General features: G+C 65.8%; 113 protein-coding genes, 5 tRNA genes, 1 other RNA gene, 1 pseudogene and 1 riboswitch (1 of these 121 cut by a window edge). Of the genes and pseudogenes, 62 read left to right on the forward strand and 58 right to left on the reverse strand.

What is annotated here, in order from left to right:
- Positions 1 to 76 precede the first annotated feature (76 nt).
- The 4 genes from K6T56_04950 to serS all read left to right on the forward strand — a co-directional run bounded on the left by K6T56_04950 (position 77) and on the right by serS (position 5,656).
- Positions 77 to 2,365: a DNA translocase FtsK 4TM domain-containing protein gene (locus K6T56_04950; GenBank protein MCL6555695.1), complete on the forward strand. Its 2,289-nt coding sequence runs from the start codon at positions 77 to 79 to the stop codon at positions 2,363 to 2,365.
- Between the two features lie 74 nt (positions 2,366 to 2,439).
- The gene (lolA, locus tag K6T56_04955; GenBank protein MCL6555696.1) at positions 2,440 to 3,051 is read left to right on the forward strand and encodes an outer membrane lipoprotein chaperone LolA; all 612 of its coding nucleotides are present in this window, start codon (positions 2,440 to 2,442) and stop codon (positions 3,049 to 3,051) included.
- Entirely contained in the window at positions 3,044 to 4,369 is a 1,326-nt protein-coding gene (locus K6T56_04960; protein ID MCL6555697.1) for a replication-associated recombination protein A, read from the forward strand. The genes lolA and K6T56_04960 overlap by 8 nt, the downstream gene beginning before the upstream one ends.
- Before the next feature lie 3 nt (positions 4,370 to 4,372).
- Positions 4,373 to 5,656, forward strand: a complete 1,284-nt coding sequence (gene serS, locus K6T56_04965; GenBank protein MCL6555698.1) for a serine--tRNA ligase — start codon at positions 4,373 to 4,375, stop codon at positions 5,654 to 5,656.
- On the opposite strand, the gene mltF is transcribed toward serS, so the two are convergent.
- Together mltF and K6T56_04975 are read right to left on the reverse strand one after the other, a co-directional pair.
- On the reverse strand, positions 5,643 to 7,040 hold the full coding sequence (gene mltF / locus K6T56_04970) for a membrane-bound lytic murein transglycosylase MltF (protein ID MCL6555699.1): 1,398 nt from the start codon (positions 7,038 to 7,040) through the stop codon (positions 5,643 to 5,645). The genes serS and mltF overlap by 14 nt on opposite strands.
- Positions 7,041 to 7,136: 96 nt before the next feature.
- Positions 7,137 to 7,856, reverse strand: coding sequence for a DUF72 domain-containing protein (locus K6T56_04975; protein ID MCL6555700.1), 720 nt, complete (start codon positions 7,854 to 7,856; stop codon positions 7,137 to 7,139).
- A 51-nt stretch (positions 7,857 to 7,907) separates the two neighbouring features.
- Between K6T56_04975 and K6T56_04980 the strand changes: the two genes are divergently transcribed.
- Genes K6T56_04980 through nth form a run of 4 tightly spaced genes read left to right on the forward strand, consistent with a single transcriptional unit; the run spans position 7,908 to position 10,020 of the window.
- Complete coding sequence (locus K6T56_04980; GenBank protein ID MCL6555701.1) at positions 7,908 to 8,120, forward strand: MbcA/ParS/Xre antitoxin family protein; 213 nt, start codon at positions 7,908 to 7,910, stop codon at positions 8,118 to 8,120.
- Between the two features lies 1 nt (position 8,121).
- Positions 8,122 to 8,958 carry an HAD-IA family hydrolase gene (locus K6T56_04985; GenBank protein ID MCL6555702.1) on the forward strand — a complete coding sequence of 279 codons (837 nt, stop codon included), beginning with the start codon at positions 8,122 to 8,124 and terminating at the stop codon, positions 8,956 to 8,958.
- A complete protein-coding gene (locus tag K6T56_04990; protein MCL6555703.1) occupies positions 8,955 to 9,395 on the forward strand; it encodes an NUDIX domain-containing protein in 441 nt (146 codons plus the stop codon). The genes K6T56_04985 and K6T56_04990 overlap by 4 nt, the downstream gene beginning before the upstream one ends.
- Positions 9,385 to 10,020: an endonuclease III gene (gene nth / locus K6T56_04995; protein MCL6555704.1), complete on the forward strand. Its 636-nt coding sequence runs from the start codon at positions 9,385 to 9,387 to the stop codon at positions 10,018 to 10,020. The genes K6T56_04990 and nth overlap by 11 nt, the downstream gene beginning before the upstream one ends.
- Position 10,021: 1 nt before the next feature.
- Here nth and K6T56_05000 read toward each other — a convergent pair whose 3' ends face one another.
- From K6T56_05000 to mtnA, 6 genes are all read right to left on the reverse strand, one after another.
- On the reverse strand, positions 10,022 to 11,224 hold the full coding sequence (locus tag K6T56_05000; protein MCL6555705.1) for an ABC transporter permease: 1,203 nt from the start codon (positions 11,222 to 11,224) through the stop codon (positions 10,022 to 10,024).
- Positions 11,221 to 11,916, reverse strand: coding sequence for an ABC transporter ATP-binding protein (locus K6T56_05005; protein MCL6555706.1), 696 nt, complete (start codon positions 11,914 to 11,916; stop codon positions 11,221 to 11,223). The genes K6T56_05000 and K6T56_05005 overlap by 4 nt, the downstream gene beginning before the upstream one ends.
- Positions 11,913 to 13,175 carry an efflux RND transporter periplasmic adaptor subunit gene (locus K6T56_05010; protein MCL6555707.1) on the reverse strand — a complete coding sequence of 421 codons (1,263 nt, stop codon included), beginning with the start codon at positions 13,173 to 13,175 and terminating at the stop codon, positions 11,913 to 11,915. Before K6T56_05010 ends, K6T56_05005 begins: the two co-directional genes overlap by 4 nt.
- Positions 13,172 to 14,575, reverse strand: coding sequence for an efflux transporter outer membrane subunit (locus K6T56_05015; protein MCL6555708.1), 1,404 nt, complete (start codon positions 14,573 to 14,575; stop codon positions 13,172 to 13,174). Before K6T56_05015 ends, K6T56_05010 begins: the two co-directional genes overlap by 4 nt.
- Before the next feature lie 108 nt (positions 14,576 to 14,683).
- A complete protein-coding gene (locus tag K6T56_05020) occupies positions 14,684 to 15,328 on the reverse strand; it encodes a class II aldolase/adducin family protein (GenBank protein MCL6555709.1) in 645 nt (214 codons plus the stop codon).
- Complete coding sequence (mtnA, locus tag K6T56_05025) at positions 15,321 to 16,409, reverse strand: S-methyl-5-thioribose-1-phosphate isomerase (GenBank protein MCL6555710.1); 1,089 nt, start codon at positions 16,407 to 16,409, stop codon at positions 15,321 to 15,323. The genes K6T56_05020 and mtnA overlap by 8 nt, the downstream gene beginning before the upstream one ends.
- 146 nt (positions 16,410 to 16,555) lie before the next feature.
- On the opposite strand from mtnA, the gene K6T56_05030 reads away from it, so the two are divergent.
- Positions 16,556 to 16,645, forward strand: a tRNA-Ser gene (locus K6T56_05030).
- Between the two features lie 27 nt (positions 16,646 to 16,672).
- Here the strand turns inward: K6T56_05030 and K6T56_05035 are convergent.
- The 12 genes from K6T56_05035 to K6T56_05090 all read right to left on the reverse strand — a co-directional run bounded on the left by K6T56_05035 (position 16,673) and on the right by K6T56_05090 (position 22,201).
- Positions 16,673 to 17,236 (reverse strand): glutathione peroxidase, encoded by a 564-nt coding sequence (locus K6T56_05035; GenBank protein ID MCL6555711.1) that lies wholly within the window; start codon positions 17,234 to 17,236, stop codon positions 16,673 to 16,675.
- 73 nt (positions 17,237 to 17,309) lie between these two features.
- Positions 17,310 to 17,852, reverse strand: coding sequence for a hypothetical protein (locus K6T56_05040; GenBank protein MCL6555712.1), 543 nt, complete (start codon positions 17,850 to 17,852; stop codon positions 17,310 to 17,312).
- Positions 17,853 to 17,923: 71 nt separating this feature from the next.
- Entirely contained in the window at positions 17,924 to 18,859 is a 936-nt protein-coding gene (locus K6T56_05045; protein ID MCL6555713.1) for a sulfurtransferase, read from the reverse strand.
- Between the two features lie 18 nt (positions 18,860 to 18,877).
- Entirely contained in the window at positions 18,878 to 19,060 is a 183-nt protein-coding gene (locus K6T56_05050) for a hypothetical protein (GenBank protein MCL6555714.1), read from the reverse strand.
- Positions 19,057 to 19,335, reverse strand: coding sequence for a hypothetical protein (locus K6T56_05055; GenBank protein ID MCL6555715.1), 279 nt, complete (start codon positions 19,333 to 19,335; stop codon positions 19,057 to 19,059). Before K6T56_05055 ends, K6T56_05050 begins: the two co-directional genes overlap by 4 nt.
- Positions 19,332 to 19,625 (reverse strand): hypothetical protein, encoded by a 294-nt coding sequence (locus tag K6T56_05060; protein MCL6555716.1) that lies wholly within the window; start codon positions 19,623 to 19,625, stop codon positions 19,332 to 19,334. Before K6T56_05060 ends, K6T56_05055 begins: the two co-directional genes overlap by 4 nt.
- Positions 19,622 to 20,209 (reverse strand): rhodanese-like domain-containing protein, encoded by a 588-nt coding sequence (locus tag K6T56_05065; GenBank protein MCL6555717.1) that lies wholly within the window; start codon positions 20,207 to 20,209, stop codon positions 19,622 to 19,624. Before K6T56_05065 ends, K6T56_05060 begins: the two co-directional genes overlap by 4 nt.
- Positions 20,210 to 20,479, reverse strand: a complete 270-nt coding sequence (locus K6T56_05070; protein ID MCL6555718.1) for a hypothetical protein — start codon at positions 20,477 to 20,479, stop codon at positions 20,210 to 20,212.
- A gap of 96 nt (positions 20,480 to 20,575) precedes the next feature.
- Complete coding sequence (locus K6T56_05075) at positions 20,576 to 20,785, reverse strand: hypothetical protein (GenBank protein ID MCL6555719.1); 210 nt, start codon at positions 20,783 to 20,785, stop codon at positions 20,576 to 20,578.
- A gap of 1 nt (position 20,786) precedes the next feature.
- A complete protein-coding gene (locus K6T56_05080) occupies positions 20,787 to 21,089 on the reverse strand; it encodes a sulfurtransferase TusA family protein (GenBank protein MCL6555720.1) in 303 nt (100 codons plus the stop codon).
- An 18-nt stretch (positions 21,090 to 21,107) separates the two neighbouring features.
- The gene (locus tag K6T56_05085; protein MCL6555721.1) at positions 21,108 to 21,707 is read right to left on the reverse strand and encodes a YeeE/YedE family protein; all 600 of its coding nucleotides are present in this window, start codon (positions 21,705 to 21,707) and stop codon (positions 21,108 to 21,110) included.
- Positions 21,708 to 21,709: 2 nt separating this feature from the next.
- Complete coding sequence (locus K6T56_05090) at positions 21,710 to 22,201, reverse strand: YeeE/YedE family protein (protein ID MCL6555722.1); 492 nt, start codon at positions 22,199 to 22,201, stop codon at positions 21,710 to 21,712.
- Positions 22,202 to 22,336: 135 nt separating this feature from the next.
- On the opposite strand from K6T56_05090, the gene K6T56_05095 reads away from it, so the two are divergent.
- A complete protein-coding gene (locus tag K6T56_05095) occupies positions 22,337 to 22,669 on the forward strand; it encodes a ribbon-helix-helix domain-containing protein (protein ID MCL6555723.1) in 333 nt (110 codons plus the stop codon).
- 7 nt (positions 22,670 to 22,676) lie between these two features.
- Here K6T56_05095 and K6T56_05100 read toward each other — a convergent pair whose 3' ends face one another.
- From K6T56_05100 to K6T56_05135, 8 genes are all read right to left on the reverse strand, one after another.
- Positions 22,677 to 23,777: a fructose-1,6-bisphosphatase gene (locus K6T56_05100; GenBank protein MCL6555724.1), complete on the reverse strand. Its 1,101-nt coding sequence runs from the start codon at positions 23,775 to 23,777 to the stop codon at positions 22,677 to 22,679.
- A 67-nt stretch (positions 23,778 to 23,844) separates the two neighbouring features.
- Positions 23,845 to 24,480, reverse strand: a complete 636-nt coding sequence (locus K6T56_05105; protein MCL6555725.1) for an NAAT family transporter — start codon at positions 24,478 to 24,480, stop codon at positions 23,845 to 23,847.
- Positions 24,481 to 24,483: 3 nt separating this feature from the next.
- Positions 24,484 to 24,849: a DUF202 domain-containing protein gene (locus K6T56_05110; GenBank protein ID MCL6555726.1), complete on the reverse strand. Its 366-nt coding sequence runs from the start codon at positions 24,847 to 24,849 to the stop codon at positions 24,484 to 24,486.
- 88 nt (positions 24,850 to 24,937) lie between these two features.
- On the reverse strand, positions 24,938 to 26,314 hold the full coding sequence (locus tag K6T56_05115) for an efflux transporter outer membrane subunit (protein MCL6555727.1): 1,377 nt from the start codon (positions 26,312 to 26,314) through the stop codon (positions 24,938 to 24,940).
- The gene (locus tag K6T56_05120) at positions 26,307 to 29,408 is read right to left on the reverse strand and encodes an efflux RND transporter permease subunit (GenBank protein MCL6555728.1); all 3,102 of its coding nucleotides are present in this window, start codon (positions 29,406 to 29,408) and stop codon (positions 26,307 to 26,309) included. The genes K6T56_05115 and K6T56_05120 overlap by 8 nt, the downstream gene beginning before the upstream one ends.
- Position 29,409: 1 nt before the next feature.
- Positions 29,410 to 30,504: an efflux RND transporter periplasmic adaptor subunit gene (locus tag K6T56_05125; GenBank protein MCL6555729.1), complete on the reverse strand. Its 1,095-nt coding sequence runs from the start codon at positions 30,502 to 30,504 to the stop codon at positions 29,410 to 29,412.
- Positions 30,505 to 30,513: 9 nt separating this feature from the next.
- Positions 30,514 to 31,128 (reverse strand): TetR/AcrR family transcriptional regulator, encoded by a 615-nt coding sequence (locus tag K6T56_05130; protein ID MCL6555730.1) that lies wholly within the window; start codon positions 31,126 to 31,128, stop codon positions 30,514 to 30,516.
- Positions 31,129 to 31,230: 102 nt separating this feature from the next.
- A complete protein-coding gene (locus K6T56_05135) occupies positions 31,231 to 31,479 on the reverse strand; it encodes a cytochrome c (GenBank protein ID MCL6555731.1) in 249 nt (82 codons plus the stop codon).
- A gap of 162 nt (positions 31,480 to 31,641) precedes the next feature.
- Between K6T56_05135 and K6T56_05140 the strand changes: the two genes are divergently transcribed.
- From K6T56_05140 to K6T56_05160, 5 genes and pseudogenes are all read left to right on the forward strand, one after another.
- Complete coding sequence (locus K6T56_05140; protein ID MCL6555732.1) at positions 31,642 to 31,881, forward strand: HypC/HybG/HupF family hydrogenase formation chaperone; 240 nt, start codon at positions 31,642 to 31,644, stop codon at positions 31,879 to 31,881.
- The gene (locus K6T56_05145) at positions 31,874 to 32,218 is read left to right on the forward strand and encodes a hydrogenase maturation nickel metallochaperone HypA (protein MCL6555733.1); all 345 of its coding nucleotides are present in this window, start codon (positions 31,874 to 31,876) and stop codon (positions 32,216 to 32,218) included. The genes K6T56_05140 and K6T56_05145 overlap by 8 nt, the downstream gene beginning before the upstream one ends.
- A 10-nt stretch (positions 32,219 to 32,228) precedes the next feature.
- The gene (gene hypB / locus K6T56_05150) at positions 32,229 to 33,011 is read left to right on the forward strand and encodes a hydrogenase nickel incorporation protein HypB (protein MCL6555734.1); all 783 of its coding nucleotides are present in this window, start codon (positions 32,229 to 32,231) and stop codon (positions 33,009 to 33,011) included.
- Positions 33,012 to 33,052: 41 nt separating this feature from the next.
- A complete protein-coding gene (gene hypD, locus K6T56_05155; GenBank protein MCL6555735.1) occupies positions 33,053 to 34,147 on the forward strand; it encodes a hydrogenase formation protein HypD in 1,095 nt (364 codons plus the stop codon).
- A 26-nt stretch (positions 34,148 to 34,173) separates the two neighbouring features.
- Positions 34,174 to 34,358 (forward strand): annotated as a pseudogene (locus tag K6T56_05160) (IS5/IS1182 family transposase).
- Between the two features lie 20 nt (positions 34,359 to 34,378).
- On the opposite strand, the gene K6T56_05165 reads toward K6T56_05160, so the two are convergent.
- Both K6T56_05165 and greB read right to left on the reverse strand, forming a co-directional pair.
- The gene (locus K6T56_05165) at positions 34,379 to 34,729 is read right to left on the reverse strand and encodes a DUF3147 family protein (protein ID MCL6555736.1); all 351 of its coding nucleotides are present in this window, start codon (positions 34,727 to 34,729) and stop codon (positions 34,379 to 34,381) included.
- A 253-nt stretch (positions 34,730 to 34,982) separates the two neighbouring features.
- On the reverse strand, positions 34,983 to 35,540 hold the full coding sequence (gene greB / locus K6T56_05170) for a transcription elongation factor GreB (protein ID MCL6555737.1): 558 nt from the start codon (positions 35,538 to 35,540) through the stop codon (positions 34,983 to 34,985).
- 62 nt (positions 35,541 to 35,602) lie between these two features.
- On the opposite strand from greB, the gene hypF reads away from it, so the two are divergent.
- Both hypF and hypE read left to right on the forward strand, forming a co-directional pair.
- Complete coding sequence (gene hypF, locus K6T56_05175; GenBank protein MCL6555738.1) at positions 35,603 to 37,867, forward strand: carbamoyltransferase HypF; 2,265 nt, start codon at positions 35,603 to 35,605, stop codon at positions 37,865 to 37,867.
- Complete coding sequence (gene hypE, locus K6T56_05180; GenBank protein ID MCL6555739.1) at positions 37,857 to 38,864, forward strand: hydrogenase expression/formation protein HypE; 1,008 nt, start codon at positions 37,857 to 37,859, stop codon at positions 38,862 to 38,864. Before hypF ends, hypE begins: the two co-directional genes overlap by 11 nt.
- Here the strand turns inward: hypE and K6T56_05185 are convergent, their stop codons facing one another.
- Positions 38,865 to 39,293 (reverse strand): hypothetical protein, encoded by a 429-nt coding sequence (locus K6T56_05185; protein MCL6555740.1) that lies wholly within the window; start codon positions 39,291 to 39,293, stop codon positions 38,865 to 38,867. It lies immediately after the preceding gene.
- Positions 39,294 to 39,301: 8 nt separating this feature from the next.
- Entirely contained in the window at positions 39,302 to 40,189 is an 888-nt protein-coding gene (locus K6T56_05190) for a fructosamine kinase family protein (protein MCL6555741.1), read from the reverse strand.
- 70 nt (positions 40,190 to 40,259) lie between these two features.
- On the opposite strand from K6T56_05190, the gene K6T56_05195 reads away from it, so the two are divergent.
- Positions 40,260 to 41,180, forward strand: coding sequence for an MBL fold metallo-hydrolase (locus K6T56_05195; protein ID MCL6555742.1), 921 nt, complete (start codon positions 40,260 to 40,262; stop codon positions 41,178 to 41,180).
- Between the two features lie 119 nt (positions 41,181 to 41,299).
- Here the strand turns inward: K6T56_05195 and K6T56_05200 are convergent, their stop codons facing one another.
- A complete protein-coding gene (locus tag K6T56_05200) occupies positions 41,300 to 42,136 on the reverse strand; it encodes a diiron oxygenase (GenBank protein ID MCL6555743.1) in 837 nt (278 codons plus the stop codon).
- A gap of 451 nt (positions 42,137 to 42,587) precedes the next feature.
- On the opposite strand from K6T56_05200, the gene K6T56_05205 reads away from it, so the two are divergent.
- A tRNA-Ser gene (locus tag K6T56_05205) sits at positions 42,588 to 42,678 on the forward strand.
- Positions 42,679 to 42,849: 171 nt separating this feature from the next.
- Here K6T56_05205 and K6T56_05210 read toward each other — a convergent pair.
- A tRNA-Leu gene (locus K6T56_05210) sits at positions 42,850 to 42,936 on the reverse strand.
- Between the two features lie 52 nt (positions 42,937 to 42,988).
- On the opposite strand from K6T56_05210, the gene rnr reads away from it, so the two are divergent.
- From rnr to htpG, 22 genes are all read left to right on the forward strand, one after another.
- Complete coding sequence (gene rnr / locus K6T56_05215) at positions 42,989 to 45,253, forward strand: ribonuclease R (protein MCL6555744.1); 2,265 nt, start codon at positions 42,989 to 42,991, stop codon at positions 45,251 to 45,253.
- Positions 45,250 to 45,990: a 23S rRNA (guanosine(2251)-2'-O)-methyltransferase RlmB gene (gene rlmB, locus K6T56_05220; protein MCL6555745.1), complete on the forward strand. Its 741-nt coding sequence runs from the start codon at positions 45,250 to 45,252 to the stop codon at positions 45,988 to 45,990. The genes rnr and rlmB overlap by 4 nt, the downstream gene beginning before the upstream one ends.
- Before the next feature lie 57 nt (positions 45,991 to 46,047).
- Positions 46,048 to 47,475 carry a 3-isopropylmalate dehydratase large subunit gene (gene leuC / locus K6T56_05225; GenBank protein MCL6555746.1) on the forward strand — a complete coding sequence of 476 codons (1,428 nt, stop codon included), beginning with the start codon at positions 46,048 to 46,050 and terminating at the stop codon, positions 47,473 to 47,475.
- Between the two features lie 20 nt (positions 47,476 to 47,495).
- Entirely contained in the window at positions 47,496 to 47,621 is a 126-nt protein-coding gene (locus K6T56_05230; protein MCL6555747.1) for an entericidin A/B family lipoprotein, read from the forward strand.
- Positions 47,621 to 48,259, forward strand: a complete 639-nt coding sequence (leuD, locus tag K6T56_05235) for a 3-isopropylmalate dehydratase small subunit (protein MCL6555748.1) — start codon at positions 47,621 to 47,623, stop codon at positions 48,257 to 48,259. Before K6T56_05230 ends, leuD begins: the two co-directional genes overlap by 1 nt.
- Positions 48,260 to 48,346: 87 nt before the next feature.
- A complete protein-coding gene (leuB, locus tag K6T56_05240; GenBank protein ID MCL6555749.1) occupies positions 48,347 to 49,408 on the forward strand; it encodes a 3-isopropylmalate dehydrogenase in 1,062 nt (353 codons plus the stop codon).
- A gap of 54 nt (positions 49,409 to 49,462) precedes the next feature.
- On the forward strand, positions 49,463 to 50,575 hold the full coding sequence (asd, locus tag K6T56_05245) for an aspartate-semialdehyde dehydrogenase (protein ID MCL6555750.1): 1,113 nt from the start codon (positions 49,463 to 49,465) through the stop codon (positions 50,573 to 50,575).
- Between the two features lie 85 nt (positions 50,576 to 50,660).
- Positions 50,661 to 51,668, forward strand: a complete 1,008-nt coding sequence (locus K6T56_05250) for an aspartate-semialdehyde dehydrogenase (protein ID MCL6555751.1) — start codon at positions 50,661 to 50,663, stop codon at positions 51,666 to 51,668.
- An 81-nt stretch (positions 51,669 to 51,749) separates the two neighbouring features.
- The gene (locus K6T56_05255) at positions 51,750 to 54,695 is read left to right on the forward strand and encodes a LysM peptidoglycan-binding domain-containing protein (GenBank protein ID MCL6555752.1); all 2,946 of its coding nucleotides are present in this window, start codon (positions 51,750 to 51,752) and stop codon (positions 54,693 to 54,695) included.
- 83 nt (positions 54,696 to 54,778) lie between these two features.
- A complete protein-coding gene (locus K6T56_05260) occupies positions 54,779 to 55,390 on the forward strand; it encodes a hypothetical protein (GenBank protein ID MCL6555753.1) in 612 nt (203 codons plus the stop codon).
- Positions 55,387 to 56,187 (forward strand): tRNA pseudouridine(38-40) synthase TruA, encoded by an 801-nt coding sequence (gene truA, locus K6T56_05265; protein MCL6555754.1) that lies wholly within the window; start codon positions 55,387 to 55,389, stop codon positions 56,185 to 56,187. Before K6T56_05260 ends, truA begins: the two co-directional genes overlap by 4 nt.
- A gap of 7 nt (positions 56,188 to 56,194) precedes the next feature.
- Complete coding sequence (locus K6T56_05270; protein ID MCL6555755.1) at positions 56,195 to 56,818, forward strand: phosphoribosylanthranilate isomerase; 624 nt, start codon at positions 56,195 to 56,197, stop codon at positions 56,816 to 56,818.
- Positions 56,811 to 58,004, forward strand: coding sequence for a tryptophan synthase subunit beta (trpB, locus tag K6T56_05275; protein ID MCL6555756.1), 1,194 nt, complete (start codon positions 56,811 to 56,813; stop codon positions 58,002 to 58,004). The genes K6T56_05270 and trpB overlap by 8 nt, the downstream gene beginning before the upstream one ends.
- Before the next feature lie 14 nt (positions 58,005 to 58,018).
- Complete coding sequence (gene trpA / locus K6T56_05280) at positions 58,019 to 58,834, forward strand: tryptophan synthase subunit alpha (protein MCL6555757.1); 816 nt, start codon at positions 58,019 to 58,021, stop codon at positions 58,832 to 58,834.
- A gap of 16 nt (positions 58,835 to 58,850) precedes the next feature.
- The gene (gene accD / locus K6T56_05285; GenBank protein MCL6555758.1) at positions 58,851 to 59,720 is read left to right on the forward strand and encodes an acetyl-CoA carboxylase, carboxyltransferase subunit beta; all 870 of its coding nucleotides are present in this window, start codon (positions 58,851 to 58,853) and stop codon (positions 59,718 to 59,720) included.
- Positions 59,721 to 59,727: 7 nt separating this feature from the next.
- Complete coding sequence (gene folC / locus K6T56_05290) at positions 59,728 to 61,020, forward strand: bifunctional tetrahydrofolate synthase/dihydrofolate synthase (protein MCL6555759.1); 1,293 nt, start codon at positions 59,728 to 59,730, stop codon at positions 61,018 to 61,020.
- 21 nt (positions 61,021 to 61,041) lie between these two features.
- Positions 61,042 to 61,707 carry an SPOR domain-containing protein gene (locus K6T56_05295; protein MCL6555760.1) on the forward strand — a complete coding sequence of 222 codons (666 nt, stop codon included), beginning with the start codon at positions 61,042 to 61,044 and terminating at the stop codon, positions 61,705 to 61,707.
- A gap of 39 nt (positions 61,708 to 61,746) precedes the next feature.
- Positions 61,747 to 62,238: a CvpA family protein gene (locus tag K6T56_05300; protein ID MCL6555761.1), complete on the forward strand. Its 492-nt coding sequence runs from the start codon at positions 61,747 to 61,749 to the stop codon at positions 62,236 to 62,238.
- 7 nt (positions 62,239 to 62,245) lie between these two features.
- Positions 62,246 to 63,760: an amidophosphoribosyltransferase gene (gene purF / locus K6T56_05305; protein MCL6555762.1), complete on the forward strand. Its 1,515-nt coding sequence runs from the start codon at positions 62,246 to 62,248 to the stop codon at positions 63,758 to 63,760.
- Positions 63,761 to 63,818: 58 nt separating this feature from the next.
- The gene (locus K6T56_05310) at positions 63,819 to 64,991 is read left to right on the forward strand and encodes an O-succinylhomoserine sulfhydrylase (GenBank protein ID MCL6555763.1); all 1,173 of its coding nucleotides are present in this window, start codon (positions 63,819 to 63,821) and stop codon (positions 64,989 to 64,991) included.
- Positions 64,988 to 65,671: a hypothetical protein gene (locus K6T56_05315; protein MCL6555764.1), complete on the forward strand. Its 684-nt coding sequence runs from the start codon at positions 64,988 to 64,990 to the stop codon at positions 65,669 to 65,671. The genes K6T56_05310 and K6T56_05315 overlap by 4 nt, the downstream gene beginning before the upstream one ends.
- Positions 65,672 to 65,752: 81 nt before the next feature.
- Positions 65,753 to 67,630, forward strand: coding sequence for a molecular chaperone HtpG (gene htpG, locus K6T56_05320; protein ID MCL6555765.1), 1,878 nt, complete (start codon positions 65,753 to 65,755; stop codon positions 67,628 to 67,630).
- Positions 67,631 to 67,638: 8 nt separating this feature from the next.
- On the opposite strand, the gene K6T56_05325 is transcribed toward htpG, so the two are convergent.
- Positions 67,639 to 68,424, reverse strand: coding sequence for a glutaminyl-peptide cyclotransferase (locus tag K6T56_05325; protein ID MCL6555766.1), 786 nt, complete (start codon positions 68,422 to 68,424; stop codon positions 67,639 to 67,641).
- A 3-nt stretch (positions 68,425 to 68,427) separates the two neighbouring features.
- The gene (gene gloB, locus K6T56_05330; GenBank protein ID MCL6555767.1) at positions 68,428 to 69,198 is read right to left on the reverse strand and encodes a hydroxyacylglutathione hydrolase; all 771 of its coding nucleotides are present in this window, start codon (positions 69,196 to 69,198) and stop codon (positions 68,428 to 68,430) included.
- Positions 69,199 to 69,232: 34 nt separating this feature from the next.
- Here gloB and K6T56_05335 point away from each other — a divergent pair, with 34 nt between their 5' ends.
- Genes K6T56_05335 through K6T56_05360 form a run of 6 tightly spaced genes read left to right on the forward strand, consistent with a single transcriptional unit; the run spans position 69,233 to position 76,133 of the window.
- Positions 69,233 to 69,976 (forward strand): class I SAM-dependent methyltransferase, encoded by a 744-nt coding sequence (locus tag K6T56_05335; GenBank protein MCL6555768.1) that lies wholly within the window; start codon positions 69,233 to 69,235, stop codon positions 69,974 to 69,976.
- A 7-nt stretch (positions 69,977 to 69,983) separates the two neighbouring features.
- On the forward strand, positions 69,984 to 70,433 hold the full coding sequence (gene rnhA, locus K6T56_05340; protein MCL6555769.1) for a ribonuclease HI: 450 nt from the start codon (positions 69,984 to 69,986) through the stop codon (positions 70,431 to 70,433).
- A complete protein-coding gene (dnaQ, locus tag K6T56_05345) occupies positions 70,430 to 71,131 on the forward strand; it encodes a DNA polymerase III subunit epsilon (GenBank protein ID MCL6555770.1) in 702 nt (233 codons plus the stop codon). The genes rnhA and dnaQ overlap by 4 nt, the downstream gene beginning before the upstream one ends.
- Before the next feature lie 28 nt (positions 71,132 to 71,159).
- Positions 71,160 to 73,124: a TonB-dependent receptor gene (locus K6T56_05350; protein ID MCL6555771.1), complete on the forward strand. Its 1,965-nt coding sequence runs from the start codon at positions 71,160 to 71,162 to the stop codon at positions 73,122 to 73,124.
- 13 nt (positions 73,125 to 73,137) lie between these two features.
- Entirely contained in the window at positions 73,138 to 74,055 is a 918-nt protein-coding gene (locus K6T56_05355) for a hypothetical protein (protein ID MCL6555772.1), read from the forward strand.
- The gene (locus K6T56_05360) at positions 74,052 to 76,133 is read left to right on the forward strand and encodes an EAL domain-containing protein (protein MCL6555773.1); all 2,082 of its coding nucleotides are present in this window, start codon (positions 74,052 to 74,054) and stop codon (positions 76,131 to 76,133) included. Before K6T56_05355 ends, K6T56_05360 begins: the two co-directional genes overlap by 4 nt.
- Before the next feature lie 31 nt (positions 76,134 to 76,164).
- Here K6T56_05360 and K6T56_05365 read toward each other — a convergent pair whose 3' ends face one another.
- From K6T56_05365 to K6T56_05390, 6 genes are all read right to left on the reverse strand, one after another.
- On the reverse strand, positions 76,165 to 76,578 hold the full coding sequence (locus K6T56_05365) for a universal stress protein (GenBank protein MCL6555774.1): 414 nt from the start codon (positions 76,576 to 76,578) through the stop codon (positions 76,165 to 76,167).
- An 80-nt stretch (positions 76,579 to 76,658) separates the two neighbouring features.
- Positions 76,659 to 77,867, reverse strand: a complete 1,209-nt coding sequence (locus K6T56_05370) for a cation:proton antiporter (GenBank protein ID MCL6555775.1) — start codon at positions 77,865 to 77,867, stop codon at positions 76,659 to 76,661.
- A gap of 15 nt (positions 77,868 to 77,882) precedes the next feature.
- A complete protein-coding gene (locus tag K6T56_05375; GenBank protein MCL6555776.1) occupies positions 77,883 to 78,233 on the reverse strand; it encodes a DUF190 domain-containing protein in 351 nt (116 codons plus the stop codon).
- A gap of 16 nt (positions 78,234 to 78,249) precedes the next feature.
- Complete coding sequence (locus tag K6T56_05380) at positions 78,250 to 78,582, reverse strand: HIT family protein (GenBank protein MCL6555777.1); 333 nt, start codon at positions 78,580 to 78,582, stop codon at positions 78,250 to 78,252.
- A 55-nt stretch (positions 78,583 to 78,637) separates the two neighbouring features.
- The gene (gene crcB / locus K6T56_05385) at positions 78,638 to 79,027 is read right to left on the reverse strand and encodes a fluoride efflux transporter CrcB (protein ID MCL6555778.1); all 390 of its coding nucleotides are present in this window, start codon (positions 79,025 to 79,027) and stop codon (positions 78,638 to 78,640) included.
- Positions 79,028 to 79,329: 302 nt separating this feature from the next.
- A tRNA-Val gene (locus K6T56_05390) sits at positions 79,330 to 79,404 on the reverse strand.
- Between the two features lie 103 nt (positions 79,405 to 79,507).
- Here K6T56_05390 and gltX point away from each other — a divergent pair.
- From gltX to K6T56_05465, 15 genes are all read left to right on the forward strand, one after another.
- Positions 79,508 to 80,896, forward strand: a complete 1,389-nt coding sequence (gene gltX / locus K6T56_05395; GenBank protein ID MCL6555779.1) for a glutamate--tRNA ligase — start codon at positions 79,508 to 79,510, stop codon at positions 80,894 to 80,896.
- 54 nt (positions 80,897 to 80,950) lie between these two features.
- Positions 80,951 to 81,027 (forward strand) — tRNA-Val (locus K6T56_05400).
- Positions 81,028 to 81,095: 68 nt separating this feature from the next.
- Positions 81,096 to 83,006: a threonine--tRNA ligase gene (gene thrS, locus K6T56_05405; protein ID MCL6555780.1), complete on the forward strand. Its 1,911-nt coding sequence runs from the start codon at positions 81,096 to 81,098 to the stop codon at positions 83,004 to 83,006.
- 187 nt (positions 83,007 to 83,193) lie between these two features.
- Positions 83,194 to 83,760 (forward strand): translation initiation factor IF-3, encoded by a 567-nt coding sequence (infC, locus tag K6T56_05410; protein ID MCL6555781.1) that lies wholly within the window; start codon positions 83,194 to 83,196, stop codon positions 83,758 to 83,760.
- A 94-nt stretch (positions 83,761 to 83,854) separates the two neighbouring features.
- Positions 83,855 to 84,052, forward strand: a complete 198-nt coding sequence (rpmI, locus tag K6T56_05415) for a 50S ribosomal protein L35 (protein MCL6555782.1) — start codon at positions 83,855 to 83,857, stop codon at positions 84,050 to 84,052.
- Positions 84,053 to 84,064: 12 nt separating this feature from the next.
- Positions 84,065 to 84,424 carry a 50S ribosomal protein L20 gene (rplT, locus tag K6T56_05420; GenBank protein ID MCL6555783.1) on the forward strand — a complete coding sequence of 120 codons (360 nt, stop codon included), beginning with the start codon at positions 84,065 to 84,067 and terminating at the stop codon, positions 84,422 to 84,424.
- Positions 84,425 to 84,528: 104 nt separating this feature from the next.
- A complete protein-coding gene (pheS, locus tag K6T56_05425; protein ID MCL6555784.1) occupies positions 84,529 to 85,518 on the forward strand; it encodes a phenylalanine--tRNA ligase subunit alpha in 990 nt (329 codons plus the stop codon).
- A gap of 3 nt (positions 85,519 to 85,521) precedes the next feature.
- The gene (gene pheT, locus K6T56_05430) at positions 85,522 to 87,888 is read left to right on the forward strand and encodes a phenylalanine--tRNA ligase subunit beta (GenBank protein ID MCL6555785.1); all 2,367 of its coding nucleotides are present in this window, start codon (positions 85,522 to 85,524) and stop codon (positions 87,886 to 87,888) included.
- A gap of 19 nt (positions 87,889 to 87,907) precedes the next feature.
- Positions 87,908 to 88,258: an integration host factor subunit alpha gene (locus K6T56_05435; protein MCL6555786.1), complete on the forward strand. Its 351-nt coding sequence runs from the start codon at positions 87,908 to 87,910 to the stop codon at positions 88,256 to 88,258.
- A gap of 41 nt (positions 88,259 to 88,299) precedes the next feature.
- Positions 88,300 to 88,659: a MerR family transcriptional regulator gene (locus K6T56_05440; protein MCL6555787.1), complete on the forward strand. Its 360-nt coding sequence runs from the start codon at positions 88,300 to 88,302 to the stop codon at positions 88,657 to 88,659.
- A 56-nt stretch (positions 88,660 to 88,715) separates the two neighbouring features.
- Positions 88,716 to 88,814, forward strand: an RNA gene (gene ffs / locus K6T56_05445) — signal recognition particle sRNA small type.
- 43 nt (positions 88,815 to 88,857) lie between these two features.
- Positions 88,858 to 90,462 carry a DNA polymerase III subunit gamma/tau gene (gene dnaX, locus K6T56_05450; protein MCL6555788.1) on the forward strand — a complete coding sequence of 535 codons (1,605 nt, stop codon included), beginning with the start codon at positions 88,858 to 88,860 and terminating at the stop codon, positions 90,460 to 90,462.
- A gap of 9 nt (positions 90,463 to 90,471) precedes the next feature.
- Positions 90,472 to 90,798 (forward strand): YbaB/EbfC family nucleoid-associated protein, encoded by a 327-nt coding sequence (locus tag K6T56_05455; protein ID MCL6555789.1) that lies wholly within the window; start codon positions 90,472 to 90,474, stop codon positions 90,796 to 90,798.
- A gap of 33 nt (positions 90,799 to 90,831) precedes the next feature.
- A complete protein-coding gene (gene recR, locus K6T56_05460) occupies positions 90,832 to 91,431 on the forward strand; it encodes a recombination mediator RecR (GenBank protein MCL6555790.1) in 600 nt (199 codons plus the stop codon).
- Between the two features lie 14 nt (positions 91,432 to 91,445).
- Entirely contained in the window at positions 91,446 to 92,069 is a 624-nt protein-coding gene (locus K6T56_05465; protein MCL6555791.1) for a ParA family protein, read from the forward strand.
- Here the strand turns inward: K6T56_05465 and K6T56_05470 are convergent, their stop codons facing one another.
- The 16 genes from K6T56_05470 to K6T56_05545 form a co-directional block, all read right to left on the reverse strand.
- A complete protein-coding gene (locus K6T56_05470; GenBank protein MCL6555792.1) occupies positions 92,070 to 94,493 on the reverse strand; it encodes a DUF1631 domain-containing protein in 2,424 nt (807 codons plus the stop codon).
- An 89-nt stretch (positions 94,494 to 94,582) separates the two neighbouring features.
- Positions 94,583 to 94,669: riboswitch (cyclic di-GMP riboswitch) on the reverse strand.
- Between the two features lie 92 nt (positions 94,670 to 94,761).
- Positions 94,762 to 96,591 (reverse strand): VWA domain-containing protein, encoded by a 1,830-nt coding sequence (locus tag K6T56_05475; protein MCL6555793.1) that lies wholly within the window; start codon positions 96,589 to 96,591, stop codon positions 94,762 to 94,764.
- 9 nt (positions 96,592 to 96,600) lie between these two features.
- Complete coding sequence (locus tag K6T56_05480; protein ID MCL6555794.1) at positions 96,601 to 97,584, reverse strand: 4Fe-4S binding protein; 984 nt, start codon at positions 97,582 to 97,584, stop codon at positions 96,601 to 96,603.
- Positions 97,571 to 97,969, reverse strand: coding sequence for a hypothetical protein (locus tag K6T56_05485; protein MCL6555795.1), 399 nt, complete (start codon positions 97,967 to 97,969; stop codon positions 97,571 to 97,573). Before K6T56_05485 ends, K6T56_05480 begins: the two co-directional genes overlap by 14 nt.
- Positions 97,950 to 98,759, reverse strand: a complete 810-nt coding sequence (locus tag K6T56_05490) for a CbbQ/NirQ/NorQ/GpvN family protein (protein ID MCL6555796.1) — start codon at positions 98,757 to 98,759, stop codon at positions 97,950 to 97,952. Before K6T56_05490 ends, K6T56_05485 begins: the two co-directional genes overlap by 20 nt.
- On the reverse strand, positions 98,756 to 100,144 hold the full coding sequence (locus K6T56_05495; GenBank protein ID MCL6555797.1) for a cbb3-type cytochrome c oxidase subunit I: 1,389 nt from the start codon (positions 100,142 to 100,144) through the stop codon (positions 98,756 to 98,758). The genes K6T56_05490 and K6T56_05495 overlap by 4 nt, the downstream gene beginning before the upstream one ends.
- Positions 100,145 to 100,181: 37 nt before the next feature.
- Positions 100,182 to 100,607: a cytochrome c gene (locus K6T56_05500; GenBank protein ID MCL6555798.1), complete on the reverse strand. Its 426-nt coding sequence runs from the start codon at positions 100,605 to 100,607 to the stop codon at positions 100,182 to 100,184.
- A gap of 106 nt (positions 100,608 to 100,713) precedes the next feature.
- Positions 100,714 to 102,441, reverse strand: a complete 1,728-nt coding sequence (locus K6T56_05505) for a nitrite reductase (GenBank protein MCL6555799.1) — start codon at positions 102,439 to 102,441, stop codon at positions 100,714 to 100,716.
- Positions 102,327 to 103,529: a heme d1 biosynthesis radical SAM protein NirJ gene (gene nirJ, locus K6T56_05510; protein MCL6555800.1), complete on the reverse strand. Its 1,203-nt coding sequence runs from the start codon at positions 103,527 to 103,529 to the stop codon at positions 102,327 to 102,329. Before nirJ ends, K6T56_05505 begins: the two co-directional genes overlap by 115 nt.
- 7 nt (positions 103,530 to 103,536) lie before the next feature.
- Positions 103,537 to 104,034, reverse strand: coding sequence for an AsnC family transcriptional regulator (locus K6T56_05515; protein MCL6555801.1), 498 nt, complete (start codon positions 104,032 to 104,034; stop codon positions 103,537 to 103,539).
- On the reverse strand, positions 104,031 to 104,474 hold the full coding sequence (locus K6T56_05520) for an AsnC family transcriptional regulator (protein ID MCL6555802.1): 444 nt from the start codon (positions 104,472 to 104,474) through the stop codon (positions 104,031 to 104,033). The genes K6T56_05515 and K6T56_05520 overlap by 4 nt, the downstream gene beginning before the upstream one ends.
- On the reverse strand, positions 104,474 to 105,469 hold the full coding sequence (locus K6T56_05525) for an Lrp/AsnC family transcriptional regulator (GenBank protein MCL6555803.1): 996 nt from the start codon (positions 105,467 to 105,469) through the stop codon (positions 104,474 to 104,476). The genes K6T56_05520 and K6T56_05525 overlap by 1 nt, the downstream gene beginning before the upstream one ends.
- Positions 105,466 to 106,632, reverse strand: coding sequence for a protein nirF (locus K6T56_05530; protein MCL6555804.1), 1,167 nt, complete (start codon positions 106,630 to 106,632; stop codon positions 105,466 to 105,468). Before K6T56_05530 ends, K6T56_05525 begins: the two co-directional genes overlap by 4 nt.
- Complete coding sequence (locus tag K6T56_05535) at positions 106,622 to 106,966, reverse strand: cytochrome c (GenBank protein ID MCL6555805.1); 345 nt, start codon at positions 106,964 to 106,966, stop codon at positions 106,622 to 106,624. Before K6T56_05535 ends, K6T56_05530 begins: the two co-directional genes overlap by 11 nt.
- 32 nt (positions 106,967 to 106,998) lie before the next feature.
- Entirely contained in the window at positions 106,999 to 108,747 is a 1,749-nt protein-coding gene (locus K6T56_05540) for a nitrite reductase (GenBank protein ID MCL6555806.1), read from the reverse strand.
- Positions 108,748 to 108,806: 59 nt separating this feature from the next.
- Positions 108,807 to 110,380, reverse strand: partial view of a 4Fe-4S binding protein gene (locus K6T56_05545; protein ID MCL6555807.1) — the 3' portion only. Its footprint extends 133 nt past the window's final position; the window shows 1,574 of its 1,707 coding nt (coding positions 134-1,707); its start codon lies off the right edge, out of view; it ends in the stop codon at positions 108,807 to 108,809.

Consider the following 110,380-nt stretch of genomic DNA (forward strand, 5'->3'; position numbering starts at 1 on the left):
TTGATGGGGCAAAATGCTCGCACATTCTGACCCACCTACCCGTTAATCAAAATTGCACTTCAAACTTGAATCCGCGATGTCCCTGAGCGAGCGCAGGAAATCCCTTTCCGGCCCCCCCGCGGTGCCGCAGACGCGGCTTGTCTTCATGCTGCGGGAGGCGGGCTGGCTGGCCAGCGTCGCCCTTGCCGTCTATGTGGCCCTGATCCTCTTCACCTACCACCCGGGCGATCCCGGCTGGTCCCATGCCGCAAGTGGTGCCACCGTGCGCAACTGGGGCGGCGCTTTCGGCGCCTGGAGCGCGGACCTTTTGCTTCATGTCTTCGGCTTCTCCGCCCACTGGTTCATCGTCTTCACCGGCTACCTCGTCTGGTGGGGCTACCGCCGGCTGGAGAGCGTGGGGCTCACTGAACGGCGCCCCCTCTTCGTCATCGGCACCGGCTTTTTCGTCATGCTCCTGGCAAGCTCCGCCCTGGAGCGCCTGCGCCTTTACGCGGTGCCCTTTTCCCTACCCGATGCGCCCGGGGGCATTGCCGGGGCGGTGATCGGCGACATGCTGGCGCAGGCCTTCGGTTTCACTGGCGCCACCCTGTTCCTGCTGGCCCTGTTCGGCGTGGGCTTCAGTCTCTTCACCGGTGCCTCGTGGCTGACCATCATGGAGCGCATCGGCTTCGCCGTGGAGTGGCTCTACGACTTCATCGCCACCCGCATCGAGCACTGGCGGGACCGCAAGGCCGGGGAGCAGGCGCAAAGCGAGCGGGAGGTGGTGGTGCAGGAGCTGAAAAAGACCCTCGACGAGCACAAGCCCATCCACATCGAGCCGCCGGTGGTGGAGATTCCCAAGTCGAAGCGGGTGGAAAAGGAAAAGCAGGTGCCCCTGTTCGCGGACCTGCCGGATTCGGGCCTGCCCCCGCTGTACCTCCTGGACCCCGCGGAGGGCAATCTGGAGGTGTTGTCGCCGGAAACCCTGGAATTCACCTCCCGCCTCATCGAGCGCAAGCTGCTGGAGTTTGGCGTCGAGGTGAAAGTGGTGGCCGCCTATCCCGGCCCCGTCATCACCCGCTACGAAATCGAGCCGGCGGTGGGGGTGAAGGGCAGCCAGATCACCAATCTGGTGAAGGACCTGGCGCGCGCCCTCTCGGTGGCCAGCATCCGCGTGGTGGAGACCATTCCGGGCAAAAGCTGCATGGGCCTGGAGCTGCCCAATCCGAAACGGCAGATCATCCGCCTGGCGGAAATCCTGAGCTCCGAGGTGTACAACGAGATGGGCTCGCCGCTTACCATCGCCATGGGCAAGGACATCACCGGCAAGCCCGTCGTTGCCGATCTGGGGAAAATGCCCCATGTGCTGGTCGCCGGCACTACGGGTTCAGGCAAGTCGGTGGCCATCAATGCCATGATCCTGTCGCTCCTCTACAAGTCCGATCCGTCGCAGGTGCGCCTGATCCTGGTCGATCCCAAGATGCTGGAGCTGTCGGTCTATGACGGCATTCCCCATCTCCTGGCGCCAGTGGTCACCGACATGAAGCATGCGGCCAACGCCCTCAACTGGTGTGTGGCGGAAATGGATCGCCGCTACCGCCTGATGTCGGCGCTGGGGGTGCGCAATCTGGCGGGGTACAACCAGAAGGTCCTGGAGGCGAAGAAAGCCGGCGCGCCGCTTCCCCATCCCTTCAGCCTCACACCGGAAAACCCCGAACCCCTCGACACCCTGCCCTATATCGTGGTGGTGATCGACGAGCTGGCGGACCTCATGATGGTGGTGGGCAAGAAGGTGGAGGAACTCATCGCGCGGCTGGCGCAGAAGGCACGCGCCGCCGGCATCCATCTGGTGCTGGCCACGCAGCGGCCGTCGGTGGACGTGATCACCGGCCTGATCAAGGCCAACATCCCCACCCGTATCGCTTTTCAGGTCTCCAGTCGGGTGGATTCCCGCACCATCCTCGACCAGCAGGGCGCCGAGGCTTTGCTGGGGCAGGGTGACATGCTCTATCTGCCACCGGGCACGGGCTATCCGCAGCGGGTGCATGGTGCCTTCGTTTCTGATCAGGAAGTGCACCGGGTAGTGGACTACCTGAAGAAGCTGGGGGCGCCCCAATACGTGGAGGGGATCCTCGAAGGCACACCGGCCGAAGGCGAGGAGGCGGCTGGCGAAGGGGCCGACGGCGAGGCCGATCCCCTCTACGACCAGGCGGTAGCCATCGTGCTCAAATCCCGTCGGGCCTCCATCTCCAGCGTGCAACGGCAACTGCGCATCGGCTATAACCGCGCAGCGCGTCTCATCGAGCAGATGGAGCGCGCCGGCCTCGTCTCCCCCATGCAGCCCAACGGCAACCGGGATGTACTGGTGCCGGAGCGGGAGGGATAAGGGGTTATCGCAGAGGTCCCTGACCTTCAGGGAGCAAACGGCATCGCACCCCGATTTTGAAAATGGTTTCGTGGATGAAAAAAACCCTGCTTTTCCTTGTTTTGACGGGAATCAGTCTGGCCGCTGATGCCGGCGCCATCGAGAGTCTGCGCAGTTTCGTGCGGGAGACGCAGTCAGCGCGGGCGCAGTTCTCCCAGACGGTGCTGGCCCGAAACGGGGAGATACGCCAGCAGGCTTCGGGGACCATGGTGTTCCTTCGCCCCGGCCGCTTCCGCTGGACCTACGACAAGCCCTACGAACAACTCATCGTTGGCGATGGCAGCAGGCTGTGGGTTTACGACAAGGACCTCGAGCAGGTGACGGTGAAGACGCTGGGCGAGGCGCTGGGCAGCTCGCCGGCGGCGCTCCTTGCCGGGGACAACGAGATCGAGAAGTTTTTCACCCTGCGCGAGGCGGGCAGCCGCGACGGGCTGGAATGGCTGGAGGCGGTGCCGAAATCCCGCGACACCACCTTCGAACACATCCGCATGGGCTTTGCCGGCGGCAGCCTGCGGCTGATGGAGCTGACCGACGGGCTGGGCAACCGCACCCTGATCCGCTTCGAGCGGCTGGAACGCAATCCGCGCCTCGATCCGCAGCTTTTCCGCTTCACCCCGCCGAAGGGGGTGGACGTCATCGGTGAGTGATCTTTTCGCCAGCGCCCCCCGCGCGCCCCTGGCCGAGCGGCTGCGCCCCAGGACCCTGGACGAGGTGATCGGCCAGGCGCATCTCCTGGGCCCCGGCAAGCCGCTGCGCCTGGCCTTCGAGGCACGGCGTCTGCATTCCATGATCCTGTGGGGGCCGCCGGGCGTGGGCAAGACCACCCTGGCGCGCCTCATGGCCGATGCCTTCGATGCGGAGTTCATCGCCCTGTCGGCGGTCTTCTCCGGCGTCCGGGACATCCGCGAAGCAGTCGCCAGCGCCCAATCGCATCTCGCGCGGGGCCGCCAGACCATTCTTTTCGTGGATGAGGTGCACCGCTTCAACAAGGCGCAGCAGGACGCCTTTCTGCCCTACGTGGAACAGGGGCTCATCACCTTCGTCGGCGCCACCACGGAAAATCCCTCCTTCGAGGTGAATGCGGCGCTGCTCTCCCGGGTTGCGGTGTATGTGCTGACCCCCCTTGGTGAAGGGGAGCTGAACGAGCTTTTCGATCGCGCGGCAAGCCGTGAGCTCGTGGACCTTGTCTTCGAGCCGGCGGCGCGCTCCCTCATCATCGGCTATGCGGATGGCGATGCGCGCCGCCTGCTCAATCTCCTGGAACAGATCCAGACGGCCGCTGCGGCCGCCAAGGTGGGCTCGGTGACGCGGGCCTTTGCCGAGGAGGCGCTGCGCCGCTCCGGGCGGCGCTTCGACAAAGGGGGCGATGCCTTCTACGACCAGATTTCAGCACTGCACAAATCGGTGCGCGGCTCCGACCCGGACGCCGCCCTCTACTGGTTCGTGCGCATGCTGGATGGCGGTGCCGATCCCCTCTACATCGGGCGCCGGCTCATCCGCATGGCCAGCGAGGACATCGGTCTTGCCGATCCCCGTGCCCTGCGGCTTGCCCTCGACGCGGTGGAAAGCTACGAACGGCTGGGTTCACCCGAGGGGGAGCTGGCGCTGGCGCAGGCGGTGGTCTATCTCGCCTGCGCGCCCAAGAGCAATGCGGTGTACGTCGCGTATAATGCCGCGCGCGAATTCGTCGCCCAGGATGCCTCCCGCCCCGTGCCCCTGCATCTGCGCAATGCGCCGACGCGGTTGATGAAGGCGCTGGGCCACGGGCACGGCTATCGCTACGCCCACGACGAGCCGGAAGCCTATGCGGCGGGCGAGAACTATTTCCCGGAAGGGATGCCCCCTGTGCGTTTTTACGCCCCCACGCCGCGGGGCCTAGAGGCGAAAATCGCCGAGCGGCTTGCCCATTTGCGGGAACTGGACCGCCGCGCCGGTAGCGGACGGAAAAACAACGAAAAGGATTGAATCATGCTCGATATCCAGCTTCTGCGCAGCGACCTCACGACGGTGGCGGCGCGTCTTGCCACCCGGGGCTTCAACCTGGACGTGGCCCGTTTCGAAGCCCTGGAGCAGGAACGCAAGACCGTCCAGACCCGCACCCAGGAACTGCAGGCCAGGCGCAACAGCCTTTCCAAACAGATCGGGATTGCCAAGGGCCGCGGCGAGGACGCCAGCGCGCTCATGGCCGAGGTGGCGGGCATCAACGACGAGCTCGGCAGCCTGGAAGAGAAGCTTGCCTATATCCAGACGCAGATGCAGGCCTTCCTTGCCGGCGTGCCCAACCTGCCCCACGCCTCGGTGCCCGTGGGCCGCTCCGATGCCGACAACGTGGAAGTGCGGCGGGTGGGAACCCCGCGGGAATTTCCCTTCCCCGTCCGGGACCACGTGGATCTGGGCGAGGCGCTGGGTCTTCTCGATTTCGCCACCGCGGCCAAGTTGTCGGGTTCCCGCTTCACCCTGATGAAGGGGAGGCTCGCGGCCCTGCACCGGGCGCTTGCCCAGTTCATGCTGGATGTGCATACCCGGGAGCACGGTTACACGGAGACCTACGTTCCCTATCTGGTGAACGGGGAAAGCATGTTCGGCACCGGTCAGTTGCCCAAGTTCGAGGCGGATCTGTTCGCCACCTACAAAGGGGAAAACGAGAAGCTCTATCTCATCCCCACCGCCGAGGTGCCGGTGACCAACATGGTGCGCGATCTCATTCTTGCCGCGGAGGATTTGCCTTTGCGGTTCGTCGCCCACACGCCCTGTTTCCGTTCCGAGGCGGGTTCCTACGGCAAGGACGTGCGCGGCATGATCCGCCAGCACCAGTTCGACAAGGTGGAGCTCGTGCAAATCGTTCATCCCGAGCACTCCTATGAGGCCCTGGAGGAACTCACGGCCCATGCGGAAGCCATCCTCAAAAAGCTGGAGCTGCCCTACCGGGTGGTGGCGTTGTGCACGGCGGACCTGGGCTTTGCTGCGGCGAAGACCTACGATTTGGAAGTGTGGCTGCCGGGGCAGAATACCTATCGGGAGATTTCATCCTGCTCCAACTTCGAGGCCTTCCAGGCGCGCCGCATGCAGGCCCGCTTCAGGAGTGGCAAGGGCAAGCCGGAACCGGTGCATACGCTGAATGGTTCCGGCCTCGCCGTGGGGCGCACCCTGGTGGCGGTCATGGAAAACTACCAGAACGCCGATGGCAGTATCACCGTGCCCGCCGTGCTGCGTCCCTATCTGGGGGGCCTGGAACGCATCAGCGCCGGCTGAGCCGCGCCTTGCCCGGGTCTCCAGCGAAGGGAGAAAGAGGCGGTTTGTAGGCGGGCTGGAATTTGAGCAGGATGTCGTAATAGGTGCGGATGTTCTCGGTGAGGATCACCGCCTCACCGCCCCGTGCATAGCCATGTTTCACCGTGGTGAAATAGGTCGAACGGGCAAGCAGGGGCAGGGTCTTCTTGAGATCGGCCCAGGCGTCGGGGTTGAGCTTCAGGCGTTGCGCCAACACCCGCGCATCCTCCAAATGCCCCACCCCCACGTTGTAGGCGGCAAGGGCCATCCAGGTGCGATCCGGCTCCGGGATACGCTCCGGCAGGGCATCCCGGATCTGTAACAGATACTGGGCGCCGGCGCGGATGCTCTGCCAGGGGTCGAGGCGGTCGGTGACGCCCATGTGGTCGGCGGTGTTCTCCGTGAGCATCATCATGCCGCGCACGTTGGTGGGCGAGGTGGCCAGGGGGTCCCATTGGGATTCCTGGTAGGCCAGCGCGGCGAGCAGCCGCCAGTCGAGGCCGGTGAGTTCCTGGGCCCGCTGGAAAAGGGGCCGGTAGCGGGGCAGGACGCGGTTCATTTTTTCCAGAAAGCCGATGACGTCCGCCGGCTCCAGTCGCTCGATGTGACCGTAATAGCGGTCGAGCAGCCGGTTGAGGGTGCCATCGCGCTTGATGTGGGTGAAGAATTCCACCGCCTTCCGGTACAGCCAGGCATCGGCGTCCCGCGGAAAGGCCCAGGCCAGCTCTTCCGGCTCGCCCACATCGAAGGCCACGGCGAGCTTGGGGTAGTAACGCTGCGCAAGCCTGACGATGTGGGAATCCACGACCACGTAGTCGATTTCCCCGTTGGCGAGTCTTTCCAGTAGCTCTTCACTGTCGTGATCGTGGATTTCCTGCCAGGTCAGTCCCGGTACTTTCTGTTGCGCCCGGCGCAGGGTTTCCACATAACTGCTGCCCGCCACCACCTGCAGGCGTTTGCCCACCACGTCGCTCAAGTTCCGCGGCCGCGGGTTGTCGGTGTTGTAGACGAGCTGTTCCCGCACCGTCTGATAGGCGGGCCCGAAGAGGAACCGGCGCCTGCGCTCCTCGGTGATGGTGAGCCCTGCGGCGGCGACATGGGCCTTGTGCGCGGTGAGGGTGTCGAGCACGTGGGGAAAGGGCACCACGATCCAGCGCACGCGCAATCCCAGCTCATCGGCGAACATTTGCGCCAGATCGTGTTCCAGTCCGCGTGGGTTGCCCTCGGCATCCTCGTAGTAGGTGGTGGGGCCGTTGCGGGTGACCACCACCAGTTCGCCACTTTGCCGGGCAGGTGCCAGCGGCTCCGGCGCACGGCCGCAGGCGGCGAGCAGAACGGACAAGCCGAGAACGGCCAGCACACGCATGGTGGGCAAAAGTTTCGCCGACCCGCAGGGCTTTGTCCACGGCCCACGGCTGACCCCACCCCGTCGCCCGATTCTCCCTCGTGGCGGCAGCCGGCATCAGCCCCCCGCCAGCAGTTCGGCAAACAGCTGCGCATCCTCCACGGCGTAGGCGGCCTCGTCGTTATCGAAATAGACATAGGCATAGCGGGGTGCGGCTTGCCGCAGCCAATCCGCCCACGGCGCAAGACGGGCGCGGCCGTAGCGGCCGCAGTAGGCGCTGCCGGGGCCGTGCATCCGCACATAGGCGAAGTGGGTGGTGATGAGGCGCGGGGAGGTGTAGCCGGCGAGGTCATAGATGCAGAAGGCGGCACCGTGGGCGGTGAGGAGGTCGATGATTTCCGCCGTGTGCCAGCGCGGGTCGCGGAACTCGAAGGCCACGGCGAGTCCCGCCGGCAGCGCCTTAAGGAGGTGCAAAAGCCGCTCAGGCCGTGGTGCAAACCGCGGCGGCAACTGGAAGAGTAGCGGGCCGAGATGGTCACCAAGACAGGCGATGGCGGCGAGGAAGGGAGGCAGGGTCTTTTCCGGTGCGGCGAGTTTCTTCTGGTGGGTGATGAATCGGTTCGCCTTCACCGCGAAGCGGAAGCCCGCCGGCACCTGTGCCGCCCAGGCGGCAAAGGTGGCTTGCCGCGGCAGGCCATAGAAGCTCGCATTGATTTCCACGGTGGAGAAATGCTGCGCGTAAAACGACAGCCACTGGGAGACGGGCAGGTGGGCGGGGTAGAATCGACCTTGCCAGTGGCGGTAGGCCCAGCCGGAGGTGCCGACAAAGGCTTGCATGGAAAGCCTCCCTTGGCGCGAAACACTCACCAGTATAGGAGCAGTCGGCGCATGACCCTGCATCAGCACGATCCGCAGCGCATCATGGCCCTGGCCGAACGGCTGCTGGGCAGTCGCGAGAAGGCGGAAGTTTGGCTTGATCAGCCGCGGGTCCAGCTCGGCGGCCGCACGCCGCGGCAGATGCTGGCCACGCCGGAAGGCCTGTTGCGGGTGGAAGAGCTGCTCACCCAGCTCGATGATGATTTCCGTCTGGGCATCGACTGAGATGACGGTTCCTTCTGTTTCCCTGGCGGAGCTGCTTTCGCGCTACGATGGGCTCCTGCTCGATGCCTATGGCGTGCTGGTGGGAGACGATGGAGCGCTGCCCGGGGCGGTGGCCCTCATCGACTGGCTGAACGAACACGGCAAGCCTTATCTGGTGGTCACCAACAGCGCCTCCCGTCTGCCAGAGACGGCGGCCCGCCGCTATGCGGGCTTCGGCCTCGATATTCCCGCAGCGCGCATCCTCACCTCGGGCAGTCTCCTCACGGAACACTTCCGTGCGCATGGCCTGGTGGATGCCCGCTGTGTGGTGCTGGGCCCGGAGGACAGCCGTACCTACGTGCTGCAGGCTGGCGGCCATGTGGTGGAGCCACGGTCGGATTTCGACGTGCTCGTGGTGTGCGACGAGAAGGGCTTTCCCTTTCTCGAGACGGTGGATGCGGTGCTCACCGGTCTTTTTGCGGCGGTGGATGCCGGCCGCTTGCCCCATCTGGTCCTGCCCAATCCGGACCTCATCTATCCCACGGGGAAGGGCTATGGGCTCACTGCCGGCAGCATCGCCCTCGTCATCGAGGCGGCCCTCGCCCTGCGCTACGGCGAAAGAAGGGAGCTTGCTTTCCACCGTTTGGGCAAACCGGAAGCCGCAATTTTCGCCGCTGCGGTGCAAAGGCTGGGCAGCCGCCGCCTCGTGATGGTCGGCGATCAGTTGCAGACGGACATCCGCGGGGCGCTGGCCTTTGGGCTGGATGCGGTGTGGCTGCGGGGTGGGGTGAGCGCACAAGCCCTTGGCGAGGTGCGGCCCACCTGGGTGCTGGACAGCCTCGGCGGACCCTTGCCATGAGCGAAGGGAACAAGGGTGCCTTTTCCGCGGGGGTCGTGGTGGTGCGGCGGGAAGCGGATGGCTGGCGTTTTCTGCTTTTGCGCGCCTACCGCAACTGGGACTTCCCCAAGGGCGCCGTCGAGCCGGGGGAGACCCCGCTGGCAGCGGCCCTGCGGGAGACGGCGGAGGAAACGGGGCTTTCCGACCTCATCTTCCGCTGGGGCGAAGTTTATATGGATACCGGCCCCTACGGTCCCCGGCGCAAGATTTCCCGCTATTACCTGGCCGAGACCCCCAGCCGGGAAGTGCATCTGCCTGTCTCGCCGGAGCTGGGGCACCCGGAGCATCACGAGTGGCGCTGGGTCAGCCTCAAGCAGGCGCAGCGGCTTGTCTCGCCGCGGCTCAAACCGGTTCTCGCCTGGGCCGCGGAGCTGATCGGGGAAGCCCATGAAGACTGAGAAGGGGCGCGCCGAGGCCATTCTTTCCCGGCTGCTTTCCCGCTATCCGGAGCCCCGGCTGGCGCTCAACTACCGCACACCGCTGGAGCTGCTGGTGGCGGTGATCCTCTCCGCCCAGTGCACCGATGCGCGGGTGAACGAGGTCACCCGGACGCTCTTCCGCAAATATCGCAGCGCCCGCGATTATGCCGAGGCCGACCCCGCGGTGCTGGAAGAGGATATCCGCCCCACCGGCTTTTATCGCAACAAGGCCCGCCTGCTCATCGGTTGCTGCCGCAAGCTGGTGGAATCCTTCGGCGGCGAGGTGCCGCGGCGCCTTGAGGACCTGCTGAGCCTGCCCGGGGTGGGACGCAAGACGGCGAACATGGTGCTGGGCAATGCCTTCGGTATCCCGGGGATCGCCGTGGACACCCATGTGGCACGGGTGGCGCAGCGCCTTGGCCTGGTGAAAAGCGACGATCCGGAGAAAATTGAAGCGGAGCTGATGGCCCTCTTCCCCCGCGACAAGTGGGTGGTGCTCACCAATGCGCTGATCTTGCACGGCCGCGAGACCTGTACGGCGCGCAGGCCGAAATGTGAGGCCTGTGTGTTGCGCCAGTTGTGCCCCTGGCCGGACAAGGCCTGATTTACTCGTGGCGAAGGGCGTCGATGGGGTTGAGGCGCGCCGCCCGCCGCGCCGGCACGAAACCGAAAATGATGCCGATGGCGCCGGCGAAGAGGAAAGCGAGCAGGTTGATGCCGGGGTTGAAGAGGAAAGGCACCTGCATGAGGCGGGCCAGGCCCATCGAGGCTCCGAGGGCCACGAGAATGCCCATAAGACCGCCAAAGGCGGACAGCACCACGGCCTCGATCAGGAATTGCAGCAGCACGTCCCGTTCCATGGCGCCGATGGCGAGCCGGATGCCGATTTCCCGCGTGCGTTCCGTCACCGACACCAGCATGATGTTCATGATGCCGATGCCGCCCACCAGCAGGCTCACCGCGGCGACAGCCCCCAGCAGGGTGGTCATGACGCGGATGGTACCGGTGAGGGTTTCCGCAATCTGCCGCGTGTCGAAAATGGTGAAGTTGTTGTCCTCGTTGTCGGCCAGGCGGCGCCTTTCCCGCATGAGCTGTTCGATCTGCCGCTTGACCTTCTCCATCGATGCCGTGTCCTTCACCGAGACCATGATGGCGCGCACGTCGGAACTGCCCAGTAGCCGGCGCTGCACCGTGCGCAGGGGCATGACGATGGTGTCGTCCTGATCCGATCCCATGGCCGACTGACCCTTGGCGGCGAGCACGCCGATCACTTCGCAGGCAAACTGCTTGACGCGGATTTCCTCGCCCAGGGGACTTTGGTTGCCGAACAGTTCCCGCTTCACCGTCTGGCCCAAAAGACACACCGCCTTGCCGGCGCGCTCCTCGCTTTCACTGAAGAAACGGCCCTCACTGAGCTTCCAGTTGGCGACATCGAAATAGGCCACGGTGGCACCGGTGATGCTGGTGGTCCAGTTGTTGGCGCCGGCGACCACGGTGGTGGAGCGGCTTGCGGTGGGCGCCACCGCCCTCACGCCGGGAATCTGTTCCGCAATGGCCTCCGCATCCGCGACCTTGAAGGGAGCGGCACCGATGAAGCCCATCCCCAGGCGCTGGCCGGGGCGCAGGGTGAGCAGGTTGTTGCCGAGGCTGGCGATTTGATCGGAGACGGCCTTGGTGGCGCCATCGCCCAAGGTCACCATGGTGATGACGGAGGCCACACCGATGACCACGCCGAGGATGGTGAGGAAGGAGCGCAACAGATTGCGCCGGATGGCGCGCAGGGCGAGAAGCAGCGCATTCCAGATCATGGATTGTTTTTCTCCTCACCGGCGATGCGACCATCACGGAAATGCACCACCCGCTGCGCCCAGCGGGCGATGTCGGGCTCATGGGTCACCATGACCACGGTAATGCCCCGCTCCCGGTTCAGGCCCGAGATGAGGGTCATGATCTCGTGGCTGGTCTGGGTATCAAGGTTCCCCGTGGGTTCATCGGCCAGCAGCACCCGCGGCTGGGTGACGATGGCGCGGGCAATGGCCACCCGCTGCTGCTGCCCCCCGGACAGCTCGGCGGGGGTGTGCCTTTCCCAGCCGCTCAATCCCACGGCGGCCAGCGCCTCGCGAGCTGCCGCATGGCGACGCGCCGCCGGTTCGCGCCGGTAGAGAAGCGGCAGTTCCACGTTTTCCTGCGCCGTGGTACGGGGCAACAGATTGAAGCCCTGGAAGACGAAACCCAGTTGATGGCGCCGCAAAAGGGCCCGCTGGTCGCGGCTCAAGGTTTCCACGGCGAGGTCCTCGAACCAGTAATGGCCGCTGCTGGGCACATCCAGGCAGCCGAGGATATTCATCGCCGTGGACTTGCCCGAGCCGCTGGGCCCCATGATGGCGACGAACTCGCCGGCGCCGATGGTGAGATCCACCCCGCGCAGGGCGGGAAAAGCGGCGCTGCCCTGGCCATAGACCTTGGTCACGTTTTGCAGACGCAGCAGGGCCTCGCTCATTTGGCGGGCTGACTCATGTCGGTGATGACCTGCATGCCCGGTTTCAGCTCCCCTTCCAGGATCTCCGTCACCCGGCCATTGGTAAGCCCGGTCTTCACCTCCACCGGCGTGGGCACGCCGTCTTTCAGCACATAGACACGGCGGGGGGCGTCCTTGCGTTTGGCCTCCTTGGGCACGCGCCCGCTTTCGGGACGGGGCGGCTTGGGCAACAGGGCATCGAGGATGCCTTTTTTCCGTTTCGCCTCCCCCGTGCGGGGCACGAAGCGCAGGGCGGCGTTGGGTACCAGCAGCACGTCTTCGTGGACGGCGGTGAGGATCTCGGCGGTGGCCGTCATCCCGGGACGCAGACTCAGATCGTCGTTGTTGACGCGCAGGGTGGTGGGGTAGTAGACGACCCCTTCCGTGACCTGCGAGCCATAGGCCACCCGCTCGATCACTGCCGGGTATTTGCGCCCCGGCCAGGCATCCACGGTGAAGGTGGCTTTCTGCCCCGGCTTGACCTGGCCCACGTCCGCCTCGTCCACGTTCACCTGCAGTTCCATCCGGGTGAGATCCTCCGCCAGGGTGAAGAGCACCGGCGCCTGCAGCGAGGCGGCCACGGTCTGGCCCGGTTCCACCTTGCGCGTCAGCACCACGCCATCGATGGGGGAGCGGATGCTGGCCTTGGCCAGGTTGGTTTCATCGGTGTGCAGCGTGGCGCGCGCCTGTTCCACCGACGCCTCGGCGCTGCGCAGGGCGGCTTCCGCCTTGGCTACGTTGGCGCGGCCGGTTTCCAGTTCCGCCTGCGAAGGCACCCTGCCACCGGATAGGCGGCTCACCTCCTCCAGCCGCGCCAGATTGGCGCGCGCATCCTGCAGTGTGGCGCGCGCCTGGGCGACCGAGGCTTCGGCGGCGGCCAGGGCGGCACGGGAGCGGGCTACCTGATCCTCGAGGCGACGGGTGTCGAGGCGGGCAAGCACCTGGCCACGCTTCACCTCATCGTTCACATCGACGAACACCTTGTCGATGATGCCTGACAGTTCGCTGCCCACATCCACCTGATTCGTGGGCTGCAGGTTGCCGGTGGCGGAGACGGTCACCTCCAGCCGCCCGCGTCTCACTTCCTCCACCTCGTAGCGGGGTTTGGCCTCGTTGCGCGCGGCAAGCAGTACGAGGCCCGCGATGGCGAGCAGGACAAGGAGCACGACCGGCCAGAACCAGCGCCGGCCGAAGGCCTCGCTGCCCAGCAGGCGTTGCAGCGTGCGTTTTTCTTCGTTCATGGCGTTTCCTTTTCTCCTTGCGCCCAGCCGCCGCCCATGGCCTTGTAGAGGCGGATCATGCTGGTGACCCGGTCGGCGCGGGCGCTGGCGAGCTGATCCTCCACGCTGAGACGGCTTCGTTCCGTATCCAGCACCGACTGGAAATCAATGATGCCGGCCTGGTAACGGTGGCGTGCCAGAAGCGCGGCGTTGCGGATGGCCTCGGCGGCCTGAACAAGGCTCGCCTCCCGCGCCCGGGCGCTGGCGAGCGCGCCGAGGGCATCCTCCACTTCGCTGAGGGCGGTGAGCACGGTCTTGCGGTATTGGGCTTCCGCCTGCTCCCGCAGGGCATCCTGCACTTCCACCTGGGCGCGGCGTTTGCCGGCATCGAAAAGAGGGGCGAGCATCTGTGCCGCCAGAACGGAAAAACCGCTGCCCGCCTCACCCAGGGCGGAGGCGGTAAGGGCCTCCACGCCCAGGCTGCCGGAAAGGGTGAGGCGGGGCAGCCTGGCCGCTTCGGCTGCCCCCACCCGCGCCGTGGCGGCGGCGAGCTGACGCTCCGCCGCAGCCACGTCCGGCCGCTGGCGCAGGGTGTCGGCGGGAATGGCGACCAGCAGGCGTTCTGGCACCGCCGGCAGTCCGCCGGGGGTGGCGAGCCGCTCCCGCACGGCGGCTACTGGCTGGCCCGTGAGCAGGGCCAGGCGGTCCTCGGCGGCGGCAAGATTCTGGGCAAGGAGCGGCACCTGGGCGCGGGTCTGCTCCACGTTGGCGCGTGCCTGTTCCACGTCCTGGCTGCTCGCCAGCCCGGCGCGGGCGCGCCATTCGGTGAGCTGCAACGTCTCCATCTGCCGGGCGAGGTTGTCGCGGGCGATGGCCAGCCGGTTCTGGAGACTGCGTGCCTCCACGTAAGCGAGCGCCGTCTCCGCAGCGAGACTCACCCGGGTTGCGGCGAGGTTGGCCTGCGCCGCTTCCACTTCAGCCTCCGCCGCCTCCACGTTGCGGCGCACGCCACCGAAGAGGTCGAGCTCCCAACTGGCATCGAATTGCGCGCGGTAGAGTCTGCGCACGGCGCCGCTGCCCGTCTGGCTGCTGCCATCGGTGCGATTCATTGAGGCCGCCGCGGAGAGTTCCGGCGAGTGGCTTGCCGCCGTGATGATGCGCTGTGCCCGCGCCTGGCGCAGCTTCGCCACAGCCGCGGCAATGTCGGGGTGGGCGCGCAGGGCCTCCTCGACCAGGGCGGCAAGCAGGGGATCATCGAATTTGCGCCACCAGCCGGCGGGGTCTTCCTGCCGGCTTTCCACCTGCTGCGGATCGAGACGGGACCAGGCGGAAGGCAGCGGGAGGGTGGGGGGCACGTAGTCCGGACCCACGGCGCAGCCGGCAAGAAAAAACACAAGGAGGACGGCGTTCTTTTTCTGCATGGTTAAGTGAAAGACCGCGAAGCGTTTCGCTGGTCGCCCCTGCGAAGGCCGTTTCACGATTCGGGGCGCCAAGGCTCCCGGTGGTTAGACAGGAAACCCCGCCGAGGTTCAGCGGTCGCGCTGGCCGTAGTCCTTGAAGCGTTCCAGCACCTCGTCCATTTCCGCATCGCTCAGCAACACGGGCTCCCCCAAAAGGCGCGCGCGCCAGTACTGCCCGCACAGTTCCTCCACCTCCTCGGCAAGCGCCAGCGCAGCGGAGAGGGTAGCCCCCACCGCGATCAGGCCGTGATTGGCCATGAGACAGGCGCGCCGCCCCGCCAGTGCCTCCAGCACCGCCTCGGACAGGGCGGCGGTGCCGAAGGTGGCATAACGGGCGCAGCGGATGTCCTTACCCCCAGCGGCCGCCACCATGTAGTGGAAGGGCGGGATGCTCAGGCGCAAACAGGCCAGACTCACGGCGTGGGGGGGATGGGCATGGACGATGGCATTCACCTCCGGCCGGGCAGCGTAGAGGTCCCGGTGGATGCGCCATTCGCTCGACGGCTTGAGCCCGCCGCGCCAGTTGCCCGCCATGTCGAGATACACCATCTGCTCCGGGTTCAAGCCATCGGCGGGCAGGCCGCTGGGGGTGATGAGGAAGCCCGGGCCACAGCGCACGCTGAGATTGCCGGCGGTGCCGCGATTGAGGCCCACGCGCACCGTCTGCCGGCTCGCCTCAACCAGTTGAATACGCAGGCTCGCCTCGTCAGTCATGGTGTTCCGGATAGGCCTGGCGCAGGGCAGCGGCCTGGGGAGCCAGCACGCCGCGCTCCGTGATGAGTCCGCTAACGAGGTGCGCCGGCGTCACATCGAAGGCGGGATTGGCGGCGGGGCTTGCCGCGGGGGTGATGCGCACTTCGCGTACCATTGCCGTTTCATCGAGCCCCGCCACATGGGTCACCTCCCGCGCGGCGCGCGCCTCGATGGGAATGGCCCGTCCCTCGGCGCAGCGCCAGTCGATGGTGGGACCGGGTACTGCCACATAGAAGGGCACACCGTTGTCCCGGGCGGCGAGGGCCTTGAGATAGGTGCCGATCTTGTTGGCCACATCGCCATTGCGGCTCACCCGGTCGGCACCGACGATGACCACATCCACCTCACCCCGCTGCATCAGATGGCCGGCCGCATTGTCGGCGATGACGGTGTGGGGCACGCCATGGGCGCCGAGCTCCCAGGCGGTGAGGGCGGCGCCCTGGTTGCGGGGGCGGGTCTCACTCACCCAGACGTGGACAGGGATGCCCGCATCGAAGGCCATATACACGGGCGCAAGCGCCGTGCCCCAGTCCACTGTTGCCAGCCAGCCCGCATTGCAATGGGTCATGATGTTGAGTCTGCGCCCCAGCCGGCCGTAGAGAGCTGCTAAGAGCGGCAGGCCGTGGCGGCCGATGGCTTCATTGATGGTGACGTCCTCCTCGCAGATGGCGGCGGCTTCGCCCCACGCGGCCTCGCGGCGCTCGCGGGCAGCTAGGGGCCGCAGGCGTTCCTGCATGCGCTCCACCGCCCAGCGCAGATTCACCGCCGTGGGACGGGTGGCCAGCAGGCGCGCGCAGGCGGTATCCAGACCGGTTTCTGAGGCATCTTCGGCAAGGGCCAGGGCCACCCCATAGGCGGCGGTGGCACCGATCAGGGGCGCGCCACGCACCTGCATGGTGGCGATCGCCTGCGCCGCCTCCTCGAGGGTGGTGAGCACGCGGAATTCCAGGCGATGGGGCAGTTTCGTCTGATCGATGATCACCACCCCGCTCTGATCGGCAAGGGCGCGGATGCTGCGGGTGGGTTCGCCGTTGATTCTCATGGGCGGTGGGCGTGAAAAAGACGGCACATTATCCCATGGCCTCTGCACCCCCACGAGGGTGCGGGTAAAGCCGCGTTCTGCTAGAATCCTGCCCTTTCGCGGCGGGTGGCAGAAAGGCAGCGCCTACCCCTGCCGCGCCCCGCCACGGAGAGATGGCTGAGTGGTCGAAAGCGCCGGACTCGAAATCCGGTATAGGGTTCTCCCTATCGTGGGTTCGAATCCCACTCTCTCCGCCAGTCTTTCCCGGGACCGTTGGTGGTCCCTCAACGCACTTCCGAAAGCAGCGCTTCGATCGCTTTGATGAGGCGCGGGGAGTCCGGCGCCACGTGGGAATGGAAATAGTCCACCAGCCGCCCGTCCGGCGCGATCAGGTATTTGTGGAAATTCCATTTGGGGGCACCGGGAAGCCCGAACCGTTCCCTCGCGAAGCGGTAGAAGGGGTGGGCGTTCTCACCCGTCACGTGCACCTTCGCCGCCATGGGGAAGGTGACGCCGTAGTTGACGCGGCAGAAACTGGCGATCTCATCGCTGCTGCCGGGTTCCTGGCCGCCGAAGTCATTGCTGGGTACACCCAGGACCACCAGTCCCCGGTCGCGGTATTTGCGGTAAAGGGCTTCCAGGCCTTCGTACTGGGGCGTGAAGCCACAGTTGGAGGCGGTGTTGACCACCAAAATGACCTTGCCTTTGAACTGGGAGACGGGCAGCGGTGCGTTGCCGATCAGGGTGGTGAAGGTGAAATCGTGAGCACTGCCAGTGTCGGCTTTGGTGGTGAAGGGCCACATCACGTGCATTCCCGCCAAGAGGACAAAAAAAAGACTGTACCGCATTCGGTCTCCTTCAGTGTGCCACAGACGCGCAGCCGCGGCTGCCGGGGAAGGGTCTTTCCCCCGGCAACCGGTTTCAGCGGCCTTGGCTCGCGGGGCGGTTGCCCTTGGCGCAGCCCCCTTGCAGCCGGTACCAGCCATGGAGGGCCGCGCGTTCCTCCACGCTGAAGGGATTGCGGTGGCCTTGATCGGCCATGCCCTTGACGCCCAGGAAAAGACGGGCGGCGAAGGCTTGCGGCGGTTCGCTGCAGGCGAGCCGGAAGAGGTTTTCCGCCGGCAGCAGGGTGTCGGTGTCGGGCTGGTCGTGGCAGCCGGCACAGGCCTCGCGATGAATGGCCGCGCCCACGGCGAGGGCCTGCGGGGCATCGGCGGGGGCGGGGGCGGCGAAGGGGTGCCGGGCCGCCAGCATTGCGACGATCTCCCGAGCCGGCGCGAGGCGGTTGTTGCGGATCAGGGCATGCAGCCGGCGCGCCGATTCCACCTCTCCCGCCGGCGCTTTGGCGGCACGCAGCATGAGGGGCAAAAGCGAGGCGGCCTCCAGGAGGCGGGCGCGCGTGCCCGGCCCCGGGGGCCGGGCGAAATCGGCCTGCATGATGGCAAGCAGTGCGGAAAGCCGCACTGCGGTTTCATTGGCGCACGCCGTGTTTGCCGCCAGGAGGCAAACGGCGGCGACCAGCAAGAGGGCGCTTCTCAGGGCAGTTTCACCTTCTGTTCCACCGGGCCGGCCTTGGTCAGGGTCCACTCCACCATGGAGCCGTCGTAGAGCTTGACGTCTTTGTTGCCCAGCAGTTCATGGAGCACGAACCAGCCATTGGCGGCGAAATGTCCGGTGTTGCAGAAGGCGATTTCCGGGCCGCTGGTGGGGATACCTGCGATTTTCGCCAGCTCGCGCAACTGCTGCAGATTGCGGAAGGTGCCGCCGGCGTTTTCGGTCAGCCACGGCGAGGGCAGGTTTTTGGCGCCGGGCAGCGTGCCGTTCATGCTGGCCTTGGGATTGCGGTTAATGCCCACGTACTGGTCTTCCGGCCGCAGATCGACGAGAACGACTTTCTTGTTCGCCAGGGCTTCCTTGACGTCATCCACGGTGGCCAGATATTCGCGGCGGAAGTGGACAGTGAAGGTTTTGGGCTGCGGCGTGACCGGGCCGGTCTCCAGCGGGTTTTTCTTGTCCGCGGTGTAGGCCTTCATGCCGCCGTTGAGGATGGAGACCTCATCGTGGCCCAGCACCTTGAACGTCCAGTAGATGCGTGTGGCCCATCCCATGTCGATGTTGGATTGGCCGGGGGGCACGATTACCACGTGGGTGTTGTTGTCGATGCCCAGTTTGCCGATCATCGCCGCCAGTTTGTTGAGGTCTTCCGGCAGCATGTCCGGCACCTTGTCCCGGGCGCGTTCCTCACGCCAGCCGCCCTTCTCGAAATCGGTATTGACGGCGCCGGGGATGTGGCCGCGCAGATGGTCGGCCATTGGCTGCAGGTCGAGGAAGACGATGCCGGGTTTGTGCAGGTTGGCCTTGACCCACTCCACATCCACCAGCGGCGTGGCGGCAAGTGCACTCATGGACCAGAAGAAAAGAAGCGCGCAGGCCCCGAGGAGGGTGGCGCGCAGGGAGGCGAGGGTTTTCATGGTCTGCTCCTTTGGTTGTCAGAGGGTGATGATGCGTTCGGCGGCAAGCAGGGCATCGAGGATGCGATCCCAGTCCGCCTCTTTCAGTCCCGGCCGCGTGAGATCGAGGAGATGCACCCCGGCGCCGAAAGCGGCGGCAAGAGCGGTCTCCAGGAACCCGGCGTCCGGGAACAGATCCGTTTTCAGGGCCAAAACAGTCATAGGTTGATCACCGCATCGGCGGCGGCGACCGCCTCACCCAGGGCCGCCGCATCCAGAAAAGGCAGATCGGCTTGTTCCGGCACCGTGGTCTCTGGGGTGATGTCGGACAGGGCCAACAGTTCCGCCATGGCTGCATTCTCCGCGGTTTCCGCCACGGGCCGGTGCATGAAGACCAGGCGGACCCGATGGCCGAAGATGGTGAGGCCCGCGGCCACCCGCATGGCTTCCGTGTGGTCGCGCCGGGCAAGCACGAGCAGGGAACGCTTGCTGCTCACAGGCTCACCACCCGTTGTGCCTGCGCCATGAGGGCGCTGTTGTCGGTCTGGCTGCCGGCCTCGATGGGGCAGGGTTCGTGGGGACGAAACCGGCGCCAGGATTCCTCGCAGGCCACCGCCCGGACATCGCCCAAAGCCCCTTTGATCTCGGGGTCGGCGACGACCAGCACGCCATCGTTGGTGAAGAAGCAGGCGACCGTTGCGCCGCGGCGGCGGGCGGCGGCGACGAGGGGGAGAAGATAGCGTCCTGCGCCCTGATGACTGACATGGAAGAGGATGTCGATGCTCATACCGTTGCCTCCAGCCGGACAGGAACCGAGCTTCCCGTAAGCCGTGCCTTCACCCAGTGGGCGAGGGCCAGGCGGGGATCCCCCAGGCGCACCGTGCCTCGGGGGCACACCTCACCGGGCATGACGATCTCCCGCTCGCGCATGGCGGCGAGGTAGGCGGTGCGCCGGGCAAAGTCGCGCGCCTGCCCTGCGCCCGCGCGCCAGCCGGCGGCCAGCAGCGCCGCCACCGGCTGCTCGATGAGTTCCACCCTGCGCTGACCGGCAAGCCAGAGCAGCCCCGCGACGAAACGGCGGTCGGTGGCCTCATCACCGATGACCACCACCGTCTCCCTGCCATCGAGGCGCACGGTGGTGAACAGCCACAGGATTTCGCGCCAGGGGGCAAGCTGCCCGCGCCCATCGAGGAATTCCGCAGCCGGCAGGCAGCGCGCTCCCGCCACCGAGCGGGTCTGGCATAGCGCGGCCGGCCGCACGTCGATCACCACTGCTTCGCCGGTCACCGGGGGTGCGATCCCGCGCAGCGCAAGTTCGCCGCGGGCGGGCAGGGTGACGAGGGCGAGGAGCAAGAGGGGCAGCCACCGCATCTAGCAGCCTCCGAAGCGTTTCACCGAAGGGGGCGCCGCTCCCCCTTGAGCCGGTGCGGGGGGATGTTCCACCCAGTAGGCGACCAGATCGATGCCCGAGACCCTGCCGAAGCTGCCCAGATCGAATTCCGGCAGCTTGTCCGGGGTGACCGGTGTCCGGGCCTGCGCCAGCACCTCCGGCGGCAGCGCCGCATAACGGAAACCGACGGCAGAAAGGCCCAGGGCGGCGAGCAGGGCGACGATGCAGAAGATGAGACTTTCCCGGTTCATCTGTGCCTCACAGGGTATCGTGCAGCAGGGCGAGGTACATGACGCCGAAAGCCACACAGAACATCACGATTTGCAGGGTGGTCTCCACATCCACGATCATGGCCTGACTCCCTTGTAGTGGCGCACCAGGGTCTCCACCGGCAGCGGTTTGCCGGTGATGGGATCGATCACCGGCGGGGTGAAATAGGGCACCCCGTCCTTTGTCACCTTCATGCTCGCCGGCGGATGGGCATAGACCTTCCACACCCCCCAGGCACATACGGCGAGGGAAAGGGCGAGATACACCCGCATCAGCACGCGCGCCATATCAGCGTTTCCTCAGGTAGACGTGCCAGGCACGGCCGGTGTTGACCGTGGCGAGGTGCTCGCAATCGAGCTCGGCACACATGGGGGGCAGGGCCTCCACCGAGGTGGGGTTGTCCACCAGCACTTCCACCACTTCGCCGGCACCGGCCTCCTTCATCGCTTTGCGGGTCATGAGCTGTGGCCGGGGGCAGGAATCGCCGATCGCGTCCACCTGGCGGCCGACGGTGATTTCACGCCCGTCGGGGAGGGTGACCTTGCCGCCACCGGTGGCGGCTTCCGTCTTTTTGCTGCCGAAAAGTCCCATGTTGGTCTCCTTCAACAATCATTCGCTGACTTCGTCCTTCTCGCGCGCCTGTTCCTTGCGCCGGATCGCCCGGTAGATGGCGGCCAGCACGGCAAACTGGATGAGGCCGAAGACGATGGCGGGAATACCCGTTTTCTCCTGCAGGGTGCGGGCATTGGCGAAACCCGCCTGCAGTGCTTCCGGATTGGGGTCGCCGGTCATGGAGGCGGGGGCGGGCGGCCACTGGTTGTAGGACCAGAGCAGGGAAAAGAGAAACATGCCGATGAAGGTGAAAAGCAGTGCCCACACCGCCCCCACGTTGCCTTCCGCCGCCTTCACCCAGGTGGAGACGGTGCAGGCACCGGCCAGCACCATGCCAAGACCAAAGAGGAAAAGCCCGAGGAAGGTGTTGAGGCCCACGTCGAAATCCAGCGGGTGGCCCGCGCCCACCGTCATGAAGGCGGTGAAACCCACGGTGAGGATCATCATCGCCACCAGCAGGGCCTTGGTGTTGCGGTAGGTGGAAAACATCATGGCATCGCGCAGGGCGGCGGTATTGCAGAAGCGGGAGCGCTGCACCAGCAGCCCCACGGCGGTGCCGAAAACGAAAGCGATCATGCACTCGGCGATGGTGGACATCCTCAACCCTCCAGCATTTTCTTGTAGATGAGGGAGCCGACCCAGGCGCCGGCGATGATGCCGGAGACGGCGAGATAGCCACCCAGGTTCATCTCGGGCGTGAGGCCGAAGAAGGTGGAGACGTTGCAGACGAAGGCCAGCCGGATGCCGATCCCCATGAGCAGCCCGCCCAGGGTGATCATCACCCACTCCGACAGGCGGCGTGGCACCCGCAGGTAGAATTCCTTGCTCGCCACCGCTCCGATGAAGGCGCCAAAGAACATGCCGAGGCTGATATACATCTTCCAGTAATCCCAGTGGGGCTCGAACACCAGGGTCCAGAAGGGCAGGCGTTTGAGCTCGTCGCCAAGAAAGGCCTGGGCGATGAGCCCCGTCATCATGGTTTCGCCGCCGCCCACTGTCCAGGCGCCGATGGTGAGGAAAAGGAAGATGTCGAGGACGGCGATCACCGCCAGGGCGAACACCGGATCGAGGGTTTTCCTGAATAGCTCCACGTTGCCTCCTTGTCGTTGTGCGCAAAGCATAGACCGCAGGGGACGGCCCGGGGTAGTAATCTTTGCCAACAGAGAAGGCTTGCCAAGGGGCGGCGGCTGCGCTGTAATCCTGACAACAAGAGGCAGGAGCGCAAGATGAGAATCTTCGTCGAGGAAAACGACGCCCTCGATCACATGTTCAATGCCTGCACCACGGCGCAGATCACGGAATTCATCCCGGAAAAGCGGGGTTTCCGCATCCATGGCCACAGCACCACCATCGCCCTCGAGCGGGCCTTCTGGAACGTGCTGGAGGACATGGCGCGGGAGCTCAACCTCACCCTGCCCAAGCTCATCCAGCGAGTCCACGATGGCTGCCTGGTGGCCAACGACAAGAACATCGCCTCCTGCCTGCGGGTGATCTGCGTCAAATGGCTGATGATCTACAGCCAGGGCGGCGCGGCAGACACGGCATCCCTGCTGGGCTGAGCGCCGCCTAGCTGCGCACCACGAAGCGCGGCTCGAGCTTTGCCAGCTTTTCCATGATGCCCGTGTATTCCAGCTCCGCCATGGGCAGCATGGCCGCGCCGAAGAAGCCCTGGCGGCGCATGTCCACCGCCTTCTGGCTCACCTTGTCGCGCACCGCATTCCAGAAGGGATGGGCAAAGGCATCGAGCGCCTCGGTGAGGCGCCCTGCGTGCATGGCATAGGCGGCGCAGCTGACGATGGGCGGCCCGTCGAAATAGCTGGTGCCGGTATTGAGGGGCACCGGCATCAGCGGCATCTGATGCGACCCGCGCATGCAGCCGGCGACGAAATGGCCCACGGCATAGGGCGCGAGGACCTCCCCCGTGGCCGGGAAATTCATCTGCACCCGGACCAGCATCACCGGATCGTCCTTGCCCGTGTATTTGCCGGCGATGTTGTGCAGCCGCGAGGTGGCCACCGCCACCGCCTGCTCCCCGGTGGCGCGGGACCAGACGGATTCCACCACATAACGCTCCGGATCACGCAAAAGCGCCGCAATGTCGTAGAGCTCCTCCGGCGCATTGAGCTCGATGATGCGGTCTCCCTCGGTGTGATTCACGTCCATGATGACGAAGCGGAAGCCCTCGGCCATCTTGGGCGAGAGCATGAGCCCCGGCGTGTTCATGGGATCGGCGAAGGCGGCATAGAGGGGGAAGTTGAAGGCGCCGGGATCGGTCTTGTCGGCGGCGAAGAAAAGAAAGGGTTCGTTGGGCCGCTCCTCGAATTCCATTTCCGCACAGGCCGGCCCCATGCCATGCACGTTGCCGGAGAAGGAATCCTTGAGCAGGTCCTGACCGGCGCCATAGAGGCCCTGGGCCTTGGCCGTCTCGGTGCCGGCGACGAAGGCATCCCAGGCCAGGCGATGGATGGCCTCGTCCTTCACGCCCCGCGTGTGGGTCATGAGAATGGCGATGTCGTCCCCGGTGTGGGTCACGTTGAAATCGATGAGCAGTTCCCTACCCTGGCTCGCCACGTGATGGCGCACGCGGTCAAGGAGGGCGGCGGAAGGCGCGATGTGCCCGCCGATGGAACCGATGTCGGCCTTGATGACGGAAACGGTGACTTTCATGCCGTACTCCTCACGGAACAGGGACTCTCTCCACTTTAGCAGGCAAAAAAGAAACCTGCGTTTAAGTTCAGGCCACCCAGCCGGGAAAGAGTCGCGCGAGCCCCCGGGCAATCATTTCCACGGACAGTGCCGCGATGATGAGGCCCATCAGACGGGTGACGATGTGAATGCCGGTGCGTCCGAGGCGATGGGCAATGTAGGGCGCTCCCTGGAAACAAAGCCAGACGGCAAGGCTCACCAGGGTGATGGGCAGAATGAGGGCGGCCTGATCCAGGGGCGAGCCCGGATGGGCCCCCGCGGCCACGATCACCTGGGTGATGGCGCCGGGCCCGGCCAGCAGGGGCACGCCGAGGGGGACGGCGCCCACCGCTTCCCTTTCCTCCGCCTCCACTGCCTCGTCCGGTGTCTGGCGCAGGGGGCTGGTGTGGGCCTGCAGCATGGAGAGGGAGAGGATGAGGAGGAGCAGCCCGCCGGCGACGGAGAACGATTCGATGCGGATTTCGAAAAAGCGCAGGGCATGCTCCCCCAACAGGGCGGCTGCCGCCAGCACCGCCCACACGGTGAGCGCCGCAATGGCGGCGGCGCGCCGGGCCTGCGCCGTGGACAGACTGCGGGTGGCGACAAGGAAAAACGGGATGGTGCCCACCGGATCGACGACGGCGAACAGGGTCAGCGTCGTCTTGAGGAGCCCCGCCCAGTCCATGCCTCACAGCTCGGAAAAGAGATAGGCCAGCAAAGCAAACCCCAGCAGGGTGACGGCGAGGTTGAGGAGGATGCCGCCGCGGGTGTGATAGCGCTCGGGAATCTCCACCGGCTTCAGGGTGGCGAGTACCCGCTGATACTGACGGATGGAGAAGACCATCGCGGCAAGCCCCAGCAGGATGAAACCGACCCCGATCCAGAAAGAAAGATCACGCCCCACCGCCTGGGGGGTTGCCCGCAGGACGTGCAGGAAAAGCCCGAAGCGCTCCAGGACGAAGCCGAACGCCATGAGGGTGAGCCCCGTGCGGTTCCACGCCATCAGGGTGCGTTCGGCGGCGAAGAAAACGCGTGGGTCGTTGAGATCGGACATGGAGTCATTCTACCCTCGGGCGCGTGCGGGGCGGCGGAAAGACGCAATGGAGCGGCTTACCGCGCCCTGCCGGCGCGGCATGGCAACTTCACTGGGCGCCACCCCCCAGGGCCTTGTAGAGGGCCGCCTCGCTTGCCAACAGCAGACGGCGGGCGGTGACCAGGGACTGCTCCGCGTTGAACGTGTCCCGTGCCGCGTCGAGGACTTCCAGATAACTGCCGAGGCCCGCCCGCTGCCGGGCTTCCACCCGCGCCAGCCGGGCGCGCTGGGCGGCAAGCACCCCTTCCAGCGCCTGCACCTCTTCGGCGTAGGCGGCGCGGGCGGCGAGGGCATCGGCCACCTCGCGGAAGGCCTGCTGCACGGCCTTTTCATAATCGGCCACTGCCGCCACCTTGCGCGCTTCGGCGAGATCGAGGGCCCCCTCGAGGCGCCCGGCGTCGAAGAGGGGCAGGCGCAAGACCGGCTGGAACAACCAGACACCACTGCCGGCATCGAACAAACCGGAAAGTGCCGCACTGGCAGTGCCGATGCTGGCGGTGAGGACGATGCGGGGGAAGAAGGCGGCGCGCGCGGCGGCGACGTTGGCGTGGGCGGCGAGCAGGCGCTGTTCCGCGGCGCGCACGTCGGGACGGGCAAGGAGTGTGTCGGAGGGCAGCCCGGGGGTGAGCCGCATGGCCTGGGGCGTGAGGGCCGGTAGCGGCAGCGGCACGGCGTGGGCGGTGAGCAAAGCCAGAGCGTTTTCCACCTGCGCGCGCTGGCGGCGCAGTTCGGCAGCCTGGGCCCGCACCGACTCGACCAGGCCCTCTGCGGCCAACACCTCCAGCTCGCTGGCAAGCCCCACGTCCCTGCGCTTTTGCAGCAGCGCGAGGCTTGCGCTGCGGTTTTTCAGGGTCTCTTCGGCAAGCCGCTGTCGTTCGGCCAGTTCGCCCAGTTGATACCAGGCAAGGGCGACATCGCCGATGAGGCCGACACGGAAGGCGCGCTGCGCTTCCTCGCTGGCCAGATACTGGGCGCGCGCCGCCTCATCGAGGGAGGCCACCCGCCCCCAGAAATCCATCTCGAAGGCGGTCACCCCAAGCCCCACGTCGTAACGGTCGGCAATGCGCGGGGTACCGGTGCCGGAGAGGTCCCGGGGCAGGCGCGCGCGGTTCGCCGAGGCCTGCGCCTCCACGGTGGGCAGCCGGTCGGCGCGGGCGAGTCCGGCCAGCGCCCGCGCTTCCGCCACCCGCGCCGCGGCAAGGCGCAGGTCACGGTTGTGGGCAAGCGCCGCCTCGATGAGCTGCTGCAGGGCAGGCTCCCGATAGTAATCGCGCCAGACGGGCAGAGGTGTTGGGGCTTCGCCCGTCTCCGGGAAGGTCGCCGGAAGCGGCGGTTCGGGGCGCACCAGGGGCAGTGGGGTACAGCCGGCCAGCGCCGCCACGAGGGCAAGCGCAACGCTTGTAAGGGGGAGGCGCAGCTCAGGCATGGGTCGAATCCCGGCTGGCTCTGGCGGGGAAGAGCTTGCGCACCCCGAGGAAAAACACCGGCACGAAGAAAATGGCCAGCAGGGTCGCGGCCAGCATGCCACCGACCACGCCCGTGCCCACGGCGTGCCGGCTCGCCGCCCCTGCCCCGGTGGAGATGGCCAGCGGCAGCACACCCAGGATGAAGGCGAAGCTCGTCATGAGAATGGGGCGCAGACGCAGCCGGCAGGCTTCCAGAATCGCTGCAGTGAGCTCCATCCCCGTCTCCTCCAGCTTGCGCGCGAACTCGATGATGAGGATGGCATTTTTCGCCGCCAGCCCGATGATGGCGACAAGCCCCACCTTGAAGAACACGTCGTTGGGCAGGCCACGCAGTTCGACGGCGAGCACCGAACCCAGTATGCCCAGGGGCACCACCAGAATCACCGCCAGGGGAATGGCCCAGCTCTCGTAGAGGGCCGCCAGGGCGAGGAACACCACCAGCACCGAAAGGGCGAAGAGGGCCGGTGCCTGGGCACCCGCGCGTCGCTCCTCGAAGGAGGTGCCGGACCATTCGAAATCGAAGCCGGGGGGCAGCTTGGTGGCGATTTCCTCCATGGCGCGCATGGCCTCACCCGTGGAGTGCCCCGGCGCAGGCGTGCCGGCGATCTTCATGGAGGGGTTGCCGTTGTAGCGGTCCAGCTTGGGCAGGCCCGCGGTCCAACTGGGTTTGGCAATTTCACCGAGGAGCACGATGTCCCCATTGCGGTTGCGCACCGGCAGCTTGAGGAGATCATCGGGGGTGGCCCGCAGGTCGGCATCCGCCTGCATCTGCACGCGCAGGATGCGGCCGGCACGCACGAAGTCGTTGACGTAGGCAACCCCGATGGCGGAGGTGAGGGTATCGTTGAGTTCCGCCATGTCCACCTGCAGCGCCTGCGCCTTTTCCCGATCGATGTCCAGATAGACCTGGGGCGCGGGTTCCTGGCCTTCCGGGCGCACGCCGGCCAGCCGTTTGTCCTGGGCGGCCATGGCGAGCACCTGGTTGCGCACCGCCAGCAGCATGTCCCGACCCTGGCCGGCGCGGTCCAAGAGGCGGAAATCGAACCCGCCGACGGCGCCCAGCTCGGGGATGGGCGGCGGATTGACGGCGAAGATCATGGCGTCCTTCATGCGCAGGAAGGTGCCCATGGCGCGGCCGATGAGGCTTTGCGCGGAATGCTGCGGTGCCTTGCGTTGCTCCCAGTCCTTAAGCCGCGTGAAGAGCAGGGCGGCGTTCTGCCCCCGACCGAAGAAGGAAAACCCCACCACGCCGATGACCCGCTCCACCTCCGGCTGTTGCAGGTAGAAGCGTTCCGCCCGCGAAAGCACCTCCACGGTGCGCGCTTGCGTGGCGCCGGTGGGCAGTTGCACCAGGGTGATGAAATAGCCTTGGTCTTCGTCGGGGAGGAAGCTTGCCGGCAGGCGCAGGAACAGCCAGCCGGTGGCGACGACGAGGGCGACATAAATCACCAGAAAGCGCCCGCTGCGCGCCAGCACCCGCGCCGTCAGGCTGCGGTAACCGTCGGTCATGCGGCGGAAGAAACGGTTGAAGGCGCGCCGCTCCTCCTTTTGCGGGTCAAGGGGCACAAGCAGGGTGGCGCACATGGCGGGGGTGAGGGAAAGCGCCATGAACACCGAGAAGGCCATGCTGAGGATGAGGGTGGCGGCGAACTGACGGTAGATCGCCCCCACCGAGCCGCCGAAGAAGAGCATGGGCATGAACACCGCCGACAGCACCACGGAAATGCCCAGGATGGCGCCGATGATCTGCTCCATGGCCTTGAGCGTGGCCGCTCGCGGCGGCAGCCCCTCTTCGCGCATGATGCGCTCCACGTTCTCCACCACCACGATGGCATCGTCCACCAGAATGCCGATGGCCAGCACCATGGCAAACAGCGTCAGCACATTGATGGAAAACCCCAGGGCATAGAGGCAGGCGGTGGTGCCAGCGAGCGCCACCGGCACCACCACGGCGGGAATGAGGGTGGTGCGCCAGTGGCCGAGGAAGACATACATGACGACGAAGACGAGCAGCATCGCCTCGGCCAGTGTCTTCACCACCTCCGTGATGGAGATTTCCACGAATCGCGAGGTGTCGTAGGGGATGGCCCAGTCCACGCCCTCGGGGAAGAAACGCGAAAGCTCCCCCATGCGGGCCTTGACCGCACGGGCCACATCCAGCGCATTGGCGCCGGGGGCCACGCGGATGGCGATGGCGGCGATGGGCTGGCCGTTCATACGCGCATAGCGCTCATAGCTTTCCGCGCCCAGCTCCACCCGCGCCACGTCCTTCACCCGCACCACGCTGCCGTCGGCCGCCGCACGCACCACCACGTTGCCGAATTCCTCCGGCGTGGCAAGCCGCCCGCGGGTGACGATCACCGCGTTGACCTGGGCGCCGGGACTGGCGGGGGCCTGGTTGAGCTCGCCGGTGGCCAGTTGCACGTTCTGCGCCTGCAGCGCCCGTTTCACGTCATTGGGGGTGAGTCGGTAGCTCACCAGTTGTTCCGGCTTGAGCCAGATGCGCATGGAGTATTCGGCGCCGAACAAAATCGCCTCACCCACACCGGGTAGCCGGCGCAGGGGGTCGAGCACGTTGGCGGCGGCGAAGCTGCCTAGGTCCACGAAGTTGCGCTTGCCATCCTTGGAATGAATGGCGACGAACATGAGGTAGTTGCGCTGGGGCTTGGTCACCGGGACACCCAGCCGCCGCACCTCATCCGGCAGCCGCGCCTCGATGCGCTTGTAGCGGTTCTGCGCTTCCACGGAGGCGAGGTCGATGTTGGTGCCCGGCTCGAAGGTGAGGGTGAGGGTGCCCGCGCCCAGTTCGGAGGAGGCCTCCATGTAGAGGAGACGTTCGATGCCGTTCATCTCCTGCTCGATGAGCTTGATCACCGTATCCTCCACCACCTGCGCCGAGGCGCCGGGATAGGTGACGTTGAAGGCGATCTGCGGGGGTGCCACCTGGGGATACTGGGCCACCGGAAGCTGCCGCAGGGCGATGGCCCCGACGAGGGTGATGAGGATGGCGATGACCCAGGCGAAGATGGGCCGATGGATGAAGAAGCGCGCCATTTCAGCCGCCCTGGCCGGCCGCAACGGGTTTCACCACCGTGCCCGGACGCGCCTTCTGCACGCCGGAGACGATGAGGGTTTCGCCGCCGCGCAGGCCCTCTTCGATGACGAAGCGGTCACCGGCCATGGCCCCCACCTTGACTGGGCGCGGTTGTGCCTTGTTGTCGGGGCCAAGCAGCAGCACGAACTGCCCTTGGGGTCCCGACACCACGGCCTTCTGTGGCACGGCGATGGCTTCCGGCGCCACGGCCTGCGGCAGGCGCACGCGGACGAAGGTGCCCGGCAGAAGCAGGCGCTCGGGGTTGGGAAATTCCGCCTTCAGCGTGATGGCCCCGGTCAAGGGGTCCACGCTGAGATCGCTCATGAGGAGCCGGCCCTTGTGGGGATAGGGACGGCCGTTTTCCAGAAGCAGCTCGACGCTGCGCGAATCGGTGGCCTTGATGTGGCCCGCGGCCAGCGCCTGCTTGAGCCTCAGCACGTCCGCATTGGGCTGGGTGAAAAGCACGTACACCGGTTCCAGCTGATCGATGGTGGCAAGCAGGGTCGCCTCACCGCGGCCCACCAGCGCCCCCTCGGTGACCAGGGCGCGCCCGATGTGACCGGAAATGGGGGCGGGCACCGTGGTGTTTTCCAGATCCAGGCGCGCCTTGGCGAGCTGGGCTTCGGCCAGTTTCAGCGCGGCGCGTGCGGCATCCACTTCCTGCTGGCTCACTGCCTGCAGGGGAAGCAGCGATTCCAGGCGGGCAAGCTGCAGGCGTTTGACTTCCACGTCCGCCTCGGCGGCCTGGGCCGCGGTGCGGTAGGTGCGGTCATCCAACTGGAAGAGGGGCTGGCCCGCCTTGACTTCGCTACCCTCGGTGAAGAGGCGTTTTTCCACGATGCCCTCCACCCGCGCCCGCACCTGGGCGGTGCGCACCGCCGCCACCCGGCCCGGCAGCTCCCGGGTGAGCGTCACCGCCTGGCGGGTGACCGTCACCACTTCCACTTCCGGTGGCGGAGGCATGTTGCCACCCGTCCCGGTGGCCGGCGCGGGAGGCTTGCCCTCGGGGCTGCAGGCGGCGAGCAGGGAAAGCAGAAGGAGAAGCAAGCGGCGCATGGTGAAACCTCAGGGAGCGGGGGTGGGGGCCTGCCGGGTCACGCCGTAGAGGCGCAGGAAAGTGTCCACGATGCGTTCCACCCGGCGCACCTCGTCCCCCTCGGGGGGCATGCCAAACAGGCCACGCAGGCGGTCGTAATCCGCAAGCCAGGCGGTGAAAAGCTCGGCGGCAAAGGTGGCATCGTCGGCAGGAAGGCGCCCCTCGGCCATGGCGCGGGCGAGGTAGCGGGCCAGCCCCTCCCGCGTGCGCTGGGGACCCTCGGTGAAGAATTGGCGGGCCAGTTCGGGAAAGCGCGGCGCTTCTGCCACCATGGTGCGGAAGATGGCAAGGCCTTCCGGACTCAGCACCTTGGCCCGGTAGGCATGGGCGAATTCGAGGAGGGTGGCGCGCAGCTCGCCGTCCCCTTCCAGGGTGACCAGAATGGTCTGCACCGCATGGCGCATCACCTCGCGGAACAACGCCTCCTTGCTGGCGAAGTGGTTGTAGAGGGTCTGCCGGGCGACCTGGGCGCGGGCGGCGATGCGCTCCATGCTCACCTGATAGCCCTCCTCACGGAAGGCGGCACAGGCGGCTTCCAGCAGCCGCTGGCGGGTATCGGTGGAGGATTCGGAAACGGCGGCCATGGCACGGTGAAGTTAGACTGATGAGTCTAACGCCGCCGTCAATGGCTGTAAACGCCAAAAAGGGGCGAAAGCCCCTACTCCCTCCAAGGGTAGAGTGAGGGGTCAGCGCTGGCCCAAAAAGGCGGCGAGATCGGCCTTGTCGGATTCGCCAAGACGCACCAGCCGGTGGGCGGGAATCCTGCGGCCCTCGAGCACCTCGGCAATTCCCCCGGGAGGAAGCGTAAGCCGACTGGGCTTGCTGTGGCAGGAGGCACACTGGCTGCGGAAGATGGCCTCCCCCCGCGCTTTGTCCGCAGCAAACCCAGACGAAGAAAGCAGCAAAAGGAGGGTGAAGTGGGTCAGAGGTTTCATCAGTCACGCAACGAAGGTTGTTGAAGAAGCGGGATTGTGCAAGGCTAATGCTCGTGGTGGCTGGCGGTGCTGCCAGCCCGAGAGGCGAGCGCCGCTCCACCGTTTTCACGGTAACGCGGGCTTGCCCTGAGAGGCAAGGGTGCTATCAGGCGAAGGTGAGTCATGTGTCTGGGCATTCCCATGCGCATTGTGGAAATCCAGGGTGTCGATGCCCGCTGTGAGGCGGCGGGCGTGGAGCGCCAGGTGAGTCTGTTCCTGCTGCAGCATGAAGCCCTTAAACCCGGGGATTTCGTCATCGTGCACGTGGGCTATGCCATCCAGAAAGTGGGGGAAGCGGAGGCGCGCTCCGCCTGGGAGCTCTTCGCTTCCCTCGCCCCGGAGCAAGGGGCGGGGCATGCATGAGCTCGCCGTCTGCCAGGCCCTGCTGCGGCAGGTGGAGGCGGTGGCGGCGGAAAAGCAGGCGCGGGGGGTGGAGGCGGTGCGGGTGCGCATCGGGCCGCTGGCCGGGGTGGAGGTGGCCCTCCTCGAGGAAGCCTATTCGGTGGCGCGGGAGGGCACCTGTGCCGCGGGCTCACGCCTCATCGTGGAGCACGCGCCGCTTGAGGTTTCCTGCACCGCCTGTGGTGCCAGGAGCGCTGCCGAGCCGGCCCGCTTGCGTTGCCCCCGCTGCGGCAGCCCCGACACGCGGCTTTTGAGCGGGGATGAGCTTTTGTTGGTGAGTGTGAATCTTGTTTTTTGAGGGACCTGTCATGTGCGATAGCTGCGGCTGCACCGTCAGCCCGGGCAACCGGAAACATGCCTACATGCCGGTGGCGGGCACCACGGCGGTGACGGTGCTGAAGAATCTGCTGGCGGAGAACGACCACGCCGCGGCGCACAACCGTGCCCATTTCGACCGGCACGGGGTGCTCGCCGTCAACCTGATGTCGGCGCCGGGCTCGGGCAAGACGGCGCTGCTGGAGGCCACCATCGATGCACTGGGGCAGGAGTTTCGCATCGGCGTCATCGAGGGGGACCTGGAAACGGAAAACGATGCGGCGCGCATCCGCGCCAAGGGTGTGCCGGCCTGGCAGATCACCACCGGCACCAGTTGTCACCTGGATGCCCACATGGTGCACGCGGCCCTGCATGCCTTTCCCCTCGCTGGCCTCGACATTCTCTTCATCGAAAACGTCGGCAATCTGGTCTGCCCCGCGAGTTTCGACCTCGGCCAGCATCGCAATGTGGTGTTGCTGTCGGTTCCCGAAGGCGACGACAAACCCGCCAAATATCCCGTCATGTTCCGGGCCGCGCATCTCGTGCTCCTCACCAAGAGCGATCTTCTGCCCCTGCTTGAGGACTTCGATCCCGTGCGCGCCGAGGCCCATCTGCGGGATCTCGCCAGTTCCGTGCCGCTGATGACCCTTTCCGCCCGCACGGGGGAAGGCCTTGCCGCCTGGTGCGACTGGCTGCGGCGGGAACTTGCCACCCACCGGGCAAGGCTTGGCATGGCGCACGCCGTGGCCGGCTGCGGCGTTGCGCTGGCTGAGTGATCCGAAACGAAGCGGCTTCCCCATCCTCCCCCTCCCACCCCATGGCCCTTTCCGCCCACGACTGGCTTGCCCGCATCCGTGCCCTGCCCATCGAGGGCACGGTACGCATCATGAACGTCTGCGGCGGCCATGAGCGGGCCATCACCCTCGCCGGTCTGCGCGCGGCCCTGCCGGAAAACGTGGTTCTCATCCCGGGGCCCGGCTGTCCGGTGTGTGTCTGTCCGGAGGAGGACGTCTACGAGGCGATCCGGCTGGCGCGCCTTGACGGCGTGATCCTGGTGGCCTTTGGTGACATGCTGCGCGTGCCGGCCAACGTGGCCAAAGGAGAAGCGCGCTCCCTGGCCGAGGCCAGGGCGGAAGGGGCCGATGTGCGTCCCATTGCCAGCCCCCGTGAGGCGGTGGAGATTGCGCGCGCACACGCCGACCGGCAGGTGGTCTTCTTCGCCGCCGGTTTCGAGACCACGCTTGCGCCGGTGGCCGCCATGCTTCTCGAGGGGGTGCCGGAAAACCTGTCACTCCTTTTGTCGGGACGCCTCACCTGGCCGGCGGTGGCCATGCTGCTGGAATCGGACAGCCCCGGTTTCGATGCCCTGGTGGCGCCGGGGCATGTGGCCACGGTGATGGGGCCGGAGGAGTGGACCTTCGTCGTGGAACGCCACCACCTGCCGGCGGCGGTGGCGGGCTTTACGCCCGTGTCCCTTTTGGCGGCGTTCCACTCGGTGCTGCGCCAGCGGCTGGAGGGGCGCCCTTTCCTCGACAACTGCTATCCCGAGGTGGTCCGGCCGGGGGGTAATCCCATGGCGCGGGAGATGCTCGCCCAGGTGATGGAGGTGAGGGATGCACCGTGGCGCGGCATCGGTATGATCCCTCGCTCCGGGTTGTTTCTGCGGGAAGCCTTCGCCGCCCAGGATGCACGGCGGCGCTTTGGCTTCCAGGTGCGCAGCCGCAGGCGCGCCGGCGCCATGCCGCCGGGCTGCGACTGCGCCCGGGTCCTCCTGGGCAGAATCCCGCCCAACGCCTGCCGCCTCTATGGCACCGCCTGCACACCCCGTGCGCCCGTGGGCCCGTGCATGGTCTCCGATGAAGGCGCCTGCCGCATCTGGTGGGCCGGGGGAGTGAGAGCCCGGGCGGCCTGACATGGCGGCATCGGGCCCATCATTGGGCATTGCTGATTGCCGTGCCCGGCTCGACGAAGAACGGCAGTGGCCAATGCGACGCCGAGATGCACCAGACGAAGAAAGGCAACCAGGGGTACTTTGGGATGAAGGCGCACATCGGGGCAGAGCTTGATCAGGGCGGGTGCATACGGGAGTGGGCACCGCGGCCAGCGTCAGCGATGTGACGCAGGGCGTTTGTTCAGCGGCGCCCTAGAGCAACTCCACGCCGAAGCGGCGAACCGCGAGCGCAAACAGGGCGAAGCAAACAACGGTGATGATGACGCAGACCAGCAAAGATGGCCAGAAGCCGATGCGCGGGAGGAGGATCGGAAATGCGAGGAACATGGGCAATGTCGGGACAACATACCAGAACGTGTACCACGCGTGATTTGCGATTTTTTCCTGGGGTTGGTTTTCAATGTGCAGCCAGATAAGCGCGAGAAGGGTTACGAGGGGCAGCGCCGCAACAAAACCACCAAGTTTGTCACTGCGCTTCGCAAGCTCTGAGACAAGCACAACCACTGCGGCGGTCAGGAAATATTTTGTGATGATCCAGGCCACGGCTTCTCCCAAGTTCTGACGTTTGACAGGAGGGGCGGCCACAAGCGATCGCCCTGGGACGTCCCCCTCGATGGAAGGATCAGGCCGCACGCAATACGCCACCGGACTCTGCGACCCACGGCGGGAGATTCCCGTGCTAGGCAAACCCACGGCGCTGGCGGGACCACGACAGGCGCATCTTTCACCGATGCGCGCGTCCGGCGAAGGTGACCGGCGGGGTGGCAAGACGCGACCCGCAGCTCAGGCCGGGGCGTCAATCCACCGCCTCGTAGCGCACTTCCAGGATGTCCAGTTGCTGCACGCCGGTGGGGGTGCGGACGGTGACGGTGTCGCCCTCCTCGCGGCCCAGGAGGGCCATGGCCAGCGGCGAGCGCCAACTGATGCGGCCGCGCGCCGGGTCCAGCTCGTCGATGCCGACGATGGTGTAGGTGGCCTGCCGGCCGTCCTGATCGGCGACGACCACGGTGGCGCCGAAGTAAATCCGGTCATGGGGCTGCTGCGTGGGATCGACGATCTGGGCGAACCCCAGCCGCTTGGTGAGGAAGCGGATGCGCTTGTCGATTTCCCGTAGGCGCTTCTTGCCGTAGATGTAGTCGGCATTTTCCGAACGGTCGCCCAGCCCCGCCGCCCAGGCCACCACCTTCACCACTTCCGGGCGTTCCACTTCGAGCAGGTGTTTGAGTTCCGCCTCAAGCCGGGCATAACCCGCGGGGGTGATGTAATTGCGGGTGCCTTGGGGCAGGGCCCGTTCTTCCTCTTCCAGCTCTTCTTCGGGGAGGTCGTCTTCTTCCCGGGTGAAAGCCTTGCTCATGGCTGCCTCGTCTATTTCTTTGCGCGGTTGAATTTTATTATGCCTGTCGCTAACGTGAGCCCATGACCGGGGCAGCGGACCTTCCCCCCTTACGGGCGGCGCGGCGCATCCTCCTTTCCGGGCGGGTGCAGGGGGTGGGTTTTCGCCCCTTCGTCTACCGGCTGGCGATGCGCCATGGCCTCACCGGTACCGTCCGTAACCTGAATGGCGAGGTGAGCATCGAGGTGGAGGGGGAGCCGGTGGCGCTCGAGGCCTTCACCGAGGCGCTCCTGGTGGAAGCCCCGCCCTTGGCACAGCCTCGGCTGCGGGAGTGCCAGGCGATCACCCCCCGCGGCCGGCAGGGCTTCGTCATCCTGCCCAGTGGCGGTCATGGAGTGGCGGGCCATCTGCCCCCCGATCTTTTCTGCTGCGAGGCTTGCCTTGCGGAACTCCTCGACCCCGGCAACCGCCGTTACCGCTACCCCTTCATCAACTGCACCCAGTGCGGGCCCCGCTACACCCTGATCACGGGCCTGCCCTATGACCGGGCCCGCACCAGCATGGCGGGGTATGCCCTTTGTCCCGCCTGCCGCGCCGAATACGAGGACCCGGCAAGCCGGCGCTTCCATGCCGAACCCCTGGCCTGTCCGGTCTGCGGGCCGCGGCTGCGCTTCAAGGGGGGCAAAGAGGTGATCCACGACAACGAGGGGGCGCTCGCCGCCACGGTCGCCCTTCTGCGCGCCGGGGGCATCGTCGCGGTGAAGGGGGTGGGCGGCTATCATCTGCTCGTCGCCGCCGAGGACGAGGCTGCCGTGGCGCGTCTGCGCACGCGGAAACGGCGACCGGCCAAACCCCTGGCGGTGATGTTCCCTTGGGAGCCGGAGCTCGCCAGCGTGCGGCGGCAGGTGGTACTGGATGAAACGGAAGCGCGGCTTCTGTGTCTGCCCGAACGCCCCATCCTGCTGTTGCGGCGCGCCGCCGGCTGTTCCCTGGCGCCGGGCATCGCCCCGGGACTTGGCGAAGTGGGGGTGTTCCTGCCCTACAGCCCCCTGCATCATCTGCTCCTTGCCGATTTCGCCGCGCCCCTGGTGGCCACCTCGGCCAATCTCAGCGGCGAACCAGTGTTCACCCGGGAGGCGGAGGTGGAGGCGCGTCTTGGTGAGGTCGCCGATGCCTTCCTCCACCACGACCGGCCCATCCTGCGCCCGGCCGACGATGGGGTGCGGCGGGTGATCGCCGGGCGTCCGCGACTGCTGCGCCTGGGGCGCGGGGTGGCCCCGCTGGAGCGCAAGCTGGCGCAACCCGTGGCCGAGCCCACCCTGGCGGTGGGCGGCCACCTCAATGTGACGGTGGCGCTGGCTTGGGGGGACCGGGTGGTGGTCTCCCCCCACATCGGGGAGCTGGACAGCCCCTTTAGCCGCGCCGTCTTCGCCCAGGTGATCGAGGACCTGCAGATCCTCTACGGGGTGCGGGCGCGGCGCCTGGTGTGTGATTCCCATCCGGACTACGGCAGCAGCCGGTGGGCGCGGACGGCGGGCCTGCCGGTCATGCGGGTCCTGCACCACCACGCCCATGCCTCCGCCCTGGCGGGGGAATGGCCGGCCATCCAGCGCTGGCTGGTGTTCACCTGGGATGGGGCGGGCCTCGGGGAGGATGGCACGCTGTGGGGCGGCGAGGCACTCCTCGGCCGCCCCGGGGCATGGCGGCGGGTGGCCAGCTTCCGCCCCTTCCGCCTGCCCGGTGGCGAGCGGGCGGCACGGGAGCCTTGGCGGGTCGCCGCGGCCCTGTGCTGGACGGCGGGGTTGCCTTGGCATTCGTCCGATGAAGCGGCGCTGTTGCGGGCGGCCTGGGAGAAGGGCGTCAATGCGCCGGAGACTTCCGCCGTGGGGCGGATCTTCGACGGCGCGGCTTCCCTCCTGAATCTGGTGCAAAGGGCGAGCTATGCCGCGCAGGGCCCCATGCGGGTGGAGGCCTTGGCCGAAGGCGAGGGCGAGCCGCTTCCGCTGCCCCTTTGCCGGGATGGGGGAGGGATCTGGCGCACGGACTGGGCGCCCCTCATCGCCCATCTGCTGCGACAGGACGTGACTGCCTGCCGCCTTGCGGCGGACTTCCACGCCACGCTGGCGCACGCCCTGGTGGCACAGGCGCGCGCGGTGGCGGAAGAAGCCCCCTTCGACGCCGTGGGTCTGACCGGAGGCGTCTTCCAGAACCGCCGCCTTGCCGAGGCCGCAGTGGCGGGGCTGGCCGCGGCCGGCTGGCAGGTTTTTCTGCCGGAGGCGTTGCCTGCCAACGACGGCGGGCTTGCCTTCGGCCAGATCGTCGAAAGGGGGGCGCGGGATCATGGATGAGGCGTTCGTGCGGCTCGCCCACGGCAATGGTGGGCGGCTCATGCGGGAGCTCATCGAGACGGTGTTTGCCGAAGCGCTGGGCAACGACTTCCTGGATTTGCGTGCCGACGCGGCGCGGCTGCCGTCGGTGGCAGGGGAGCTTTTCCTCACCACCGACGGCTTTACCGTCGAGCCGCTGGAATTCCCCGGCGGGGACATCGGGTCCCTGGCCGTGCATGGCACGGTGAACGATCTCGCCGTGGCCGGGGCGCGGCCCCTCTGGCTCTCCCTGGATGTCTTCCTCGAGGAAGGCCTGGCGCGGGAGCAGCTCGTGCGCATCGTGCACTCCCTCGCCGGCGCGGCGCGGGAAGCGGGGGTGGCGGTGGTGGCAGGGGATACCAAGGTGGTGCCGCGGGGCAAGGGGGGTGGGCTTTATCTGGCCACCACGGGCGTGGGCGTGCGCGCCGCTGCCCAGCCCCTTTCCCTGGCGGGGGTGCGGCCGGGGGACCGGCTGCTGGTGAGCGGGCCGGTGGGGGACCATGGCACGGCGGTGATGCTCGCCCGCGGGGAATTTGGCCTGCGCGGCGGGGTGGTGTCGGATGCGGCAAGCGTGCTTCCCCTGGCCGAGGCGCTGTGGTCCATGGCGGGGCTGCGCTTCATGCGTGACCCCACCCGCGGCGGGCTGGCCCAGGTGGCGCACGAGATCGCCCGCGGCGTGGGGGCGACGGTGCGCCTTAAGCAGGCGGCGATTCCGGTGCGACCAGGGGTGGCCGCGGTGTGCGAGATGCTGGGCTATGACCCCCTGTATCTGGCCTGCGAAGGGCGGGTGGTGGCGGTGGTGGATTCCGCGCTGGCGCAGACCGCCCTGGCGGCGTGGCGGGCCCTGCCCCAGGGCCGGGAGGCGGCCCTCATCGGTTTCGTGGAGGAGGGGCCCGCCTGGGTGGTGGTGGAAACGGAATTCGGCGGCGAACGCCTGTTGGAGGAGCTGGAGGACGACCCCCTGCCCCGCATCTGTTGATCACGCCGCGTCCGGAAAGGCCGGCGGCCGCCGGCGGTCAAGAATGCAACGCCGGTCCACCCAGCCCCGGATGCGCCGGTCGAGGTCGCTGCGGCGGTCGGGGCGCAGCTGCAGACGCCTTTCGAGGAGTGCCGTGCCGCGGCCGACGCGCCGCCGTTCGCCGCTGCGCCGCCGGTCTTCACTGCGCTGGCGCCGGTCCCCCTGCACGCGGCGCTCGCAGCCGCTGCGCAGGGCAAGGTGGGGTTGCAGGCGGCGGGCGAAGGCGGCCACCTCTTCATGGGCGTAGGCGAGCCGCCCCGCCAGCTCCCGCGGCGGCAGGATGGGTGCATAGCGCCGGTCCGCCTCGAGCCAGCCGACCGCATCGCGCCCGGGCATGGCCCGCTGCAAAAGGCCCGCCGCCTCCTCGCTGGAGAGAAACCGGGGTGTCATGGCATCTTCTAGCCGCGGCATTCGGCCAGCAGACGTTCCATCATGCGCTCCGCCTGGGAGCCGTAGCCGCCGCCAAACAGGTTGAAATGGTTGAGGACGTGGTAGAGATTGTACAGGACCTTGCGCACGCCATAGCCCGCATCCAGCGGCCAGGTGCCGCGGTAGGCGGCGTAGAAATCCTGGGGAAAGCCGCCGAAGAGTTCCGTCATGGCAAGGTCCGCCTCCCGGTCCCCGTAATAGACCGCGGGGTCGAAAATCACGGGCTCGCCTGCCTCGTCCTCCCCCCAATTGCCCCCCCACAGGTCGCCATGGAGTAGCGAAGGCTTGGGCTGGTAGTCGGCGAAAAACGCCGGCAGCCATTCCAGAAGTTGCCGCCCCTTGTCCAGGGCGCGGGCAGGGAGGCCGGATTGCGCGGCGAGGGCAAGCTGATGGCCAAGCCGCCGCTCCCGGTAGAAGCTCACCCAGTCCTCAAGCCAGCCGTTGGGCTGGGGGGTGGCGCCGATGGTGTTGTCGCGGTCCCAGCCGAAGGCGGGCCGGGTTTCCTGGTGCAGGATGGCCAGGCGCTCCCCCAGCCGGCGCCCGCTGCGGGAACCGCCGCCTGAGAGCGGCACGTACTCCAGCACGAGCCAGGCGTGTTCCCCCGCCGTTCCCGTTGCCACCGCCTGGGGCACCCGCAGGATGCCCGGGCGCGCTAGCTCGGCAAGGCCCGCCGCTTCCGCCTCGAACATGGCAAGGCGCGTGGCCTCGTGGATTTTGACGAAAAAGCGCCGGCGGCCGTCCTCGAGGACCCGCGCTTCATTGATCGAGCCGCCTAGGCGCGCCTCGCTGCGCCGGGGCGAAAAGGGCAGGCCGGTGGCTTGTTCGATGCTTTCCGCAATGTGGTCGAGAAGGGCCATGGCTGGTCAGGATTCCTCCGCTTCGATGGTAACATGGTGCCGATCGCATCAACCCAAGCAGGAGGCTATTATGCGCAGAATCCTTTTCGCCTTTTTCTTCGCTCTGCTGCTGCCGGCCGCGCAGGCGGAACTGCCCGCACCCAAGGTGCAGAAGGTGAACGAACGCATTTATGCCCTGATCGGCCCCATGGAATTCCCCAACCCGAAAAACCAGGGCTACATGGTGAACAGCACCATCATCATCGGCGAGAAGGGCGTCATCCTCATCGATACCGGTTTCACCGACGAGATCGGCAAGCATCTTGCCAAGACCATCGCCCGCATCACGCCCAAGCCGGTAACCCACATCATCAACACCCACCATCATGGGGATCACACCCTGGGCAATATCGCCTTCCCCGGTGCCACCATCATCAGCTCCGAGAAATGCCGCAGCGAGCTGGAGCGCACCGGCGCCGAATGGATCGAAATCGTCGAAACCTCCACCGGCATGAAATTTCCCAACACGCGGCCGGTGCTTGCCGATACCGTCTACCAGGAAAACACCCGGGTGGATGTCACCCTCGATGGCGTCCGTATGGTGCTGTGGACCCCGCGGGGTTCCCACACCGCCGGTGACATGCTGGTCTATCTGCCGGACGACAAGGTGCTGGTGGGGGGCGATGTGCTGGTGCACCGCATCATGCCCGCCTTCCGTGACGCCTACGTGAAGAACTGGGTGGGCACCCTCGAGGAAGCCACCCAGCTCGATTTCAAAACGGCCATTCCGGGACACGGTCCCCTCATGACCAAGGATGATGTGCGCAAATTCCACCGTATGATGGCGCGTTTCTATGCCGGGGTGGAGGCGGGCTACAAGAAAGGCCTCACCGACAGCGAAGTCCGCAAGACCCTGGATTTGAGGGAATGGAAACCCCTCAAGCACTTCGCCGAATCCATGGGCGGCAACATCAGCCGCACCTACCTGGAGGTGGAAGCGGCCAATTTCTGATTCAACCCGGATTTGTCGTGAGGGCGCGCGCAGGCGGGCATCGCCTGGGAAGCCAGAGGCCCTTTGACTCACCGAAAGGCCAATCGAAGGCACAGGCCGGCCCAATGACCAATCTGAGTTCAAAGGCCAAGCCGTCGGAGCCAAGCCAGCGTGGGGGCAAGGCAGCTTTGCACGAGGGCGTGGCGCGCCGGATTGGCGGCCGCCAGGCGACGCCAGCGCCGGCCGTCAGTCAAGCCCGCGAGTTCGTAGACGGCCGGGGGCGGAAAAAAAAGGGTGTGGGCGAACTGGCGGATCAAGGGTCGCATCAGTTGCCCCACTACTCTGCGCCGCCAGGGACCGAGCGCAACGAGGCTCGTTTCTACTTGGATGCGCGCCTGCGCGATGTGGCGGGCTTCATCCACCCGGTGCAGGGTGACGAGGCGGCTGACGACGGGATCGATGCCGCCGGCGGCGCGGATGCGCTGGTTGAACTTGTCCGGCACCTCTTCGCCCACCACCACCGCCAGGCGGAAGAGCAGGGCATCGGGCGGCGCATGCCGGCCGAGAAAATCCGCAAGCCGCGGCGGGCGAAAGGCACAGGCGGGCAGATATACGCCGGAGACTTCCATCAACTTGAGGAACATGAGGCTGTGGCCGGCTTCCTCGCGGATGGCATGCAGGCGCGCCGCGTGCTCGGCGAGGGAAGCCCATCTCCTTGAGGCGGCCAGTCTTTCCATAAACAGGCTTTCGAGCCACAGGCCGACATGGAGGAAATGCACGAACTCATAGTGGGACAGCCGCCGGCGCAGGTTTTCCGGCAACGCCTCGAACTCTGGAAGGCCCGCCAGGGACAGGCAGGCCGGGGGCAGCCACCAGTGTTCCGTGGACAACCGCGTCCAGTCGAGGGCCGCGAGGGGATCCCGGTAAGGCTCGGCAGCGCGGTTCAGCTGGGAGAAGATGGCGTCGGCTCTAGGCATGCCACGGTGAGGGCGGAAGCGGGGTCGGCCGATTCTAGCACGGGGCGGCGCGGCCTTGCCCGTGCCAGGGGCTTCCGGTATGATCGCGCCCTTTAAATCAACGCGAAGCATCTCCTCCCTCTTCCCCGTGGAGAGGGCGGGGATCAAGGAAAGAGAACGCTTCCCCCCTTCTCGCATCCCATCACCCGGCTTTCGGTCACGCTTTTCCTCAAGGAGCGGGGCTGAAGCTGAAGGGGGAGGGCAGGGAGGAGGTGAAGTGAAACCCGGCCAGCCGTTTACCGTGATGTATGGGCGCGGCGGGCCGATGCGATCATCCTTCGGGACGGCTTGGCCACCCATCGTGACGCCGTCCCGCCGCCCAAACACGGGCTTAAGGAGCCGGCGGGCATTTGCGTCAGGGTGCGCGGTGTCGGTCGGGGCCGCAGCCTGGTTCCCGGTGGTCATCGGTTTCGGAGAGGTGGGTGAGTGGTCTAAGCCGCACGCCTGGAAAGCGTGTTCAGGGTAATCCCCTGACGCGGGTTCGAATCCCGCCCTCTCCGCCAGTCTCCTTTTCGCTTCGGCACCCGGCGGCGCGTGGGTGCCGATCCCCCTCGTGGCAGGTTTGCCGTGCTTCCAGCTGGGGCGAACGCGGACTAGGGTCTGCGAGCGCTGCCTGCGCGGCTGCTGCTTCGGAAAACGAAGAAAAGGGGGGCGCGGAATGCTTGAATGAAGGGTGGTGCCCAGGAGAGGACTCGAACCTCCACAGTGTTGCCACCGCTAGGACCTGAACCTAGTGCGTCTACCAATTCCGCCACCTGGGCAAGAGCCGCAATTGTAATGAAAAAGGAAATGGTGTCAATGAAGAAGAAGGCCATGAAACTCCCGCCGGTGCGCCTGGCGGATCCCTATCTCGAACGGGAGAGGGAAAAATACGGCCACCCCCTGCCCAGCCGGGAATACATCCTGCAGAAACTGCGCGAACACGGCGTGCCCATCGACTTCGACGCCTTCGCACGGATGATGGGCATCGCTCCCCACGAGATGGAATTCTTCGCCCGGCGCATCGACGCCATGGAACGCCAAGGGCAGCTCATGCGCAACCGCAAGGGGGCGTTGTGCATGGTGGACAAGCTGCACCTCATCAAAGGGCGGGTGCAGGGTCATCCCGACGGTTTCGGTTTCGTCGTGCCGGAAGGCGGCGGTGAGGACATCTTCCTCTCGCCCCGGGAAATGCAGACGGTGATGCACGGGGATGTGGTGATGGTGCGGGTCACCGGCACGGACCGGCGCGGTCGGCCGGAAGGCACTGTGGTGGAAGTGCTGGAGCGCGCCAACAAGCGCATCGTGGGGCGGCTGATGGCGGAACGGGGCATCCTCTTCGTCGTGCCCGAGGACAAACGCATAAGCCACGACATCCTCGTCGAGCCCCGCGGGGCCGGCAAGGCCAAGCCGGGTCAGGTGGTGGTGATCGAGCTTACCGAGCAACCTTCCCGCTACGCCCAGCCCATCGGCCGTATCGTCGAGGTGCTGGGCGACTACGGCGATCCCGGCATGGAGATCGAGATCGCGGTGCGCAAGCACAATCTCCCCTATCAGTTTTCCCGCGAGGTGGAGCGGCGATGCCGCAAGTTCCCCAAGGGGGTGCGGGCGGAGGACCTGGCCGGCCGCGAGGATATCCGCGACCTGCCCCTGGTGACCATCGACGGCGAGACGGCCCGCGATTTCGACGATGCGGTCTATTGCGAAAAACGCTGGCGTGGCTGGCGTCTGGTGGTGGCCATTGCCGATGTCAGCCATTACGTGGCCCACGGCGACCCCCTCGACCGGGAAGCGCTGGAGCGCGGCAACTCGGTTTATTTCCCGCGCCGCGTCATTCCCATGCTGCCGGAGGTGCTCTCCAACGGCCTCTGCTCCCTCAACCCCCAGGTGGACCGCTTATGCATGGTGTGCGATATGGAAATCAGCGGCAGCGGTGAAATCCGCAAATACCGCTTCTACCCCGGCGTCATGCACTCCCATGCCCGGCTCACCTACACCCAGGTGTGGGACATGTTGCAGCACCCGGAGGGGCAGACTGGAAAGGCGCATGCGGGGCTGCTACCCCACCTGCAGAAGCTCTACAAGCTCTACCAGGTGCTGAGGAAGGCGCGCACCAAGCGGGGCGCCATCGACTTCGAGACCATCGAGACGCAGATGATCTTCAATGAGCAGGGCAAGATCGAGCGCATCGTGCCGGTGGAGCGCAACGACGCCCACCGCCTGATCGAGGAATGTATGCTGGCCGCCAACGTCTGCGCCTCCGATTTCCTGCAGAAGCACAAGCATCCCGCCCTCTACCGCGTCCATGAAGGACCGACACCGGAAAAACTCGAAGCGTTGCGGGAGTTCCTCAAGAGTTTCGGTCTCAGCCTGGGTGGCGGCGATCATCCCCACGCCAAGGACTACGCCAAGCTGCTGGAAAAAATCAAGGGCCGGCCCGATGCGCAACTTCTGCAGACGGTGATGCTGCGCTCCCTCAAGCAGGCCATGTACAGCCCGGACAACGTGGGACATTTCGGTCTCGCCTATGAGTCCTACACCCACTTCACTTCGCCCATCCGCCGCTATCCCGATCTGCTCATCCACCGTGCCATCAAGGCCGTGCTGGCGGGCCAGGAGTACAAGCCCGGCGACTGGCACCAGCTCGGCCTGCACTGCTCCATGACGGAGCGCCGCGCCGATGAGGCCACGCGGGACGTGGAGCAGTGGCTCAAGTGCTACTACATGCAGGACCGCATCGGCGAGGAGTTCGAAGGCACCATCAGCGGCGTCACCAGCTTCGGCCTCTTCGTCGCGCTCGATGGGGTGTACGTGGAAGGCATGGTGCACATCTCGGAGCTGGGCAACGATTACTTCACCTTCGATGCGACGCAGCATCGTCTGGTGGGTGAACGCACCCACAAGGTGTACCGGCTTGCCGACCGCATGCGGGTACGGGTGGCGCGGGTGAGTCTGGAAACCAGCCGCATCGATTTCGTCCCCGCCGAGGGCGAGGGGAGGAGGACGACGCGGGGCCGCTTACGGCATGCCGCGGCGGACAAAGCCGCCCACGAGGGGAAGCGGGGCGAGGCGGGCACCGGCCTTCGCCGACGGGCATGAGTGGGCACACCTTCCTTTACGGTTTCCACGCCGTGCTGGCGCGGCTGCGGGCAAAGCCGGAAAGCGTGGAGGAAATCTATCTCGACCGCGCCCGTCAAGACAAACGCGCCCAAACCCTGCTCAGCAATGCCGAGGCGGCCGGGGTGCGGGTCATTCCCACCGAGGGGGCGCGCCTCGATGGCATGGTGGGCAAGGCGCGGCACCAGGGCGTGGTGGCGCGGGTCAAACCCGTGCGGTTGGCAGTCCACCTGGATGAGGTGCTCGATGCCCTCGACGAGCCGCCGCTCCTCTTGGTACTGGATGGGGTGCAGGACCCCCACAATCTGGGCGCGTGTCTCAGGGTGGCGGATGCCATGGGGGTGCATGCGGTCATCGCCCCCAAGGACCGTGCCGTGGGGCTCACCGCCACCGTGCGCAAGGTGGCGAGCGGCGCAGCCGAGCGGGTGCCCTTCATCCCGGTGACCAATCTCGCCCGCAGCCTGCGGGAATTGAAGGAGCAGGGCATCTGGCTCGCCGGTGCGGCGGCGGAGGCGGAACAGGACCTGTTCACCGCCCGCCTGGGCGGGCCGCTCGCCTGGGTGCTGGGTGCCGAAGGGCAGGGGCTGCGGCGCCTGACGCGGGAATCCTGCGACGAATTGATCCGCATCCCCATGTTCGGCGGGGTGGAAAGCCTGAATGTGTCCGTGGCCGCCGGCATCTGCCTCTACGAGGCGCGGCGCCAGCGCGCCCTGGTGTGATGCCTGCCGGCGGGCCCTCCGCTATAATGAGCGTTTTTCCCAACCGACACCCCCATCATGGCCGGCAGGACGCTCTACGACAAGCTGTGGGACGATCACGTGGTGCACGTCGAGGAAGACGGCACCACGCTGCTCTACATCGACCGTCATCTGCTCCATGAGGTGACCAGCCCGCAGGCCTTTGAAGGTCTGCGCCTCAATCACCGCAAACCGTGGCGGCCCCAGGCCAACCTGGCGGTGGCGGACCACAACGTGCCCACCACCCGCCGCGACCAGGGCATCCAGGATCCCGTCTCCGCCCTGCAGGTGGAGACGCTGGACAAAAACTGCGAGGAATTCGGCATCACCGAGTTCCGCATGAACGACATCCGCCAGGGCATCGTCCATGTGGTGGGTCCGGAACAGGGGGCCACCCTGCCCGGCATGACCGTAGTCTGCGGCGACTCCCACACCAGCACCCATGGTGCCTTCGCCGCCCTCGCCCATGGCATCGGCACCTCCGAGGTGGAGCACGTGCTGGCCACCCAATGCCTGCTGCAGAAGAAATCCAAATCCATGCTGATCAAGGTTGAGGGCAAGCTTGCCCCCGGCGTGACCGCTAAGGACGTGGTGCTGGCCATCATCGGCACCATCGGCACTGCGGGGGGCACGGGCTATGCCATCGAGTTCGCCGGCAGTGTGATTCGCGAGCTGTCCATGGAAGGGCGCATGACGGTGTGCAACATGGCCATCGAAGCCGGGGCGCGTGCCGGCATGGTGGCGGTGGACGACAAGACCATCGAATACCTGCGCGGGCGGCCCTTCGCTCCCAAGGGCGAGATGTGGGATCGGGCGGTGGCCTACTGGCGGACCCTGGTGAGCGATCCGGATGCCCGTTTCGACAAAGTCGTGGAAATTGACGGCAGTCGCATCAAGCCCCACGTCACCTGGGGCACCTCACCGGAAATGGTGACCACCATCGATGGGCATGTGCCGGATCCGGCGCAGGAGGCCGACCCGGTCCGGCGCGCCAGCATGGAACGGGCGCTGGCCTACATGGGCCTTGCGCCCAATACCCCCATCACGGAGATCACCATCGACAAGGTGTTCATCGGCTCCTGCACCAATTCCCGCATCGAGGATCTGCGTGCGGCGGCGGCCGTGGTCAAGGGCAGGCGCGTGGCGGACAATGTGAAGCTCGCCATGGTCGTGCCGGGATCGGGGTTGGTCAAACGGCAGGCGGAAGCCGAGGGGCTCGATCGCATTTTCATCGAGGCCGGCTTCGAATGGCGGGAACCGGGCTGTTCCATGTGCCTGGCCATGAATGCCGACCGGCTGCAACCCGGTGAGCGTTGTGCCTCCACCTCCAACCGGAATTTCGAAGGCCGCCAGGGACCCGGCGGCCGCACCCACCTCGTCAGTCCCGCCATGGCCGCGGCGGCGGCAATTGCCGGGCGGTTCGTGGACGTGCGTCAATTCCTCGAACCCGGCCGCAACGCGGCCTGATCGCGATGGAGGAAACTGCAATGAAGAAAATTGCCCTTTTCCTGCTCTTCCTGGGCGTGTTTGCCCTGTCCGCCTGCAACACCATCGAGGGCCTGGGCAAGGACATCAAGAAGGGCGGCGAAGTGATCGAAAAGGCGGCGAAATAGTGGAACCCTTCACCCGACTCGTGGGGCTGGTGGCGCCGCTCGATCGCGCCAATGTGGACACCGACGCCATCATTCCCAAACAGTTCCTCAAGTCGATCCGGCGCACCGGCTTCGGTCCCAATCTGTTCGACGAGTGGCGATATCTGGATCATGGCGAACCGGGAATGGACAATTCCAAACGGCCGCTCAATCCGGATTTCGTCCTCAACAAGCCGCGCTACCAGGGCGCGCAGATTCTGCTCGCGCGGGAGAATTTCGGCTGCGGTTCCAGCCGCGAGCATGCCCCCTGGGCGCTGCTCGACTATGGCTTTCGTGCCATCATCGCGCCCAGCTTTGCCGATATCTTCTACAACAACTGTTTCAAAAACGGCCTGCTGCCCATTGTGCTGGATGCGGCGGTGGTGGATCGGCTCTTCCGCGAGACGGAGGCCAATGAGGGCTACCGGCTCACCATCGACCTCGCCGCGCAGACGGTGACTACGCCCTCCGGTGAGGTCTTGCACTTCGAAGTGGACGAGTTCCGCAAATACTGTCTGCTAAACGGCCTGGACGACATCGGGCTGACGCTGCGGCACGTGGACAAAATCCGCGCCTACGAGGAAAGGCGGAAGAAGGAAGCGCCGTGGTTGTTCGATTGAAGGTTCCACCGCGGCGTGCGCGGGTGGGGCAGGCAGGAAGGCCCTGGAAAAACGCGCCGCGCACTCCGTGGTGAAGAGGGTTCCGGAATGAAAATTGCAATTCTACCCGGCGACGGCATCGGTCCCGAAATCGTCGCCCAGGCGGTGAAGGTGATGCAAGCACTCATGCGCGAGGGGCTGCCGCTGGAGCTCGAGGAGGCGCCCATCGGCGGCGCCGGCTTCGATGCGGCGGGCGATCCGCTGCCCGAAGCCACCCTTGCCCTGGCGCGGGCGGCGGATGCGGTGCTGCTGGGGGCGGTGGGGGGACCCCAGTACGACGCACTGCCGCGGGATAAGCGGCCGGAGCGGGGCCTGTTGCGCATCCGCAAGGAACTCAACCTGTTCGCCAACCTGCGCCCGGCGGTGCTCTATCCCGAGCTCGCGGCTGCCTCCACCCTGCGCCCCGAAGTCATAGCGGGGCTTGACCTCATGATCGTGCGGGAGCTCACGGGGGATGTCTATTTCGGTCAGCCGCGGGGCATCGAGGTGCGCAATGGCGAGCGGGTCGGTTTCAACACCATGATCTATTCGGAATCGGAAATCCGCCGGGTGGCCCATGTGGCCTTCCGCATCGCCCAGAAGCGCCGGCGGCGTCTGTGCTCGGTGGAAAAGGCCAATGTCCTGGAATGTTCCGAACTGTGGCGGCAGGTGATGATCGAAGTCTCCAGGGAATATCCGGACGTGGAGCTCACCCACATGTACGTGGACAATGCCGCCATGCAGCTCGTGCGCAATCCCAGGCAGTTCGACGTCATCGTCACCGGCAACCTCTTCGGCGACATCCTCTCCGACGAGGCGTCGATGCTGACGGGTTCCATCGGCATGCTCGCCTCGGCTTCCCTGGATGCCAGCAACAAAGGGCTTTATGAGCCCATCCACGGCTCCGCGCCGGATATCGCCGGCCGCGACGTGGCCAACCCCCTGGCCACCATCCTTTCCGTGGCCATGATGCTGCGCTATACGCTCAACCAGGAGGAGGCGGCGCAGCGCATCGAGGCGGCCGTGAAGAAGGTGCTGGCGCAGGGCCTGCGCACCGCCGACATTTACACGGAAGGCATGCGCAAGGTGTCCTGCAGCGAAATGGGCGATGCCGTGGTGGCGAATCTTTGAGGCCGGGTGGATGGACCTTCTGGTTTGACCCCTGGCGCAACGAAGGAGAAGACCGTGAGAACAGGATTCATCGGCTGGCGTGGCATGGTGGGCTCGGTGCTCATGCAGCGCATGCGGGAAGAGAAGGACTTCGATCTCATCGAACCGGTGTTCTTCACCACCTCCAACCCCGGCGGCCGGGGGCCGGAGGTGGGCCGGGAGGTGCCGCCCCTGAAGGATGCCTACAATCTCGATGAGCTCAAGGCGATGCAGGTCATCGTCACCTGTCAGGGCGGGGACTACACCAAGGACGTGTATCCCCGCCTGCGCGCCGCGGGCTGGCAGGGCTACTGGATCGACGCCGCCTCCACCCTGCGCATGGAGGAGGATGCGGTGATCATCCTCGATCCGGTCAACCGCCGGGTGATCGATGCCGCCCTCGCCCGGGGCGTGAAGACCTACGTCGGCGGCAACTGCACCGTCTCCCTCATGCTGATGGCCCTTGGCGGCCTCTTCGAGCAGGGGCTTGTGGAGTGGATCAGCCCCATGACCTACCAGGCCGCTTCCGGGGCCGGCGCGCGCAACATGCGCGAGCTTTTGCAGCAGATGGGGGCCATCCACGCCGAGGTGAAGGACTTGCTGGACGACCCGGCCTCCGCCATCCTGGAGATCGACCGCAAGGTGGCGGATTTCCTCCGCTCCGACCGCTTTCCCCTCGATGCCTGGCCGGTGCCCCTGGCCGGTTCCCTCATCCCCTGGATCGACGCCCAGCTTGCCAGTGGGCAGAGCCGGGAGGAGTGGAAAGCCCAGGTGGAATGCAACAAGATCCTGGGGCGCAGCGACAACCCCATTCCCATCGACGGCCTGTGTGTGCGCATCGGCGCCATGCGCTGCCACAGCCAGGCGCTCACCATCAAGCTGACGCGGGACGTGCCCCTTGCCGACATCCACGACATCCTCGCCGCCCACAACCCCTGGGTGAAGGTGGTGCCCAACGAGCGGGAAATCACCATGCGGGAACTGACCCCCGCTGCCGTCACCGGCACACTGACGGTGCCGGTGGGGCGCCTGCGCAAGCTCAACATGGGGCCGCAATACCTTTCCGCCTTCACGGTGGGCGATCAGCTCCTGTGGGGGGCGGCGGAACCCTTGCGCCGCATGCTGCGCATCCTGCTCGAGCGGCAGTAGCCGCCCGCGTCCGCCGGCCGGCGCGGCAAAGGGGCCGGCGGTCTTGCCCGGGCTTCACCTGCCGCCGTTTTCCTGGGAAGTCGCGATGAAATACGACGTCTGCGTGGTGGGACCCCGCACCCTCCTGGGGGAAACCCTGCTGGAAATCCTGGAGGAGCGCGCCTTCCCGGTGGGGGCGCTCCATCTTCTCGATAGCGGCGAGGAAGTGGGGGAGACCGTAACCTTCGCCGGCCGTGACCACACGGTGCGCGAGGTGGCCGATTTCGACTTCGCGGCAGCGCCCCTGGTTTTCTTCTGCGGCGGGCCGGCGCAAACCTTGGAGCAGGTACCGCGGGCAAACCGCGCCGGCTGCCGCATCATCGATGCAAGCGGCGCCCTGGCGGAGGATCCCGAGGTGCCGCTGGTGGTGCCCGAGGTGAACCCCGACGCCCTCCATCAGGGCCGCCTCTTCGCCAGCCCCAGCGCCGCGGCGGTGCTCGCGGCCGCCACCCTCAAGCCCCTCGTCGATCCCTTCGGCTTGACAGTGGTCCGGCTGGTGAGCCTGGAGCCGGTTTCCGGAACCGGACGCGCCGCGGTGGAGGAGCTCGCCCGCCAGTCCATGGCGCTTTTCAATCAGACGACCGTGCAGGCCGAGGTGTATCCGAAACAGATCGCCTTCAATCTGCTGCCGCAGATCGGCGCGCCGGATGATTCCGGCTACAGCAGCGCGGAGCGCACCCTGATCGCGCAGCTCAAGCGTCTGCTCGGGCTGCCGGGCGTGAGCCTGGAGGCGACCTGCGTGCGTGTGCCGGTGTTTTTCGGCCAGGCTCTGGTGGTCCAGGCCGATACCCAACGACCCGTGAGCCGGGAGGCGGTTCAGCGTCTGTTCGACGTGGCCCCGGGTGTGGTGCTCTACGACCGGCCGGAGGCGGGTGGCTGGCCCACGCCGGTCATGGAGGCTGCCACCAACGACCCGATTTTCATCGGTCGGGTGCGCGCATCGGCGGAAAATGCTAAAGGAATCACCTTTTGGGCCGTAGTTGACAACATGCGCAAAGGCGGGGCGCTCAATTGCGTGCAGATTGCCGAAAAGTTAATCGGGAATTCCCGCTGACTTAACATGCCGGATCAGCTTGCATCGATAACTATTTGATGTTACCGTGCTTAGCCTGGCCAGGACATTCATGAGGGTGGCATGAAACCTAAACAGACTCTGAAGCGTTGGCTGATTGCGGGTGCGCTTTTTGCCATGCCCTGGGCCTCTTTTGCTGCGGGGCTGGGCAACATCACCGTGATTTCGGCTCTGGGCCAGCCCCTGCGCGCCGAGATCGACCTCATTGCCGTGCCCAAGGACGAGGTGGACCTCCTCGTGCCCCGGATCGCGCCGGCGGAAGAATACCGCCGCGCGGGTCTGGAGCGGCCGGAGGGGGCGGGGGCGTTGCGGCTCGCGGTGGAGAAGCGCCCCAACGGCCAGCCCTACCTCAAGGTCACCTCGACGCAACCCATCAACGAGCCCTTCCTGCAGCTCCTCATCCAGTTGGACTGGCCCGGCGGCCGCATTTTCCGCGGCTACACCGTTCTCCTCGACCCGCCGGGTCTGCAGGAGCGTCCCGCTGTGGCCACGGTGACGCCACCCATCCCGGCCGCGGCACCCGTGGCGCGTGAGGCGGCTGCTGCCCCGGTGGCTGCGCCCAAGCCCGAGCCTGCCGCCGTGGCGGAAAAGCCTTCCCGCAGGAAGGCCGCGGCGCGGGCGCCGGAGCCGAAACCCGCGCCAGCCAAACCCGAAGTCCTGGTCAAGGCCGTGCCCCCCGCGCCCTTGACACCCGCAGAGCAGACCTTCCCCCACTTCGAGGGTGAGCGGGAAGTCACACCTTCCGCCACGCCGGCACCGGCGGCGGTGGCGCCCGTGGCGGAGCAGAAGACCTACCGGGTCAAGCCGGGGGACACCCTGGCGAAAATCGCCCAAAGCGTGAAGCCGGAGGGGGTGAGCCTGGAGCAGATGCTGGTTGCCCTCTTCGAGGCGAACCGCCAGGCCTTCGAGGGCAACAACATGAATCGCCTGCGCAGCGGCCAGATCCTGCGCGTGCCCGCGGCGGAGGAGGCGACCGCCGTCAGCCGCACTGAGGCGGCACGCCAGGTCAAGGCCCACGCCGCCGATTGGAATGCCTACCGGCAGAAGCTGGCGGCCGCGGCGGTGAGCCAGCCGGCGGAGTCCGGCCAGGAGGCAAGCGGCAGGATCACCACCAAGGTGGAGGAAAAGGCGCCCGAGGCCAAGGAGCCCAAGGACGTGCTCAAACTGTCCCAAGGTGAAGTCCCGCCCGGCAAGGGTGCGGTAGGCGCCAAGGGATCGGCGGAGGGCAAGGCGCTGCAGGACAAGCTCAATGCGGCGCTGGAAGAAGCCGCGGCAAAGGAAAAGGCCCTCAAGGAGGCCAACTCCCGCATTGCCGAGCTGGAGAAGAACATCCAGGACATGAAACGCCTGCTGGAAGCCCAGAACCAGCAACTCGCCGAACTGCAGAAGCTCGCCGCCGCCTCCAAGGCGCAGGCTGCGGCGCCGGTGAAGGCCCCCGAGCTGAAGGCACCTGAAATGAAGCCCGCGGAAGAGGCGGCCAAGCCCCAGGAGGCGGCCAAGGCGCCCGAGCCGAAGCCCCTGGAGGCGCCCAAGGCTGCCGAGGAAAAACCCGCGGAAAAAGCGGCGCAGGCCCCGGCGGCGAAGCCCGCTGCCCCGCCCAAACCTGCGCCGGCGAAGAAACCGGTGGTGGAGCCGGTGCCCGAGCCTTCCTTCATGGAAGAGCTGCTGGGCAATCCCGTCTATGTCGCCGGCGGCGGCGCGGTCCTCATCGGTGGGCTGCTTGCCGCCCTGTGGGCCGTGGGCCGGCGGCGCAAAAAAGCGCTGGCAAGCTTCGAAGACTCCATCATGACGGGGGGCGACCTCAAGGCCAACACCGTCTTCGGCAACACGGGTGGGGGTCAGATCGACACCGGCGATACCTCCTTCCTCACCGACTTCAGCCAGGGTGGCATGGGGGCCATCGACACCCACGACGTGGATCCCATTGCCGAAGCCGAGGTGTACATGGCCTACGGCCGGGATGCGCAGGCGGAGGAAATCCTCAAGGAAGCCCTCAACAAGGACCCCAACCGCCATGATGTCCAGCTCAAACTGCTGGAGATTTACGCCGGTCGCAGGAACAAGGAAGCCTTCGAGACCGTCGCCACCGAGCTCTATGCCGCGACCGGCGGGCAGGGTCCCATCTGGGAGAAGGCCGCGGAGCTGGGACGGGGGCTCGACCCGGACAATCCCCTCTACGCCGGTGGTGGCGCCTCCGCCGCGCCGGTCGCTGCCGGGGCTGCCGCCGCGGCGGGGGCTGCCGCGGGAGCAGCGGCAGCCGCTGCCAGGACGCCCAGCGTGGACGTCACCCTGGACCTTGAGGACGAAAGCGGCGTGCCCCTGGACCAGGCGACGGTCCCCAGTGGCCTGGATACCGAAGTGCCGCTGGAATTCGATCTCGACACCATTGCGCCGGCCGCTCCCGCTCTCCAAGAGGCGGCCGGGGAAGGGGAAAAGCCCGAGGCGGCTGCGGCAGCGGAAGGCACCCTGGAGTTCGACCTTAACACCATCATCCCCAAGGCGGTGGAGAAACAGGAAGGCGCCAGCACCACCGAAGCCCCCCTCTCCCTGGAGCTCCCCGAACTTTCTCTGGTGACGGAGAGCCAGCCGCAGCCCGGTGAAGGGGAGCCGGCGAAGCCCGCCGGGACCACCGAGGGGCTGGATTTCCACTTCGAGATCGAGACCCCCAGCGAACCCACTCCCGCTGCCGCGCCCCCGGTGGCGGAGTCAGCCGAAGCCCTCATGCCGGAGCTGGATCTCTCCGGCATCGAATTGGAGATGCCGGGGGAGATGACCCGGGAGCTTGCCGCGGCGCCCGAAGGGCCCGCCACCGTCCCGCTGGAGGAGGCGCCCACCGTGGCCGGCCAGCCCGATGCCTGGGAGGAAGCCTCCACCAAGCTCGACCTCGCCCGCGCCTACCTGGAAATGGGCGACAAGGAAGGGGCCCGGGAAATCCTGGAGGAAGTGGTGCAGGAAGGCGGCCCCGAACAGCAGGCTGACGCCAGGAAACTTCTCGCCACTTTGGCGTAAACTCCTCATCTCTCACCCCCCGGGGAAGCCAGCGGCTTCCCCGAGGGGGGCCGTTGGGCCCCTCCGGGCCGTTGGTTGAGTCCGTGTTGAATCCCGCCACCCTCTTGGGACTTTGGCTTGCCTTCATCATCGCCCTGCCGGTGATGGGGCCGCCTGCCCTGCTGCTGGCTACCCTCATGGGCGCGGTGGCGCTTTTTCGCGCCGCAGTGCGTCGCCGCTTCCTCCACCTGCTGCGCCGTACCCGGCTGCTCCTCCTCCTTTTGCTCCTCGCCCATGCCTGGACCACCCCCGGCGAGCCCCTCGGCCCCCATCTGCCCAGCGGGGAGGGGCTCTACAGCGGCTTCCTCTATGCCCTTCGTTTGCTCCTCATGCTGATAAGCCTCGCCTGGCTGCTTGACCGGCTCAGCCAGGCGGAGCTGCTAGGCGGGCTTTATCTCCTCCTGCGGCCCTTGGGCCGCCTTGGGCTTCCCGTGGAGCGTTTCGTGGTGCGGCTTGCCCTGGTGCTGGGCGATGGCAGCCCCCGTGCCGTCCCCCTGAAGCCGCAAACCCTGCTGGGAGAGCTAAAGCAGCCGGCCCCGGCAGGGGCCGGCGAGGTGGTCGTCGATCTGCCCCCCTTCGGCTGGCGGGATGGGGTGGCGGGGATGGCGGCCGGGCTCCTTTTGCTGCTGATCCTGGCGGCGCAGGCGCATCCATGACGGCCAGCCCGCAGCGCATCGCCATCGGCGTGGAATACGATGGCAGCCGCTTCTGCGGCTGGCAGACCCAGCCCACCGGCTGCGCCGTGCAGGATGTGCTGGCGGAGGCCGTGGGGCGCATCGCAGGCCATCCGGTGCGGCTGGTGGCGGCGGGTCGGACCGATAGCGGGGTGCATGCGGTGGCCCAGGTGGTGCATTTCGACACCCACGCCCTGCGGCCGGCCACCGCCTGGGTGCGGGGCGTGAACGCGCTCCTGCCCCCCAGTGTGAGTGTGCTGTGGGCAAGCCCGGTGGATGGCCGCTTCCACGCCCGCTTTTCCGCGCGTGCCCGGCGTTACCGTTATCTGCTCCTCAACCGGCCGACCCGGCCCGGTTTGCTGGCCGGCCGCGTCGGCTGGTGCCATGCACCGCTGGATGTGGAGGCCATGCGTAGCGGGGCGGCGCTCCTTGTGGGGGAGCACGATTTCAGCGCCTTCCGTGCCGCCGAATGCCAGGCGAAAAGCCCGGTGCGCCACCTCATGCGGCTGGAGGTCACGCGGCAGGGAGAATTGGTGGTCCTGGACTTCGTCGCCAATGCTTTCCTGCACCACATGGTGCGCAACATCGTCGGTTGTCTGGTTTACGTGGGCAGGGGAAAATATCCCCCCGGCTGGATCGCGGAGCTTTTGGCCGGGCGCGACCGCACCCATGCCGCGCCCACCTACGCCGCCGATGGCCTCTATTTCACCGGCGCCGATTACGGGCCGGAGTGGGGCCTGCCGCCAAGCCCTGAACCTGCGCTGCCCCTGCCCGGCTGAGAGCCCGATGCCCGTACGCGTCAAAATCTGCGGCGTAACCCGCGTCGAGGATGCCTTGGCGGCCGCCCACGCCGGCGCCGACGCCATCGGCCTCGTCTTCTATGAAAAAAGCCCGCGTCACGTGAGCCTGGAGGCGGCGCGGGCCATTCTTGCCCGCCTTCCCCCCTTTGTCACCAGTGTGGGGCTGTTCGTCGATGCCGCCCCGGAAGCGGTGCGGGCCGTGCTGGCCGCGCTGCCCCTCGATCTTTTGCAATTCCATGGCGAAGAGCCGCCGGAGTACTGCCGCGCCTTCGGCCGGCCCTACATCAAGGCGGTGCGGGTGCGGCCGGGGGTCGATCTGGTAGAATGGGCGGCCCGCTTCGCCGACAGCCGGGGGCTTCTGCTGGATGCCTACGTCGAGGGCACCCCGGGGGGGACCGGGCGCGTTTTCGACTGGTCCCTGATCCCCCGGGATCTGCCCCTGCCCATCGTGCTTTCCGGGGGACTTGCCGCCGACAACGTGGAGGAGGCTATCCGCCGCGTGCGGCCCTGGGCGGTGGATGTATCGAGCGGCGTGGAGGCGGCGAAGGGAATCAAGGACGCGGCCAGGATCGCTGCGTTCATGCGAGGAGTGCGCAATGCAGATGTATGACCTGCCGGACGAACGGGGTCATTTCGGGCCTTACGGTGGCATTTTCGTCGCCGAGACCTTGATGGAGGCGCTGCAGGAGCTCAAGGAGGCCTACGAGCGCTACCGTTTCGACCCCGACTTCCAAGCCGAATTCACCCGCGATCTCAAGCACTACGTGGGCCGGGCCACGCCCATCTACTACGCCCAGCGCCTGAGCGATCACCTGGGTGGCGCGCGCATTTTCCTCAAGCGGGAAGACCTCAACCACACCGGAGCGCACAAGATCAACAACACCGTCGGCCAGGCGCTGCTCGCCAAGCGTATGGGCAAGCGGCGGGTGATCGCCGAGACCGGCGCCGGCCAGCACGGCGTGGCTACCGCCACGGTGGCGGCGCGAATGGGGATGGAATGTGTGGTGTACATGGGGGCGGAGGACGTCAAGCGGCAGGCGCCCAACGTGTTTCGTATGAAAATGCTGGGTGCCACGGTGGTGCCGGTGGAATCCGGTTCCCGCACCCTGAAGGATGCCCTCAACGAGGCCATGCGGGATTGGGTGACCCATGTGGATACCACCTTCTACATCATCGGCACCGTGGCCGGGCCCCATCCCTATCCCATGATGGTACGGGACTTCCAGGCGGTGATCGGCCATGAGGCCCATGCCCAGATGCAGGCGCTCATCGGCCGCCAGCCGGACGCGGTGATTGCCTGCGTGGGCGGCGGCTCCAATGCCATGGGCATTTTCTACCGCTACATTGCCGAAGAAAACGTGCGCCTCATCGGTGTGGAGGCCGGTGGCCTGGGTCTCGACACCGGCCGCCACGCGGCGCCCCTTTCCGCGGGCCGGCCGGGGGTACTCCATGGCAACCGCACCTATCTCATGCAGGATGCCAATGGGCAGATCATGGAAACCCATTCCATTTCGGCGGGGCTCGACTACCCCGGCGTGGGGCCGGAACATGCCTGGCTCAAGGACAGCGGCCGCGCCGAATACGTCACCGTCACCGATCAGGAGGCGCTTGCCGCCTTCCACGACCTCTGCCGTTTCGAAGGCATCATCCCGGCCCTGGAATCCAGCCACGCCCTGGCCCATGCCATGAAAATCGCGCCCACCATGGACCGCGACGCGGTGCTGCTCGTCAATCTCTCCGGCCGCGGCGACAAGGACCTCAATACCGTCGCCGCCCTCTCCGGTATCAGCCTTTGAGTCGCGGAGCCGCCATGTCCCGCATCGCCAGAACCTTCGCCTTGCTGCAGCAGCAGGAGCGCAAGGCGCTCATTCCCTTTATCACCGCCGGGGACCCCGATCCGGCCGCGACCCCGGCCCTCATGCACACGCTGGTGCGTGCCGGGGCGGATATCGTCGAGCTGGGCGTGCCCTTCTCCGATCCCATGGCGGACGGACCCATCATCCAGCGTTCGAGTGAACGGGCGCTCGCCCACGGCACGAGCCTCACACAGGTGCTGGAGCTTATCGCCGACTTCCGCCGCACGGACCCCGACACACCGGTGGTGCTGATGGGTTATGCCAATCCCATCGAGGCCATGGGGCATGCGCGGTTCGTGCGCCGGGCGCAGGAAGCGGGCGTGGATGGTGTGCTCACCGTGGATTATCCGCCGGAGGAGGCCGCCGGGTTCGCCGCGCTGCTCACCGACGCCGGCATCGATCCCATCTTCCTCCTGTCACCCACCAGCCGCGAGGAGCGGGTGCAGGCGGTGGCGCAGCTTGCCCGCGGTTTCGTCTATTACGTTTCCCTCAAAGGGGTGACCGGGGCGACCCATCTCGATCTTGCCGAGGTGCGGCAGAAGGTGACGGCGCTAAGACGGGTGATTGATCTGCCCATCGGCGTCGGTTTCGGCATCCGCGACGGGGCCACGGCGCGGGCGGTCGCGGAGTTTGCCGATGCCGTGGTGATCGGCAGCCGCATCGTGCAGGCGATGGAAGGCGTGCCCCGCGATGCCCTGGAGGATCGCGTGGCGCATCTTCTGCGGGAGATCCGCCAGGCGATGGATGCGCCGGCCACCGTTGGCGCCTGACAGACGAGGAGAGGCCATGAGCTGGTTTCAAAAACTGCTGCCGCCCAAGATCAAGCGCAAGGTGGAGGGCAACAACAAAAAGGCGGTGCCGGAGGGGCTGTGGAGCAAGTGTCCGTCCTGCGAAGCCGTGCTCTACCGCGCAGACCTGGAAAAGAATCTGCAGGTCTGTCCCAAATGCAATTTCCATCACCGGGTGGGTGCCCGCGACCGCCTCGACATGCTCCTCGACAAGGAGGGGCGCTACGAGATCGGCGCCGAGTGCCTGCCCCTCGATCCCCTGAAATTCAAGGACAGCAAACGTTACGCCGACCGCCTGAAGGAGGCCCAGCAGGAGACGGGGGAAACCGATGCCCTGGTGGTGATCGGCGGCAGCATCAAGTCGGTGCCGGTGGTGGCCGCCGCCTTCGAATTCCGTTTCATGGGGGGTTCCATGGGTTCGGTGGTGGGGGAGCGCTTTGTCCGCGCGGTGCATGTCTGCTGCGAACAACGTCTGCCCCTGGTGAGTTTTGCCGCGAGCGGCGGGGCACGCATGCAGGAAGGGCTGTTCTCCCTCATGCAGATGGCGAAGACCGCGGCGGCGCTCACTGAGCTTGCCAAGGAAAGGCTGCCGTTCATTTCCGTGCTCACCGATCCCACCATGGGCGGGGTTTCGGCGAGTTTCGCCATGCTGGGCGATGTGATCATCGCCGAGCCGGGCGCCCTCATCGGCTTCGCCGGGCCGCGGGTGATCGAGCAGACGGTGCGGCAAACCCTGCCGGCGGGCTTCCAGCGCGCCGAGTTCCTCCTCGAACACGGCGGCATCGATCTCATCGTCGATCGGCGCCAGATGCGTGACCGGCTGGCCAATCTCCTCACCCTGCTCATGCGTCTGCCCACCACCGCCTGAGGTTTGCGTGTCGCGCCGCGAGTGCTTCCTGCCGGCGAGCCTCGCGGAGTGGCTCGCCTATCTCGAAGGGCTGCATCCTGCCGCCATCGAGCTGGGGCTCGAACGGGTGGAAGCGGTGCGCGCCCGGCTGAAGCTTGTCCCCCGCTTCCCCATCTTCACGGTGGGGGGCACCAATGGCAAGGGCTCCACCTGCGCCTTTCTCGAGGCCATGCTGCGCGCCGCAGGCTTGCGGGTAGGTTGTTACACCTCGCCGCATCTGCTCGCTTACAACGAAAGGGTGCGCATCGGCGGCGTGCCGGTGCGGGATGACGACCTCTGCCGCGCCTTTGCCGCCGTGGAAGCGGCACGGGGCGCGATCTCCCTCACTTATTTCGAGTTCGGCACCCTGGCCGCCATGTGGCTCTTCATCGAGGCGGGAGTCGAGGTGGCGGTGCTGGAGGTGGGCATGGGGGGGCGACTCGATGCGGTGAACGTCTTCGATCCCGACATTGCCGTGGTCACCACCGTGGACCTGGACCACATGGCTTACCTGGGTCCGGACCGGGAGGCCATCGGCCGCGAAAAGGCGGGCATCTACCGCGCCGGCCGTTTCGCCCTCTGCGCCGACCACGCCCCACCCGAAAGCCTCCTGCGCCATGCCTTAGCAATCGGCGCGCGTCTGCGGCGCATCGACCACGAATTCGGCTGGGAGGAGAAGGGCGGGGGCTTAACTTTCTGGCACCAGGGGGAAGGGGGGCGGCTTGTCCTCGACGATCTGCCGCCGCCGGCACTTGCGGGCATGCATCAACGGGACAATGCCGCCGCCGCCATCGAAGCCCTGATCCTGGCTTCACCCCGGCTGTGGGTGCCCCCGCAGGCCATCCGCGAGGGCTTGCGCGGCGTGCAACTGGCGGGACGCTTCCAGGTCCTGCCCGGGCGGCCGCGTCGGATTCTCGATGTGGCCCACAACCCCCACGGGGCGCGGGCGCTGGCGGCGAGTCTGGCCGCGGATGCCGGAAGCACCCGGACGCTGGCGGTTTGCGCCATGCTGGCCGACAAGGACATGGCGGGGGTGGTGCGGGCCCTGGCGGACAGCGTCGATGCCTGGTACGTCGCCAGCCTGCCCCCGCCACGCGGCGCGAGCGGCGCCGAGCTGGCGGAAGTGGTGCGGGAGGTGGTGCCCGGCGTGCCCTGTCTGGCCTTCGGCCACGTGGCCGAGGCCTATGAGGCGGCCTGTGTGGCCGCCGGGCAAGATGATAGAATTTTGATTTTCGGATCGTTTTACACCGTCGCCGCGCTCCTTGCCCATTTGCGTGGGTGACGCAGGAACCAGGACCTTCCCATGGCCAACACGCCCAACATCACCGATGAGGAAATCCAGTTCCGCAAACGCGCCCGGCGCCGGCTGGTGGGCGCGGTAGTGCTGGTGCTCCTGGTGGTGGTCGTGGTGCCCTGGCTTTTGCCGGCGGACAAGCCACCGCAGGAAGCGCAGCCCATCGACATCCGCATCCCGGCGCAGGATGCCACGGGCTTCACGCCGAAAATACAGCCGGGTGGCGAGCCCCAGGCCCCCGCTGCCGCGAGCGCCGCGACACCGCAGCGCACCCCGGAGGAAAAAACTCAAACGGCAACCGGCCAGAACCCGGGGGCGGGGACAACGGAAACGCGGCTTGCCCACACCGGGCAGGATAAGCCCACGCCCCAGGATAAGCCCACGCCCCAGGAGAAGCCCACGCCCCAGGAGAAGCCTGCCGCCTCCCCGCCAGTCAAGGCCGGCGGCGAGCGCTTCTATGTGCAATTCGGCGCTTTCTCGGAGGCGAAAAACGCCGCCCAGCGGCAGGCGGAACTGAAAGCCAAAGGGATCGCCAGCTTCACCGAGGTGGTCAAGACCAGCGCGGGTGACAAGATCCGGGTGCGCAGCGGCCCCTATGACAGCCGGGAGGCGGAGAAAATCCAGCTCAAGGCCAAGCCTCTGGAGAGCAAGCTGGTGCCGGTCAACGGCAGGTAAGGGGTGCCTGGCGCCGGTGAGCGGGGTGGGGGCACGCAGATGACGTTGTTCGATTACGCCGTGCTCATCGTCATCGGCGTGTCGGTGTTGTTGAGTGTGATGCGCGGCTTTCTGCGGGAAGTGCTGGCGCTCGCGTCATGGGTGCTGGCCTTCTGGATGGCGGGGCTCTATAGCGGGCAGGTGGCGCCTTTGTTGCCGGAGGCGATTCCAAGCCTGAGGCTACGCATGCTGGCGGGCTGGGTGGTGGTGTTTTTCGCCACGCTCCTGATCATGACCCTGCTTTCCATCACCATCGGCCAGTTTCTCCGGCTGCTGGGGGTGGGGCCGCTGGACCGGCTGCTGGGTGCGGTGTTTGGCTTCGCGCGCGGGCTGGTGATCGTGGCGGCCTTCGTCATGGTGGCGGGGCTCACTAATCTGCCGCGCCATCCGGAATGGCGCAATGCGAGCTTCAGCGCCCCCCTGGAAGCGCTGGTGGAGGCGCTGCGCCCCTGGCTGCCCGAGGCCATCGCCAGGGAAATCAGATACGAGTAGGCAAGCCATGTGCGGAATCATCGGCGTCGTTTCCCATTCCCCCGTCAATCAGCTGCTCTACGACGGACTCATGCTCCTGCAGCATCGGGGACAGGATGCGGCGGGCATCGTCACTTCCCAGGGGCGCACCTTCCACATGCACAAAAGCGGCGGCATGGTGCGCGATGTTTTCCGCACCCGCAACATGCGGGATCTGTTGGGCAACATGGGGATTGCCCACGTGCGCTATCCCACCGCCGGGAGCGCCTCCTCCTCCGCCGAGGCGCAGCCCTTCTACGTCAATTCGCCCTTCGGCGTGGTGCTGGGCCACAACGGCAATCTGACCAACACCGATGCGCTGCGGCAGGAGCTCTTCCGCGAGGATTTGCGGCATCTCAACACCAATTCCGATTCCGAAGTGTTGCTCAATGTGCTCGCCCACGAGCTGCAGGAGAGCACCACCAATCATCGCCTGGACGTGGCGAACATCTTCCAGGCGGTGGCTGGCGTGCACCGCCGCTGTCGCGGCGCCTATGCGGTGGTGGCGATGATTGCCGGCTACGGCATGCTCGCCTTCCGCGATCCTTATGGCATCCGCCCGCTGGTGTTCGGCAAGCTGGAAACCGACCAGGGGACGGAATACATGGTGGCCTCCGAGAGCGTGGCCCTCGACGCCCTGGGCTACACCCTGGTGCGGGATGTGGAGCCGGGCGAGGCCATCTTCATCGACGAGGAGGGGAATTTCTTCAGCCAGCAATGCGCGCAGCAACCACTGCTCAGTCCCTGCATCTTCGAATACGTCTATTTCGCCCGTCCCGATTCGGTGATGAACGGCATTTCCGTCTATGCGAGCCGCCTGCGCATGGGTGAGCGGCTGGCGGAGAAAATCCGGCGCGAGTTCTCCCATCTCGACATTGACGTGGTGATCCCCATTCCCGACACCAGCCGTCCCAGTGCCTTGCAACTGGCCAACGAGCTCGGCATCCTCTACCGGGAGGGCTTCATCAAGAACCGCTACATCGGGCGGACATTCATCATGCCGGGGCAGGCGGTGCGGAAGAAATCCGTGCGGCAGAAACTCAATGCCATGGCGGTGGAGTTCAAGGGCAAGAATGTGCTCCTGGTGGACGATTCCATCGTGCGCGGCACCACCAGCCGGCAGATCGTGCAGATGGCGCGCGAGGCGGGGGCGCGCAAGGTATATTTCGCCTCCGCCGCGCCGCCCGTGCGTTTTCCCAACGTGTATGGCATCGACATGCCCACGCGGGCAGAATTGCTGGCCACCGGGCGCACGGACGAGGAAATCCGGCGCGAGATCGGGGCGGATGCCCTCATCTACCAGGACCTGGACGCCCTGGTGGCGGCGGTGCGGGAAGGCAATCCCGCCATTCCCCGCTTCGATACCTCCTGCTTCGATGGCGACTACATCACCGGGGACGTGACGGAAGAATATCTCGCGCGTCTGGAGGCAAGCCGCGGCCAGGCGGGGGATGCTGACGGGGCGGCAAGCCGGCAGCTCGATCTCAACCTGCGCACGGCTTGAGCATGGGGCTAGACTGAGATTCTTTCCCCATTGTGCCGCTGCTTACCTGGAGCAAGACATGAGCGACGAGTATCGGTTGGACACCCTGGCGGTACGCGCCGGCATCCGGCGCAGCGAATTCCACGAACACTCGGAGGCGCTGTTCCTCACCTCCAGCTTCGTCTTCGATTCCGCTGAACAGGCGGCCAGACGCTTCAGCGGGGAAGAGCCGGGCAATATCTATGCCCGTTTCACCAACCCCACGGTGAGCATGTTCGAGGAGCGGCTCGCCGCCCTCGAGGGCGCTGAAGCCTGTGTGGCCACGGCTTCCGGCATGTCGGCGATCCTCGCCTGCGCCATGGGCCTGCTGGCGGCCGGCGATCACGTCGTTGCCTCGCGCGCCCTGTTTGGCGCCACGGTGCAGTTGTTCGGCAACATCCTCAAACGTTTTGGCGTGGAGACCACCTTCGTCTCGCCGGTGGAGGTGGCGGAATGGGAGGCGGCGATCCGTCCCAACACGCGGCTGCTGTTTGTCGAGACGCCCTCCAACCCGCTCACCGAAATCTGTGACATCGCCGCGCTGGCGGACATCGCCCACCGCCATGGCGCCTGGCTGGCGGTGGACAATTGTTTCTGCACGCCCATTCTGCAGCAGCCGCTGAAACTGGGTGCGGACCTCGTCATCCATTCGGCCACCAAATACCTCGATGGTCAGGGGCGGGTGCTGGGGGGCGCGGTTCTGGGCAGCAAGGCGCTGCTGGAAGGGGTCTATGGCTTCCTGCGCACCGCGGGGCCGACCCTTTCCGCCTTCAACGCCTGGGTGATCCTGAAGGGACTGGAAACCCTGCGTCTGCGCATGGAGGCCCATTCCGCCAATGCCCTCGCCCTGGCGCGCTGGCTGGAGGCCCAGCCCGCGGTGGAACGGGTCTTCTATCCCGGCCTGCCTTCCCATCCCCAGCATGCGTTGGCCATGCGCCAGCAGAAAAGCGGCGGGGGCATCGTCTCCTTCGAGGTGAAGGGGGGCCGGGCGGCGGCCTGGCGGGTGATCGACTCCACGCGGCTCATTTCCATCACCGCCAACCTGGGGGATACCAAGACCACCCTCACCCATCCCGCCAGCACCACCCATGGCCGGCTGACACCGGAACAGCGCGCCGCCGCCGGCATCGGGGAAGGGCTGCTGCGGGTGGCGGTGGGCCTGGAGGCGGTGGAAGACATCCAGGCGGACCTGGCGCGGGGGCTTGCCCGATGAGCCGGCTGGCCGCGCTTATCCTGCTTGCCGCCAGCACCCTTGCCCGTGCCGAGGGCATGGTGGAGGTGAGTTTCATGGACCAGCCGGCGGATGGCGGCGGTTATATCACGCGCTACCTCATCACCGACCGCTATCTGCGCATGGACTACGGGCAGGACCGCGACGATTTCGTCCTCTTCGACCGGCAGACGCGGCTGGCCTACAACGTGGTGCACGATCAGCGCACCATCCTCGTCATCGAGCCCGGCCCCATCGAGGTGAAGCGGCCAGCTAAGTGGGAGGTGAAGGAGGATGTGCTGCTGGAGGAGCGGGGCAATCGCACTTTCGATATCCGCGTCAATGGGCAGCCGTGCAGCCGCATCACCGCCTCGCCCACTTTATTGCCGGACGTGGTGCAGGCGCTTGGCGAGTTCAATGAGCTGATGACCGCCAGCCAAAGCCTGACCTACCTCGCCACACCGCCGGAGCTGCGCCACCCCTGTGACCTCGCCCGTTTCGTCTTCGACCACGGGATGTGGCTGAAAAACGGCCTGCCCCTGCACGAAGCCGACGCCGATGGCTCCGTGCGGCGGCTGCTCAACTACGAGAGCGGGCTGCCGGAGCGGCGGCCGCTCTTTGCTCTGCCCAAAAGCTACCGCACGGTGCGGCTACGGGATCTGCAGGGTCGGCCCGCACCTTAAGGCCACGCTCCTCTTGAAAGAGCCGCGGTCCGTCTCCATTTTTGCTGGCGTTTCCTCTGTCGGCAAAAAGGGAGAACCGTCATGACCGTGGATGCCACCCGTGAAACGCTGGGTTTCCAGGCCGAAGTCAAGCAGTTGCTGCGCCTGGTCATTCACTCCTTGTACAGCAACAAGGAAATCTTCCTGCGGGAGCTCATCTCCAACGCTTCCGATGCCTGCGACAAGCTGCGTTTCGAAGCCCTTTCCGATCCCGCCCTCTACGAGGGGGACACCGACCTGAAAATCCGGGTGAGCGTGGACAAGGCGGCACGCACCCTCACCATCTCCGACAATGGCATCGGTATGTCCCGGGCGGAGGTGATCGAGAACATCGGCACCATCGCCCGTTCCGGCACCCGTGAATTCCTGGAAAAACTGACGGGCGACCAGGCCAAGGACGCCCACCTCATCGGCCAGTTCGGCGTCGGGTTCTACTCCTCCTTCATCGTCGCCGACCGGGTGACGCTCATCACCCGTCGCGCCGGTCTGACCCCCGAGCACGGCGTGAAATGGGAATCCACCGGCGAGGGGGAATACACCCTGGAGAACGTGGAGAAGGCGGGCCATGGCACCGACGTCATCCTCCACCTACGCGAAGGGGAGGATGAATTCCTCGAGCCCTGGCGGCTGCGGGCCATCATCCACAAGTATTCCGACCACATCGCCCTGCCCATCCTGATGAAAAAGGAAGGCGGCGAGGAGGAGGAACAGGTCAATCAGGCGAGTGCCCTGTGGGCGCGGCCCAAAAGCGAGGTCACTCCGGAACAGTACGAATCATTTTACCGCCACGTTGCCCATGCCTTCGAGCCGCCCCTTGCCTACGTGCACAGCAAGGTCGAAGGCCGGCACGAGTACACGCTGCTGCTCTACATCCCACGCCATGCGCCGTTCGATCTGTGGGACAGGCAGCAGCGGCACGGCATCAAGCTCTATGTGCGCCGGGTCTTCATCATGGAGGACATGGAGCGCCTCATGCCCCATTATCTGCGCTTCGTGCGGGGGGTGATCGACTCCAATGACCTGCCGCTCAATGTGTCGCGGGAGATTCTGCAACACTCGCGGGACATCGATGCCATCCGCGCCGGTGCCACGCGCAAGGTGCTGGATCTGCTCGAGGACCTGGCACAAAACGAGAAGGAAAAATATGGAGAGTTCTGGAAGGAATTCGGCCGCGTGCTGAAGGAGGGCGTGGGCGAAGACTTCGCCAACAAGGACAGGCTGGCGCGGCTTCTGCGATTCACCAGCACCGTCTCCCCGGGCGAGGTGCAGGATGTGTCGCTGGCCGACTATGTGGCCCGCATGAAACCCGGTCAGGAGAAAATCTACTACGTCACGGCGGAAAGCTATGCGGCGGCGAAGAACAGCCCGCATCTGGAAGTCTTCCGCAAGAAGGGCATCGAGGTGCTCCTCCTCTACGACCGCGTGGACGAGTGGATGCTCTCCTATCTGCACGAATTCGAGGGCAAACCCCTGCAGTCGGTGGCAAAGGGCGACCTCGATCTGGGGGCTCTGGCAGACGAGGAGGAAAAGAAAACCCACGGCCAGGAGGCCGAAGCATTCAAGGACCTCATCGCCCGCATCCGGGAGGCGCTGGGGGATGCGGTCAAGGACGTGCGCGTGTCACGGCGTCTCACCGACTCGGCGGCGTGTCTGGTGACCGGGGAACACGAGATGAGCATGAACCTGGAGCGGCTGCTCAAGGCGGCGGGGCAGAAAGTGCCGGGGGTGAAACCGGTGCTGGAGATCAACGTACACCATCCCATCGTCGCCCGCCTCAAGGACGAGACGGATGGCGAACGCTTCAAGGAGTGGAGTCAACTCCTCTTCGACCAGGCCCTGCTCGCCGAAGGGGGGCAGCTCGAGGACCCCGCGGGCTTCGTGCACCGGCTGAACGGTCTGATGCTGGCCCTTGCCCGCTGATTCCCCCCTCAACGGGGCGGCCAGGCCAGCCGGTAGAGCACCGGCCAGCGTTTGCCCGTCACATAGAGCACGCGCTGGCCGGGATCATAGGCGATGCCGTTGGCCACGGCCTCGCTGTCCCCTTCCACCTCCGGCGGCAGCAGCGGTGTGAGATCAAGCCAGGCGCGCACCTCGCCCGTGCGCGCATCGATGCGGGCGATGCGGGACTGTCCCCAGACGTTGGCGAGAATTTCTCCTTCCACCCATTCCAGCTCGTTGAGATAGGCCACCGGTGTGGTGCCGTCGCGCACCATCACCTCCCGTAAAACCCGGAGGCTGCGGGGGTCAAGGAAGCGCAACAGGGCGCTGCCGTCGCTGACGATGAGATGGCGGCCGTCGCTGGTGGCGCCCCATCCCTCGTAAGGGTAGGGGGCCGAACGCTTGACCCGCAGCGTGGCAGGATCGCCCAGCAAAAGCTGGTTTTCCTGCCAGGTGAGGAGGAACAATTCCCCGCCAATCTCTGCCACCCCTTCGGCGAAGAGCGCGTCGGGAAGGCGCGTGCGCAAAAGCACGCGGCCGCTTTGCGCATCGAGGCGGCGCAGGCTGGAGGCACCGTAGCGGCCGGTGCTTTCGATGAGCGCGCCTTTGTACCAGAGCAGACCCTGGGTGAAGGCCTCGCCGTCATGGGGAAGGCGCGCCAGCACGGCGACCGCCACCGTGGGGGCCTCGGCGAAAGCCGCGGGGGGCAGGCTCAAAAGCAGCAGGAGAAGAAGCCTAAAAAGCGCAATCCCCCAAGGGACGGCTGGGCGCGCCACGGCTTAGCCGCGAAAGCCATCCTTCCATGCGCGCAGGGTGGCGAATACCGCCACCGCGTCGGGCAGCGCATGCCCGGCATGGGCTTCGGCGCTGGCCCGCACCGTGGGCTCATGGGCGCGCAGGAAAGGATTGGTCTCGCGTTCGAGACCCATGGTCGAGGGCAGGGTGGGCAGTCCCTGCTCACGCAGGGCGCGTGCGGCCACCTCGCGGCGACTGAGTGCCTCGTTGTCCGGTTCCACCCGGCGCGCGAAACGGATGTTGGCCAGGGTGTATTCATGGGCGCAATACACTTCCGTGTCGGCGGGCAGGGCGGCAAGCCGCGACAGCGAGTCATACATCTGCTGCGCCGTTCCCTCGAAGAGGCGGCCACAGCCGCAGGCGAACAGCGTGTCGCCACAGAAGAGGTGCTTTCGGTCATAATACGCGACGTGTCCGCGGGTGTGTCCCGGCACAGGTATCACCTGGAAATCCACTTCGAGGCCGTCCACGTGCACGGTCTCGCCTGCGCCCACCGGATGCGTGCGTGCCGGGATGGGTTCCCCGGCCGGTCCATAGACGGGAACGTGGAACTGGGCCGCCAGCGCGGCCACACCCCCCACGTGATCGTGATGATGGTGGGTGACCAGGATGGCGCGCAGCATCAGCCCATGCGCTTCAAGATGGGCCCTCACCGGCTCGGCATCGCCCGGGTCCACCACAGCCGCGTGACGTCCGTCGTGCATGAGCCAGATATAGTTGTCCGCAAAGGCAGGAAGGGGAAGGAGGGTGAGCATGGTCCAAATATCGACGGGGGAGGCCCGCCTGTCAATGCCCACCGCCGCGGAGTGGTTCGCCACGCCCCTGGGCCGCGATCTTTTGGCACGGGAGCAGGCCTATTTCGATGAAACCGTGGCCGACATCTTCGGCTTCAATGCCCTCCAGTTGGGCCTGCCCCAGTTCGATTTCCTGCGTGCCTGCCGCATTCCCCTGCGCGCGGCCATCGGCGTCGGCGAAGGGGTGCGCGTCGTCGCCGATGCCCACTTTCTGCCGGTGGCAAGCCAAAGCATTGATCTGTTGCTCTTGCCCCACGTGCTGGAATTCGCGGCCGATCCCCACCAGGTCCTGCGGGAGGTGGAAAGAGTGATGATGCCGGAAGGGCAGGTCCTCATCAGCGCCTTCAATCCCTTCAGCCTGTGGGGCCTGAAGCGTCTCCTCAACCGGCGCACGGATGGCTATCCCTGGAATGGCCGCTTCATCCCCCTCATGCGGATGAAGGACTGGTTGTCCCTTTTGAATTTCGAGATCACTGGCGGGCGCATGTGCTGCTATGCGCCGCCGTTTGTGAGCAGCCGCTGGCGGGAGCGTCTCAACTTCCTGGAAAAGGCGGGTGACCGCTGGTGGCCGCTGGGAGGGGGCGTGTATTTCCTCCAGGCAAAAAAGCGGGTACACGGCATGCGCCTCATTCTGCCCAGTTGGCAGGAGCGCCTTGCCACCCGCCAGCGCCTCGCCGCCGCGCCACAACGGCAGCTCACCCCCCTGCACCAGCCGCGGGAGGAACAACCCGTTGGCTGAAGCGAAAATGGTGGACATCTACACCGACGGTGCCTGCAAGGGCAACCCTGGCCCGGGCGGCTGGGGGGCGCTGCTGCGCTATGGCGAACACGAGCGCGAGCTGTGGGGCGGTGAGGCGGTGACCACCAACAACCGCATGGAGCTCACCGCCGTGATCCGCGCCCTGGAGGCGCTGAAAAAACCCAGCCGCGTGCGCCTGCACACCGATTCCCAATACGTGCAGAAGGGCATCACCGAGTGGCTTCCCAACTGGAAGAAGCGGGACTGGCGTACCGCGGACAACAAGCCGGTGAAAAACGCGGATCTGTGGCGCAAGCTGGATCAGCTTGCCGCCAAACACCACATCGAGTGGATCTGGGTGCGTGGCCATGCGGGCCACGACGGCAACGAACGGGCCGACCGACTCGCCAACCGCGGCTGCGCCGAACTGGCGAAGGGCAAGGGAATTCAAGCATGAGACAGATCATCCTGGATACGGAAACCACGGGCCTCGATCCCGCCCAGGGGCATCGCCTCATCGAGCTGGCGGCGCTGGAGCTCGTCAACCGGCGTCTGACCGGCAAGCGTTTCCATCGCTACCTCAATCCGGAACGGGAAATCGACGAAGGCGCCCTGCAGGTGCACGGCCTGACGGTGGAGTTCCTCGCCGACAAACCGCGCTTTGCCGACGTGGCGGATGAGTTTCTCGCCTTCATCCAGGGTGCCGAGATCGTTATCCACAATGCGCCCTTCGACATCGGTTTTCTCGATCATGAGCTTGCCCTGATCGGCCGGGAACCCCTGCTCAATTACTGCGCCGGCGTGGTGGATACGCTGAAGCTCGCGCGGGAACTCAATCCCGGCCAGAGAAACAGCCTGGATGCCCTGTGCAAGCGCTATGGCGTGGACAACTCTAACCGCACCCTGCACGGGGCGCTTCTGGATGCAGAGCTGCTGGCGGAAGTGTATCTGGCACTGACGCGCGGTCAGGAAAGCCTGATGATCGAACTCGACACGCCCCCGGCGGCGGCTGGCGCGGGCCTGATGACGAGTGATGCCCCCCTTGTCGTGCTGCGGGCGACGGAGGAAGAGCTGGCTGCCCACGAGGCGTTGCTTGCGGAGCTGGACAAGGAGAGCAAGGGGGGCTGCCTGTGGCGGCTCACCCCGCCCGGGTGATAACAAGGGGAAGGCGCAGGAGGAGGCCATGCAGGGGGAAAGAAGGGGCCGCGGCATCCGTCGGCTGACGGTGTCATTGTGTCTGCTGGCGGGTCCGTTGGCCCACGCTGAGCAGACGCCGCTTTCGGAAGCGGAATTCCTGGGAGAGGTGCCCATGGTGTTGACGGTTTCCCGTCTGGCGCAGCCGGTGCAGGATGCACCCAGTGCGGTGACGGTGATCGACCGGGAGACCCTGCTTGCCTCCGGATTCCGCGAGATCGCCGATGTCATGCGCCTGGTGCCCGGGTTTTATGTGGGCTATGCGGCGGGCAATGATGTGATTGTGGCCCACGGCCTCACCAATGCCTATTTCGGCAGGCTGCAGGTGCTGGTTGATGGACGCTCCGTCTATACGCCGGCCTGGGGGCAGGTGCGCTGGTCCATGCTGCCGGTGACGCTGGAGGAGGTGGACCGCATCGAGGTGACGCGGGGCCCCAACGCCGCTTCCTATGGGGCGAATTCCTTCACTGGCATCATCAACATCATCACCCGCCATCCTGCCCAGGACAAAGGGACCTTGTTCAGTGCCACGACCGGGGACCCGGACCTGCGCGATGGTTTCCTCCGCCACGCCGGCCGCTGGGCCGGCTGGGATTTCCGCATCAGCGCGGGCCATCGTGAGGACAGTGGCTTTGCCGCTCGCAACGACAGCCAGCACACGGATTCCCTCCTGGTGCGGGGTGATCGCCTGCTCAACGCCACCGACAGCCTGCAGGTTCAGGCCGGCTGGCGTGGCGGCCGGCTGGGCGTGGGTTGGTTTGGCGACCCCCTGGACCTGGCGCGGGACCGCCATGCAGCGACAGGCTTTGCGCAGTTTCGCTGGCAGCGGAACACAGGCCCGGACGACGAGCTTGCCGTGCAGTTCTATTACAGCTTCGACCGCAACCGGGAAGCTTTCGTGACCCCTGTGTCGAATCCGCCCACCACGCTGCGTCTTATGGAGGATGCTGAGCGTTATGACCTGGAAATCCAGCGCATCCAGGTGCCCACGCCGACGCTGCGCCTGGTCTGGGGTGCCAGCCTGCGCCATGACCGCGTCCACGCGCCCGCCTACCTGGGCACCGATGCCACCCGGCTCAATCGTCTGCAGCGTCTCTTCGGCCACGCCGAGTGGCGGCCCGCCGCAAGTCTCACCCTCAACGCCGGCGCCATGGTGGAACACAATGATTTGACGGGAACCGATCCCGCCCCGCGTCTTGCGGCGACCTGGCATGTCCTGCGCGATCACAGCCTGCGTCTGGGGTTTTCCCAGGCCCAGCGCACCCCCACGCTGCTCGAATACGCCGCCGACTACAAGATCGTGCTCAACGGTCTGCCGCCATTCCAGTGGTATCTGAGTCCGGAGCGGCTGCCGCCGGAACGCATCACCAGCCGCGAGCTCGCCTATCTCGGTGCAGTGCCTCGCCTTGGCTTGAGCTGGGATGTGCGCCTTTATGAGGACCGCATCCGTGACGTCATCCTGGCCGATGCCATCGGCGGTGGCACCTGGATTTTCCGCAGCGGCAACTGGTTCACGCGACGGGGCATCGAAACCCAGCTCGCCTGGCACCTGGGGCCAACCCGCCTGCACCTCGCCCACGCCTTCGTGCAAATCCGCGACACGGGCGGGCCGGTGAAAAACGCCGAGCGGGACCTCTACCGCACCGATCCGCGCCACACCTTCGGGGGACTCGTGGCGCATCGTTTTCCCCACGGCATCGAGGCAAGCCTCGGCTATTACTACTACGATGACATGACGCCGCTGGGCAATGGTGGTGATTACATCCGGGCCTACAGCCGGCGCGACCTACGTCTGGCAAAGCGGTTCCGCCTCGATGGCGGGCAGGCGGAGCTCGCCCTGGTGGCGCAAAACGTGGGGGCGCCCTACCGGGATTTCATGTGGGATGCCGTAAAGCCCGAGCAGCGTAACGAGTTCACCCGTCGCACCCTGGTCACTTTCAAGGCGGAGTTCTGATGGGAAAGCCCGGATGACCGGTCTGATTCTGTGGCTCGCCCGCCTCTGCCTGGTGCTGGCCTTCGGGGCGGGGCCGGCCTTCGCGGCGCCTTCGAGCGTGGCCGTCCTGTTGAGCGACGAGGCGCCCCTGTACCAGGAATTCGCCCAGCGTTTCCAGAACGAACTCTTAAGCCGCGGCGCGATGTCGGTGACGGTCTTGCCGCCGGCCGCCGCCGGGGAGGCGGCCCGTGCCGACCTCGTGGTGAGTGTGGGGGTGTGGGCAACGGAGCAGGCCTTGCGCCTGGAGCCGGCGCCCCCTGTGCTGGCGGTGCTGTTGCCGCGGGCGAGTTTCCTTAAGTTGCGGGCAAAGGCGGGGGCGCGGGCGCTGTCGGCCATTTTCCTCGATCAGCCGCCGGGGCGGCGGTTTGCCCTCATTGCCGAAGCTTTTCCAGAGGTTAGACGCGTCGGGGTGGTGCTGGGCCCCGAGTCGGCGGCGGAGGCGAGAAGCCTGCAGGCTGCGGCCCGGGAGCGGGGCATGATCCTGGTGGCCGAGCGCATCGATGAAGAGGAGGCGCTGCTAGCTGCCCTCAAACGGGTGCTGTCGGAGGCGGACGTCCTGCTTGCCGTTCCCGATTCCCTGGTCTTCAACCGGAATACCGCCCAGGCCATCCTGCTCACGAGTTACCGGGCGCAAAAGCCAGTGGTGGCCTATTCCCAGGCCTATGTGCAGGCGGGCGCGCTGGTTGCGGTGTATTCGACGCCGGCGCAGATCGCGCAACAGGCGGCGGAAATCGTCTACGGGCTGGGCACGCCTCCGACGTTGCCGGCGGCGCAATATCCGAAATATTTTTCCGTTGCGGTGAACGCGCAGGTGGCCCGTTCGCTGGGGATTCCCGTGGAATCGGAGCGGGTGTTGTTGGAGCGATTGATGGGCGCGGGGGGCAGACCATGAAGGGGTGGAGCATCAAGTGGCAGGTCTTGTTTCTTGCTCTGGTCCCGGCGACGTTGATCGCCCTCGGGCTGGCCTGGTTCTTCATCCAGCGGGGCTTGGCCGAACTGGATGCCGCATTGCACGAGCGGGGGCTCGCCATTGCCCGGCAGCTTGCCCCGGCCGCCGAGTACGGCGTGTTTTCCGGCAACCGCGAAGTATTGCGGCGTCTTGCCCAGGCGGCGGCGGAAGAGGCGGATGTGAAGTGGGTGGCCATCACCGATCGCAATGGGGAAATCCTGGCGGCCGCCGGGGAGGGGGTGCGACTGCCACCGGTGGGCACTCTGCAGGCAGGGGTCAACGTGGTGGTGGCCAGTTCGCCGCAGGCGCTGGATTTCAGTGCGCCCATCTGGGTCACCCAGTTGGCGGTGGAGGACGAGTGGGGACAGGCTCCCCCGGCACGCCGCCTCATCGGCCATGTGACGGTGGAGCTCAACCGCAGTGCAACGCAACGGGCAAAGGAGACCGTGCTGCGTCAGGGGCTTCTCATCACCGCCGTGGGATTGATCCTCGCCGCCCTCCTCGCCCTGCGCATGGGCCGGCGGGTGACGGAGCCGGTGCTGCGTCTGGCGCGCACCGTGGAAAAAATCGGTCTGGGTCAGTTGGACGCCCGTGTGCCGGAGGATTCTGGCGGCGAGCTAAAGGTTTTGGAAGCGGGCATCAACAGCATGGCCGCCGCCCTGCAGGCTTCCCATGACAACCTGCAGCAACGCATCGCCGATGCCACCCTGCGCCTGAGTTACCAGGCCACCCACGACACGCTTACCGGCCTCATCAACCGCCGGGAATTCGAAGCACGGGTCGAGCGCGCCCTCGCCAGCGCCAGAAGCCACGGTCAGGTGCATACCCTGTGCTACCTCGATCTCGACCAGTTCAAGGTGGTCAACGACACCTGCGGCCATGTGGCCGGTGACGAACTGCTGCGCCAGCTTTCGACCTTGCTGCAATCCCGCCTGCGGGAACGGGACACCCTGGCGCGCCTGGGTGGCGATGAATTCGGGGTGCTTCTGGAAAACTGTGACGCGGCCTCGGCCCAACCCATTGCCGAACTGTTGCGGCAGACGGTGAAGGATTTCCGCTTCTTCTGGCAGGAGCGCGCCTTCGGCATTGGGGTCAGCATCGGCATGGTGGAAATCAACGCCGACAGCGGCAACCTGGCCAGTCTGTTGAGCGCGGCCGATGCCGCCTGTTATGCGGCCAAGGATCTGGGGCGCAACCGCGTGCATGTCTATCAGGAGCAGGATGGCGAAGTGGAGCGGCGGCGTGGGGAGATGCAGTGGGCGGTGCGCATCGGCCAGGCGATGGAGGAAAACCGCTTCCGCCTCTACCGTCAGCCCATCCTGCCTTTGGCCGAGGGCAGTCCCTGGCCCGCGCATCAGGAGATTCTGTTGCGCCTGCTTCTGGATGACGGTCAGCCCGTTCTGCCCATGGCCTTCATCCCGGCAGCGGAACGCTACAACCTCATGCCGGCGATCGACCGCTGGGTGATCAGCAAGGTGTGTTCCCTGTTCCACGAGTCTTTCGGCGACGATCCGAACGGCCCCATCCTCACCGTGAATCTGTCCGGTCATTCCCTGTGCGACGACAACTTCCTTGGCTTCGTCGAGCGTCAGTTCGACCTCAACGGCGTGCCCCATGGGCGCATCTGCTTTGAAATCACCGAAAGCGCGGCGATCACCAATCTGCGCGAGGCTATCCATTTCATCGAGGCGATGAAGAGCAAGGGTTGCACCTTCTCCCTGGATGATTTCGGCAGCGGCCTGTCCTCCTTCAACTATCTGAAAAACCTGCCGGTGGATTATCTCAAGATCGATGGCGCCTTTGTCCGTGACATGGACACCGATCCCATGGACGAAGCCATGGTGGAGGCCATCCATCGCATCGGCCGCGTCGTGGGCCTGCGTACCATTGCCGAATGTGTGGAGAGTGCGGCGATCCTGGAGCGCCTGAAGCGCATCGGTGTGGATTACGTGCAGGGGGACTGGCTGGCCGCCCCCGTGCCCCTCACTGACCGTGGCGGAGGCCGCGGTCTTAGCGGGTGAGTGGGTGGCACCTGCCGGGGGGCGCGGCCGATCAGCGCACCACCGTCACTGGGCAGTGGGCGTGGATCATCACCTGCTTCGCCACCGAGCCCAGCAGCCAACGGTCGAACAGGGTGTGGCCGCGATGGCCGACGACGATGTGGTCGATGCCATGGCGCTCGGCGTAGCGCACGATCTGCACCGCCGGATGGCCGATCTCGATCTCGAATGAGATTTTCAGGGGATTGCCCGCCAGGCGGGCCTTCACCGGCTGCAGGGCTCGCTCGCAGTGGCGGCGGGATTGCTCGATCACGGCCTCGGTTTCGACCTCCTCGCCCAACTCCGGCACCCGTGCCACGGCCAGTACGTGCAGTTCCGCCGCATAGTGGTTTGCCAGGTCCAGGGCAAACTCCAGCGCGTGCTTGGCGGCGTCCGAGCCGTCGTAGGCGATCAGTATCTTGTGGATCATGGGCGTCTCCTAATCATCGCAGGGAGGAAAATCCTTCATCCCCTCGGGAACGAATGGCAATGTGGCTGGCGAGGGGATCAGCGGCGGGCCAGTGTCTGTGCATCTCTATGGGACCCCTCTGCCGCTTCGTTCTTCTCCTGGGGCAAAAGGTGACGGGGCAGGAAAAACGCGTTCGCGATGAGCGTGGGCACCACCGCGCTGGCCACCACCGCCGCTACGATGGCCGAATACTGTCCCTGGTCAATGAGCCCGTGGGAGTAGCCGAACAGGGCCGAGATGGTGCCGAAGGTGAGTCCGGTGGACATGAGCATTGTGGTGTACATGGCCTCCTGCCGGGGTGATCTGTAGTAGAGGGTTGCCGGATAGACGCCGGCGATTTTGGCCACCATCTTCGACAAAAGCAGAATCACGAATGCAAGCGGCGCTGCAGCGAGCGCCGGCAGCGACACCAGCGAGCCGGCGCGGATGAAATAGAAGGGGGTGAGGAAACCCAGGGTCAGGGTGCGCAGCCTTCTCACTAGGGCATGGTCCCTGCCCACCGTGCCGGCCAGGATCATCCCCACCAGATACGCCGGCAACACCGCCTCGCTGTCCGCCCAACCCGCCAGCGCGCCCAGGCTGAACAGACACAGCATGAGAAACTTCGCCTCCAGTTCGGAGGGACGGTTACCGTAGCGCTTGAAGAAACGCGGCACCACGCGGGGGAGAATGAGCGCGGCCGCTGCGACCCCGGCGGCGAAGACCAGCGTCTTCCAGGTGAAGGGCGAAAACAGCAGGCCCAGCGCGATCACGGTCGCCAGGTCGTTGACGAAGCAGGCGGCCAGAACCGTCTTGCCATAATCGGTGGTATTGAGCCCGAATTCGAGCATGACCGCGTACACCACTGCCACCGAGGTGGTGGACATGGCCACGCCCGCCAGCCAGCTTGACGGTGTGCTCCAACCCAGCAGCCAGTGGGCCGCTGCCGCGCACAGGAGAAAGGGCGCGACAAAGCCCACCAGCCCGATGCCCACCGTGGGTTTCCAGTGGCTTCTGAAGAACGCGGGGTCCAGCTCCGCGCCCGCGAGAAAGGTGAGCAGGATGGCTCCCGCGCCGGAGAGGAACTTGATCCAGGTGGCGTCCCCCTTGAGCAAGGCTCCGCCCAGTGCGGCGCCGATGATGAGCTGGGCGACGGTGCCCACCACGATCTCGGAGAGGGCGGTGGCAACCCGCAGGTAGATGGACAACAGCGTCGCCACCAGGGCCAGCCCCAGCCACAACGCCGCCTGAGCCCAGATTTCGGTCATCGTTGTTCTCCTTTGTTATTGAGCGGCCAAGGTGGGTGGGTCCTCGTCGTCCGGATTGATCACGCCGAAGCGGGCGGGAATGCGCGCGTAGAACACGCGCACCTTTTCCCGGTGTAGGAGATCCAAGAGGCGTCTTGCCTCATCCTCGGTGATGATGAACTCCACCTCGACGATCTGGCTGCCGGCCAGTTCGAAGAACCGGTCCTCGTGCAGGACATGATGACGGCCGAATCCTGCCATGGCGTGAAACGCGGAACCACCGCGGATGCCCAGCTTGTTGGCCTCCGCCAGCAGCCACTCCCACAACAGGGTATGACGATGGCGCTGGTTCTCGTGTATGTAGAAGCGCAGAAAAAATCCCTCCATGCCGCCTCCGTTCCGGTCAATAGTTCTGGCGCGCGGGAATGACGCCGCGCACACCACCGCGCGGTTGCTCCACGTCACCGCGATAGCGCGGAATCAGGTGCAGATGCACGTGCATGATGGTCTGGCCGGCCGCTTTCCCCACGTTGATGCCGATGTTGTAACCAGCGGGGTGAAACTCGCCGTCGAGTCGCGCGCGCAATTCGTCCAGCAGGCTGAACAGGGCCTGGCGTTCTTCCGGCGTGGTGTCGAAGAAACTGGCGACGTGACGAAAGGGGATGATAAGCACGTGGCCCGGGTTGACGGGATACTTGTCCCAGCGGGCATAGGCCAACGCATTGCGGCAGAGCATTTCCTCCGCGGTGCAGAAGGGGCAGGCGGCCTCGGCTGAAGTCACGACGGTCTCCTCATGCACGGGCCAGCAGCAGGCGCACGGTCATCATGCCGAGGGCGGTCAGGGCGAACGAACCGAAAAGGTGCACGCTCGCCTCCACCGCCGCCCACAGGTACTCGCCGCGCAGCAGCAGCGTGACCACTTCGGTGGAAAAGGTCGAGAAGGTGGTGAGCCCGCCCATGAAGCCGGTGATGACGGCCAGGCGCGCTTCCGGCGGCAGCGCCGAATGGTGCGCGAAGACTTCCACCGCCACCCCGACCAGATAGCCTCCCAGGAGATTTGCCGCCAGCGTGCCCAGGGGAAGGGTGGGAAAGATGGGATTAAGCCGGGTGCCAAGCCACCAGCGCAGGCTCGCGCCCGCACCCGCGCCACCGAACACGGCCAGCAGTGCGGAATACCCCATTCCGTTCCTTTCCTGATTGCATTTTTCGTGGAACGGGAGAGGTGATGAAAGGAGGCATCGGATGAACCGCCCGCATACCCACACCTCCCCCGTACCGGGGAATCATGTAGGCATCATCAGCCACGTGGGCGGTTATGAGGAGGAATGCCATCTCCTATCTGGCAAATATAGCATGCCGTATGCCGCTTTGCACCATGGCCAGCGGAACCCCTGCCGTGTGCGCCCGAGGGCCGTGCCCTTGGGGCAAAGGCAGCTCGCGGCCTGAACACGGCAGGGGTGAAGGGGGATGAAGGAAGAGGATTTGGTGGGCGGTGCTGGGATCGAACCAGCGACCCCTGCCGTGTGAAGGCAGTGCTCTACCGCTGAGCTAACCGCCCCTGAGCGGGTGCGCAATTTAAGCACATTCCACCGATCAGGGTCAATTGCACTTGGGGGACTGCGCCGGCTTCGCGTAAAATGCGCACTTTTTCCCGGTCAGCCATGGTCCGCACCCGCTTCGCTCCCAGCCCCACCGGTTACCTGCACATCGGCGGCGCCCGCACCGCGCTTTTTTCCTGGGCCTATGCCCGCAGGCATGGCGGCAGCTTCATCCTGCGCATCGAGGACACCGACCTCGAGCGCTCCACGCAGGAGTCCGTGCAGGCCATCCTCGACAGCATAGCGTGGCTTGGCCTCAATTACGACGAAGGGCCGTTTTTCCAGACCCGGCGCATGGATCGCTACCGGGAGGTGATCGACAAGCTGCTTGCCGAAGGCAAGGCTTACCACTGCTATTGCAGCAGGGAGGAGCTCGAGGCCATGCGCGAGGCCCAGCGCGCCAAGGGACTCAAGCCCCGCTACGATGGCCGCTGCCGTCACCGTACGGCGCCGGTGCCCGGCGTGCGCCCCGTGGTGCGCTTCAAAAATCCCCTCGACGGCGAGGTGATCATCGACGATCTGGTGAAGGGCAGGGTGGTGGTGAAGAACGCCGAGCTCGACGATCTCATCATCGCCCGCGCCGACGGCACGCCCACCTACAATTTCTGCGTCGTGGTGGATGACTGGGACATGGCCATCACCCATGTCATCCGTGGGGACGATCATCTCAACAACACGCCGCGCCAGATCAACATCTTGCAGGCGCTGGGTGCGCCCATTCCCCACTACGCCCATGTGCCGATGATCCTGGGCCACGACGGGGAAAGGCTTTCCAAGCGCCACGGGTCGGTGAGCGTCACCCAGTACCGGGACGATGGTTATCTGCCGGAAGCCCTGCTCAATTACCTGGCCCGTCTGGGCTGGGCCCATGGGGACGACGAGATTTTCACCATGGATCAGTTCATTGAGTGGTTCGACCTCAAGGACATCAGCAAGTCGCCGGCGAAGTTCGACCCGGAGAAACTTACCTGGGTCAATGCCCAGTACATCAAGGCCACCGACAGTGCTCACCTGGTGGAGCTGGCGCGTCCCTTCATGGCGGCGGACTGCTGCGACCCCCGCCACGGACCGGACCCGGTCAAGGTGGTGGAGCTCCTCAAACCCCGCGTCAGCACCCTCAGGGAGCTGGCCGATGCGGCGGTGTATTTTTATCGTCCCCTGGAACCCCGCGCCGAGCTGCGAGCCCAGTATCTGACAGCGGAAATCCGGCCGGTGCTGAAGGAGCTGGTGGCGCGGCTGGAAAGCGTCGAATGGAACGCCGAGGCGATCAACCGTCTCTTGAAAGAGACCGTGGCCGCCCACAAACTGAAATTGCCCCAGGTGGCGATGCCGCTGCGGGTGATGGTGACGGGGGAGACCCAGACGCCCTCTATCGATGCGGTGATGGCGCTTTTGGGCCGCGAGGAAACCCTGCGCCGCATCCGCCACCATCTGGCGCAGTACCCGGCCTGAAGAGGGGTGGCGGTTTGTCTTGGGCGGGCGTCTCCGTTATAATCGCCGCTTTGCAGGCGCGTAGCTCAGCTGGTTAGAGCATCACCTTGACATGGTGGGGGTCGTTGGTTCGAGTCCAATCGCGCCTACCAATTCCCCATGAGAGTCAGGCCATGCCTGGCTCTTGTTGTTTTGAAAGCCCAGGTCCGCGAGTGCCGCCATGCCCACGATCCGCTTGCCCGATGGTTCGCAGCGCACCTTCGATCATCCCGTGACGGTCGCCGAAGTGGCGGCCGCCATCGGGCCGGGACTCGCGCGCGCCGCCCTCGCCGGGCGGGTGAATGGCAGGCTGGTGGACACCTCCCATCGCATCGAGAACGATGCCGAAGTGGCCATCGTCACCGACAGGGACCCCGAGGCCCTGGAAGTCATCCGCCACTCCACCGCCCACCTGCTGGCGCAGGCGGTCAAGCAGCTCTACCCCGAGGCCCAGGTCACCATCGGCCCCGTGGTAGAGGACGGCTTCTACTATGACTTCTCCTACAAGCGCCCGTTCACGCCCGAGGACTTGGCGGCCATCGAGAAACGCATGACGGAGCTCGCCCAGCAGGACCTGCCCATCACCCGTTTCACCCTGCCTCGGGCGGATGCCATCCGTTATTTCAAGGACCTCGGCGAGCATTACAAGGCGCAGATCGTCGAGTCCATCCCGGAAGACGAGGAAATCTCCCTCTATCGGCAGGGGGATTTCACCGACCTCTGCCGCGGTCCGCACGTCCCCTCCACCGGTAGGCTCAAGGTGTTCAAGCTCATGAAGGTGGCGGGGGCCTATTGGCGGGGGGATTCCCGCAACGAGATGCTGCAGCGCATCTATGGCACGGCGTGGCTGCGCCGGCAGGACCTGGAAGCCTATCTGCACCGCCTGGAGGAGGCGGAGAAACGGGATCACCGCAAGCTGGGCAGGCAGCTTGACCTCTTCCATCTGCAGGAGGAGGCGCCGGGCATGGTGTTCTGGCACCCCAAGGGCTGGATCATCTGGCAGGAGATCGAACAGTACGTGCGCGCCAAGTTGTGCGCCCACGGCTATCAGGAAGTGCGCACGCCGCAGGTGATGGATCGGGTGCTGTGGGAAAAGTCCGGCCACTGGGAAAACTACCGGCAGCACATGTTCACCACCCGCTCGGAAAACCGCGACTACGCGGTGAAACCCATGAACTGCCCCGGGCACATCCAGATTTTCAACCAGGGGATCAAGAGCTACCGGGATTTGCCGGTGCGCCTGGCCGAATTCGGTGCCTGTCATCGCAACGAGCCTTCTGGGGCGTTGCACGGCATCATGCGGGTGCGCGGCTTCGTGCAGGACGATGCCCACATCTTCTGCACGGAGGAACAGGTTCAGGGCGAGGTGTCGGCCTTCATCGACCTTTTGCTGGAGGTGTACCGGGACTTCGGCTTCGAGGAGGTTTCCGTCAAGCTGTCCACGCGGCCGGCGCAGCGGGTGGGTACGGACGAAACCTGGGACAAGGCGGAGGCGGCCCTGGAGGCGGCGCTCAAGGCCAAGGGGCTCGCCTACCAGCTGCAGCCCGGGGAAGGGGCATTCTACGGCCCGAAGATCGAATTCGCCCTCAAGGATTGCCTGGGGCGGGTCTGGCAGTGCGGGACCATCCAGCTCGATTTCGCCCTGCCCGAACGCCTGGGCGCCCATTATGTGGCCGAGGATAACAGCCGCCGCGTGCCGGTCATGCTGCACCGGGCGATTCTCGGCTCCCTGGAACGCTTCATCGGCATCCTCATCGAGCACCATGCCGGTGCCATGCCCCTGTGGCTCGCACCGGTGCAGGCGGTGGTGATGAACATCACCGACGCCCAGGCCGACTATGCCGCGCGGGTGGCGGCGGAAATGCGGGCGGCGGGCCTGCGCGTGGAAACGGACTTGAGAAACGAGAAAATCAACTATAAAATCCGGGAACATAGTTTGCAAAAGCTGCCCTACCAGGTCATCTGTGGTGACAAGGAAGTGCAGGCAAACCAGGTGGCCGTCCGCACCCGCAAGGGCGAGAACCTGGGCCAGATGACCGTGGCTGCGCTGATCGAGCGCATGCGCCAGGAGATCGCGGCCAAGGTGGCCTGACGGCTGGATTGGAGCGAGGAGCCCGCTGACCGGGTCAGCGGGCTCCTCGCTTTAACGTGGAATAACGCGCAGCGTTTCCCCGCCTTTTCCCCCTTTTGGCAAGGGCAGTGGGGAAAGGACCATGGCGAATGGCGGCTTCGTGAGCCGCAAATCGCCCGGCGCGTTAACTTGATTGGAGGTTTCTGCTATCGCTCAGGAAAAGGAGGCGCGGGTCAACGAAGAGATCACCGCGCCGGAGGTTCGCCTCATCGGCATGGATGGGGAACAGTTGGGGATCGTCAGCCTGCAACAGGCCCTGGCGCTTGCCGAGGAAAACGACATCGACCTCGTGGAAATTGCGCCGACCGCCAAGCCCCCGGTCTGCCGGCTCATGGACTACGGCAAATTCAAATACCGGGAAGCGAAGAAGCGGCACGAGGCGAAACTCAAGCAGAAACAGATCCAGGTCAAGGAAGTGAAGTTTCGTCCGGGAACGGACGAGGGGGACTATCAGGTCAAACTGCGCAACCTGATACGTTTCCTGCAGGAAGGCGACAAGGCCAAAATCACGCTGCGTTTTCGCGGACGGGAGGTGACCCATCAGGAGCTTGGTCTGCGGCTCCTGAAACGGGTCGAGAACGACCTGGCGGAATATGGCCAGGTGGAGCAATACCCGAAACTCGAAGGGCGGCAGATGGTGATGGTGATGGCGCCCCTGAAAAAGCACAAGTCGGAAAAGGCCGGCAAAAAGGAAGCTCAGCCCAAACAGGTGTAGCTTCTGCCTACGGCTTGTTTTGATGAATCGGCCCCCCGCCGCACGCGGGCGTGGTCAGGGAAGGCAGTCTTCCCACGAATGCGGAGTAGCAAAAATGCCGAAGATGAAAACCAAGAGTGGCGCGGCCAAGCGTTTCAAGGCCCTGGGCAGCGGTGCGGTCAAACGTACCCACGCCAATCTGCGCCACATCCTGACCAAAAAAACCACCAAGCGCAAGCGCAACCTGCGCGGCATGACCCTCGTGGATGCGAGTGATGCCCGCCGCATCCGCGCCATGTTGCCCTACGTGTAAAGGAGAAGGACGATGCCTCGCGTAAAACGTGGTGTGACGGCGCGCGCGCGTCACAAGAAGGTGCTGGAACAGGCCAAGGGCTATCGTGGCCGGCGCAAGAATGTCTATCGCGTCGCCAAACAGGCGGTGATGAAGGCCGGGCAGTATGCCTACCGCGACCGCCGTCAGCGCAAGCGTCAGTTCCGTGCCTTGTGGATCGCCCGCATCAATGCCGGTGCGCGGGAATTCGGCCTCACCTATAGCCGCTTCATGAATGGCCTGAAGAAAGCGGCCATCGAAGTTGACCGCAAGGTGCTGGCCGACCTGGCCGTCTTCGACAAACCCGCCTTCGCCAGGCTGGCGGAACAGGCCAAGGCCAGCCTCGCGGCCTGAGGGAAGCGGCGCCGCGGATTCGCCTCTGCGCACCGCCCGCCGGGGTGGTCGGCAGGACAGGGAAAGGAGGCATCGCCGCCTCCTTTTCCATTTGCGGGAAGACCATGTCCATCGAAAACCTGGATGCCATCGTCAAAGAGGCGCTCGACACCCTGGGTGCCATCGAGTCTGCCGCCGAGCTGGAGCAGGTCAAGGCGCGTTGGCTCGGCAAGACGGGCAAGCTCACCGAGCTCATGAAGACGCTGGGAAAGCTGCCCGCCGAGGCACGGCCAGCGGCGGGGGCGGCCATCAACGCCGCCAAGCAGCGCATCGAGGAGGCGCTGAAGGCGCGGCGGGAAGCCATCCGCCTCAAGGCGCTGGAGATGCAGCTTGCCGCCGAGGCCCTTGATGTCACCCTGCCCGGGCGGGGGCGGGGCGTGGGCGGCCTGCATCCCGTCACACGGGTGTTGAGCCGCATCGAGGCGCTGTTTCTCTCCCTTGGCTTCGACATCGCCGATGGCCCGGAAATCGAGACGGATTTCTACAACTTCACCGCCCTCAACATTCCGGAGAACCACCCGGCGCGGGCCATGCACGACACGTTCTACGTGGACGAGGCGCACGTGCTGCGCACCCACACGTCGCCGGTGCAAATCCACTACATGCAGACGCACCGGCCCCCCATCCGCATCGTGGCACCCGGCCGGGTGTATCGGGTGGATTCCGACGCCACCCATTCGCCCATGTTCCATCAGGTGGAAGGCCTGTGGATCGATGAGCACCTGAGCTTCGCCCATCTCAAGGGCGTGGTGCAGGACTTCCTGCAGCGCTTCTTCGAACGGGACGATCTCGAAGTGCGCTTCCGGCCTTCGTTCTTCCCCTTCACCGAACCCTCCGCCGAGATCGACATGAGCTGGAACGGCGGTTGGTTGGAAATCGGCGGCTGCGGCATGGTGCACCCCAATGTGCTCAAACATGGCGACATCGACAGCGAGCGCTATCTCGGTTTCGCCTTCGGCCTGGGCGTGGAGCGGCTGGCCATGCTGCGTTACGGCGTGCCCGACCTGCGGCTTTTCTTCGAAAACGACCTGCGCTTTCTCAAACAGTTTGCGTAAGTCATGAAATTTTCGGAGAACTGGCTGCGCCGCTTCGTCGATCCGCCCCTCACCAGCGAGGCGCTGGCCCATGTGCTGACCATGGCCGGCCTCGAGGTGGAGGCGGTGGAGCCCGCCGCGCCGCTTTTCTCGGGCGTGGTGGTGGCCGAGGTCAAAGCCGTGAGCAAGCATCCCAACGCCGACCGTCTCCAGGTCTGCGGGGTGGATGTGGGCGATGCCCAGCTGCAGATCGTCTGTGGCGCGCCCAATGCGGCGCCGGGGCTGCGGGTGCCCTGTGCGCGGGTGGGGGCGCAACTTCCGGGTGGGCCCATCCGTCAGGCGACGGTGCGCGGCGTGGATTCCTTCGGCATGCTCTGCTCGGCAAAAGAACTGGGGCTCGCAGAGGACGCCGCCGGGCTCATGGTGCTGCCCGCCGATGCACCGGTGGGGGCGGACCTGCGGGCGTATCTGGACCTCGACGATCGCATTTTCACCCTGAAGCTTACGCCCAACCGCAGCGATTGCCTGAGTGTGGCCGGTATCGCCCGCGAGGTGTCGGCGGTGACCGGCAGTCCCTTGAGCCTGCCGCAGCCACAGCCGGTGCCGCCGGCGCATGGGCAGACCCTGCCCGTGGTGGTGGCTGAGCCCGGCGCCTGTCCCCGCTATTGCGGGCGCGTCATTACCGGCATTGACCCAAGCGCACGCACCCCGGAGTGGATGGTGCGGCGCCTGGCCCGCAGCGGTGTGCGGGCGATCAGTCCGGTGGTGGACATCACCAACTATGTGCTCCTGGAACGGGGCCAGCCCATGCATGCCTTCGACCTTGGGCGTCTTACTGGTGCCATCACCGTGCGCTTCGCCCAGCATGGGGAGCGGCTTACCCTCCTCAATGGCGAGACGGTGGAGCTTGCCCCGGACATGCTGGTGATTGCCGACGCCGCCCGGCCGGTGGCCCTGGCCGGCATCATGGGCGGAACGGAAACGGCGGTGGACGAAACCACGCGCGATGTCTTCCTCGAGGCGGCCTTCTTCGATCCCGGCGCCATTGCCGGCCGCGCCCGCCGTCTGGGGCTTGCCACCGATTCCTCCTACCGCTTCGAGCGGGGCGTGGACTTTGCCGCCACGCGCGAGTGCCTGGAATACGCCACGCGGCTCATCCTGGACATCTGCGGCGGGGCCGCCGGCCCCATCACCGAAGTCACCGGGCGCCTGCCCGAACGGCCCCCCATCCGCCTGCGACCGGAACGGGTGCGGCGGGTTTCCGGGCTTGAGCTGTCCGATGGGCACATCCGGGTGCTGGCCGAGCGCCTGCGCCTTCAGGTACGCGCGGCTGCAGGGGCGCTCGTGGTGGTGCCGCCCAGTTGGCGCTTCGATCTGACCATCGAGGAGGACCTCATCGAGGAGATCGTCCGCCTCCATGGTTACGAGAATCTCCCGGCGCAACGGCCGCTGGCGCCCGCCACCATCCTGCCGCTGCCGGAGGCCCGGCGGGGGGAGCTTGCGCTTAAGGAACGGCTCGTGCTGCGGGACTACCACGAGGTGGTGACCTTTAGCTTCGTCGATCCCCAATGGGAACAGGATCTGGGGCTGGGCGGGGCGGTGGCCTTGAAAAATCCCATCGCCTCCCACCTGGGGGTGATGCGCACCACCCTGTGGGGCGGTTTGCTGGACTGCCTGCGCTTCAATCTCAACCGCCGTCAGTCGCGGGTGCGCCTGTTCGAGCTGGGGCGCACCTTCCATCGGGGCGGGGACGGCTTCGAGCAACCCAAACGCCTGGCCGGCATCGCCTATGGGCCGGCGGACCCGGAACAATGGGGGCTTCCCAGCCGGCCGGTGGATTTCTTCGACGTCAAGGGGGACGTGGAAACCCTGTTCGCGGGCGTGGCCGATGGTGAACAGAAGCTCACCTTCCGCCGCGGCAGCCACCCCGCCCTGCATCCGGGCCAGTGCGCGGAAATCCTCTATGGCGGGCAGCGCATCGGCTGGCTGGGCAGCCTCCATCCCCGCTGGGTGCAAAAATACGAGCTGCCGGCGGCGCCGGTGCTGTTCGAGCTCCTGGTGGCGCCGCTGACGGGTGCGCGGCTGCCCCGGTACACGGAAGTGTCCAAATTTCCGCCGGTAAGACGCGATCTTGCCGTGATCGTCGACGAAAACGTGGAAGCCGGGGCCATGCTTGCCGCCTGTAGGGAGGCGGCGCCCCCGGAGGTCACGGAGGTGGCGCTGTTCGACCTCTATCAAGGCAAAGGCATTGATTCTGGAAAGAAAAGTCTTGCCTTCCGGATTCTAATGCAGGATACTCGCAAGACCCTGACCGACGCTGAGGTGGACGCGGTCATGGCGAGCCTCACCCAGGTCCTGGCCGACCGTTTCGGGGCCAGGCTGCGGCACTAGTCGCATCGCGAGGAAGCCTATGACTTTGACAAAAGCCGAACTGGCCGACCTAATCTTCGAAAAAGTCGGACTGAACAAGCGCGAAGCCAAGGACATGGTGGAATCCTTCTTTGAAGAGGTGCGGCTCGCCCTGGAGTCGGGGGAGAGCGTCAAGCTGTCTGGCTTCGGCAACTTCCAGTTGCGGGACAAACCCCAGCGGCCCGGACGCAACCCCAAGACCGGGGCGGAAATCCCCATCAGCGCCCGCCGGGTCGTGACCTTCCACGCCAGCCAGAAGCTCAAGTCCCTGGTGGAGGAATCCTTTGCCCGCCGGCTGCGGGAACAGCAGGCTAATCAGGCCGAACCGCAAACCGAAACGGCGGGCGAATAGCCGCCTGACGTCTTCTCACGCGCTCTTTTCCTCCCCGGGCCATGCAGAACACCAAGACCGACGCCTTGCCGCCCATTCCGGCAAAACGCTACTTTACCATCGGCGAGGTGAGCGAGCTGTGTGGCGTCAAACCCCACGTTCTGCGCTACTGGGAACAGGAATTCACCCAGCTCAAACCGGTCAAGCGGCGGGGCAACCGCCGCTACTACCAGCACCACGAGGTGCTCCTCATCCGGCGCATCCGGGAGCTCCTCTACGAGCAGGGTTTCACCATCAGTGGCGCGCGCAACCGTCTGGAGTCGGGCCTGCTCGATGAGCCCGATACCGCCGCCAAGCCCGCTGTCGATCTCGCTGCGATCCGGCGTGAAATCGAGGACGTATTGAAACTGCTGGAAAGCTAGGCATACCCTTGATTTCTCCTCCCCGATGGGGGATGATGCCGGCCCAACCCTTACATGGCGGGCCTCCCCGCATTGCAAGGCGGTGAACCTGGTCAGGTCCGGAAGGAAGCAGCCACAGCCGCTCACTGCAAGTGCCGGGGGTAAGGCTCGCCACCCCCCTTCGCGGTCCGGCACCGCGCCCTTTGATAAAATCGGCCCATGAGTTACCAAGTCCTCGCGCGCAAATGGCGCCCCCGCACCTTCGCCGAGATAGTGGGGCAGGAGCACGTGGTGCGCGCCCTGTCCAACGCCCTGGAACAGAAACGTCTGCACCATGCGTATCTGCTCACCGGCACCCGCGGCGTAGGCAAGACCACCCTCGGGCGGATCATCGCCAAATGCCTGAACTGCGAGACCGGCATCACCCCGCAGCCCTGCGGCGTTTGCGCGGCCTGCACGGCCATCGACCAGGGCCGTTTCGTGGACATGATCGAGCTTGATGCCGCCTCCAACACCGGCATCGACAACATGCGCGAAGTGCTGGACAACGCCCAGTACGCCCCCACCGCCGGGCGCTTCAAGGTGTACCTCATCGACGAGGTGCATATGCTCTCCAAGGCGGCCTTCAACTCCATGCTGAAGACCCTGGAGGAGCCGCCGGAACATGTGAAATTCATCCTCGCCACCACCGACCCGCAGAAGATTCCGGTGACCGTGCTGTCCCGTTGCCTGCAGTTCAATCTCAAGCAGATGTCGCCCCCGGCCATCGTGGCGCACCTGACGCGGGTGTTGCAGGCTGAGGGGATCGAGTTCGAACCGGCGGCGCTGCGGCTTCTGGCGCGCGCGGCGCAGGGCTCGATGCGCGATGCCTTGAGCCTCACCGACCAGGCCATCGCCCACGGCAGCGGGCGCATCCAGGAGGCGGACGTGCGCGCCATGCTGGGCGTGGTGGACCAGGGGTATCTCTTCGATCTCCTCCACGCCCTGGTGGCGCGGGATGGGCCGCAACTCATCGCCGTGGCCGACCGCATGGCGGAGCACAGCCTTTCCTTCGAGGCGGCGCTGCAGGATTTGGGGGTGCTGCTGCATCAGGTGGCGCTGGCGCAGACGGTGCCCGCCGCCCTGCCCGAGGATTTGCCGGAGCGCGCCCGCATCCTGGAGCTTGCCCGGCTCATGACGCCGGAGGAGGTGCAGCTCGATTACCAGATCGTCCTCACCGGGCGGCGCGACCTGCCCCTGGCCCCCGACGAGTACGCGGGCTTCACCATGACGCTGCTGCGCCTGCTCGCCTTCCGCCCGGAGGAGTGCGGGGAGGGGGAAGAGGCCGCCGAAGCCGCGGCAGTTACGGCAACTGGTGCGCCCGGCCCTGCTCAAAAAAAAACTGACGGGGACAGCGCGCGCAAAGAACCGCCCGGGGCGCAAGCCAAGGGGGCTCAAGCATTCGACGGCGACTGGGCGGGCCTCATCGCCCGCCTGCCCATGTCGGGCATGGCGCGCATGCTGGCCGAACACTGTGAGCTTGCCGCCTTCACCGACGGCCTCATCCGCCTCATGGTGCCGCCGGAGCACCGGCATCTCACGGACAAGCCCTATCAGGAAAAACTGCGTCAGGCACTGGAAGCCCATTTCGGCAGGCCCCTCAAGCTTCTCATCGAGACGGGTACCCTTAAGGGGCCCACCCCCGCACAACGGGCGCAAAACGAGCGGGCGCTAAAGCAGGCGCGGGCGGTGGAGGCCATCGAGGGCGATCCCTTCGTGCGGGAGCTTTTGGAACAGTTCGACGCGCGGCTGATCGAATCCAGCATCAAACCGGTTCAGCAATAGGAGAAAACCATGATCAAGGGTGGCTTGGGCAACCTGATGAAACAGGCCCAGATGATGCAGGAAAACATGAAAAGGCTGCAGGAAGAGCTGGCGGTCATGGAGGTGGAGGGCCAGGCGGGGGCAGGCATGGTCCGCGTCATCATGACCGGCCGGCATGATGTGAAACGGGTGAGCATCGACCCGAGCCTCCTCACCGACGACAAGGAAATGCTGGAGGATCTCATTGCCGCGGCGGTCAATGATGCCGTGCGCAAGGTGGAAGCCACCAGCCAGGAGAAACTGGGCGCCCTCACCGCCGGCCTGGGTCTGCCGCCCGGCTTCAAGATGCCCTTTTGAGGCTGGCGTGAGGCCATTCCCTTCCCTTTGCCGATGAGCGCCCCTTCGAGTCTTGAAGAACTCATGGAAGCCCTGCGCTGCCTGCCCGGCGTGGGGCCGCGCTCGGCGCAGCGCATGGCCTACCACCTGCTGCAGTACGATCGGGAAGGGGCGAAACGTTTGTCTTCCGCCCTGGCCTTGGCCCTCGAGCGGGTACAGCACTGCCGGATGTGCAACAGCTTCACCGAGGGTGAGGTGTGCACCCTGTGCAGCTCCGAAAGCCGCGATGCCACCACCCTGTGCGTGGTGGAAATGCCCGCCGACCTCATGATGATGGAGCAGACCCAGATCTACCGCGGCATGTATTTCGTCCTCATGGGGCGCCTGTCACCGCTGGATGGGGTGGGGCCGAAGGAGCTACATCTGGAGCGGTTGCTGAAACGGGTGGAAAATGGTGTGGTGCGGGAGGTGCTGCTGGCCACCAATTTCACCGTGGAGGGGGAAGCCACCGCCCATTACCTGGGCGAACTGCTCAAGGGTCGCGGACTCAAGGTGACGCGCATTGCCCGGGGTGTGCCGGTGGGCGGTGAACTGGAATACACGGACAGCGGCACGCTTGCCCAGGCTATTCTGGAGCGCCGGGAAATCTCCTGACCCAAGGAGGGGCCATGCAGACCATCCTCGTCGTCAATCCCAAGGGGGGCAGCGGCAAGACGACACTCGCCACCAATCTGGCCGGCTTCTTTGCCTGGCGCGGCGATCGCGTGACCCTCGGCGACATGGACCGCCAGCGCTCCAGTCTCCAGTGGCTTGCCATCCGCTCGCCAAAGCTGCCTGCCATCGAGGGTTGGGATGCGCGGGAGGCGGACCTCGACAAGCCGCCCAAGGGCACGGAGTGGCTGATCCTCGATGCGCCGGCGGGTATCCACGGCAGGCTGCTGGACGATGCGCTGCGGGCGGCGGACAAGGTGATGGTGCCGGTCACCCCGTCGCTTTTCGATATCTGGGCGGTGGCCGACTTCTTCGAGCTCATGCGCAGTCACAAGGCGGTGCGCAAGCACGGCGTGGAAATCGGCATGGTGGGCATGCGCGTGGACCCGCGCACGCGGGCAGCGGCCACACTCAGCCATTTTTTCGAGAAATACGAGCTGCCGGTGATCGGCTGGCTACGCGACACGCAGATTTACGTCCAGGCGGCGGCGCTGGGGGAGACCTTGTTTGACCTGCCCCGCTCGCAAAGCGAGCGGGAGCTGGAACAATGGCTGCCGCTCATCGACTGGGCGCGACGCTGATTACGCGGCCGCCTGCTTGAGGGTGGCGATGACGTTGTCCACCGCACGGTCGGAAAGGGGCGCCTCGTCGAGGAGACGCGCCGTGCCGATGCGGAAGGCGGCTTCCAGCTTTTCCCGGGGCATGGTGGCCCCCCGCTTGCCCTGCCGGTCGCAGAAGAGATAAGCGCCGCGCAGGGGGCTGATCCACTTCAGCTTGGCGGCGAGGGGCTCCATCCCCGTGTGGCGGAACTCCACCCACATGCCCGGTTTGAGGGCCGCCACCACTTCCCGCGCCATGTCCTCGTCGACTTCCACCCGGGCGGGGGGCGCGGCTTGGCTTGCCCCGGCTTCCTCTTCTTCTTCCACCCAGCCCACGGGCCCGATGGTGATCTCCTCCACTTCCACCTCCCCGTGAGCCGGGGTGAGGATTTCCAGTTTCACCGGCTCCGGGGCCGGTTCCCGTTTCGGGAAATGGAGCACCACCGCGGTTTCCTTTTTCGCCGGCGGGCTTGCGCTGCCGGATTCGGCAAAGCCGGCGCTCACGGCGTTGGCATGACATTTCACCAACTGGCTCAGGAAGCGTTCCCGCGCCGCTTGCGCCACGCCCACCGCCTCCATGCCGGCTTTCAGATGCTTGAGGAGTGACGGCAGGAGCTGGATGAGCCGCTCCCGTTCCTCGCGGCTTGCCTTGGGGCGGGTGCTCCAGACAAGGTCGTCCATGGTGGTCATGGCCTCCCGCCAAGGGGTGCCCTCCGTTCCCCCCTCCAGGTGGGCGCGGGCGAGCACGCTCGTCCACGTCTCGCAGAGGAAGGTGCGCACCACTTCGGGAACCTGCGCATCCCGGGCGCGGCTTGCCACGGCATCTTCCGCCGCCTCCTGGGCTTCGATGGCCGCCAGTTCCTGACGTTCACGGGCCTCGATGAGGGGTGTGGCGGCGGCCACCAGGGCATCCGCTTGGCGTTCCTGTTCCTCGAGGAAGGATTGCAGCTCGCCGATCGCCTGGTCGAAGAGGGCCATGTCGTCCTCGAAATCGTCGAGGAGCTTCTGCACGATTTCTTCCATCTTGCGATAGAGCGGATCATCGTGGCTTCCCTGCCAGCCGACGGCGGCCTCACCCAGCAGATTGAGCAGTCGCCGCGCGGGATGGGTTCGCCGGGAAAAGAAGGCAGGGTCGATCATCGCCGCCTTGAGCACCGGGATCTGCAGACGGCCGATGAGGGCCTTCAGGGTATCGGGCACGCGGGGATCGTCGAAGATGAAATCGAAGACCATGGCTACCACCTCGAGGGTCACCGCGGCGGTGGAACTGAGACTGTCTGCTGGCAGCGCGTCGCGGATGTCCCGCAGCACGGCCACGGGAACGCCCGCCGCGGCCTGGGCGAGCACGGGAATGTGTTCCACGCCCTGACCATGCTGCAGTTGGGTGAGCTGGGCAAGGAGGGCGTTGCTGGTGGCTCCCCCCTCGCCGGATGCACCCGCTGTACCGTAAGTCACGCCGGCGATGCCGGCAGGGCCTGCCCCTGGCGCAGCGGGAACCGGCCCGGCGGCAGCGACAGCCGGGGAAAGCCAGGCGAGAGGGCCGGCTGCCGCGCTCGCCCCTGCGGCCGGCAGCGTGCCCCGCTGGGCGGCGCGGGCAAACCACTGTTGCAGGTTGGCGAAGACGTCGTCGCTGTTGGCCGCCTGCACGGCCTCCACTGCCGCCTGGGCGGCAATGGCGGCGATTTCCGCGGTGTGGTCGGTCCCCCGCCGGATTTCATGGCGGATGCGGGGCAGAATGCCCTTGCCCACCAGGTATTGGTTGATTTCGTGGTAGGTGGCGGCCACGGCATCCTGCATATGCTTGTCCCACATGGTGACGAGGAGGAGCCGCACCTTGAGCGGTGCTTCCGTGTCCCGGCAGGCGGCCATGTAGGCATCGGCCAGCACGGCAGGGTCGAAGGGATTCTTCACCCGCCGGAATTCGGGGTCGCGGAGCAAAAGGCCCACGCGTTTTTCCAAGGCGGCGAGCTCCTCGGTGCAGCCGGTTCTGATCTTTGCCGCCATCTCCTGGGTGGCAATGGATTCCTCGAGATCATCCGGGTCCACGAGGGTGAACTGGTCCAAATCGGCATCTCGATGTGGCTGACGCTCCGCCTTTCGCGGCAGCAGGGCCGCCTGGATGCCATTGTGCAGGTGTTCCCGGAAGCGTTTTTCGATCTCCTCCGCGTGGTTTCGCACCAATGCCATGGCGTCCAGATGCAGCTGCTCCATGGTTCTTTCTGTGGCCTTCTGCGCCAGCTGGAAAAACTCCTCATCGGCCTTTTCCAGGGTGGCCTTCAGGGCGCCGCAGAGATTGCCAAGGGCAATCTGCACACAGCGCTCCAGGAGGCGCCGGTCGGCGGCGGTCGGCGCAGGGGCTGAACCTTCCAGGGGGTTGCGGATGTCGGTGGAATCGGCGTCTTCCATGGGGCTCTCCCGGTGGTCCTGGGACTCAAAACAAGCTGAACCTGCAACCTGACCAGGGGCAACGCCGGAAAAGGGATGCGTGCCGGACACCCAGCAGGCCCGCTGCCCTGGGGCGCTTGCCCGGTAGGCCGGAACCTTTGCGTCACCGCCTTTCGACGGTTTTGCCCTTGGTAGATGCCTGTGCTCAGGTACGGCCGTGAGCGGCCCTACCCAGCCGCTATCACGGCAGAGGCGTGGAAAACTTTAGCCCCCCAGCATGAACAGATGTTCAGGTGGTCAGCCGGGCGTAGAGACGGGGAAGCCTCCGGGGAAGCTCGGCGGCCTTGCCAATGACCAAGGCATGACCCGTGCCGAACAGGTGGCCGAGGTAGTCGGGCGCAGCGCGATCGATGGTGACACAGAAAGGAGTGATACCGCGCCGGCGTGCTTCCATCACCGCATGGCGCGTATCCTCAATGCCGTAACGGCCCTCGTAGTGATCAAGGTCATTGGGTTTGCCATCGGTGAGCAACAGCAACAAGCGCCGGGCAGCGGGTTGTTCGGCGAGAATCTGTGTGGCCTGGCGCAACGCGGCGCCCATTCGCGTGTAATAGCCCGGCTTGATGGCGGCGATGCGGCCGCGCACCGTATCGTCGTAGGGCTCGTGGAAATCCTTCAGCAGGTGAAAACGCACGTTATCGCGGCGCAGGGAGGAAAAACCGTACAGCCCGAAACGGTCATGGCTTGCCGACAAGGCCTCCGCAAACAGGAACAGGCTGTCCCGGATCACGTCGATGACGCGGGCCGTGTCGTTGGCGTAGGCGTCGGTGGACAGCGACAAATCGGCAAGCAGCAGACAAGCGAGGTCGCGCCGACTGGGTTTGGCCTCGCGGTAGAACCCCTGTTCCGCGGTGCCCCTGCGCAAACGCCGTTCGGCCAAATGGGTGACGAGAGCATCGAGGTCGAGCTCGCTTCCTTCCGGCTGGCGGGTAAGCCAGGTGCGTTCCGGTCGCAGGGCTTGGAACTGGCGGCGAAGGCGCCGCGCGATGGGCCGCAAGCCGTCCGGCAGACCGCAGGGCGCGGCGCGTTCGGCCAGCAGGGGCTGGATGCGACAACGGGCGGGCAGCAGCCGCTCAGTGCGGAAATCCCATTCCGGTAACCAGAGACCGGGGCCGAGGGGCGTGTCGTCCTCGGCAGGGGCAGGGAGGTCCAGGTCGAAACGGATGCGGGCGGCGCGGGTCTCGCCATCGCGGGCGATGGCCAGTCGATCGATATCGTCGGCAGCGGCGGGGTCGGCGTCCCCGTTTTCCTCCGTGGGCCGATGCACGCGAATGTAGTCTGCCCAGCTCAGGATGCTCTCGGCGCGGAAAAAGAGCAGAAAGGCATCCCTTCCATCCCGCACATCGACCCGCTCGCCTTGGCGCCGCCGACGGTCCTCTTTTGCCCGTCCGCCAATGGAAGTGCCGGCGTGTCCGCTGCGGGTCGCCGTGGCCGGGGTCGGCGGCGGGCTGGGATGAAGCCAGAGGGGCACCGGTTGCCAGGGACGGCGCGCCTGGGGCAGACGGCGGAGGTGGCCGGGATGGCGCAGGGCGGCCTGGATGGCCCTTTCCTGCGCGGCTTCATCGGCAGGCAGGCGCTCCGGGGCAGGGCGCAGGGGCAGCAGCGCGGCCACCAGTTGCCGGTAGCGCCGTTCAAGGCCGGGATAACGGGCCCAGAGGCGCAGGCTTGCCTCCTGCTGGGCTTGAAACCAGGCGTCGGTATCTTTCCACGTGGTGTCACATTCGGCGGCGAGGGCAATCAGCCATAGATAGAGATCACGATTGAGCGCGGCTTGGGGGAACAGCGCGAGACGGGAAGGCAGCAGGAGCGCCTCGCCATTCCGCCAGGCGAGTTCCACACGCTGGTTGACACCCGCCAGGCGGGCAAGGTGGTTGCGACGTGCTCCGTGGGGCGTGGCCACGGTGGCCTTCACCGTCAATCCTGGCGCCCCGCCGAAGGCGCGAAAAAGAATGCCGGCGGTGGGAGCGACTTCCTCCAGGGTGATGGCGGCTGCGCCATGTTCACGCTCCGCCAGGCTGCGCAGGAAACGATCCCACAGTTTGCCAACCCATTCCTCCATGTTGCCACCTCAGCGTGGGTGCGCTGCCCTCACCGCGGACGACTGCCTGCCGGGGAAGCATCCGCTGGCGGCCAACTGGTGCCGGCCCCGTTCCCCTTTGTCCAGGGCGCAGGGCCCGGAAACCCATTGCAACAGCCCGCCGTCGGCGTTGTTTCTTTGCACCATGGCACAGGCCCGTATGCACTGGCCACATTGGGTACAGGCAAACATGTTCCGCTTGACGGTGCGTGGATGCAGGCGCATGGGACACGCGTTATCGCAGGCATTGGCGCAAGCCTGGCAGGCATGCGCCCGGCTCCGGTCGAAGCCGACCACCAGAGCATGGGGATTGGCCATCCAGGCCAGGCTCTGGAACAGCCCCACGGCGCAGCCATAGCGGCAGAAGAGGTGCCGCGCCAGCGTGAACTCGATGAACAGAAGCACCGTCGCCACGATGAGGAAACGGGCCTGGTTGGGGCTTAACCGGCCGTTTAAGAGGTTGCCGTAGACTTCTGCGGGGGGAAGCAGATAGCTGAGCAGCACCACCGCCCAGAGCAAGGCAAACACCAAGGCGGCGGCAATGGTCACCGGCCACCAGGCCGGGCTTGTGCGCCAGGGTCTGCCGTCCGCCCGCTGCAGCGGAAGCCGCTGCCGGTCCCATAGGCTGTGCTTGCCGATGCTGCGCCGCATCAGTGCATTGATCGTCTCCACCACAGAGAAATGTGGGCACAGCCAGCCACAATAGAGCCGGCCCCAGCGGTAGGCAATGGCGATGACGAGGCCGGCTGCGGCAAGGAGGGGCAGGAAGACACGGCTCATGATGCGGAAAGCCAACTCGCCGGCGTCGATGGTGCCGGCAACGAAGTCATCGATGCCGATCACCCACGGCCGCTTGAAAAGGATGGCGTGGCCTTGCGTGAGGTCGAAGCGCAGCAAATCCAGTGGCGGCGCCAGCACGAACAGGGCGAAAAAACCAACACGCAATAGCAGCCGCAGCGTTTCAAGGGGTTTCATCGCAGGGCCTGCCGATCAACGGATAACGATAGGGCTTGCCGGCCATGGCCTTGGCCAGACCGACGATGCCCAAGAGGACCAGCGTGGAATGAAAGATCGTGAAATAGAGAATGGCCACCACCCACGTTGCGGGCCGCTCGTAGCCACCGAGGGCGATGATGGCGGCGTTGGTCAGAATGAGCAGCGCGCCCGCCCAAAGGCTGCCGACCAGGGTCTGGGTGAGATGGCAGCGGGCCAGCGCCGGTGCCTGCCGCCGTGTTCGCCACCACAGAAAGAGCAGGGCCAGGAATGCGAGCCCCGGCAGCAGAAGCAGGTTGGTCAGGTAAAGGACTTCTGCGGCCACGGCGATGGATTGACCCCGGCGGTCATTGGGCGAAGGTGACACGCACGAGCTCCATCAGGGCGGCAGCGGTGGTCTCGTCGTCGGTGAGGGATTCCACCACCGCCGCCTGGCAGGCCTCGATGGGGGGGAAACCACTGCGGATGAGGCTTGCCGCGTACACCAACAGGCGCGTGCTCGCCGCCTCTTCGAGGTCGTGATCCTTGAGGGCACGCAGTGATTGACCCAGTTGCACCAGCCGGCGTGCCAGGAGCGCATCGACTCCGGCCTCGGCCATGATGATCTCCTGTTCCACCTCTGCCGGTGGGAAACCCAGGCTCACGGAGACGAAACGCTGACGTGTGCTGGGTTTGAGGCTTTTCAACAGGTTCTGATAGCCGGGATTGTAGGAGACCACCAGCATGAACTCCGGCGGCGCCTGCAGGGTCTCGCCCAGGCGCTCGAGGAAAAGCATGCGGCGGTCGTCCAGCAGCGGGTGGAGCACGACTGTGGTGTCCTTGCGCGCCTCCACCACCTCATCCAGATAACAGATCCCCCCTTCCCGTACCGCCCGGGTGAGCGGGCCGTCCTGCCACCACGTCCCCGCTTCACCCACCAGGTGGCGGCCGACCAGATCGGCCGCAGAGAGATCATCGTGGCAGGCGACGGTATACAGGGGCCGCCCAAGACGCGCCGCCATGTGGGCGACGAAACGCGTCTTACCGCATCCCGTCGGCCCCTTGATGAGGAGGGGCAGACGGTTGCGAAACGCCTGCTCGAACAGCTCCACCTCCCGCCCCTGGGGCCGGTAGTAGGGTGGGGGCGTCACCCTGCGGATGGGAGCGCAGGAGGTCATCGGCTGCCCTCAATAGCGGTTTCGCGCCCTTCGCCGACAAAAAAGCTTGCCACATACACCACCAGCCCGACGAGGAAGACCACTCCGGTCAGTTCCCGCAGCCAGTAGAAGAGGGCGATCTGGTCCTGCACTTGCATGAACGGCAGCGGCGTGGCGCTCACCCGCTGCAGCCAGACCTGCAGGATGCCGGCAGCCGTGAGGAAGAGCGTGATGAACACCATCGACACCGTCATCAGCCAGAATGACCACATTTCCATGATCTGCGACCTATTGCTGTTGGCCTGCCGACCGCGCAGAAGCGGCATGGCGTAGGAAATGATGGTGAGTACCACCATCACGTAGGCACCGTAGAAGGCCATGTGTCCATGGGCGGCGGTGATCTGGCTGCCGTGGGTGTAGTAATTCACTGGCGCCAGGGTGTGCAGAAAACCCCACACCCCGGCACCGAGAAATGCCATCACACCGGTACCCAGCGCCCAGAGCGTGGCCGCTTTGTTGGGGTGCTCACGCCGGCGGCGGTTCACCATGTTGAAGGCAAAGACGGTCATCATGAAGAAGGGGATGGGCTCCATGGCCGAAAACACCGATCCCCACCATTGCCAGTAACCCGGCGTGCCGATCCAGTAGTAGTGGTGTCCGGTGCCCACCACGCCGGTGATCAGGGTCATGGCGATGATGACATAGAGCCATTTCTCGATCACTTCCCGGTCCACCCCCGTGATCTTGATCAGGACAAAGGCGAGCAATGCGCCGAGGATCAGTTCCCATACCCCTTCCACCCACAGGTGTACGACCCACCACCAGTAGTACTTGTCCAGGACCAGGTTGGCCGGGTTGTAGAAGGAAAACAGGAAAAAGATCGCCAGGCCCCACAGACCGGTGAGCAGCACCAGGCTGATGGAGGTCTTGCGCCCCCTCAATACCGTCATGCTGATGTTGTAAAGAAAGGCCAGCGCCACCACCACGATGCCCAGCTTGGTGATGGTGGGCTGCTCGAGGAACTCACGGCCCATGGTGGGCAGCAGGGCATTGCCGGTGAGTTCGGCAAGCCGCCCGTAGGGAATGAGCAAATAGCCGAGGATGGTGAGTGCGCCAGCAATCAGGAATACCCAGAACATGAGCCGCGCGAGTCGGGGGCTGTGCAGCTCGGTCTCCGCCTCTTCCGGCACCAGGTAGTAGGCGGCCCCCATGAAGCCGAACAGCAGCCAGACGATAAGCAGGTTGGTGTGAACCATGCGTGCCACGTTGAAGGGAATCGCCGGGAAGAGGAAGTCCCCGATCACGTACTGCAGGCCCATGATCAGACCGAACAGGATCTGGCCCGCAAACAGCGCGATTGCCGCCACGAAGTAAGGCTTGGCCACAGCTTGCGACTGGTATTGCATGATGAATCTCCCCGCTCTGAGACTATTGTCACCAGTGTCAACCCTCGATGTTGGGCGGCCACTTCTCCGTGTTGATTTCGGAGGTGTATTGCAAAAATGCCACGAGATCATCGAGCTCCTGCTCCGTCAGGTGGAACTGGGGCATTTGGCGCCGGCCCGGCACGCCCGTGGGCTGCGCTTTGATCCAGGCTTTGATGAACTCGGCGCCGCGCCGTTTGTAGACGTTGCCCAGTTCAGGCGCAAAATAGGCCCCCTCGCCAAGGAGGGTGTGGCAGCCGATGCAATTGTGTTTTTCCCATACCAGCTTGCCCCGGGCCACGGCCGGCGTCAGATTGGCACGATTGTCGCGCCTGGGCAGAGCCGAAGTGGTGTCGAAAGTGAGGGCCAGAAAAAGCAAAAACGAAAACACCGCGGCACCCCAGAAAATGTTGCGCGCCGTGGACTTAGTAAAGGACTCGCTCATCGTTTCCTCCGCGGGTTGCGAGTGGAATCGTTTGTTACATAGGTTAGAGGCCGAACGTCTTTTTCACCTTGACCTGAGTCAAGGGTTGCCGCTGCCACGTTGCGTGTCAGTGGCTGGTTCCGCTGGAGCGGGTGATCTTGTTGTATACGTTGTACTTTCCGGACGGCTTGCTCATCGGAATGCGCGTCACTTCGCCCAGGGTGGCGGCGTCGTAGACGATGAGCGCACCATCCTTTTCCCACAGGCTCACCAGGGCGTAGCGGCCATCGCGGGTGAATTCCACATGGGCTGCGGTCTTGCCCGGGGCGGGGATGAGGTGCGTCACGACTTCCAGGCTGCGCTTGTCGATGATGGTGAGCGTGTCCCGTGCGGGGCTGAGGAAGCTGTCGGCCCACGCATAGGGGGTGTTTTCGTGGCTGCGCAGGAAAAAGCCCGGTCCGGCCGTGGGAATGCGACGGATGACCTGCCAGGTTTTCATGTCAATCACGCTTACCACACCGGCACGCAGATTGGGGGTGGCCATCACCGGTCGTCCTTCCCATTCCCAGGTAATGCCAGAACCCAGATGGGGCAGGCCAGGCAGGTCCAACTCTGCGATTTTGCGGCCGATGTCCAGATTCACCACCTGGCCCCGGCCAGCCGTGCGCGAAGTCCCCATCAGGTGGGTATAGGTGGCATCGAAATAGAAATCGTCCAGCACCTCGTCAAGAAGGATACGCCGCACGGGGAAAGGTCCCTTGTCGGCCAGCGCTTCCGCCATGCGGTAGTCATGGACGAGTCCGGGATAGACTGGTTCGTGGCCTTCGCCGTAGGGGATTTCCCACACCTCCCTGGCATCCTTGAGGGCAACGATGAAGCTTCTTCGCGGCGCGGCGTCGTAGACCGCGGATACGCGGGAGGGCCGGCCGTCCGCGTCCGCCACCGGGATCAGCTTGAGGGGAAGGAGGTTCCTGGCATCCAGCACCACGAGAGTCGGCGGCAGCGTATTGCCCACCAGGACGTAGCGCCCGTCGGCGGAGACGGCGAGGTTGCGCGTGTTGATGGCAGCGCGGATTTCATGGGTGGGGGTCAGATTCCAGATGTCGAAGCGGGTAATCCATCCATCGCGCGAAGCCAGGAATACATAGCGGCCGTCGGGGGAAAACTTCGGTCCGCCATGCAGGGCGAAACGGGTCGGAAAACGGTGGATGGGTCGCAACCGGTCGCCGTCGAGCAGGGTGGCATGATGGTCGCCCGTCTCCACCACCAGGAACAGGTTCAACGGATCGGCATCGAAGCGGGGTCGGTCCGGCAGGCTGCCGGGCTTAACATATTCGATGTGGGACGCCTTGATGTCGCTGATGATCCAGCGGGGAGGGTTGTCCGGCGGACTGTAGATGAAATCGGCGAGGGCCTCGATCTCCGCCGCCGCAAGTCGTGAAGCGAAAGCGGGCATTTGGGTGGCAACGCGCCCGTCGCGGATGACCTGCACGGCGTCCCCTTTGCGCAGGCGCTCGAGGTTTTCCGGCAACAGGGCCGGCCCGCTTCCACCCAGGCGGTCGGCGCCGTGGCAGTTGGCGCAGTGCCGGGCGTAGAGACTTGCAGGGGATTCGGCGGCGGATGCGGGGGCTGCCGCGCTAACCAGAATGCCCACCAGGCAAAAAAGCAGGGGGAAGGGCGAACCCTGATGCCGGCGTGAGCAGACGATGGTTTTACGGGCATCGCGAGCGATCCGGATGTTCACGGTTTCATCATCCTGCGCAAGGGAACGTAAGGGGTGACCGCCAGCCGCTCGCCACCGCTGGAGACGCCAATCTCCTCGTCGGTGAGGTAGCAAGCCGGGTCTTCCTGCCATGGATCACCGGTCAGTTGCCAGGCACGCACCCGCGTGTTCCCGCCGCAGATGTCGAACCACTGGCATTGCCCACAGCGGCCTTTGATCTGGCGCGGTCTGCGCCTGAGGCCGGCCAGGATGGGATCGCGCAGGTCGGTCCAGATTTCCGAGAACGGCCGCTGCCGCACATTGCCCAGGGTGTAATCCCACCAGAACGTGTCGGGATGAACGTTGCCCAGGTTATCGATGTTGGCGACATGGACGCCACTGGCATTGCCCCCCCACTGGGCGAGTCTGGCCCGCAGGTGCGCGGTGTGCTCGGGAAAATGGCGCTGTGTCCACAATAGCAGGTAAACGCCATCGGCATCGTTGTTGCCGGTGACGAATTCGGCCGGCCGTCCTTCCACCAGACGGCGCCAGCAGGTAGCGAACAAAAGGTCCATTGCCCGCCGGGTGGCCTGATGGATGGCATCGTCACCCCGGTGCTTGTTGCCGCGACCGGCATAGTTGAGATGGGAGAGGTAGAACTTGTCCACTCCTTCGCTTTCCATCAGGCGCAGCGTATCAGGCAGATCGGCTACGTTGTCGCGGGTCAGGGTGAAGCGCAGGCCAACCTTGATGCCCGCCGCCCGGCAGAGGCGAATGCCCCGCAGCGCGGCGCGGAAGGCACCGGCCTTGCGGCGAAAACGGTCATGGGTTTGTTCCATGCCATCCAGTGAGATACCCACGTAGTCAAAGCCCACTCCGGCAATCTCGGCGACATTGTCTCCGTCGATCAACGTGCCATTGCTCGACAAGGCGACATAAAAGCCCATGGCCTTGGCACGGCGGGCAATGGTGAAAATGTCCGGACGGAGAAGAGGCTCACCGCCGGAGAGGATCAAGGCGGGAACGCCGAATGCCTTCAGGTCATCCATGACGGCGAAAATCTCCTCGGTCGTGAGCTCGCCTGGAAAATCCCTGTCCGCCGAAATGGAGTAACAGTGCTTGCAGGTGAGATTGCAACGGCGGACCAGATTCCAGATGACGACCGGGCCCGGAGGCTGGTGACGCGCACCGAGGGGCGTCGGCCGGAGGATTTCCTGCATGTATTGGGTGATGCGGAACATGCCAGTATCAGGTATAAAGACGCAGACCGGTCTTCTTCAGGATACGGGTGCTGTAGAGCACCTCGTGGCCGCGGCAGTGAGTGCCAAGGCGTTGCTGGATGATCCTGATTTTCTCCTCCACCTCCTCCCTATTGCGGCCGTGCACCATGGCGAACAGGTTGTAAGGCCAGTGGGGCGGAAGCCGGGGCCGCCGATAACAGTGGGTAACGAAGGGCAGGGCGCCCACCTCCTCTCCCAGGGTATCCACCACCTCGTCCGGAACGTCCCACACGCTCATGCCGTTGGCACGATAGCCAAGGGCATAGTGGTTGGGAATGGCGCCAATGCGCCGAATGACACCCCGCTCGAGCATGCGTTGCAGCCGCGCCATCACCTCCTTTTCGCTCAGCCCAAGGGCCGTGGCGATCGCCAGATAGGGGCGGGGAAGCAAAGGCAGACCGGCCTGGGTGGCCTGCACGAGGCGGCGATCGGTTTCATCAAGGAGCAGGCGGTCAGGGGCGTTCATACCGTGAGCTTCAAGCCGACGAAATATTCCCGAATGCGGGGCAACAGGTGGACCGAAAGACCCGTTTCGCCCTCGATGCGGCGGACAACCTCGGCGAGCGCAGCCGCTGTTTCCGTGGCGATGACAAACCACATGTTCAGCCGGTGGTCGCGCGCGTAGTTGTGTGCCACTTCCGGATGCCGGTTCACCTGCGCTGCGACCTCGTCGAAGCGCTCGGCCGGTACCGCCATGGCGGCGAGGCAGAGTGCACCGCCCATGGCTTCGGCGTTGTACAGGGGACCGAAGCGGCTCAGGAAACCGGCGGCGATAAGACGGCGGATGCGCTCGATAACCGTGGCCTCGTCGCAGCCGAAGCGGGCCGCAACTTCAGCGAAGGGGCGCTCGGAGATGGGGAAGTCGCCCTGCAAGGCATTGATCAGAGTGCGGTCGAGCGCATCCATCACGCCATCCTCGCTGCAGAATCCCGGTGCACGTAGCGCGCCCCGGTCTGTTTGAAGCGGCGCCGGCTGAACAGGACGGCCTGCGGGTAGGCGGTAAGCCCCCAACGCTGGTTCAGTTCGGCGAGACGCTGTGCCACGGCGTCGCGGTCCCTGCCGTGGATCATGCAAAAGAGGTTGTACCGCCAGTCGGGCAGACGACGGGGCCGCCGGTAACAGAGGTTGACCAGACCGCTGCCACCGACACCAGTGCCCACGTGATCCACTACGCCGTCGGGCACGTCCCAGACAGCCATGGCGTTGGCCTGAAAGCCTAGCTCATGGTGGCGGACCACCACGCCGAAGCGCTTGATGACACCCGCCGCCTTAAGCCTTTGCAGGCGGGATAAGACCTCGGATTCCGCCATGCCAATGTGGTGCGCAATGTGGGCGAAGGGACGGGGCAGGAGGGGCAGACCGTCCTGAATGGCGCCGATGAGCGCGTAATCCCCGGCGTCGAGCGGTGCAGGGGGTGCGGCCTCGGGCAGGGACTCACCATGGCTCGTGGCCACCCGCGCACGCAAATCGAAGCCGAGGTCGATGTGGTATTCGCGTTCCAAAGGCAGGCGCAGGGGCGCAAGCCCGGTCTTTCTGACGATATCGGCGAACACCTGATCCAGACCTGCGCTGTCGGCGGCGGTGACGACGAACCACAGGTTGAAATGGTGCTCGCGCTCATAGTTGTGGTTGACCTGGGGCAGGGCGCTGATGACGGCCGCGACCTCCTCCAGCGCCTGCGGCGGCACACTCAGGGCGGCGAGGGTGGAAACGCCCACCCGGTTGGGGCGCAAGACGGCACCGATGCGGCTGATCAGGCCCTGCTTCATCAGGGTGCGCAGACTGCGGATGACCTCCTCGGCGCGCAACCCGAGTTGATCGCCAATGGCATGAAAGGGCGCAGGCACGAGGGGAAAGTCGCGCTGGAAATCATTGAGCAACTGGAAGGTGAAATCGCTCATAGTCCGATCCGGTGGGCACGATGGGTGAAGAAAATCCCGCTGGGGCTTTTCGCCGGCAGACTGCCGAGCAATTCGAAGCTGTAGCTGTCGTAGATCTGGATTCGGTCATCGTCACGACAGGACACCCACACCGCCTCTCCGCGGGGGGTGAATTCCATGTGCAACACGGCGCGCCCCGGCTTCAGGGTGGCGACGATGCGGCGGCTGGCCACGTCAAGGATCTGGACGGTGTCGTTGTGCGGGGGGGCGAAATTGAGCCAGACATGGCGTCCGGCGGGGTTGGCCACAGCGAACACCACCTGGCCGGCTACGGGAATGCGGGCGAGTTCCTCCCAGCTCTGCGCATCGGCGAGTACGGCTTCGTGCCGACCGACCTCCGGTAGGACGAGGACATTGCCGCTCGTGGCCCAGCCTTCCAGGTGGGGCATCTTGAACACGGGCAGCTTTTCCCCCTTACGGCCCACACTGGTGAGGACACGCCGCACGCCCGCTGCGGGCTGCCAGAGGTCGAGTAGCGCCACGCCATCCTCTCCGAACAGCCCCGCCGCGTAAAAGCGGCCATCGGCGCTGATCATGCCGTCATAGGGTTCGCGACCCATGGCGGGATATTTGCTCAGTCGCGGCCGGTGCGGATCGCGCACGTCGGCCACCCAGATTTCCCCGGCTTCGAACAGGCTGAAGATAAATCGCCGACCGGGGGCGTCCACCAACCCCACCACCTTGGAAGGTCGGCCATCGGCACCGACGGCCGGGATCTCGGCGAGCAGATGCAGGTCGTCGGCGGCAAAGATTTTCACACCCCCTGGCGTGTAATTGGCTGCGGCGATGAGCCGTCCATCCTGCGAGATCGCGCCGCCGATGCTGTTGCCGCTTTGCAGGATGCGATGTGTCACCTTCAGGGTCAGCAGGTCCACCCGGCTGAGACCCCCATCCCGGCCGAAGATATAGGCAAAGCGGCCATCGCGGCTGAAATTGACCGAGGCATGGGAAAGATCGCCGAGTCCTTCCACCCGCCCGAGGGATACCCGGCGGGAGGTGTCCACCACCTGGATGCTGCCGCTGGCGCGCTCAATGACCACACCGAGGTCGCCAGTGCCCCGCAAGGACGTGCTTGCGCAGCCGCCCAGGAAGAGCACAAGCATCAGCCACCAGTCAGGGCGCATCGGGAAACCCCTCCTGCAGCCTGGAAACGATCCATGCCGCGTCAGCTTCGGACAGCAGCCCCGCCCACGGCGGCATGGGCGTTCCCGGACGTCCACGCAATACCGTCTCGATCAGGGCAGCCACCGGTCTGCCGCGCAGGGCGTCTGCGGTGAGGGCGGGACCCAGCCCGCCCGTCAGATGCAGGCCGTGGCAGGCGCCGCAGTCATGGCGGACAAGGCGGATCAAGGCGGCCCGCCGCATGTCATCGGGAGCCGGCTCTGTCGTTGCCGCCGGAACGCCCGGAGCAAACAGTCCCAGCAGAATGGCAGCGGTGAAAAGGCGTCTGGGTCCCATGGGCAAAAAGGGGCGCGGTGGCGCCCCTTCCCTCAATAAATGTCGTGCTGGGTGTTGTAGACATTGAACTTGCCCGTCGGCGTGATCAGGCGCGGATCTTTGATCACCGCCTTGAGCTTGCGTGTCTTGTCGTCTAGGACGACGATGGCCGACTGCTGGGTCTTGCTGTTCCAGACCGAGAACCACACCTCGTCACCGGCCTGGTTGTACTCGGGCTGCACGACCCGCTTGGGGCCCTCACCGAGGTTGGCCATCTCGGCTACCTTGATGATCTGGGGTGGCTTGTCCAGATCCGTGACGTCATAGACGGCGACGGACTGACTGATGGTGGGATCGGGATTGAGGGCGGTGTCCACCCACAGGTTTTTCGATTTCGGGTGCGTTTTGATGAACAATGAGCCGCCGCCCTGCCCTTTGAGCGTTCGCACCACCTTCCACGCATATTGGGGATGCTTGACGGGGTCGGTGCCGATCACGGCGATGGAATCATCGCCGAGATGCCCGGTCGCCCACACCGGGCCGTACTTGGGATCGACGAAGTTGGCGCCGCGACCCGGGTGGGGGATCTTGCCCACGTCGACCAGCGTGACCAGCTTATCCTCCTTCGCGTCGACGACAGCGATTTTGTTGCGTTGATTGGCGGCCACCAGGAAATAGCGCTTGCTCGCATCCCAGCCGCCATCGTGCAGGAACCGCTCCGTGCCAATGGCTGTGACCTTCAGATTGTTGATGTCACTGTAATTGACCATCAGCGTCTGCCCGGTTTCCTTGACGTTGACCACGAATTCGGGATGGAAATGGGAGGACACGATGGACGCCACCCGCGGCTCCGGATGGTATTCCTGGGTATCCACTGTGTAGCCACGTGTGGAAACAATCTTGAGCGGCTCCAGAGTGTCGCCCTTCATGATCACGTACTGCGGTGGCCAATAAGCGCCGGCAATGGCATATTTGTCCTCGTAGCCCTTGTACTTGGAGGTGTCCACCGAACGCGCCTCCAGGCCGATCTTGATCACCGCCACGTTGTCTGGAACCTTCATCCACAGGTCGATGAGGTTGACCTGACCGTCACGCCCGATCACGTACAGATAGCGGCCGGAATGGGAGAGGCGGGAAATGTGAACCGCGTAGCCGGTCTTGACGATGTTGATGATTTTCTTGGTGTCCCCATCGATCAGGGCGACTTCCCCCGTATCACGCAGGGTCACGGAGAACAGGTTGCTCAGGTTGTAGTTGTTCTCCTGCCTTTTTGGCCGCTTCTCGGGGGGTACGAGAACCTTCCAGGTTTGTTTCATCTCCTTCATGCCGAATTCGGGCGGCGTGGGCGGTTCATGCTGGAGAAAACGGGCCATGATGTCCACGTCGCGCTCGCTCAGCTCTCCGGAGGTACCCCAGTTCGGCATGCCTTGGGGTGAACCGTAGTTGATGAAGACCTTGAGATATTCGGTGCCGCGGGCCAACGTGATGTCGGGCGTCAACGGTTTGCCCGTGGCACCCTTGCGCAGCACGCCGTGGCAGCCGGCACAACGCTCGAAGTAAATCTGCTTGGCGCGGGCGAATTCCTCTGCGGTCATGGGTGGCGCTTTGGGGGTGACGACCTCTCGTGCCTCCTCAGGCTTGATGGGTACCGGCGCACCCTTGTAACGGAGTTCGGGCTCTGCTGTCCCCGGATGCCCGGAGGGGGGCGCGTCAGCGGCGAAGGCGACAGGAGCGGCGAGTCCCACCAGGGCAATGCTGGCGGCGATGATGCGAATGCGTGGGCGCATGGGTGTTCTCCTCATAAAATGGATAAGGGGAGCAGAGTATCCTGATAGAAAGCTAGACCGGTGCCGGACCGTCTTCATTGATCTGGATCAAGAGTTCCCTTCTTTTCCCCAGTGTCGACGCGCACGGGGATCACCTGCAGGTCTCCGGTTAGGGGCTCGCCCATACCACGCGCGAGTTCCCGCGCCCGTCCCCCGCGTTCGCGGCGTTTGCGCCGCTCCACCAGGGGCGGACATTTGTTTTCGTCGTAGAAAGTCACCTGGCAATCCAGGCAGTGGTGACACTCGTTGACGACAATTTCCCCCGTGGCCCGGATGGCCTGCACCTCGCACTCCACGGCACACACCTGGCAGGGCTTGCCGCACTCCTTGCGTCGCCGCAGCCATTCGAAGGTATGGAAACGGCCGGGGATGACCAGTGCCGCCCCCAGGGGGCAGAGGTATTTGCAATAGGCCTTCCGGTTGAACAGGCCGATGGCGATCACCGCCAGGGCAAACAGGACGTAGCCCCACTCCCTTTGAAAGCGAAGGGTGATGGCGGTCTTGAACGGCTCGATTTCGGCACCCTGGATGGCCCAAGTGATGGACTGCAGCGACAAGCCGAAGAGGCCGATCATGATCACATATTTGAGGGCGAGCAGCCGCTCGTGCACCACCTGCGGCAGGGGAAGGACCGGCAGCCGCAGCCGCTGACCCAGTTGAAATGCGAGCTCCTGCAGGGCGCCGAAGGGACACAGCCAGCCGCAATAGACGCCTCTCCCCCACAGGAGGAGTGTTACCGCGACGAAGGACCAAAGGAGGAACAGCACGGGATCGATGAGGAACGTCTCCCAGCTGAACTGGTGCATGACCGCGTGCAGAAAAGTGAAGACATTGAGGATCGAAAGCTGGCCCAGGGCGTACCAGCCGACGAACAGGAGGGTATAGGTGAGGAACGCGAGGCGCAGCCGACGCAGCAGGCGTGGATGACGCGCCAGGTAATCCTGGAAGAGGAGGATCCCCGTCAGCACCGTGAGCCCCAGGCCAAGGAGGATGATCTCGGGAATACGCTGTCGCCAGACGATTTGCCAGAGGGGTGGCTCGGCTTTCCCTTGTGCCGTGGTGGGCACCTTGGGCGGGATGTTTTCGCCCGCTAGCGGCAGCGGAGCCGGCGGCGGTTTGGCGGCCCGCGGCGGAAGCCGGGCAGGGGGCGTTTCGCGGGCCGGCTTGGCAGGGGGAGCTGGCGGGGCCATGGCCCCCGTGGAAAGAAGCGGGGCCTCCTCGGTGACCCCGGCGGCGCTGATGCCCCGTGAAGCCGCCACCTGCTTCACCGCCCGGTTGATCGTGGCATTGATCACCATCATGGTGATGGTGGCGCCGGAAATGGCATCCACCGTGGCGTGGCCCGGGGAACGCGCACCCACCAGAATCCGCCCGTCTGCCGGCTTGCCCCGGTACTGTCCGATGAAGGCGGAGAGGCGTGCCTCGCTCACCCCTGCCGCGAGGATCGGTTCCTCGTGGTGCAGGATGCGCACACCGCGCAGCCGTCCCTCCGTCTCCAACCCGATGAGGAGATGGATCGGCCGCCCTGAGTAGCCGGGAATCTCCACCACATCCGCGGTGGAGAAGACATAACCGATGAGGCGCTCCCCCGCCGCCTCCTGCACGTAAA

The organism is Burkholderiales bacterium, assembly GCA_023511995.1.
In the GTDB taxonomy this organism is placed as follows: domain Bacteria; phylum Pseudomonadota; class Gammaproteobacteria; order Burkholderiales; family Thiobacteraceae; genus Thiobacter.

What these genes read in the sequence shown, in the direction of transcription:
- K6T56_05355 (MCL6555772.1), top strand. Translation starts at nt 73,138, where the DNA reads ATGACCGGTCTGATTCTGTGGCTCGCCCGCCTCTGCCTGGTGCTGGCC.
- rplT (MCL6555783.1), top strand. Translation starts at nt 84,065, where the DNA reads ATGCCTCGCGTAAAACGTGGTGTGACGGCGCGCGCGCGTCACAAGAAG.
- rpmI (MCL6555782.1), top strand. Translation starts at nt 83,855, where the DNA reads ATGCCGAAGATGAAAACCAAGAGTGGCGCGGCCAAGCGTTTCAAGGCC.
- K6T56_05135 (MCL6555731.1), bottom strand. Translation starts at nt 31,479, where the DNA reads ATGAAACCTCTGACCCACTTCACCCTCCTTTTGCTGCTTTCTTCGTCT.
- K6T56_05475 (MCL6555793.1), bottom strand. Translation starts at nt 96,591, where the DNA reads ATGGAGGAATGGGTTGGCAAACTGTGGGATCGTTTCCTGCGCAGCCTG.
- K6T56_05525 (MCL6555803.1), bottom strand. Translation starts at nt 105,469, where the DNA reads ATGAGCGATTTCACCTTCCAGTTGCTCAATGATTTCCAGCGCGACTTT.
- K6T56_05310 (MCL6555763.1), top strand. Translation starts at nt 63,819, where the DNA reads ATGAGCGACGAGTATCGGTTGGACACCCTGGCGGTACGCGCCGGCATC.
- K6T56_05120 (MCL6555728.1), bottom strand. Translation starts at nt 29,408, where the DNA reads ATGGCGCGCTTCTTCATCCATCGGCCCATCTTCGCCTGGGTCATCGCC.
- K6T56_05515 (MCL6555801.1), bottom strand. Translation starts at nt 104,034, where the DNA reads ATGAACGCCCCTGACCGCCTGCTCCTTGATGAAACCGATCGCCGCCTC.
- K6T56_05495 (MCL6555797.1), bottom strand. Translation starts at nt 100,144, where the DNA reads ATGCAATACCAGTCGCAAGCTGTGGCCAAGCCTTACTTCGTGGCGGCA.
- K6T56_05505 (MCL6555799.1), bottom strand. Translation starts at nt 102,441, where the DNA reads ATGGCAGGAAGACCCGGCTTGCTACCTCACCGACGAGGAGATTGGCGT.
- K6T56_05490 (MCL6555796.1), bottom strand. Translation starts at nt 98,759, where the DNA reads ATGACCTCCTGCGCTCCCATCCGCAGGGTGACGCCCCCACCCTACTAC.
- htpG (MCL6555765.1), top strand. Translation starts at nt 65,753, where the DNA reads ATGACCGTGGATGCCACCCGTGAAACGCTGGGTTTCCAGGCCGAAGTC.
- gltX (MCL6555779.1), top strand. Translation starts at nt 79,508, where the DNA reads ATGGTCCGCACCCGCTTCGCTCCCAGCCCCACCGGTTACCTGCACATC.
- lolA (MCL6555696.1), top strand. Translation starts at nt 2,440, where the DNA reads ATGAAAAAAACCCTGCTTTTCCTTGTTTTGACGGGAATCAGTCTGGCC.
- K6T56_04990 (MCL6555703.1), top strand. Translation starts at nt 8,955, where the DNA reads ATGAGCGAAGGGAACAAGGGTGCCTTTTCCGCGGGGGTCGTGGTGGTG.
- K6T56_05145 (MCL6555733.1), top strand. Translation starts at nt 31,874, where the DNA reads ATGCATGAGCTCGCCGTCTGCCAGGCCCTGCTGCGGCAGGTGGAGGCG.
- trpA (MCL6555757.1), top strand. Translation starts at nt 58,019, where the DNA reads ATGTCCCGCATCGCCAGAACCTTCGCCTTGCTGCAGCAGCAGGAGCGC.
- K6T56_05140 (MCL6555732.1), top strand. Translation starts at nt 31,642, where the DNA reads ATGTGTCTGGGCATTCCCATGCGCATTGTGGAAATCCAGGGTGTCGAT.
- K6T56_05050 (MCL6555714.1), bottom strand. Translation starts at nt 19,060, where the DNA reads ATGACTGTTTTGGCCCTGAAAACGGATCTGTTCCCGGACGCCGGGTTC.
- nirJ (MCL6555800.1), bottom strand. Translation starts at nt 103,529, where the DNA reads ATGTTCCGCATCACCCAATACATGCAGGAAATCCTCCGGCCGACGCCC.
- K6T56_05185 (MCL6555740.1), bottom strand. Translation starts at nt 39,293, where the DNA reads ATGACACCCCGGTTTCTCTCCAGCGAGGAGGCGGCGGGCCTTTTGCAG.
- K6T56_05080 (MCL6555720.1), bottom strand. Translation starts at nt 21,089, where the DNA reads ATGGGACTTTTCGGCAGCAAAAAGACGGAAGCCGCCACCGGTGGCGGC.
- K6T56_05300 (MCL6555761.1), top strand. Translation starts at nt 61,747, where the DNA reads ATGACGTTGTTCGATTACGCCGTGCTCATCGTCATCGGCGTGTCGGTG.
- K6T56_05005 (MCL6555706.1), bottom strand. Translation starts at nt 11,916, where the DNA reads ATGAGCGAGGCCCTGCTGCGTCTGCAAAACGTGACCAAGGTCTATGGC.
- hypD (MCL6555735.1), top strand. Translation starts at nt 33,053, where the DNA reads ATGGCCCTTTCCGCCCACGACTGGCTTGCCCGCATCCGTGCCCTGCCC.
- K6T56_05020 (MCL6555709.1), bottom strand. Translation starts at nt 15,328, where the DNA reads ATGACTGACGAGGCGAGCCTGCGTATTCAACTGGTTGAGGCGAGCCGG.
- K6T56_05530 (MCL6555804.1), bottom strand. Translation starts at nt 106,632, where the DNA reads ATGCGCCCTGACTGGTGGCTGATGCTTGTGCTCTTCCTGGGCGGCTGC.
- K6T56_05440 (MCL6555787.1), top strand. Translation starts at nt 88,300, where the DNA reads ATGCAGAACACCAAGACCGACGCCTTGCCGCCCATTCCGGCAAAACGC.
- K6T56_05060 (MCL6555716.1), bottom strand. Translation starts at nt 19,625, where the DNA reads ATGAGCATCGACATCCTCTTCCATGTCAGTCATCAGGGCGCAGGACGC.
- K6T56_05070 (MCL6555718.1), bottom strand. Translation starts at nt 20,479, where the DNA reads ATGAACCGGGAAAGTCTCATCTTCTGCATCGTCGCCCTGCTCGCCGCC.
- leuB (MCL6555749.1), top strand. Translation starts at nt 48,347, where the DNA reads ATGAAAATTGCAATTCTACCCGGCGACGGCATCGGTCCCGAAATCGTC.
- K6T56_05375 (MCL6555776.1), bottom strand. Translation starts at nt 78,233, where the DNA reads ATGGAGGGATTTTTTCTGCGCTTCTACATACACGAGAACCAGCGCCAT.
- K6T56_05455 (MCL6555789.1), top strand. Translation starts at nt 90,472, where the DNA reads ATGATCAAGGGTGGCTTGGGCAACCTGATGAAACAGGCCCAGATGATG.
- K6T56_05015 (MCL6555708.1), bottom strand. Translation starts at nt 14,575, where the DNA reads ATGCAGAAAAAGAACGCCGTCCTCCTTGTGTTTTTTCTTGCCGGCTGC.
- K6T56_05110 (MCL6555726.1), bottom strand. Translation starts at nt 24,849, where the DNA reads ATGTCCGATCTCAACGACCCACGCGTTTTCTTCGCCGCCGAACGCACC.
- rnhA (MCL6555769.1), top strand. Translation starts at nt 69,984, where the DNA reads ATGGTGGACATCTACACCGACGGTGCCTGCAAGGGCAACCCTGGCCCG.
- K6T56_05380 (MCL6555777.1), bottom strand. Translation starts at nt 78,582, where the DNA reads ATGCTCTGCCGCAATGCGTTGGCCTATGCCCGCTGGGACAAGTATCCC.
- K6T56_05125 (MCL6555729.1), bottom strand. Translation starts at nt 30,504, where the DNA reads ATGCGCCGCTTGCTTCTCCTTCTGCTTTCCCTGCTCGCCGCCTGCAGC.
- K6T56_05270 (MCL6555755.1), top strand. Translation starts at nt 56,195, where the DNA reads ATGCCCGTACGCGTCAAAATCTGCGGCGTAACCCGCGTCGAGGATGCC.
- K6T56_05435 (MCL6555786.1), top strand. Translation starts at nt 87,908, where the DNA reads ATGACTTTGACAAAAGCCGAACTGGCCGACCTAATCTTCGAAAAAGTC.
- greB (MCL6555737.1), bottom strand. Translation starts at nt 35,540, where the DNA reads ATGAGCAAGGCTTTCACCCGGGAAGAAGACGACCTCCCCGAAGAAGAG.
- K6T56_05115 (MCL6555727.1), bottom strand. Translation starts at nt 26,314, where the DNA reads ATGCCTGAGCTGCGCCTCCCCCTTACAAGCGTTGCGCTTGCCCTCGTG.
- trpB (MCL6555756.1), top strand. Translation starts at nt 56,811, where the DNA reads ATGTATGACCTGCCGGACGAACGGGGTCATTTCGGGCCTTACGGTGGC.
- K6T56_04980 (MCL6555701.1), top strand. Translation starts at nt 7,908, where the DNA reads ATGACCCTGCATCAGCACGATCCGCAGCGCATCATGGCCCTGGCCGAA.
- K6T56_05000 (MCL6555705.1), bottom strand. Translation starts at nt 11,224, where the DNA reads ATGATCTGGAATGCGCTGCTTCTCGCCCTGCGCGCCATCCGGCGCAAT.
- rnr (MCL6555744.1), top strand. Translation starts at nt 42,989, where the DNA reads ATGAAACTCCCGCCGGTGCGCCTGGCGGATCCCTATCTCGAACGGGAG.
- K6T56_04950 (MCL6555695.1), top strand. Translation starts at nt 77, where the DNA reads ATGTCCCTGAGCGAGCGCAGGAAATCCCTTTCCGGCCCCCCCGCGGTG.
- mltF (MCL6555699.1), bottom strand. Translation starts at nt 7,040, where the DNA reads ATGCGTGTGCTGGCCGTTCTCGGCTTGTCCGTTCTGCTCGCCGCCTGC.
- recR (MCL6555790.1), top strand. Translation starts at nt 90,832, where the DNA reads ATGAGCGCCCCTTCGAGTCTTGAAGAACTCATGGAAGCCCTGCGCTGC.
- K6T56_05535 (MCL6555805.1), bottom strand. Translation starts at nt 106,966, where the DNA reads ATGGGACCCAGACGCCTTTTCACCGCTGCCATTCTGCTGGGACTGTTT.
- serS (MCL6555698.1), top strand. Translation starts at nt 4,373, where the DNA reads ATGCTCGATATCCAGCTTCTGCGCAGCGACCTCACGACGGTGGCGGCG.
- K6T56_05065 (MCL6555717.1), bottom strand. Translation starts at nt 20,209, where the DNA reads ATGCGGTGGCTGCCCCTCTTGCTCCTCGCCCTCGTCACCCTGCCCGCC.
- K6T56_05480 (MCL6555794.1), bottom strand. Translation starts at nt 97,584, where the DNA reads ATGAAACCCCTTGAAACGCTGCGGCTGCTATTGCGTGTTGGTTTTTTC.
- K6T56_05335 (MCL6555768.1), top strand. Translation starts at nt 69,233, where the DNA reads ATGCCCACCGCCGCGGAGTGGTTCGCCACGCCCCTGGGCCGCGATCTT.
- K6T56_05370 (MCL6555775.1), bottom strand. Translation starts at nt 77,867, where the DNA reads ATGACCGAAATCTGGGCTCAGGCGGCGTTGTGGCTGGGGCTGGCCCTG.
- K6T56_05085 (MCL6555721.1), bottom strand. Translation starts at nt 21,707, where the DNA reads ATGTCCACCATCGCCGAGTGCATGATCGCTTTCGTTTTCGGCACCGCC.
- K6T56_05105 (MCL6555725.1), bottom strand. Translation starts at nt 24,480, where the DNA reads ATGGACTGGGCGGGGCTCCTCAAGACGACGCTGACCCTGTTCGCCGTC.
- K6T56_05360 (MCL6555773.1), top strand. Translation starts at nt 74,052, where the DNA reads ATGAAGGGGTGGAGCATCAAGTGGCAGGTCTTGTTTCTTGCTCTGGTC.
- thrS (MCL6555780.1), top strand. Translation starts at nt 81,096, where the DNA reads ATGCCCACGATCCGCTTGCCCGATGGTTCGCAGCGCACCTTCGATCAT.
- K6T56_05540 (MCL6555806.1), bottom strand. Translation starts at nt 108,747, where the DNA reads ATGAGGAGAACACCCATGCGCCCACGCATTCGCATCATCGCCGCCAGC.
- hypB (MCL6555734.1), top strand. Translation starts at nt 32,229, where the DNA reads ATGTGCGATAGCTGCGGCTGCACCGTCAGCCCGGGCAACCGGAAACAT.
- pheS (MCL6555784.1), top strand. Translation starts at nt 84,529, where the DNA reads ATGTCCATCGAAAACCTGGATGCCATCGTCAAAGAGGCGCTCGACACC.
- K6T56_05500 (MCL6555798.1), bottom strand. Translation starts at nt 100,607, where the DNA reads ATGAGCGAGTCCTTTACTAAGTCCACGGCGCGCAACATTTTCTGGGGT.
- K6T56_05470 (MCL6555792.1), bottom strand. Translation starts at nt 94,493, where the DNA reads ATGGAAGACGCCGATTCCACCGACATCCGCAACCCCCTGGAAGGTTCA.
- rlmB (MCL6555745.1), top strand. Translation starts at nt 45,250, where the DNA reads ATGAGTGGGCACACCTTCCTTTACGGTTTCCACGCCGTGCTGGCGCGG.
- nth (MCL6555704.1), top strand. Translation starts at nt 9,385, where the DNA reads ATGAAGACTGAGAAGGGGCGCGCCGAGGCCATTCTTTCCCGGCTGCTT.
- K6T56_05350 (MCL6555771.1), top strand. Translation starts at nt 71,160, where the DNA reads ATGCAGGGGGAAAGAAGGGGCCGCGGCATCCGTCGGCTGACGGTGTCA.
- K6T56_05190 (MCL6555741.1), bottom strand. Translation starts at nt 40,189, where the DNA reads ATGGCCCTTCTCGACCACATTGCGGAAAGCATCGAACAAGCCACCGGC.
- gloB (MCL6555767.1), bottom strand. Translation starts at nt 69,198, where the DNA reads ATGCTCACCCTCCTTCCCCTTCCTGCCTTTGCGGACAACTATATCTGG.
- K6T56_05195 (MCL6555742.1), top strand. Translation starts at nt 40,260, where the DNA reads ATGCGCAGAATCCTTTTCGCCTTTTTCTTCGCTCTGCTGCTGCCGGCC.
- dnaQ (MCL6555770.1), top strand. Translation starts at nt 70,430, where the DNA reads ATGAGACAGATCATCCTGGATACGGAAACCACGGGCCTCGATCCCGCC.
- K6T56_05045 (MCL6555713.1), bottom strand. Translation starts at nt 18,859, where the DNA reads ATGAAAACCCTCGCCTCCCTGCGCGCCACCCTCCTCGGGGCCTGCGCG.
- pheT (MCL6555785.1), top strand. Translation starts at nt 85,522, where the DNA reads ATGAAATTTTCGGAGAACTGGCTGCGCCGCTTCGTCGATCCGCCCCTC.
- mtnA (MCL6555710.1), bottom strand. Translation starts at nt 16,409, where the DNA reads ATGAGAATCAACGGCGAACCCACCCGCAGCATCCGCGCCCTTGCCGAT.
- K6T56_05100 (MCL6555724.1), bottom strand. Translation starts at nt 23,777, where the DNA reads ATGAAAGTCACCGTTTCCGTCATCAAGGCCGACATCGGTTCCATCGGC.
- K6T56_05295 (MCL6555760.1), top strand. Translation starts at nt 61,042, where the DNA reads ATGGCCAACACGCCCAACATCACCGATGAGGAAATCCAGTTCCGCAAA.
- K6T56_05465 (MCL6555791.1), top strand. Translation starts at nt 91,446, where the DNA reads ATGCAGACCATCCTCGTCGTCAATCCCAAGGGGGGCAGCGGCAAGACG.
- K6T56_04975 (MCL6555700.1), bottom strand. Translation starts at nt 7,856, where the DNA reads ATGCAAGCCTTTGTCGGCACCTCCGGCTGGGCCTACCGCCACTGGCAA.
- dnaX (MCL6555788.1), top strand. Translation starts at nt 88,858, where the DNA reads ATGAGTTACCAAGTCCTCGCGCGCAAATGGCGCCCCCGCACCTTCGCC.
- K6T56_05010 (MCL6555707.1), bottom strand. Translation starts at nt 13,175, where the DNA reads ATGAACGAAGAAAAACGCACGCTGCAACGCCTGCTGGGCAGCGAGGCC.
- leuC (MCL6555746.1), top strand. Translation starts at nt 46,048, where the DNA reads ATGGCCGGCAGGACGCTCTACGACAAGCTGTGGGACGATCACGTGGTG.
- K6T56_05255 (MCL6555752.1), top strand. Translation starts at nt 51,750, where the DNA reads ATGAAACCTAAACAGACTCTGAAGCGTTGGCTGATTGCGGGTGCGCTT.
- K6T56_05230 (MCL6555747.1), top strand. Translation starts at nt 47,496, where the DNA reads ATGAAGAAAATTGCCCTTTTCCTGCTCTTCCTGGGCGTGTTTGCCCTG.
- truA (MCL6555754.1), top strand. Translation starts at nt 55,387, where the DNA reads ATGACGGCCAGCCCGCAGCGCATCGCCATCGGCGTGGAATACGATGGC.
- K6T56_05250 (MCL6555751.1), top strand. Translation starts at nt 50,661, where the DNA reads ATGAAATACGACGTCTGCGTGGTGGGACCCCGCACCCTCCTGGGGGAA.
- K6T56_05315 (MCL6555764.1), top strand. Translation starts at nt 64,988, where the DNA reads ATGAGCCGGCTGGCCGCGCTTATCCTGCTTGCCGCCAGCACCCTTGCC.
- K6T56_05095 (MCL6555723.1), top strand. Translation starts at nt 22,337, where the DNA reads ATGAGAATCTTCGTCGAGGAAAACGACGCCCTCGATCACATGTTCAAT.
- K6T56_05520 (MCL6555802.1), bottom strand. Translation starts at nt 104,474, where the DNA reads ATGGATGCGCTCGACCGCACTCTGATCAATGCCTTGCAGGGCGACTTC.
- K6T56_05075 (MCL6555719.1), bottom strand. Translation starts at nt 20,785, where the DNA reads ATGGCGCGCGTGCTGATGCGGGTGTATCTCGCCCTTTCCCTCGCCGTA.
- K6T56_05200 (MCL6555743.1), bottom strand. Translation starts at nt 42,136, where the DNA reads ATGCCTAGAGCCGACGCCATCTTCTCCCAGCTGAACCGCGCTGCCGAG.
- K6T56_05035 (MCL6555711.1), bottom strand. Translation starts at nt 17,236, where the DNA reads ATGCGGTACAGTCTTTTTTTTGTCCTCTTGGCGGGAATGCACGTGATG.
- K6T56_04985 (MCL6555702.1), top strand. Translation starts at nt 8,122, where the DNA reads ATGACGGTTCCTTCTGTTTCCCTGGCGGAGCTGCTTTCGCGCTACGAT.
- crcB (MCL6555778.1), bottom strand. Translation starts at nt 79,027, where the DNA reads ATGGGGTATTCCGCACTGCTGGCCGTGTTCGGTGGCGCGGGTGCGGGC.
- accD (MCL6555758.1), top strand. Translation starts at nt 58,851, where the DNA reads ATGAGCTGGTTTCAAAAACTGCTGCCGCCCAAGATCAAGCGCAAGGTG.
- hypF (MCL6555738.1), top strand. Translation starts at nt 35,603, where the DNA reads ATGACCGGGGCAGCGGACCTTCCCCCCTTACGGGCGGCGCGGCGCATC.
- purF (MCL6555762.1), top strand. Translation starts at nt 62,246, where the DNA reads ATGTGCGGAATCATCGGCGTCGTTTCCCATTCCCCCGTCAATCAGCTG.
- K6T56_05130 (MCL6555730.1), bottom strand. Translation starts at nt 31,128, where the DNA reads ATGGCCGCCGTTTCCGAATCCTCCACCGATACCCGCCAGCGGCTGCTG.